This window comes from Acidobacteriota bacterium (assembly GCA_029861955.1).
Lineage (GTDB): Bacteria > Acidobacteriota > Polarisedimenticolia > Polarisedimenticolales > Polarisedimenticolaceae > JAOTYK01.
Map to the genome: position 1 here is coordinate 1 of JAOTYK010000017.1, position 90,655 is coordinate 90,655.

Genomic DNA, 90,655 nt, shown 5'->3' on the forward strand with positions numbered 1-90,655 from the left:
TCAACGCGTGCGCCGTCAAACGCCCATAACCGACCGCGGCGTGATAGTCGTCCATGTCGACCACGCCCAGTTTCTTGAGCGCCGCATCGAAATCGACGCCCTGCAGGAGCTTCTTCGGCGAGACCTTGTACTTCCGAAACTCCTTCTCCGTCAGTTCGCTGCCGAGTCGGATCGACTCCTCCCGCTCGTTGGCGTTGATCCAGGCACGAATCTTCGACCGGGCGCGGGAGGTCTTGGCCACCGAGAGCCAGTCCCGGTTCGGTTGCTTGTTGGGTTGGGTCAGGATCTCAACGATATCGCCGTTCTGCAGCTCGTACTTCAGCGGGACGATCCGACCGTTCACCTTGGCACCGACCGTCGTGTGACCGATCTCGGTGTGGATCGTGTAGGCGAAGTCGATGGGGGTGGCGCCCGCCGAAAACGATAGAACGTTGCCCCTGGGCGTGAATGTGTAGACCTCGTCGGCAAACAGATCGACCTTCATCAGATTGACGAAGTCACTGGGGTCGGTCATGTCCTTCTGCAAGTCCATGATCTGCCGTACCCAGGACATCTCGTCCGCGTCGTCGCCCCGCAACCCGCCTTCGTGCTCCTTGTACTGCCAGTGAGCCGCGATCCCTTCCTCGGCAACCTTGTGCATTTCGTGGGTCCGGATCTGCACCTCGAACGGATGCCCCTTCTCACTCATCACCGAGGTGTGAAGCGAACGATAGAGGTTGGGCTTCGGCATCGCGATGTAGTCCTTGATCCGACCGGGGACGGGGCGCCAGATGCTGTGGACGATGCCCATCGCGCCGTAACAGTCCTTCATGTGATCGGTGAGGATACGGAACGCCGTGTAGTCGTAGACCTCGTCCACGCTGATCCGCTGCGCACGCATCTTCTGGTGGATCGAGTAGATCGATTTCACCCGCCCTTTGATCTCGGCCTCGATGCCGGCGTCCTTGATGGCCCCTTCGAGACGGACACGGATCTCGTCGATGAACTTATCGGACACCTTGCGTCGCGATTGAAGTGCACGGGTCAGCTGGGCGAAGGCCTCCGCGTCCAGGTAGCGGAAGGCGAGGTCTTCGAGTTCGTGCTTGATACGACCGATGCCAAGGCGGTTGGCGAGCGGTGCGTAGATCTCTCGGGTCTCCAGGGCGATCCTCTGCTGCTTCTCCACCGAGAGAGCGTCGAGCGTTCGCATGTTGTGAAGACGATCCGCCAGCTTGACCAGGATCACGCGGATGTCGCCGACCATCGCGAGGATCATCTTGCGGATGTTCTCCGCCTGGGCCTCCTCCGGAGTCGCGAACTTCAGCTTGGAAATCTTGGTGACACCCTCGACGAGCTCCGCGACGTCGTCGCCGAAGTTCTCCTTGACGTGCTCGACGGTGGTCAGCGTGTCCTCGACGACATCGTGCAGGAGTCCGGCGACGATGCTGGCGGTGTCCAGACGCAACTCGGCGAGCAGGTAGGCGACCTCGAGGGGGTGGATCAGGTACGGCTCGCCGCTACGCCTCTTCTGATCGCGGTGCTCCCGCGCCGAGAAGATATAGGCCTTCTTCAGCAGCTCGACATCGGCGCCGGGGTTGTACTCCTCGACACGCTCGAGGATATCTTCGAAACGGCGAGTCATTGGGTCGTCTGCGTCCTCTTCTCCCGAGTAGGAGGAGTATACGACCTGTCGGGCGTCTGAGTGAGCCTACTGTGCGTCAGCCTGCCCGCTGGCGCCTCGCTGCCAGGCCTCGACCTTGGTGCGCCACAACATCAGGAACGGAGCCGCGACCCAGATCGACGAGTAGGTGCCCACCGCAACGCCGACGGTCAGGACGAACGCCAGCGGCCGTAGCCCCTCACCACCGTACAGATAGATCACGAGGACCGCGATCCAGGTCAGGCCCGAAGTAATGACGGTCCGCGCCAACGTTTGATTGATCGACTTATTCACCGTGGCCAGCGTGTCACCACGACGACTCTTCAGGTTCTCGCGAATCCGGTCGAAGACGACGACGGTGTCGTTGACCGAATAGCCCACAAGCGTCAGGAATGCGGCGACCACCGCCAGAGACAATTCCTGACCGAACAGCGAGAACAGACCCAGCGTGATGATCGTGTCGTGAGCCAGGGCGACGACGGCCGCAAGTCCCCACTGAAGCTGGAAGCGGATCCAGATGTAAAGCAGCATGCCGATCAGGGAACCGATGATGGCCAGACGGGCCTTGCTCATCAACTCCTTACCGACGGCCGGCCCCACGTACCCCTGCTTGCGAACCGCCAACGGACCGGTCGTCGTATTGGTTCGCAGGAAACCAAGTGCCTCGGGTGTCATGCCCGGGACCGTACTGAGGTCCTCGATCGAGTGGAAGATCGCGTTCTCTCTCTTCAGGGCGGAGATCCCTTCGGCCAGCGCTTCCGGGTCGCTGACTCCCGGGGCGTCCCGCAGAAGTCTGGCTGTCTGCGCCTGGGACATGAGGTTCAGGTCTGTGGCGCCGTCGTCGGACAGATTGAACAACTTCGCGCGGAGTTCATCACGGACCCGCGTCGCCAGCTGGCCGGGCTTCTCGCCGTCGACACCGGCCTGAACGCCAAGACGAATGAAGACCTCATTGTCCTTAACGTCACCAGAGGTCGTGACAATTGGGTTGTCGATCCCCATACCGGAAACCACGTCACGGATATCCTCGACCGCCACGCTCGACGCGAACCTCGTCTGCAACTCGGTACCGCCGCTGAACTCGATCCCCTTCTCAAGGCCCTTAACGGAGATGATGCCGATGGAGACCACGACGAGGATGGAGGACAGTCCGAGAAACAGATGCCGACGACCCATGAAGTCGAAGTTCGGATTCTTCAGCAGTTGAAACACGACTAGCTCCGACTCAGATACTTAGGGTGGCGTCACGTTTCTTGCGCGACAGGACAAGTTCGAATATTTGACGGGAAACGAAGATGGCGGTGAACATCGAGGACAACAGGCCGATAGTCAGTGTGACGGCGAAGCCCTTGACCGGTCCGGTTCCATACGTAAAGAGAAACAGGGCGGCGACCAGCGTCGTGACATTACAGTCCAGGATCGTGCTGAACGCCTTTCCGAACCCTTGCTCGACGGCGGCCCGGACCGTCTTGCCAATCCTCAATTCTTCACGGATCCGCTCGAAGATCAGAACGTTACTGTCGACCGCCATACCGATCGTCAGAATCAACCCGGCGATTCCAGGCAACGTCAACGTCGCCCGGGCGCCGTCAAACAGGAACGGTAATGCGCCGAGCGTGCCGAAGACCAACAACATGTTCAGCGCCAGGGCGACAACCGCGTTGACTCCCGAGAATCGGTAGTACAGCACCATGAAGATCATGATGCCGATGAATCCGGCGAGACCGGCGCGGATTCCGCGCTCGATCGAGTCCTTACCGAGAGAAGGCCCGACGGTGTTCGTTTCCAGGATCCGGATGCTCGTAGGGATTGCTCCGGAGTTCAGGTTCATCGCCAGCGCATCCGCCTCATCTAGAGTGAAACCTCCACGGATCACACCCTGGTCACGAATGACACCCTCGATCACCGGTACGGAGATGACCTCACGGTCCTCGCCGCTGACCAGCACGATAGCCATACGTCGCTTGAGGTATTCGGTCGTCGCCGCGTGAAAGCGACGTCCAGCCTCGTTGGTCAGGGTGAAGGCGACTTCAGGCTCTCCAAACTGCCCCGTGCTCCGGTAGGCCTGACGAAGGTCGCTGCCGACAACGGCAGACACCAACTTCAACGGCCACCAGGCTTGCGTCTCGGAAGCGGCGGAACCGGTGCCGATCGACTGTGGGTAGAGCTCGGTATCGTCCGGAAGCCCGCCAGGGAACATGGCGATGGTCGCTTCACGACTGAGTCCGGGTTGGAACGAAAAGTCGTCTCCGGGCGGATAACTGACTGCCTTCCACTCAAGGACTCGTTGGTTCTGCAATTTATCGATCACGCTGCCGGAGTCATCGAGGCCCGGCAGCTGCACCAGGATTCGATCCCCGTTCAGTCCCTGTTTCTGGACGGTTGGTTCCGCAACACCGATGGTATCGACCTTGGATCGAATGGTCTCCAGAGCGATATCCACAGCCTGAGTCTTGATGGCATTGGCGTACTCCAACGGCATCGTCAGGAGCCAGTCTCCGCCGCCCTTGGAGTCGACCGTCCAGTTTCCGACGATGTTCGAAAACACCTCGCGGACCTCGGCGGTCTTTCCGGAGTCGGTCCCCTTGACTTCGATCAGTCGATCCGAGTCCTTGACCACGACAATCGAATCGTAGGTCAGGCCGTCGTCCTTGAACTGCTGACCGAGAAAGCTCTGACGAAGCGTCGCCTCATAGTTGACGGCGGAGTCCGCCTCGACCTGCATGAGGATGTAGGCACCCCCCTTGAGGTCCAGCCCCAGGTTGATCTTCTCCTTCGGCGGGTAGGCGAAGAAGAACATCAGCGCCACGACGGCACCGATGAACAGGAACTTAATGAGTAGAGGATTCTTCGACATCGATCCGACCCCTCGTCGTTGCGGACTATTCCGGGCGTACCACGTCGGAGACGTGGCTACGCATGATCTCGATCTTGACCTGGTCCGCGATGCGAACCTGGACGTAGTTGTCGGCGAGACCCACGACCGTCCCTCGGATACCGCCGCTGGTGATGACCTGGTCCCCGTTCTTCAGACTACGAACCATCTCGGCATGTTCCTTCTGTTTCTTGCGGGTCGGTGCGATCAACAGAAAATAAAAAATGCCGAAGATGGCGACGAATGGCAGCAGGGACATGAGAAGGCTTCCCTTCTCTCCGTCGGGCGGCGGTGCCATCGCAAGAAGGCTCAAGGCAGACATGTCCAGAGACAATTTCCGACTCCCGGGGCCGTTGCGGCCGTTCAGAGGGCCCGAAGCGACCCCAAAGAACTGAGGATTCTGGACTACCGCCCGGAAACCGTCAAGGTTTGGGCCCGCGGCCCAGGGCCACCATCGCCATCAGCCGCCCGGTGGGTGCGCCATCCCGACGGTAGGAGTAGAACCGCCGGGCGTCGCAGATCGTGCAGTGGCGGGCCGTATCGATGGAGGACGGCTGGACACCGGCCGCCTGCAGGCGGGCCGAAAGGGCCCGTCTGAGATCGATCCTCACCCGGTCCCCGCTCGATGGCCGAGAGATCTCCGTTGCCGGAACCCGGCAGCTGAGGGTGATCGAGTCGAGCACCTCGGGACCGACCTCATAACAGCAGCCCCCTGCCGCAGGTCCCAGGGCGACTCTCAGGTCGGCCCGCAAGACGCCCGCAGCCTCGGCCCGGGTCAGCGCCCGATCGAGGATCCCGGCGGCGATACCCCGCCAGCCGGCGTGGATCGCCAGGGCCACCCGGGCGTCCCTATCGGCGATGAGGATCGGAACACAGTCCGCGGTCCGAATCGATGCGACGTGAGGGTCCCCGGCAAGGATCCGAATCCCGTCGGCGTCGACCGGCGCGGAGGTCAAAGACTCCGCGTCGACGATCGTCGATCCGTGGATCTGGCGGAGGGTCGGGAGCGGTCCCTCCAGGTCGGCGACCCGCTGCAAACCGGGGAGGTCGGTGTCGGCAGATCCCACACGCGTCGAGAACAGATGTTCGACACCGTCGATGGCAGCGAGCACGGGGCTCCGGAGCCACAGAAAGCCTCCCGCTTCGCGTTGCTGCCAGGTCGTCGTGTCCATCCCGACCATTATGACCAACGACGCCCTCAATCCGACACTTGACGGTGAAGCAGTGGGGCAGAATACTTCGTGACTCAACGGAGACGCGATGTCGGAGCAACGGCGGAAACAGATCGAGCAGGCCTGCGAGGCGCTCTCCGACGCAAGCCGTCGATTCGCCGAACTCGCGACGGACGACCTTCTGGCGTCGGTCCGGACCTGTCGGACCGCTCTCGACAGCGGTGGCAAGCTTGTGTTGTTCGGCAACGGCGGCAGCGCCAGCCAGGCGCAGCATCTGGCTGCTGAATTCGTCACCCGACTTCGACACGATCGCCCTGCCATGGCGGCGATGGCCCTCACCGCCGATGCCGCCGTGATGACGAGTATCGCCAATGACCTGGGTTACGAGCGGTTGTTCGCGCGGCAGATCGAGAGTGTGGGTCGCGCCGGGGACGTGGCGATCGCTTTCAGCACCAGCGGACACTCTCCCAACGTCCTGGCGGGTCTAGCGAAAGCTCGATCGCTCGGCATGGCCACGGTGTCGTTTCTCGGCGATCGCGGAGAGATGCCGGCCAAGGTCCTCGACCGATCGGATCACGCGATCTGCGTTCCCGCGACGGATAGCGCCACGATCCAGGAGCTCCACCTGCTGGCGGGGCATCTGCTATGTGAGCTACTCGAGCCGCAACGACCCTAGTGCCACATTACAGGCTGTCGATCAGACGTTGCATCTGCGCCACGTCCGGCGCTCCGCCGGCGTACTTGACGTAATTCTGCAGTGAGCTCTTCGCCCCCGGGCGATCCCCGCTGCCCAGCAGCGCCAGGCCAAGCTGCTTGTGCGCCGCCGCGTAGTCGCTCTTGATCTCTACGGCCCTTCGGAACGCAACCACGGCCTCCTGGACCTCTGCGGGGGTGCGATCGCGTTTGTTCATGATCAACGCGCCGATGTTGAAAAAGACCTGGTGGGCCTCGTCCGGAGCCAGCTCCGTCACCTTCTGATAGGCCGCCTCCGATTTTCCCAGTTCACCGGTTTCGGCGTAGAGGCCACCGAGCGCCGCCCACGCGTCCTTGTTGCTGGCGTCAATGACGACGATCCCCTCGTTCGCCTCGATCGCCTTGGCGGTGTCCCCGGCCTCTCCGGCGACGAAGGCGAGTTGCTGGAGGATCCGGATATCTTCCGGTGCGATCTCCCGGGCTTGTCGTAGAACCTCTTCGGCGTCGTCAATCCGCCCGCCACTCACGTAGGTTCCGTAGAGGATCATTCGCGATTCAACGCGCTCGGGTTCCAGTTCAATCGATTTCAGGATCGTGCTCTCGGCCGCTTCGAGATCCTCAGTTTGATAGAGGACTCGCGCGTAGGCATCGAGGCGTTCGACACTTTCCGGCTCTCTCTCGATCGCCTTTGCGAACAGAGGTAGCGAGCCCTCGAGGTCGCCGGCGCCCGCGACCTGCAACGCCTCCTGCCACGGATCACGCTGTGGCGCGACCTTCGCTGCGGCTTCACCGCCCGCTTCGGCAGACGCCTTCGCCTCTGCCTCGGCGTAGGCCGCGGCCCGCACCGTCTCCTCCGAGTCCATCTGGATATCGATACGAATCACGCCGAGAGGCCGGATCTGAAGCTCCGGAAGTTTCTGACCGAATGTAAGGGCCATCTCTTCGATACGACCCATGAGCACGCGCTGTGCATTTCGACTCTCGACACGAAGGTGGATCGGTGTCAGCCCCTCCGCCTTGATCTCCATGGTCCACGCATCGCCCTGCGGTGAGTAGAGCCCCGGGATGTAGAGTCGGCCCTTCTTGTTGGACTTACCGGAGTAGTCGGTGTTCCCGGTCTTCGAGCGAAGAACGACCTCGACACCGGGCAACGGGTTGCCGTCGGCATCGGTGATCTTGCCCTGCGCCTCGGAGACCGCTGTCTGCGCCAGCGCGGAACTCGCGGGCAGAAGCAACGTGACGCAGACCGTGACTAACAACAGCTTCTTCATCTGAAACACTCCCGGTACGAGGCAACCCTGCGAAGAACTCCATTATAGGATCGTAACCCGTACGCAGCAATCATTCAGGACGCTGCAGGGCGTTTGCTATACTCGAAAAGAATCGAGACTTCCGGAGGTTTTTGTGGAATCGCGTACTGTTGACGACTCGCGAGTGCAGATGACCGAAATCGTGCTCCCGGCGGATACCAACGACAAGGGTTCGGTCTTCGGCGGTCGAATCCTTGCGCTGATCGATAAGTGTGCCGGGATTGCCGCCATGCGTCATTCGAACTCGGTCTGTGTGACCGCGTCGGTCGATTCCGTCGCTTTCCTCAACCCGGTTCGTGTCGGCGATGTCGTCTCGCTGACCGGGATCCTGACGGCCGCGTTCTCCACGTCGATGGAGATCAAGGTCGAGGTCTGGTCGGAGAACCCCATCGCGCGGACCCGTCAATTGACCACGACCGCTTACGTGACCATGGTGGCGGTGGACGGCAACTTCAAGCCGCGGAGCTGCGCACCGCTGGAGGCTCGGAATGACGTCGAGCGCGACCGTGCCGCCAGGGCGAACGAACGTCGTCGTCAACGACTCGATAGCCGTATTCGCGCCTGATCCACGGCCGTAAAACGGCGGGGGTGCTTCAAGACCCTCCCTCGCCAGTTCTCGGACGCGTGATCGATCGCACACTGGGTCTGTCGCAGCACCGGTGCCGGGGCCGTCAACTCGAGAGACTCCGAATCATCCCGGCGACCCTCAAGCAGAAGAAGCGCCGAGGCGGCATCGAGTAGGTCGCGTCCCGACTCTCGTCGCCAGCCGTCGTCGGTCCGCCAGTAACCCTGGCCCCGATCCCACCAGGCCCGCTCCCTTCGCTCGCGGGTGGCCCGCAACAATCCCATCGAATCCACACCCAGGACACGCGTCCGAGAGCGCTGCCCTCCCAGTGCATCGCGAAGGGCGCCTGCAATCCGCTCTTCGTGATCGTCATCGCCGATCAGGTCGATGACGACGGCGCCGGCAAGATCACGTAGCCCGAGTTGGCGAGCGATCTCTTCCATCGCATCGATCTGAGCAGCCTGCAGGTCTCGTCCTGTCACCGAACCGCGATTCACGTCGACCGCTACCAGGGCTTCCGTCGGCTCGATCTCGAGGGAGAGGCCGTGCGCCGTGCCGACGGTCGATGCCAGCGCACGACGCACGACATCGGCAAATTCGTGGGTCACGAACTGCGGTACCGGATCGGCACGCAGTCGGATGTTGTCGCTCCTCGCCCCACCCCACCGCGTTGCAACGCCCTTGGCCTCTTGAACATCGGTGGGATCGTCGAAGACCATCGGCTCGTCGATCGCAAGGTCGCGGAGACAGCGTTCGACCTGAGACGGCGCGGAACGGACGAGCGGACCGCCGGGCATCCCCTTCCAATCCTCGAACAGGGCGTTCGCTTCCGCGCGCAACGCGCTCTCGTCGACTCCCTCCGCCGCCGTACGTGCCACCCAACCCCCGTCGCGCGAGGCGGCGATCGAATTCAGTATCGCCTGTAGCGGGTCTCGACTTGCGGCTCCCGCAATCCTCTTCGAGAGGGCGACGCCTTCACCATGAGGCAGGTAAACAAGATTCGGACCCACATGCCGGGGAGAGACCGTCACTCGGGGCAACTTCTTCCCCCGGGCGGCACGATCGATCTCGAAGATCGGGGCCCCCGAGCCGCCGGACCGTCGGTCCCACTGTCGCCGGGGAAGCAGAGCCTTCCCGACACCCAGATCGACGAGATGCGCGTCAAGTTCCGGTCGTTCTTCCAGTAGGTGCCCGCGGTGAACCGCTCCCACCTGTAGATCGTCTTGCCCACAAGAGAAGCCGATCTGGACGGCCCTACGGTTCTCGAAACGGACGGTCCAGAGTTGCCCGCCGATTCGGCTAGCGAGGACTTCGCGCACCGGTCGCTGCGGAGGCTGCGAGTAACGGGTCGAGGAGTCGTCCGTGCCAGTCCATCAGCAACCCCTCCCTCGTCAGCTCGACCCGGACGTCCTTGCCGAGCAGCTCGTTCAACACCTCTTCGGGGCGGACCGAGGCACCCTGCCGTCTTATCGCCAGAGTCATTCGGAGGGCGTTGCGCCGTGGCGCTTCGATCGAGAGCACCTCGCGTTTCAGGTCGAACGTCTGCTGCTTACCGTTCTTGCGCGTGCGCTCTACCAGGATCTCGGTCGCCTGGCGAAATCCATCGATCCGACCGGCCAGATCGACATCGTCCCCGGACTCGACCCGATAGCTCGCCGCCTCGATGGCTTCGCCGAGCGCCGGAGCCTTGCGATCGACCTCCTGCAACGCCTCGAACCTCACGCCTCTGGGAAGGGACGCGTTGATCGCCGTGAGCGATCGATCCGGGTGGAGTCTTGTGTAGCTCTCGAAATCCATGAACTCGCCGTCCGAACAGACACCGACCGCCAATGCCGGCGAGAAGCCGACCTTCGGCTTCGGATTAAAGCCATTGGAGTAGACCAACTCGAGACCCGCGCGACGCAACGCCCGCAGGAGTGTTCTTGTCAGGTCAAGATGACCGAGGAAGCGGAGTCTTCCCTGCTTGGTGAATCGCGCTCGGTATCGATAATGGGGTCGACTGTCGGCCTCTTCCAGCGCCGTCTCACCCTGCGGACCGTGGACCGGTAACTTCGGAGCCCGCGTCGCATCGATCGGCTCGCCCGGTCCCGGTGCCGCCGGCGTAGCGAGAAGCGGGAGATCCGATCGCAGCGGCCTGTCGGTGGTCTCGGAGACGACCCCCTTCACACAATCCCGAGCGAACGGCGCACATCCGTGACAGTCCTTCGGCCCGCAAACGGAGAGGGTCGCCGTCTCCATCGCGCGCTTCAACTCGATCGCCAGCCACTTCCGATTGATCCGTGAATGAACGACGTGCCACGGCAACGGGCGTGTCGGGTCGAGATCGTTGTACGCATAGCCGTACGGATCGACGCCGGTGGACTCGAAGGCGTCCATCCAGGCCTTTTGATTGAAATGCTCTTCCCAACCGTCGAATCGAGCGCCGCCGCGCCAGGCCGCCTCCAGCACCGGCCCCAACGCACGATCGCCCCGCGAGAAGACACCTTCAAGAAAGCTCGTCTCGCATTGATGATGCTTGAATCGCACCCCACGCTTGACCCGCGAGGTGATGCGTGCCTGTTTCATGTACAGGCTATCCAGACGGTCCATGCCAACCCACTGGAACGGCGTTTCGGCCTTGGGGATGAAGGACGACGCGGACATCGTCACAAGCGGGCCACGGGTCTTGCCGTGGATCTTCCGACCGATGGCGGCAATCTCGTGGGCCAGATCGACCATCCCGTCGACATCGGCGTCGGTCTCGGTGGGGAGTCCGATCATGAAGTACAGCTTGATGTGATCCCAGCCGGCCTCGAATGCCAATCGACAGGCGGTCAGGATCTGCGTCTCATCGAGGTTCTTGTTCACCACATCGCGCATCCGCTGCGTGCCGGCCTCCGGGGCGATGGTGAATCCGGACTTGCGAACACGGCGCACTTCGTGGGCCAGCTCCGGAGTGATCGTCGACGCGTGCATCGATGACAGAGAGATGGACACGCGCTCCGGCTCGAATCGGTCCATCAGGTCGAACATGACGGGATGAACCGCGCCGTACTCGCCGGTGTTCAACGAAGAAAGCGAGAATTCATCGTAACCGGTCGAGCGAACCGACCGAACCACCGTGTCGCGAACCTGATTCGGGTCGCGCTCGCGGGTGGGTCGATAGACGTAACCCGCCTGACAGAAACGACAGCCGACGGGACACCCACGCATGATCTCGACGGAGACTCGATCATGAACGATCTCGCCGTGGGGAACGATGATTCGATCGGGAAACGGAAAACGATCCAGATCATCGAGGATACGTCGCATGACCGGGAACGGAGCCTCGCCGCCATCCTGCGGAATCAGCAGCCCACTGGTCTCGTCCTTCTCGACGGGGTAGAGCGCGGGTGCATAGACACCCTCAATCTGCGCCGCTGCGCGGATTCGCTCGGCCCGGGTGGCACCGGCACGCTTCTGAGCGGCAAGCTGCTCGAGGAATTCCCCCAGCATCTCCTCGCCGTCACCGACGAAGACCAGGTCGACGAAGTCGGCCATCGGTTCGATGTTGAACACGACGGGGCCGCCGACGACAACGAGCGGGTCATCCTCTCCGCGGTCGGCCGAACGAAGTGGAATGCCGCCGAGATCGAGCATCTCCAACACGTTGGTCGAGGTCATCTCGTACTGCAGCGAAAACCCGACGACGTCGAACGCGCCGAGCGGGCGCGAAGTTTCGAGACTACACAGCCTAAGATCGTGAGCGCGAATCGCATCCGCCATGTCGGGCCACGGGCAGAACACCCGCTCGGCCACGGTGTCGGCGCGTTGGTTCAACAGCGAATAGAGAATGCGATAACCGAGGTGGGACATCCCGATCTCGTAGACGTCGGGGAAGCCGAGCGCGAAGCTGAGCGAGACGGAGGCGTCATCCTTGACGATCTCGTTCCACTCGCCGCCGATGTAACGCGTTGGCTTCTGCACCGTATGCAGAATCCCATCATAAGGCGTACTTCTGAAGCTCGAAGCCAACGTAGTCCCCCCGCGCGTGCAGAGGATACTAGCAAACGGGCCGATCAGTTAACGAAACGACGGGACCGGACGTTCACCACGAGCGCGATCCCCGAGAGCGCTGCGATCAGCGCCGACCCACCGTAGGAGACCAACGGCAGAGGAACGCCGATGGTCGGAAGCCGCCCCAGAACCATGCCGATGTTGATCACCATCTGCCCGGTGATCCACGCAACGACAAGGAGACAGACATAGGTCCCCAATCGATCCTGCGCCGACCGCGCCGCCAGGATGCAGCGGTAGAACAGGTAATAGAACAGACCCAGGACCGCGCTGGCGCCAACGAAACCCCACTCCTCGGCGAAGACCGACAGGACGAAGTCGGTGTGCTGCGCCGGCAGAAAGTTGAGCTGGCTTTGTGTTCCGTTAAAAGGTCCGCTGCCGACGATCTGGCCCGAACCGATGGCGATCTTCGATTGGCGAACCTGATAGCCGATGCGATGTGGATCTCTCTCGGCATCGAAGACCGTCAGGATCCGCTCCTTCTGGTACGGCCTCAACTGGGTCCACGCGATAGGTGTCATGAGCATGGCAACGATCGCGAGACCGAACATCACCCTCCAACGAATGCCGCCGATCAACAGACCGACCATCAGGATCGGGATGAACGTCAACGCGGTACCCATGTCCGGCTGCAATGAAATCAACCCGACCGGCGCACCGACGAGCAAGCCGATCTCCACCAACTGGCGCAGTCCCATGCCGCCACGCACGCGACGTGCGAGGTAGACCGCCAACACAAGACAGGTCGTCCATTTCGCGAGTTCCGAGGGCTGCAGACGCATGGGCCCGAAGTCGAGCCACGAGCGGTTGCCCCCGACCTCCCGACCGAAGAACAACACGGCCACCAGCAACGCGATGACCACGCCATGCATCGCCAACGCGACCTCCGCCCAGACCCGGTAGTCAACGAGGACGATCACCAGCGCGGCGATGAGCGCGACCATCAGCCAGAGGAGCTGCATCTTCCAGAGCCCCGACTGGCCACTCCCGAAGGTCGCCGACGCAATCGACAGCACCCCGACCGCGATCAGGGCCACGGTGGTTCCGATCAACGGGAGATCGAGACTAGCGAACGGTCGTTGCGGGTTCATGGACTGGACTCGGTGAGCGACCAACACCGGCGCGTGATGCCGGGTCGGGCCGTTCGGATGAAAAGAATATCTCGAGAACGCTTCGTGCGATGGGCGCCGCAATCGTGCCGCCGTGCCCCCCGTTCTCAACGACGATTGCAAACGCGATGCGTGGTTTGTCCGCCGGTGCGTACCCCACGAACCAGGCGTGATCTCTCTCGGCCTTGGGAAGCTTATCCGCATCGATCCCGGCCGAGTGTTTATAGACCTGGGCCGTACCGGTCTTGCCTGCGACCGTAAAGGTACCGTCGGTCGCCCTGGTAGCGGTGCCACGAGACACCGCGTCGGCGAGACCGGCGCGCAATAGCCGCAACGTTGTGGGACGGAGCCCGATCGGCTCGAGTTTCTGCGATCCGAGAACCAGCGTCGGGGTCGGCAACTTCCCGTTCGTCGCGACACCGCCGATCATGCGGGCCATCTGCATCGGAGTCACCGCCAGCAAACCCTGCCCGATCGAGACCGAGATCGTGTCGCCCGGATACCACTGCTCTCCGCGATGTTTTCGCTTCCACTCCGAATTGCCGAGAATGCCGGCCTCTTCACCGGACAGGCCCACTCCCGTCAGGCGGCCAAGCCCGAAACGATCGCCAAAATCGTGGATCTTCTCTATGCCCAGCTTTTGCCCGAGCTCGTAGAAGTAGACGTTGCACGACTCCGCCAGCGCCTTGCGGATATTGACCCAGCCATGCCCGCCACGCTTCCAGCAGAGTCGGCGTCGCTTGTAATACGTGGCGCTACCGTTGCAATAGACTCGATCGTCCTCGCCAATGATGCCTGTCTCGAGCCCTGCAGCCGCCATCACGACCTTGAACGTCGAGCCCGGCGCGTAGAAACTTGCGATGGACCGATCGTGGAGGGGGCGTCGCGGATCGGTCTGGAGCTTCTCCCAGCTGGCCCGATCGAATCCGTCCGCAAACCGATTGGGATCGAAGTGTGGCGTGGACGCGATGGCCAGGACCTCTCCGGTCCAGGGGTCCAGGAAGACACCGGCGCCGGTCTCCACGCCGAGGCCCTCGACCAGCGCGCGTTGGAGGTCGAGATCGATGGTCAACTGCATGCGGTTACCGTGACTGGCCTCCTGGCCGACACGGGTCTCGCCGACCTGACGCCCCACGGCGTTGACGGAGACGAGGTGCCAGCCGCGGTCACCGCGCAGGTCGTCGTCGAACGCTCGTTCGACGCCGGACTTACCGACGATGTCGCCACTCTTTAGCCGACCCTTGTCCGCCCTCAACTGGTTCTCGTTGACCTGACCCACGTAACCGATCGTATGCGCGATGATCGCCGCCTCCGGATAGAAACGTCTGGCGGTCTCGCGAATCTCGATGGCCGGAAAACGCTCGCGCCGGCTCTCGATCCATGCCAGCTGAAGCAGGCCGACATCCCGCCCGACGACCACCGGCTCGAAGTCCGGCTCACCGCGGAGGACATCCGCCAGATCCCGTGGGGACGCGGTCAGGATGGGTGCCAGATCGTCCAGCATTCGCGGAAGGTCGTCGACCTGCTCCTGGCGAACGAGGAGATCAAGCGATGGACGCGTGGCCGCGATGACCTGTCCGTCACGATCGTAGATCCAGCCGCGGGTCGGCTTGAGCGGGATCTTCCGCATCGTATTACCCTCGGCCAGACGCGCATACTCGACGCCTTTAACGCCCTGCAGGTACCAGAAGTTGAACAGGAAGGCGACGAGCACGAGGGCCAGGAGCACGTGGATCAGCAGAATCCGACGTTCGAGCCGCTGCCCGATCAGAAAGTCTTTCAGCTCCCAGCGTTCTCGATAGTCCACGTCGGTTATGGCCCCCACCCGCTTCGACGACGGCGTGTCCCTAGAAGATCGATCACGGCGAAGGAAATGACAACAACGACCGCGGTCAGGATCGTCCGCAGCGCCAGAATTCCCGGCTCAAAGCCACTATTCTCGACCTCGAGCATCTCCCGCAGCGGGTAATCGATGATGCCGTCGGCCAACGTGGTCAGCCCACCGGCAAGAAAACGTCCACCTATGCGATTGAGATCGAATCGCGATCCCACTCCACCCAGGATCCAGCCCAGCAGCGTGCGCTTGAATCCACCGATGCCGAAGGCATGCAGTTCGAACCAGGTGTCATGCAGGAGTCCGGTCACACAGCCGCCGATCGTGGCCTGCCGCTGGTTGGTACGAATTCCGAACCAGACGACGGGAACGACCATCAGATCGACGTAGCGTGGAAGGTCCGACCAGACACGCCCGATCACGGTGTGAAGGCCAAGCATGAAACCGACCACGATCAACCCACGAAGAAATTTCATGGCGCGACCTCGGCCAGCACTGCAGGTGACAGTTGCTCGCCCGCCATCGGATCCAGAAGGATCAACACCTCTTCTAGCTCACGATAATCGACGGCCGAGAGCAGTTGGATCCGCTGGAGGGCGTCGGGGTCGCGCTCGATTGACGTAATGACGCCGATGCTGAATCCTCGCGGAAAGATCCCGTCGTGACCGGAGGTCACCACGAGGTCACCGTGATTGACCTCCGCATAGCTCGGCACGTAGAGGAGGTCGAGGAAACGACCGTCATCGACGCCGACGACGATGCCGTGTGCTCGGACTCCCTGCACGACGGCACCGACACCACTGGAGGGATCGCTGAGCAGGCGCACCTTTGCAAATCGGCGCGACACGCTTTCAACACGTCCTACCGCACCCCCCCATGCGATGACGGCGGACTCCGAGTGGACCCCCTGCGCACTCCCCGCGTCGACGATCAGCATCCGCTCCCGGCTGGTATCGACAACTCGAACGACGCTGGCCGCGACCGAAGACGGAGCCAGTGCCTCGCGCATCGCAACCAGTTCCTTCAGTCTCCGGTTCTCGTCGCTCAGCTCACCGACGGCGCGTTGGTTATCGCGGAGGCTGCGCACCTGTCGCTCGAGCAGACGATTCTGCTCTCGAGCCCAGATCGTGCGCCACGCGCTATCCATCAGGCCATGAACGCCGCCACCCACCGCCCCGCCGAGCGCCATGACGGGAGACGTGACCAGCATGCCCCAGGACTCGAGGCGGGTGGCCCCCCGACGATCCTGGGCACTACCCGCCATCAGTAAAAGCTGCAAAAAGAGCAGAATTACGAGGATTGCTGCATTACCGCGGGTGGACTCGTTGCTGGCCATTCCGTTGTCCGGTGGGCCCGCTGACCCGGATGCCTGTCCTAATCCAGCGAGACCTTACGTAAGAGATTGAAGTCGCTCAGAACTCGACCGGTTCCCATGACGACCGACGTCAATGGATCGTCGGCGATCGATACGGGAAGCCCGGTCTCTTCGCGAAGTCGTTTGTCGAGGTTCTTGAGGAGTGCGCCCCCACCGGTAAGGACGATCCCACGATCGACGATGTCCGCGGACAACTCGGGCGGTGTCTGCTCGAGTGCGACACGGACCGCTTCGATGATCGTGGCAACGGGCTCGGCCAACGCCTCGCGAAGTTCTTCATCGGAGATCGTGATCGTCTTCGGTACACCTTCGACCAGGTCCCGTCCCTTGATCTCCATCGTCAGCTCTTCGTCGAGCGGAAAGGCCGAGCCGATCTCGATCTTGATCATCTCCGCCGTTCGCTCACCGATCAGGAGGTTGTATTTTCGTTTGACGTACTGAGTTACCGCGTCGTCGAGTTCGTTACCCGCAACACGAACGGAACGCGAGTAGACGATCCCGGACATGGAGATGACGGCGACGTCGGTCGTTCCGCCTCCGATATCCACGACCATGTTTCCCGTTGGCTCGGTGATGGGCAGGCCGGACCCGATCGCCGCCATCATGGCCTGCTCTACGAGATAGACCTCGGTGGCCTTGGCCTTCATCGCGGAGTCCCGTACGGCACGCTTCTCGACCTGGGTGATCTCGCTGGGTACGCCGATCACGATCCGTGGTCGAACGCCGATGGAGCGGTTGTGGGCCTTCTTGATGAAGTTATCGAGCATCTTCTCGGTGTGCTCGAAGTCTGCGATCACGCCGTCCTTCATCGGCCGGATGGCGACGATGTTCCCCGGGGTGCGCCCCAGCATGTCCTTCGCGTCGCGACCCACGGCCTCGACAGCACCGGTCTTCTGGTTGACCGCAACGATCGACGGCTCGCTAACCACAATCCCCCGCCCCTTGCAAAACACGAGCGAGTTGGCCGTGCCAAGGTCGATGGCGAGGTCATTGGAGAAGAGTGATAGCAGCGAACGGGGGGACCAACCCATCGGGGCCTCGTAACTCGTACCGGAGCTTCATCTAATAGGAAGAGGACGCAAGGGGGATCTTAATGACTGGGTCCGGCCAAGGCAACCACGGACATCGTGTTCGACTAGAAGAACTCGACGTAGGTGGACTTGATGAGCTCCGTCTCATTGCCTGCGGTGTCTTGTGCCACAAATCGGAGATCGTTGTTCCCCTCCTTGCGAAGCCGGATCACCGCATAGAACGTGCCGGAATGGTCGACATCGAGCTTCTCGTTATCGGCCCAGAGTGTCGCGCCGGGCTCCGTCCTGCCGTTCACGATGATCGTCGCTCCCACCTGGACAAAATCCGTGATCTCGAGGATCGGCGGCTCGGTATCGCTGGAATCGCGAATTTTCTCCGACGAGACCCGGAAGCGACGATGGGAGCTGTAGGGTCCCGTCACATCCTGACCCGAGATGGCTGCGACCCGCCAGAAGTAGACACCCTCGGGGATGGCCGTCAGAACCGCGCTGGTCCCCTCCCGTAGGGCGTTGTACTGGGGATTGGCGAATAGCGGCTTGTCGGCGATCTCGAGCCGGTAGCTTTTGGCACCGGGAACGGTCTCCCACGTCAGCGTCACCGTCTCCTGATCCGGATTCTCAAAGATGAAGACTCGCTGATCCCGCGGCGCACTGAGACGTACGACCGCCGGCAACATCTGCTTGCCCGTCAGGTTCTTTCCGTTCGAGCGGATCCGCTCGCCGGCGACAAGGCTCTCCCGACGGCCCTCCGTGCGAACCTCGAGTCGACCGTCGAACACCGAGAACGAAGCCTTCTTGGACTGGTCGTTGTAGGTGACGGAAAACTGCCCTTCGTCTTCGGTTCGTGCCGCGACCTGCTCGGTGGCGACCTCATGGTACGAACCGTCCACGTTGCGGTTCTGGGTCGAGGCCACCAATTCACCGCGATTCAATTTCTCACGGACGCGGCGAACCTTCGTCACCGGGTCCTCGAACAATTCACGAATCTCCATCAACGATCCCGACTGAATTGTCGTGACCGTCCCGTCGAAATAGAGCAACTGCGCCGAAGCGGACGACGCGGTCTTGATCTGATCCCCGATCTTCAGCTCCATCTTTGAGTCCGCGGTTTCCCAGGCGAATTCGCCGCTCCTCTTGACCCGAACGTCGCCTTCAAGCCGAAAGAAGTGAACCAGATGCGAGCCCGAGTCGGAGCCCTGGGCCAGGCGAAGAATCTTCAGTGAAAACTGCTCCGATTGCATCGCAGCGACGCGGGCATCTTCATAACTGAACGACCGGTACCGCTCTTCGGCCTCGCGAAGACTCACATTGGCGTTCTCGAGAAGCTCGTGACTCGGAGCGGCCTCGTCCGCCACGCGAGACGCCTCGGCCAGCTTCCGCTGCGCCGTGTCGATGGCGCCGCTGGCGGCTGCGCGAGGCTGGTAGATCTTGACGTAGTACCAACCGCCTCCGGCGGCCGCGACCAGCAGCACGACGCCGACCAGGACACCGGCCACGCTGCGATAGGTGATGTTGAACCAATCCAGTACGAGGGGGGATCTTCCACCGCGAGCCATGGTTGCCGGAAACCTCCTGAAAAGACGGGGTCATCGGTCGTGGCATCGAGTTGCCGCTCCCTGAGGCGTAGGATACCATGCGCCGTTCGATCCTACTCACGTTCTGGAGAAGCCTCATGCTTAACGTGATGCGCGACAACTTGCGGCATCTAAAGTTCGTCCTGTACGTCGTTGCCGCCGCGATGATTCTCAGTCTCGGCCTGTTTTTCGATATCAACCCCACGTCGTCGACACGCTGGGCCGCCAAGATCGACGGCAAGGAGATCTCGATTCAGGAGTACGAGCAAGCGGCTCGACGCATCGATCGTCGATTCGGCCAGATGTTCGGCGAGAACTACGATCAGTTCCGTGGCCAAATCCAGATCGGCACCCGGGCGGTGAACGAACTGGTCAATCGCGAGTTACTGATCGCCGATGCCGCTCGGTTGGGACTCGAGGTTTCGCCCCAGGAGTTGGCCGACGCGATTCGCAGCGAACCCAATCTTCAAGACGCCTCCGGCGTATTCGTCGGCCGCGAGGAATACGAGCGAAGGATCAATGGCCAGATTCCGGGCGGGACCACCAGCTTCGAGGCGTTGCTGGCCGAGGACATGCTGGTTGCCAAGTGGCTGGACGTCGTCTCTACCTCCATCGCCATCGATGAGATCGACATGGAGAACCTCCACCGTCGACGTACGGAAAAGACGAAGGTGAACTACGTCCTCGTCTCCAGCGACAATCTCGACGTCGACACCGACGTCAGCGATGAAGAGGCCCGTGCCTGGTATGACGCCCATCTGGACGACTACCAGCGCGACGAGTCTCGCCGCATCGAGTACGTCGTCGTCACCCGCGAGTCGATCCTGGATCAGGTCCAGATCAGCGAAGCGGATGCCCGCGCCAGCTACCAGGAGAATCTCGCGGAGTTCAGTCACCCGGACCGACGACGGGCCCGCCATATCCTCCTGCGTACCGCCGAATCCGAGAACGACGAAGACATCGCCCTCGTCGAACAGACCGCCAATGGGATCTTGCAGCAACTGCAGGACGGGGCCAATTTCGACGAGATGGCCCGGGCGACCTCTCAGGATCCGGTCAGCGCGGCACAGGGTGGCGACCTTGGCTTCTTCGGTCGCGGCGACATGGTCCCGGAATTCGACGAGGCAGCCTTCAACACGCCCGTCGGCCAGCTGTCTGAGGTCATTCAGACCCAGTTCGGATTCCACATCCTGGAAGTTTTGGAAGAACAAGCCGCCGGACCGACCCCGTTCGAGGAGGTCCGCGCCGCCATCGAACTCCGACTGCAGTCTTCCCGGGCGCAGGAGCTCGTCGCTCAGGAAGCCGAGCGAATCGCCTCAAACGCAAGGACCCTGGAGGAGTTGCGTGCGCTGGCAGAACGGGAATCGATCGACCTGGTCTCCCAGTTTATCGAGAAGAACACGCCCCTCAGTGGCATCGCCGGCGCGGCCGGATTCCGTGACAGCCTCTTCACCCTGGACGTCGGTAGCGTCAGTGCTCCCGCCGCGGTGGGCGACGGCATGGGTATCCTCGCCATCGTAGAGTCGATGCCCCCGCAGGTTGCACCCTTCGAGGAGAGTCGCGAGAAGGTCACGACGGACATCGTGACGTTGCGTTTCCGCGAGGCGGCGACGACGATCGCGCAGGGCGCGATGGATTCCGGCAAGTCGCTGGCCGACCTTGCCGATCAGATCTCCTCCGACGTCCGCGATTCCGGCGATCTTGCCCCGGGACAGCCGTTCCCCGACGCGCCCCTTCTGGCGGCCTCCGAGATCGAGTTCGTCCTCTTCGGAGACGCGATCTACATCGGAGATCGTGGCGTCTTCGAGACTCCGGGCGGCGCGGTGGCCTACGAGGTCACCGGCCGAGAACCGTGGGACGAGTTCGCCTTCGACGATGCGAAGATCTCACTGCAGGACGAGATTCGGTCGCAGCGCCAACAGGTAATCCAACAGACGATGCTGGATAGCCTGCGAGAGAGCAGCACGATCGAGTTGAACGAGGCCGAGATCAAGCGGCTGGACGGCTAGCCCGACTCAGTATTTTCCGGTCCACATACGGTCGAGCGCGTCCAACACATCCTGGACCTCGAAGGGTTTCGTCAGGAATCCCATTCCGTGCGCGGAGTAGTAACCAATGTTCTTCTCGCTCTGCATCATCCCGGACGTGAAGAGTGTCTTGTCTCCAAGCTCCTCGTCCATCTGTCGGATCTGCCGATGCAGCGTGACCCCGTTCATGTCCGGTAGGTTGAAGTCGACGATCGCCGCGTCGTAGATCGTGTCGTGGACAAGGTCCAGAGCTTCTTCGGCAATCGTCGCCGAGTCCACCTCGTAGCCCTGCCCCGTCAGCACGTCTCGCAACAACTCGATGATTGCCGCTTCGGCGTCCACGACGAGAATTCGCTTGGTCGACATCGGGTGCTCCTAGACCCGAACCGTCGGGTCATACAGACGCTTGTACTCTTCGTTGGCATAACGGTCGGTCATGCCCGCAATGTAGTCCGCAATCCTGATCGGCAAGAGATCGCTGCCATCGAGATTCTGGTACTCGGTCGGCATCAGCCGCGGATTGTCGCTGTAACGTTCGAAGAGCGCCCGCAGTAACCGCCGGGCCTTGTCCATCATCCGTTCGATTCGATAGTGACGGTAGAGATGCTCGTGGAGGTAGCCCTTCAACGCCTTGTTCTGCTCCGCCACGGACCGTGACATGCCGGCAAGAAGGTGCGGGTGCTTACGCACGTCGTCAACCGACTCGACACCTGCGGCCTCGATGCGACGGCCTGTCTCGGCGATCAGATCCGAGACCATCGTATCGATCATTCGGCGGAGGGCCTCCGAGCGACATCGTCTCTGGCTCGTACCGGGGAACCGGCTCCGAGCTTGCTCCCACGCGTCACCGAACAGTGGGACCGCCGACGCCAATCGCTCCACATCCAGGATGCCGGCGGCCAACCCGTCGTCGACGTCGTGATGGTTGTAGGCGGTCTCATCGACAAGATCGATAAGCTGCGCCTCCAGCGGCGGCTGACGTTCGGGATCGTACTCTGCGGCCTCGGGTTCCTTGAGAATATCGATAGCCCCGGAGTGTTTCGCGATCCCCTCCCGGACCTCCCAGGTCAGGTTGAGACCATCGAAACCGGGGTAGCGACGCTCCAGATTTTCGACGATGCGAAGCGTTTGCCGGTTGTGACTGAAGCCACCGACCTCTTCGAGCTTTCGATTGAGGACTTCTTCGCCGAGATGCCCGAAGGGTGTGTGACCAAGATCGTGACAGAGCGCCAACGACTCGATCAGATCCTCGTTGAGGCCCAACGCGCGACCGACGGTCCGGCCGATCTGGCTGACCTCGATGCTATGGGTCAGGCGCGTTCGAAAGTGGTCGCCTTCGTGATTGACGAACACCTGGGTCTTGTACTCGAGACGACGAAACGCGGCACAGTGGATGATGCGATCGCGATCGCGCTGGTAGGGGCTTCGGTACTGGTGCTCCGTCTCCGGGAAACGACGACCGCGAGTCGCCGAGCCCCGCTGTGCGTGGGGCGCCAACCCATGCGGATCGACGGATACTGTCGACAACCGAACCGCCCCCGTCAGACCGAGAAGCTGGAACCGCAACCGCAGGTACCGGTCGCGTCCGGGTTCTCGATCTTGAAGCCCGAACCCTGAAGTCCGTCGACGTAGTCAATCGTCACGGCTTCGAGGTACATCATCGACATCGCGTCGACGAAGACGTTGAGACCTCCGAACTTCAGAACCTGATCGTTTTCCTTCTGCGACTCTTCCCAGGTCAGACCGTACTGAAACCCGGAACACCCACCGCCCTGCACGGCAACGCGAAGTCCGTAACCATTCTTGTCTTCTGCGTCGAGCAAGGCCTTGACCTTCTCGACCGCACCGTCCGTCATCTGCAGCATGGGGTTTCGCCTCCCGGAAACGTCTATACGTAAAAGGTATGTCAGGGTCGTGGGGCTGTCAACGAAGGAGGACGTTTCGCGACTACTCCGCTTTCAGATTCAGAAATGTCGCCATGTCGCCCAGTAAACGGGCGAAGTGCTCTGGATTTGCCGGTGAAAGCGAGCATTCGTTGATGATCTTCACCTGGGTGCCGAGCCACTCGCGCCAACACGGAACACAGGTCTGTGCCAACACCTGTTCGCCCCGTTCTCCGGGCAGCGGGGCGTTTGGCATCCCCTCACCGGTCGAGCCACATCGACTACAAACGATCTCAGCCATCTTGTCTCCCATGCTCCTCTTAGCGGATCCTGTGTATTGTATGATGCCAGATGTCCAGGGCGTTCAAACGGGAATGACCAGATGAATATCACCAGAACCGAGGATCGAGGGATCGCGGTATTCGCCGTCGCCGAGAAGATCGAGATCGATCTCAACAACTGCGATGCGTTCAAGAATGCCTTTTCCGAGCAGATTGCCGAGAACGACAAGATCGCCGTGCTTGACGCGGCGAACATCCAGTTCTTCGATTCTGCCGGCATGGGCGCCCTGCTGGCGATCCACAAACAGTTCAAGGCCCGCGAGGGCACGCTCCATCTAGCCACGCTCTCGCGATCGGTGCAGGAGATCTTCGGGATGGTGGGGTTCGATGTTGTCTTTCCGGTTCATCCGGATGTCTCGGCGGCTGTCGAATCCGCGCTCGACTAGCCCCACCAGGAGCCCCCGTGTCAGAGCAAAAGAAGATCAAGGTCAAGGTCCCGGAGAGCGTTCTGCCGGGTGTCTATTCCAATCAGATGGTGGTCTCGCATACGCGCGAAGAGTTCGTGATGGACTTCGCCAACCTCTTCCCACCGGAAGGCGTGATCAACGCACGAGTCATCGTGAGTCCCGGGCATCTGAAACGACTGGTCCGTGCGCTCAGCGACAACCTGGCCCGTTATGAAGCCAAATTCGGGCCGGTCATCGAGGCCACGCCTCCCGACGATGTCAGCCTGAAGAACTAGCGCCTTAGTTCACCGACCACATGCGGGAGCACCGGTAGGATCAGCCGCTGCATTCCGAGGCGGACCGCGGCGGTGGAACCCGGCAGGCAGTAGATCGGTGTCCCGTGGGCGACGCCGGCCAGCGCGCGACTCAGCTGGGCTCGCGGGCCGATCTCTTCAAACGAGAGCATGCGGAAGAGTTCACCGAACCCCTCGAGGGTTCGATCGAGCATCTTCGCCACCGTATCGACGGTTTGATCCCGGGGAGAGATTCCGGTCCCGCCGGTGAGGACGATCGCCTCGACCCGGTCATCTTGAATGGCGTCCGCGACCCAGCCCCTGATCGCTTCCGGCTGGTCCGCAACGAGCCCCCTCCGGACCATGCGGTGTCCGGCCTCATCGGCGAGGTCGCGGATCAGGTCTCCGGATCGATCCTCGGCGACGGTACGGCTGTCGCTCACGGTCAGGATGGCGATCCCAAGACTCCCCCCCGGATCCGGCTCGCCGTGGGGCGTCTGCCCGGAGGCTGCCAACTACCGACTCTCGAGCCAACGGATCAAGGTCGGCACGGCCGCGCCGCTTCCACCGATTGCACGGTCCGGGGCCGATCGCTCGGCAAATGCCGGGCCGGCGATATCGATGTGGGCCCACGGCAGATCGCGTGGGACGAACTCTCGTAAGAACAGCGCCGCCGTGATCGCGCCACCCCAGCGCCCACCGACGTTGTTGAGGTCTGCCGGGCCATGCTGCAGGAGCTGGAGATAGTCGCGATAGAGGGGAAGCTGCCAGAGCTTCTCACCGGAAGCGTCTGCGGCTTCTAGAAGCTGCTCACGCAGATCGCCGTCATCGGTAAACAGACCGCTCGCATCCGGGCCCAACGCCACGACGACCGCACCCGTCAGGGTCGCGAGGTCGACCATCGCGTCGGGACGCAACGTCTTGGCGGCGTAGGCCAGGAGATCACAGAGAACCAGCCGCCCCTCGGCATCGGTATTGCCGACCTCGACGGTCTTGCCGAGATAGGTATCGAGGATATCTCCGGGCATGTACGCGTTGGAGCCGGTCAGATTCTCGACCAGCCCGACGAGGCCGTGGACCTCGTGCTTACATCCGATGGCCTTCAGGGCACCCATCGCCGCGATGACGGCGGCGGCCCCGCCCATGTCGGACTTCATCGTCGCCATGTATTCGGTCGGCTTGAGATTCAGCCCCCCGCTATCGAAGGTCACGCCCTTCCCCACCAGAACCAGCTTCTTGGCTCCCTGTGTCTTCTTCGCCGGGCGATAGGTCATGTGAACGACCCGTGGGGGCTCCTTCGCACCTCGGGTGACCTCCAGGAGGGCTTTCATGCCGAGTCGCTTCAATTCGGCGTGACCCAGAACCTTGCAACGCAGCCCCGACTCGCGGGATCGTTTCTGCGCGGCTCGGGCGAGGATCTGAGGCGTAAGACGCGACGGACCCTCGTTGACAAGATCCCTTGCAAGATCGACCGCGTCGTTGTGTGCACGGGATCGTCGAACGACCTCCGCGGAGGTCCGCCGTCCCTGGCAATAGATGTCGACGGAGGCGACACGGTTGGGTTTTCGATCGTCGTCGGTGAGATGACGGTCGAACTCATAGCCTCCTCGCCCGAGACCCTCCATCGCCGCGCGAAGGATCTCGCCGTCGTCGTCACCGTCCGGCAACGCCACCGCGATCGTCCCGGCTCGGAGACGCGCCGCCTCACGGATCGCCCGGGCCGCTCCGATCCGAACACTATCGGCCCAGGTGCGACGCCCTGCACCCAACCCGAGCATCAGGTAGCGACGGGCGGTCCGCCCTACGCCTACGTTCCAGGCCAATTGATCCCAGCGATCCGATCGGAACCGGCTCTTTCGTAGTGCGGCGGCCAACTCTCTAGAGACTCCCGCATCCTCGACACCGAAGGGCGATTTCTTCTTGGGACCTACGAAACAGACAAGAAGATCGTTGCCTGCCTTCGAGAATCCGGTTTTACGGAGTTGGATCTTCATCGCTTGGATGCCTCGGTGATCGGAAGGGTGGTGGATTGCGCTGGAATGGCGCCTACTCTATCGCGAAAACGACTCTGTGAGCAACGGCGTCAGTCGCCGGTGGAGGGCCTCTAGATCGCCGCCGTTGTCGATCCTCAGATCTGCCAGCGCGAACGTCGCGGTCAGTTGCTGTGCAGCGGGATCGTGGGTGTTCTCCTGGGCCTCTCGCGCCTCAAACGCTTCAAGCGTCTGCGAGTCTCCCGGACGGGCCCGTGCCATCGCGCGCCGGAAACGCAGCGCGATGGGGGCGTCGATGCCCAGGAGCACGAATCGGGGCTGCTGACGTAGAACCTCGACCTCGGCGGGGTTGCGGATCGAGTCGACCACGGCCTGGCCTCCCAGTCGAGGGAGGATGCGGCTCGCCAATACACCCGGCCCGCCCTGTCGACGCAGTTCGTTTCCGATCCGAATCAGATGCTCACGCTCGGGTGGATAGCCCTGGGCTGCCGCCTCTTCACGGATGATGTCGGACAGAGAGAAGACGGAAAAGCCGTGACCCTCGAAGAAGGACGCGACCTCGCCCTTGCCGGCGGCGTTGGGACCGGTGAGTCCAACGATACGATGGGTGGGTTGGATGACAGGGCCTCAGGGTGCTTCGGGGCCGGACTCGCCTTCGGAACCGGATTCGCCTTCGGGGCTCCCGGCCTCAGAGCCGCCGGCCTGGGAGCCGTCGCTGTTGTCCGCCGGTCGGGGACTGCCCCGCCGTGCTCCCGATCGATTCTTCCCGGGCAGGGCCTGAAAACCGACCGCGTCTTCTCGGCTCGTTTCCGAACCACGCTGCTTGCTTGCACCGATGGTCCGACGACTGTTGGCGCTCCCTCCGGCGCCGCCCCGGGGGTTCTGTGCCTGCTGGCGAAAACCACGGACGGCGTTATCGGTACGCTGCACCAGCGGACTCGCCACCGCATCGTCGGTGAGGGCGTCCCGGCTTCCGGCGGTGCTGGACGGCGTCGTCTCCGGAGTCGCGGCACCGATCGACGCCTGTGTCCGTTTTCGGGTCGCCCGAACCGTCGTGTCGACCGGGCCGTGCGGGGCCTCGCCCCTTCTACGTGGGGGCCGGGCGGTCGTGCTCGCACTGGCGTTGAGATTGACTCGCTTGCCGGCAACCTCGATCCGAAGGATCAACTCGTTTGGAAAGGCGATAAACCCGTCGCTGCCGAGATCGACGTGGACCATCTGGCCCTTGAGGACATGGTCACGGATGGGCATCGTCGTGCCGTTGGTGAAGTAGACGATCTGCTCGGCCAGGACCGGAGTCGCGCCGAGCAGAACGATCCCGCCCACCACGAACAGCAAAACTCGCCGCCACGGGACGTGACTCATCGGCCGCCTCAGGTAAAAAACCGTGTCCTCTTCTCTCCAGGGAAGTGTACAGTCAAGAGGATCCGGCGGCAATTGGACCCCAAATTTGCACCCCGGCTTGGCGGTTTGGCTCTGCGGAACCTACTATGAACCCCATGAGAATCACGCTCCGATCCGGTGCCCTCCTGATGGGACTCCTGCTGGTCACCTCCGTCGTCGCCCTCGCCGCCCCGGCCAACGTCCGCGACGAGCCGGCCAAGATCGACTTCAAGGTTCTTACCGGCACCGTTGACGCCGGCGGGCAGGCCACACTCCGGCTTCAACTCCGACCTGCCGAGGGCGTGAAGATCAATCGCTACCCGCAGATCAAGTTGTCCCTTCCGGGTCATGCCGGTCTCTACGATTCGACGAGCGCCACGCTGGGCAACCCGACGCCGCCACCGGCGGACCGCATGGACAGCAACTATTTCGACAAGATCGACGCGATCGAATTGGAAGTGCCCATCGCCGTCGACGCGCATTCGGGCCATCATCAGATCGAGGCGCAGTTGGTCTACTTCTACTGTGTCACGGATAGCGGCTACTGTGCGCCGGCGAGGATTCCGCTGTCGCTGTCTCTGGACGTGCGTTAGACCGGTCGGTCGCCCCGCTCCAGGAACGCTCGCATCCGAGCCAGGTCTCGCGGATCCATCTTCACGAACTCCACGGCAAACCCCGCCGTCGCGGCGTCCCCCGGGCGGTACGGGACCGCGCGGCGCAGATCACCCAGGCAATGGATCTCGCGGCTGTCACCCGGCAGCCGGAAGTGAAGTCGGATCGTCGTGCCGCCCTCGCCGACATCGACCCCGAAATCCGTCTTGAGGTAGGCACCGTAGGGCGAGAGATCCCTGGAGAACGCCTGTCCTCGCCGCCCATCGTGCTCGAACTGGAAACGAAGGTTGATCTGATGACGATTTTCGCGGCGACGGGGCATCCGTACGTAGCGGCAGATGGTGTCGAAGTACTCGCTCTGGACGATGGGCTTTCGCAGGACCACGTCGGCCCTGGCCTCTCTGGCCTGCTGCTCGCTGCCCTGGAAGGCCACCGCCACCAGGGGTATTCCCCGGGTCTGAGGATCGGTCTTCAGTTGCTGACAGAGATCGAGACAGCGTTGCGTGTCGTCGGCGTCCACATCCTCGATGATCAGGCCCGGACGGGCCTCACGGGCGACCTGCAGGCAATCGGCGTCCAGGTCGACCATCTGGAGACGAGCCTCGTCGAGGAACCCCGGGCGTAGAGACGGCGTGGAAGCCTGATTGGCCACGATCATCACTGTCGACTTGGGACGACCCCACATGCGTGCTCCGAGGCTGACGCCTCCCCCTGCTTGAACGTAGGTTCCGCCCCTCGCCCGGGCAACATCCGTATAATCCCGTCATCATGAATCGAACCCAGAAGATCCTCCTCATCTCGCTCGTGGTCGGCGTCGCGGGCATCGCCTTCCTGTTGCGGGAATTGCGGCAACCACCGCTGCTCCCCGCAGACGCGGACCACAGGTTGGACACCGGAGAGGCCTGCGTGTCCTGTCATGGCCCGACCGGGTCCGACCCCAGAGGCCCGAATCATCCCCTCGGCGAGGACTGCCTGCGTTGCCACGGGTTGTCGCCGTAACCGATCCAGACCAGCCACTCGGCGACGATCATCGCCGTCGCACCCCATAGCCGCTCGCCTGCCACGTCCAGGTACGGAACGCGATGGGTCTGGTCGCCGCGCTCGCGAAGGTCGATCTTGCGACCGTCGGGACGCGCCAACTCTCCCAGTGGGATCTCGAGGATCTGCGCCACCTCGTCGGGCGCCGCGACGAGGGTCGGTCGATGTTTCAGGTGTGCCAGCACGGGATGGATCGCATACCGACTGACCGGAACGTGCAGCGGCGTCAACGTGGCATCGACGCGAACCTCATCGACGGAAATGCCCACCTCCTCGTGGGCCTCCCGCCGCGCGGCCTCCGTGATCGACTCGTCGGCGTCCAGCTCCCCGCCGGGAAACGCCACCTGACCGGGATGATGACGAAGATGCGACGCACGCTTGGTCAGCAGCAGGTGGCTCCAACCGTCGATGGGAAACACCACCAACAGCGCGGCACCGGCGCGACAGTCTTCGGGGATGCGACCCGGCTCCCAGCCGCTTCTTGGCTCCGGCGCCATCAGGATCTGCGCGTCGGTGGCAGGCAACGGCCGTGTCTGTGCCTGTGCGAGTGCGGCGAGGTAGTCGTCGAATCGCACGTGGGTGCTTCCGGTTAGCGCGAGCTGATCACACGCATCGTCAGAGCCCAGTCCTCGTCGCCCTCGGACATGCGGAACTCCTCGACGGTGTGCTGAGAATCACTCTGCGCACGATGGACCGACTTTAGCCGAACCTTCTCGCCGGTCTCGCCATCGACCGTGTCGGCGAAGTAGGTGATCGTCTCCCCGTCGTCCTCGGAGGTTCCGTAGTAGGCGACGATCTGGGTGGACGTGTTGTCGAACCACAGCGAGACGTATTTGTTTGTCTCGTTGTCGTAGCCGTCGACGCTTCGACCGAGAAACGGGTAGCCCATGAACTCGCCCTTGAACAGGGACGTCAGGAAGCGTCCGTCGAGGGAGGCCTCGCTCTGCATGATGCCGCTGTTCTCGATCACCTGGCCGTCGGCCATGGTCATCTGCGCCTTGACCCGCCAGGTCCCCTCCCGGGCCATGATCTTCTCGTGAGCCGCGCTGGGCTGCCCCATCGTCTGGGCCCGTGACAGTTTGGGTTCTTCCGCGGGCTGTTCGGTTTCCTGCGCCATGAGCGGCAGGCAGGCCAGGAGAAGGGTCAGAAATAGCAGTAGCGGGTTCAGGTCTGGACGTTTCATCGGTGTGCTCCCCTCGGTGGATACGGGACGATATACCGGATTCCGGGGGCGGGCCACATTGCCGGGGGACGGTCGTATCTGCTATAAAACGGCGCACTTCTTTGGCGCCGACGTAGCTCAGCTGGTAGAGCAGCTGATTCGTAATCAGCAGGTCAGCGGTTCGACTCCGCTCGTCGGCTCCATGGTGGCAATGGGTTACGCGTGACGGCCCCTGGGTCGGCAGAGTCATGTAGGGCAGCCGTAAGGGACCGGTCGCGGCGGCGAGTCCATCCGCCGTCAAGCGATCGGCTCGTCATGCGACCGATGATCGGCGCACTCCCCCTGGATCTGCTCGCGAGGTCTAAACAGTCGCAAGAATTCCTGTTAAGCGGGTTCGTTTCGAGAGGAGGTTGAGGAGCCAACTTTCCGGGAGCGCCGCCTCCGCGAAGAAAACCTGTCGGAATCGTCCGCGCTTTTCCGTGGATGGGAGTGAAACCCCATCCCGCGCCTCCTCTGGGCGCGGTCAAGGAGGCACAGATGCGACGACGGCACACCGCGACGATCCTGTTCACCCTCTCATTGGTATGCCTGGCGACCGCCATGGCCGACTCCACGCGCCCGATCGAGATGGCACGGCGCGCTGGTTCCGCGTCGCGGCTCTTGCCCCCGCCGGCGAGTGCGGAAGACTTTGCCGGTGCCACGCCGGCGAAGGTCGACCTGGGTTCGGCGCTGTTCTTCGATAAGATCCTCAGCGGCAATCGAAACGTAGCGTGTGCGACGTGCCACCACCCGCTGTCCCACACGAGCGACGGTCTGTCGCTGCCGCTTGGTGTCGGCGGTCGTGGGCTGTCGGTCACGCGGGCGACCGGAGACCAGACCGACGGCGTTCTCGAACGGGTGCCGCGAAATTCACCGGCAATATTCAACCTTGGCGCCGTTGAATTCACGGTGATGTTCCACGACGGCCGGGTGCGGCAAGACACGGCGCAGCCCGGCGGCTTCCTCTCGCCGGCTGGCAGCGACCTACCCGACGGTCTCGACAACGCTCTCGCCGTGCAGGCGATGTTTCCCGTCACCAGCGCGACCGAGATGGCTGGCCGGCCGGAAGACAGCGACGTGGGCGGCGCGGCGGCAGCCGGCGTGCTGGCAGGTCCGGACGGCGTCTGGGAACTGCTCGCCCAACGATTGCGTGACACGCCCGAGTACGTCGCCATGTTCGAGGTGGCCTACGACGACATCGTCCAACCGGACGACATCACCTTCGTCCACGTCGCCAACGCGATTGCGGCGTTTGAGGCGACGCAGTGGCGGGCGGACAACAGTCCCTTCGATCGCTACCTGCGTGGTGAGCGACAGGCACTCAGCATCTCAGCACAGCGGGGAATGCGGTTGTTCTACGGCCGAGCAAAATGCGCGAGCTGCCATGCCGGCACCTTCCAGACCGATCAGGAGTTCCACGCGATCGCCATGCCGCAAATCGGACCGGGCAAAGGCGACGGCTTCGATGGTCACGAGGACTTCGGTCGTGAACGGGTGACCGGCGATCCGGCGGACCGCTACAAGTTCCGCACGCCGACGCTGCGCAATGTCGCGTTGACCGGACCCTTCGGCCACGCCGGTGCCTACGGCGACCTCGAGGCGGTCGTGCGGCACCATCTCGATCCGGAACAAGCACTCGAGGATTACGATCCGGCTCAGGCGCTGTTGCCCGCGCGCCCGGACCTGGACGCGCTCGACCTGGCAGTGCAGAGCGACCCTGCCCGGCGGGCCGCGATCGCCAGCGCCAACGAGTTGGATCCGGTCTTCCTCTCCGAGCGTGAGTTCCGCAGTCTGATCGATTTCCTTCATGCCTTGACCGATCCCGACAGCATCGACCTGCGAGACCAGGTCCCGCTACGAGTGCCCAGTGGAGACACGATCGCCGACTAACGACTCGGCGATGCCCGGTCTGTCGTACACTCGTCCGGAACCCCCGGTCCCGACGGTTAGCGATGGAAGAACGATCGCCGAAGATCACCCAGTTGTTGCGCGCCCACGAGCGCGGCGAGGAAGGTGCGCTTTCCGAGGCGATCGGATTGATCTACGGCGACCTCAAGCGTCTGGCCCATCGCCAGCTCCAGTCGAAACCGAGTCGAGAGCAGCTCGATACCACCGCACTGGTCCACGAGACCTACCTGAGACTTGCGGGTCACGAGGGCGCGTCGTGGCGGGACCGGCATCACTTCTTCGCCGCTTCGGCCACCGCGATGCGGCACCTGATCGTTGATCGCGTGCGCGAGCGGATGGCCGTCAAGCGCGGAGCCGGTCAGCGGCCCATCACGCTGGACGAAGAGCAGCCGACGCTGCTGCGTCAGTCTGAACTGGCGCTCGACGTCGACGCCGCTCTCGAGGGCCTGGGTCGCCTTGATCCACGGCTCGTTCAGGTGGTGGAATGTCGTTTCTACGCTGGCTTCTCGGCGGAGGAGACCGCATCGGTGATGGACGTGTCGTCGCGCACCGTCGAGCGCTACTGGCAACGTGCTCGAGCCTGGTTGCGGCGAGACCTGGACGCACTGCGAGCGGCGGACGACCGATGAGCAACGACCGACGCCGCCGGATAGACAGGACGTTCGCGTCGGCGCTCGAGGTCGATCCCGACGAGCGTGAGACATGGCTGCGCAAGCACTGCGCAGAAGATATGGAACTGCGCCGAGAGGTCGAGGCCATGCTCCGAGCCACGGAAGTCGAGGACGCGGAGCTCACGCCGGGTGCTCTGGCGGGCGGCCCGCTGTGGCAGACAATCTGGTCCGACGACGTCGCACCTTCGCTGCCGCCCCCCGAGCGTTTCGGCCGCTGGCGCATCGACCGCGAACTGGCTCGTGGCGGGATGGCGGTGGTCTACGTCGCGGAGCGAGACGATCCGACACTCGAGCAAACGGTGGCACTGAAGGTGCTCCATGGCGGCGGCGCGACGGATGAGGCCTTGTCGCGCTTCGAACAGGAGCGATCGATCCTGGCGACTCTCGATCACCCCAACATCGCCGGTCTGCTCGACGGCGGCGTTGCGGACGACGGCCGGCCGTACCTGGCGATGGAGTTGGTCCGCGGTCAGCCCATCGACGCATGGTGCGAGTCTAGGGGACTTGCCATCGACACGCGGTTACGGCTGGTGACTCAGGTCGGCGAGGCGCTGCGCTACGCACACACCAATCTGGTAGTTCACCGTGACGTGAAGCCATCGAACGTTTTGGTCGACGAACGCGGGACCGTAAAACTTCTCGACTTCGGCATCGCCAAACTGCTTGAGCGCGGCCGGTTCGCCTCCGAGGCGCCGCCGACGCGACGGACGATGCGCGTGATGACTCCGGAGTACGCCAGCCCGGAGCAGGTTCGCGGCGAGTCGATTACGACCGCTTCCGACGTTTATCAGCTCGGACTGCTGATGTACGAGCTACTCAGCGGTACTCGCGCCCAGACTCTCGACGATGTTTCGCCGTCGGCTATCGAACGGATTTGCTGCGAGGAAGATCCGCCACCGCCCAGCACCCGCGTGTCACGAGACTCGGTAGTTGCGCGAAGTCTCCGCGGAGACCTCGATGCGATCGTGATGAAGGCGCTGCGCAAGGATCCGAGCGATCGATATGTCTCCATGGATGCGTTCCTCGATGACATCGAGCGCTACCTGGCCGGTTTACCGATTCGTGCGCGGCGGCCGACGATCGGTTACCGCCTGGGCAAATTCGTACGGCGTCGGCGGGGTCTGATGGTCGGCGTTGCGGCGGTGATCGTCGCGCTTCTCGCCGGCCTGGTCGCTACAGGCTGGCAAGCCCGGGAGACGGCACGAGAGCGTGACGACGCGCGGGCGCAGATGCTGCGCGCGGAACAGACACACGACTTTCTGCTGAGTCTGTTCGAGGCGGCGGACCCGGATCGCACGCTGGGTGTGGAGGTGACCGCACGACAGATTCTTGAGCAGGGTGCCCGACGGATCGAAGACGAATTGATCGACCAACCGGACGCGCGTTCCGATCTGCAGAAGACGATCGGTGACGTCTACTTCAGTCTCGCTGCGTTCGACGAGGCGTACACGCACTACAGTCAGGCGTTCGCGGCCGTCGGCGAGGACGATCCGCGGGCGGCGACCCTCGCCAGCCGGGTCGCGATCGCGGCGACCGAACTCGGGCGTTTTGAGGAGGCAAGCGAGTTGCTGCGGCGCTCCCTACTGGCGCGGAGCCGACACTTCGGCAGCGAGAGTGCCGAGGTCGCGTCGGTGATAGTCAACCTGGGCAACTCGTTGCTCGAGCAACGTCGTTTCGAAGAGGCAGAGACTCAGTTTCGCGACGCCGAACGGATCTTCATCGAAACGCTCGGCCCGGACCACCCGGAGGTGCTGTTGGCCCGCCACAACCTGGGCCGAACGTTGTCGAAGCTGGATCGGCATCCGGAGGCCGAGGCCCTGTTCCGCAAAAACCGCGACGCTTACCTTCGTCTCGAAGAGCCGCACCCCGCGCAGGCGGCGATGAGCGCGCAGGAGATCGCCACTTCTTTACATCGGCAGGAACGGCTGGTAGACGCTGAGCCGTTTTACCGTGAAGCCCTCGAGACGCGGGTTCGGTTGTACGGCGACGACCATCCAGCGACGGCGGCGACATTGAACAACCTGGGCGTCTTGTTGCTCGACCTAGAGCGGTTCGATCAGGCGGACCCCGTCTTGCAGCGAGCCCTTGCCGCGCGACGGACGATGTTTGACGGGCCACACCCGTTGATCGCCGGGACCCTCGGACATCTCGCGCGGGTGCGCATGGAGCAAGGCGAGTGGTCTGCGGCGGAGGTTCTGCTGGCCGAGTCGGTCACGGTTTACGAGCGGACCGTCGGTTCCGAGCATTCACGGACCGTCAAGGCGCGGGAGCGTTTGTCAGCGGCCCGTCGGCTCCCTGCGGACGACTGACGTCCTCGTCCGACGGCCACCCGTACAGATCATTTCCCGCAGCGGAGCAGCGTCGTCGCAGCCCGGCGCATCCCACAAACCTCCCAGAGGCGCGTTTTAAAAGGCGAAAACCCACAACACCGGCTGATTCGTCAACAGCAGGTCAGCGGTTCGACTCCGCTCGTCGGCTCCAATCCTCTCACCGGGTAACCCTCTGCGACCGCGAGAGTTCGTCCGTCGTCACGCGCGAGTGCGACGCGAGAGCGTTCCCAAAACCCTACCACAGGATCTACCATCGGCTCGCGACGGGTGGTCGAGTAGTCCTCGAGTCTCCGACCTGAGTCCGGAGCGTTTCGCGGAGGAAACCGGAAGTCCGGTCCCGCATGGTCCGAGCCGGTCGCGGGCTTCACGCTACCCCTGCAGAGCGACCCTCCGCGAGCTCTCCCGATTCCTATCACACTCGCCCGGCAGCCTGACCCGCAGCGCTTCCGAAGATCGCCGTGCGTCCGCCGGTCGTCGCCGCCAGCTGAAAACCCCGGCCATACTGTCGATTCATACCGATGTCGGGTTATTCTACGGGCAGTTTGAGTCGGCTCGGGATGAGCGTGGTTGACATAGCACTTGTTACCAGACACGGTTTCCGAAAAAGGTGGATAGAACCTCTTAGCCGCGAATCCTGGGGCGGGAGTGGTTGCCCAGCATCGAAGCCTCCGAAAAAGAATCCTGGCATTGTCCGTGGGAGGCTAGACTAAGTCGTTGAGGCGTGGGAACCTAGCGCGGAGGTGGAAGCGTTTACTTTCGCTGGACCGGTACAGCGGCCACGAGGATCTGCCAGGGGTGGAGCACTGGTGCCATTCGCGGATCGTAGCGAGATCGGTGCTCGCTCGACAGTTGTCCGCGGTTGCGTGGACGCGGTAGAATTGCCCGGATTCGGGTTCGGCCGTGTATTTGGACGGCACGGGTCAGCACGGGATAGGAGCTTTCATCCACGTCTTGGCGAATCGCTCAAGTAGGCTTGGGTTTCACGTAAGCGCATGTTCATCAGACGCTGAACCTGCGAAGTACTCTGTGAGTTCGAAGAAGGGCTCTTGTTCTTCTTACCCACGGTTGCTGAGGACGAGCCAGCGATGGGGGCGCCGACCGCGTACGGCCTAGCGTCCCCCGAGATCGATGGTGCCTACTTGCGCAGCGAGAATTCGACGATCTTCACCGTCCCGTCGTCCAGCGTGACGTGGATCTGGTAGGTCGCCGGGGCGTCGTAGCCCTTGGTGGCCAGGTTGAATATGTAGTGCTGATCCACCGCGTCCCAGCGGAACACGTTGCCGTCGTCGCCAGAGTTGCCCGAGTCCTCGGTCATGTCGGTCTCATCGACGGTTCCGGTGTCCGTATCGAGCATTTTGTACACCGCGATCGAGGCCACTGCCCCGCTGACGGATGTGCCACCGCAATCCAGCGTGAACTTGATCGGGATCGTCCGTCCCTTATTGCTCTGCTTGATCGAGGCCTCCCCGTCGTCCCGGATCGGCGGCTTGAAGCCGCCCCAGCCGTAGAGCACCTGCACCGTGGAGCTGTCGGTGCCGGCGTTCCCATCGACGTCCGTCCCGGTGAAGGTCACCGTGGTCGTGTCCACGCCGAGTATCGGCGGGCAATCGTCGGTCATCGCCGGCGCCGGGTCGCAGGCATCGCTGACCGCCGCCGAAGCCAGCCAGTCGACCACGACCAGATCATCGGCGGGGCACTGACCCAGCCCTTCGGCCGAGACCTGCGTGCAGGCGACCTCCGACGCCGCCGGAGCCGTAACTTCTGGCGCCGTCGTGTCCTGTAGCGTGATAACTACGTCGTCGGTGGCGGTCCCACCGTTGCCGTCGTCGACCATCAGGGTGATCGTATGGCTGCCGCGGTCGAGATCGACGCTCGGGGTCACCCCGGGCGTCGTCGGACAGGTCGGACCTTCCCAACTGTAGGTGAGCGAGTCGTCGTCGGGATCGTACGAACTCGACCCGTCGAGTGTCACCGGAGACGTTCGGTCGGAGCCGCTGCAGGTGGCCCCCAGCGTCTGGTCTGGCCCCGCGTCGGCGACCGGTGGCTGGTTGCCCTCCCAGCCATTTGGCTCCGTCCAGGGGAGATGGTCGTAGAGGCCTCCGGGAGCCATATAGTATTCCCAACCAACCTCGAGGGCATCGTCACAACACCCGTTCCCGTCGATGTCGTGACAGCCTTCCCCGGGATCGTCGTGGTGCCCCCACCAGTTGCCACCCTCGGGGAAAGGCTTGTTGAAGGCGTTCCCGGAAGACCAGTAACTGCCTGCTCGTTTAAACGACGCGTCGCTCTCGATGTTGTTGTTGTAAATCAAGTTGTCGTGCGAACGATAGAGACTAATACTGTAGCTGAACCCGCTTGCCGTGTTGCGGGTGAACACGCCCCGGTACGAATACTGAAGGTTGAAGAAGTGAAAAGAGGGATACCATCCGTTGAACGTGTTACCGCTTACGGTCACATCCCATGAATTGAAGACGCTGACGGCCTCACGACGGACACGGATAGTGTTGTCGACAAGGGTGCTACGATCCGACCTAGAAAGAGCCACGCCGCGGTCGGAGTCAATGTCAAAGTTCTTGATTGTGCAGTCGTTGCAGGAGCGGGCAAGTATGGAATAACCTCCGGAATACGTCAGCCGATAGCCGTTGCCGTCGAGGGTCAAGCCGGGCATCTGGTAGACGTAGATGTAGTCCGAGATGTCCTGGGTCAGTGTGCAGGTTTTCGTCGCTTCGTCCCAAGTCCCGAACAGGTTGCATTCGTTTTGCCCTGATGTGATGTGGTACGTCCCCGGTGTGGTTCGAATCATTAACAAGCGGGGCTCCGCCAGATCCTGGGTAAGAACGTGGCTTCCGTTGGCATCGCTGATGAAGGTTTCTGCTTCGGGGCCATCGTCGCGCAGGTAGTAGGTCGTGTTCGGCGCTAGGCCGCTGATCGTCAACTCCGTGGAAGTCGCGCCCGAGGCAGCAGCGACGCTGACTATGATCATCTCGCCCATCGCGTGGAGGCGCACGTCCACCTCCTCGGTGCTGTCGAGAACGACGTCGAGGTAATCGCTGTTGGTGATCTCGAAGTGGAAACCTGTCCCGAAGACCTCGCCGGGTACCGGCGGAGGGTCTGCCTGTGCAAGTGCGATGCTGGGCAGGAACAGAACAACGGCCAGGGCAACTAGCAAACTGTGTAGCTTCTTCATCTCCCTACTCCCTTTCGCCAGGTTTGGTTGGGTGGGTTCAGACACTCCTTAACAGTTTCCCAGAGGGGAGCAGGCCGGTCTATGGAGCAGGAGACTCAATTGTCTAGGTCAGATAACCCAGAGCTAATGTACCCGTCCACCGAAACTGAACGGTCATGCGGACAGCGAATCCCTGTACCCGACCAGCGAAAGTGAACGGTCAGGAAGGCCATGAAAGCAGCGACGACTAGCCGCCATCGAGTCGCTCAATGTTGATGATGACGAGCGGAAGTCGAGTCGATTCCGCGATCCAGGGAACAAACGGCCACCGACAACGCCGCACCGCACAAACCACCCCCCACGTTTGCGAAGGAAATCACCTCGGGCGGGTACGCCTACGCCGCGCGCTTCAACTCAACGATTGGGAGATGTCTGCGACCGACCAGGTAGCTGACGTCGAGTTCCAGCCGGTCGCCGCGACGACCACGAACGGCTGCCTGCGGCCCGGCACAAGGCGAGCCTCGCGGCCAAGATCTCCGCGGCTCGAGCCGTGGTTTGCGCGAGGCCGGCCGACGGCCGAAGTAGATCTCATCAGGGGTTACGGAGTCGAGGGTGTCGCGAGGCCGGTGCCCGTTGTACCAGTCAACATACAGCGCCAGTTCCCGGCGCAGGGCGGTGCGCTGGTAGGGGACCAGCAAGCGTCTCGTCTACTCGGTCTTCAACGTCCGGATGAACCGCTCGACCACGGCGATGCTGCCGTACTTGCCGACGGCTCCGAAGCGTTGGCGGATGCATGTCGGGTTATTCTACGGGTAGTTTGAGTCGGTTCGGGATGAGCGTGGTTGACATAGCAATTGTTACCAGACACGGTTTCCGAAAAAAGGTGGATAGAACCTCTTGGCCGCGGTTGCGACTAGCGAAGGGGTCGCTTCAGCCCACCGTTGCTCGGAGAACCAGTCTTTGGGCCACTCATCTTCACGTCACGATTGCCACGCGATTTGAGCGTCGCCGATTCGGTAGTCGTCCCCAACTCGGCCACGGCCAACGCACCCGGGCTGGAGTTCTCGCCGATCCCCAGTTCGCTTGGTGGCGATTCTGTCGTCCACTGCCAGACTTCACCACCGATGTCGCGGTAGATCAGTAGACCGGTACCAGGACCGAAGTCGGCGACAAGCTCATCCTTCCCATCGGAGTCCATGTCGGCCGCGATGAGGGACTCGGGTATCTGGCCGCGGATCTTGCGCCACCTCGGCACGGCGATAGCTGTCTGAATCGCCTCGGGTTTCCTAGACACTTTCCAGCGTTACAACAATGCATTGGAGGTGTGATGAGCGGGCAGAGATAATCCGATGAGCTCAAGATCGAGCCACTGTCCGAACTGGAAATCGATACCAACGATAGTCCATCCTGGATGCGGCCAAAACTTGCCTGCTCCATTGGCTGAGGATTCGTAATCAGCAGGTCAGCGGTTCGACTCCGCTCGTCGGCTCCATGGTGGGTTACGCGGATGCCGCTTCGCGACGAAAGCTGTCGTGTGAGCCACGCGTGAAGTGCGGAATCTTCCCACGTAGCTCTGACCTGCAACGGCGCCCCCCAGATAAGGGGACGCCGTTCAACTGGTTCTCTATCCAATCAGCAGATGCAGTCGTTGCAGGTGTCACACATGCACGAACAAAACACGTTGTTGTAGCAATCCGTTTCGTCGTTGCCCTGTCGGACGCAGCGCTTTCTGTCCTTTTCACACTGCTTATCGCAACGCGGCCCCATGCTGTCTGAGTCAGACGTGCATTCGGTCTCTACCGATACATCGTCCATCGACAAAACCGGTGCATCCGCCGTCAACGCGGGCGCGGTTTCCAGCTCGAGATCACACGTCCCCAACGTCCCGTCGGAATCGGTGGCGCTCAGCTCGAAGATATCCAGCGGCACGCAATCCTTGGCATTACGGCAATCCGCAACACACTGGTTCGAGAACACCCTACCGTGCGCACATTCCACCGGCGCGTACACCTGCGGGCAGATGCAACGTCCCTTCGCTTCGACACTCGAGCCAATCATGAAGAGCGATGCAACCGCAAGAACCAACACGAGCGACAGTCCCAGCTTTCTTCGGGTCATGGTGTTCTCCCATCCAGAAAAAGATGACAAAGGTTCGCCAACCGACACACGATCATAACAAATGGGCCGAATTCGGCGTCCATACCTGCCCCCCCTCAGGGGCAGGTCGGGTCATCGAAGCAGCCGACCAGCATGTCGAAGTTCCTACCCAGACCGCAATCGCAGCCGGGGACGATGGCGTCGCAATCCGGAAAGATACCGCAGTTGTAGTGGTAACAGGAATCGATGTCCCAGAACCCGTCTGTTTCCTCACACAAGAGTTGCTCGGGCCAGCTGAGGCACGGGTTGGTGTTCGGGCGCAGATTTCCCGCGCCGTCGCGCCCGAGGGTGTATTCGTTGGTGTCGATGCTGCCGCTGATCAGATAGAAGACCACCTCGCCCGCGAGAGGGGTCATCGGTTCGTTGAGCGACGTGAGCGTCAAGCCGCAGTGGCGGATCGCCATTGGATTGGTCGTCTGCGTGTAGACTCCGGTGGCTTGCAACTCGTCGAAACCGCCGCGGTAGAGGTTCCACGCCTCGAACGATGTCGAGCTATCCCACTCGATCCATTCCTTATCGCTGAACAAGATGTGGATGACGCCGTCGGGGTCGTCGCAAACGTCGCCGATGCCGTCGAAATCGGAGTCCAGTTGATTCGGGTTAGGATCCGAAGGACAGTTGTCGCATACATCTCCGACACCGTCGGCGTCGACGTCTGCCTGCATCGGGTTGTACACGCCGGGGCAGTTGTCACAGAACCCGGCGTCCATGCTCAACTGGGGAACGAGCACCAGGTCCGGCGAGGTCGGGCTGTCGTTCCAGACCGCCACGGCCAGCACGTTCACGCCGTTGTTCAGGGAGGGAATGCCGAGCGACGAGATGTCCTGTAGTGGAGAGAAGTCCGGAGCGACGCCGTTACTGGACTCGTGTGAAGCGCTGAGGGTGTTCCACCCGGGCGGGCCGGGTGGCAACTCCGCGGACTGAAACACGCCGACGCCATTGATCCAGGCCGCATACCCGTCGTCGTAGTCGGCGCCCAATTTCAGGTTCGCCACCAGAGACACGTCGTTGATCGTGAACAGGCTTCTCGTATAAACGGAGTAGCTCCCGACCGGCACCACGGTGCCGATCAGGTTCTCCGCACCGCTGCCCGCCTCGTACCCGACGCCGTAGGTTCCGACTTGCCAACCCGAGTCGTCGAACGCCGGTGACGACCAGAACATCCCGACAACCGGATCCGCCGAGTTCGCCAGATAGGTCATCGGGGATCCCTGCCCGACCAGCACGGTTTGACCTGCTCCGGAGCAGTCTTCGATGCCGTCGCCATCGAGATCCGCAGCAGCCGGCCCGGGCAACGAAAACACGAATTGGGTGAGCAGAAAAACGCCGATGAGAGATCCGAAACGAGAAGTATGCCTGGTCATCAGAGAACCTCCTCCCTGACCGGTTAACCCCCACCTGGATTTTGGCGATACCCGGACCTTACGCCGGAATGGCGCCGTGGTCAATGACGGGTGAGAAAAGCCGGGCCCGCACCCAACGGCTCAAGGGCAATCCATTCCGGAAGCTGCAATCCCGCTGTCCCGTCCGGGTTGTTCGCCTGATCCGCCTCCCGAGTAGCTGCCGTGACCGGTGCTGGTGGCTTCACGCACGAGGTACCAATAGCCGGTCCCGGCGGTCGGGATGGTCGTCGATCACGCAACCAAGCGTGGCGTTGGCGTAATCCCCGGAGCCGCCGATGAGCGTCGCCAGGTCGCCGCGCACGACGTCATACCCGATCGTGTCGGCGCCGGAGCAAGCCCACTCAAGCTCGTCGCGCTTGACCGTGAGCTCGATGACGGCCGAGTCACCGCCGACGGTGAAAGCGATGTCGACGTCGTTTCGGAAGGCGGCGAAGTACTCGAAGCTGTCGCCTCCGATGAACTCGATCGAGAACTGGCTGCCGACGACATCGACGCCGAATTCGTACGGCGTGCCGATCGTCAGCGGCACACCCGGCGGCAGTGGCTGGAACGGCGGTGGGGTCACCGGGCCGTTGGGCAGGGTGATGCTGCCTGAAGACCCGGGGATGAAGGACAGGTCGAACACCGAATCGTCGACAGAGAGATCCTCGAGCAACGCATCGACGGCGCCCGGGCTGCAGCCGAGGGGCAGCTCCCAGGTCAGGGTTGGCGTCGGTGAGACGACGCAGCTCGCCGTCGGGAAGGTGATGTCTGCGTAACAGGCCGGCTGGTTCTGCATGTAGATCAACATCTTGGACATCGCGCCGCCGTTGAACTCGAACAGGTATCCACCCAGCGGGTAGTCGTTGCGCAGGTCGGTCAGCGAGGTGTAGCCCTCGAAGACGACGAACCAGAAATCCTCCGACGCGTCATAGACCAGTGGGAACGGGCTCCCGCCTCCGGGCGGCGTGACCGTCACGCTGGTGATGCCGGCATCCGCCGCCAGGCCGACCCCGAAGGCGAAGAACTGCCCACCGGGTATCTGTGTCGCGGTGGTGTCGATCTCGACCTCGAAGATATCCGCCTGGATGCTGCCGCAGGCCAGCACGGCCAAAAGTACGAGAAACCAGTCTTTCTTGATCCGTCGCATGCTCGCCTCCGTCTGTCTCGGGGTCCTGTACCCGGGCATGCGTCAAACGGGCGGGATTCGCGCAGCGAGGCGGTGAATGGCGCGGCGGCGCTCGGTTCAGACTTACGCGACTAGTTGAACGTGGCGCAAACGTCCTCTACCCGATCGACGTCATAGACCAGGATCAAGTTGACATCGTTGTCCGGCGCTCTGAATTTGAAGTTCCACTGGTGATCGATCGCTACGTGATCGCACACTCCGGCAGTCCCGCCGCCGGTGTTGGAGTCGATCCAGTACCGAAGCTCGTAATCCACGCCGAATTCCAGCACCGCACCGGCCCTCAGGGTGAAAGCGGGGTTCGTGGTGGCGGATACCGTGCCGTCTCCCGTGGCGAGTGTGACCACGTCAGCGGCTCGAATCAGCGCCCAATTGACCGGCTGGTCACCGTGGGGCACCTGAAAATCCGCACTCAGACTGACCCTCAGAGTGTAGGGCGACGTGTTGCCGATGACGTCGTCATCATCACAACCCGTGGACAAGAGAACAGCCGGCAGGAGCATCAAGAGCACCCAGGCGCGACTTCGAAGCAATGCATGGAATCGACTTGCTCTCGACATGATCCCTACTCCCCTTGCATCGACGATGCGAAACTCTCGGATTGAAGTACATGAATCTCCTGCGTGGGTCAAGTTCCGTGTCGTCGTCGTGTTCTCCATACGATCGAAGAGCCCCTTTCACCGTTCTCTTCTTGCGGACTGGCTGATCCGCTCAATCAGGCCCCCCACCGATCTGGACCACGCCCACACGCAAACCGCCGATCTGCTTTGGCGTCCCCGGGCTGATCTCGAAGGTAAACTCGGCCAGTGGCCCCTTCTCCGACCGGAACAGCACGGTGAGACCGGCGTCGTCCGCTCGAACGACCTGGTACACCGTGAGCGGTCCGAAGTGCTCTCCATACAGTCGGTGATACAGATCGAGGTGCTCCCCGTCTGACTTGCTCGCGCGGTAGGACTCGGCGAAATGGGCCGAGATAAACGCGGACATAGTCGCGTCGCTGTTGCTGTTGTAGACCTCGATGTACTTCGCGACCAGCGCGCCGACGGGTGAGTCGGGTAGCGCGACGAGTTCGCCGCCGCCCAGCGGAACGGCGATTGCAGCGCCGGGGTGTTGCGCCGAGGCGCCATCCGCTCCGATACGAACTTCGCCCTCCGTGCTCCTTCCCGAGACGATCGACTCGATCCACTTGCGATGGGTCGACACACGGGTGTAGCCCTCGCGCACGCCGTAGCGCCCCGGGCCCTTCCCGCGACCGTCGCTGAAGACACTGATACCGACGGTGTAGAGTGCGCCGTCGCGCATGACCAGCGCCGGCCCACCGCTGTCCCCCGGGCCGCTCACGCCCTCGAGATCCGTCGCGGCCTCGCCCTCGTCGAAGTTGAACAGGATCCAGTCGTCGTCGACCGATACGATCGTGTTCGTCGCGCCCCGCTTCTTGCCGTCCATCGCTTTGGGTCCGGTCAAGCCCGTGCCCGTATCGCCACGCCCGACGAAGGTGACCACCTGCCCCACCTCGTCGTCGTGCGGGTAAAGCTTGGCGGGCGTCACGCGTTGCACCGGTGACGCGAGTTTTAGCACCCCGACGTCGTGAGGTCCCATCTCTCGCCAGTTCGGGTGCACGAAGATCCGCGCCACCTCGTACTCGCGGCCATCGATCCTCACTCGCGGCGAACGTCTTGACACACCTCGCGCCACATGCCCAGCGGTCAGCACCCAGTCCGGTGCGATCAACACACCCGCGCCGTCGGGAAGTACGCTCACCGCGGCGGGAAACCTTTCGCCCAGTTCGACGTAGCGCGCATCGTCACGGTCGTGACGGATCACGATCGCGGCGGTGGGATGCGAAAGGAGCACGATGATGAGCGCTGCCAGGCCACGGAACATGATCGTGGAACGGGTGCTTCCGGTTTTTGTCATCGGGGTCTGCCTCCTCGCTGTGTCGTTGGATGAGATGAGTGCTCATAGCTAGAAGCGTACCAGTCGGTAGTTTAGTGGTTTCGACGGAAACGCGGCTGTGCGAAACGGAAGACATCTCTTCGCGACGCCTCGTTTGCGGTGGGCGTGCCCGTTTTGGGGTGACCTGGGCGCTCGCTTTCGCCTTCTAAGACTTTCGATCCTGCGACCGTGTCGGCGCGGACTCGATCCACAATTACAAACCGAACCACGAGACGGGAAGCAGATCGAGCCCCGCGAACCCTGATTCGTGCCGCTGTTGTCGATCCCGCACGTCTCGCCGCCCAAATATCGTGAAACGCGTCACTTCTCGTGTCTGAACAGGTGACACAACACGGAGGAACGATTGATGCGTCACGAAGAAAGTAAGCTTTTCCTGGTTCTTTTGGCTCTGATCGCGTTCTGCGGGGTCTCGAACTCGGGCAGCCTCGAGCCGCCCGGCCCACCGGCACCGACGATGAAGAACCTGAGCGACGTCGAGCCGAGGATCGCGATCCGCAACGACTACGACACGTTGACGCCGGTCGTGATCAGCTTTTCCGGATCTTACTACCTGGCCGAGGATATCTACGGATTCCACGGCGCTCACGGAATCGAGATCCAAGTGGACGACGTGACGCTCGACCTGAACGGCTTCTCGATCATCGGGAATATCGAGGTGGGTTCGCTCGATGGGATCAGCGCGGGCACGCTCAACAACATCACGGTGCGTAACGGTCGCGTGCGCCAGTTCCAACGTGGGGTAATGATCAACGCCGGCAATGGATCGATCGTCGAGAATGTTCAGGCCAGCCTGAACGGTCTGATAGGCGGTGGCGGGCAGGGTATCCAGATCAGCAATGGCGTGATTCGCAACTGTGCGGCGATCGGAAACGCCGGAACCGGTATCGTTGCTTACGGCGGTGTCATCGAGAACTCTGCCGCCGACGGAAACGGCGGCGATGGACTCGTGGTCGGCGACGGCGTCATCCGCGGTTCGGTCTCCGACAACAACGGCGGACACGGCATCTCGGGTTCGCTTGGGGCGCTGATCGTCAACAACGTCAGCTCCGGCAACACGGGTTCAGGGATTTCCAGCCACGGCGTCTCCTCGGTCATCGGCAACCTCACGACGGATAACACGGGTGCCGAGATCAGCGCCGCCGGTGCGTTGATCCTCAACAACAAGACCAACTGAGCGGAGTCGGCCATGGCTTGGAAACGAACAGCGGTCGCTCTTCTCTTTCTACTCGCGTCTTCCGGAGTTTTATTCGCGGAGAACATCGACCCGCTTAACAAGTACGCCTGGTCCGAGAACGCGGGCTGGATCAACGCCCAACCGACGGGACCCGGCGGGCCCGGGATGCAGGTCGATGAGTTCGAGCTGACGGGCTGGATGTGGGCCGAGAACTTCGGCTGGATCAGCCTCGATTGCAGCAATACCTCCAGTTGCGCGACGGTCGACTACGGTGTGAACAACTCGGGCGGTGTCCTCAGTGGGTACGCCTGGGCCGAAAACGCCGGCTGGGTGAGCTTTTCCTGCGCGAACACCGGATCCTGCGGGACGGCGAGCTATGGCGTGGTGATCGACAGCACGACGGGGTCGTTCAGCGGCCACGCGTGGGCCGAGAACTTCGGTTGGATCTCGTTCGAGTCGATGGGACCGAATCCTTTTCAATTGAAGGCGAACTGGACCTGTTCCGTTCCGGTCGGATCGCCCTCGGTAACGCTGGACAAGGCGGCGGGTGGGATGACCCAACTGGACTGGGCTCCGCTACCCGGCGCGACCGGATTTGATGTCACGCGAGGAGATCTCGGGCTGCTTCGCTCGAGCGGGGGCAACTACACCGGTTCGATCCTCGACTGCGTCGAGGACAACACGCCGGCCGTCAGCGCGCTTCACGGCGGCGATCCGGCGCCGGGCGAGGCGTTCTGGTTCCTCGTCCGTGCCGCGGATTGCGGCGGCGGGACCTACGACGGCGCGGGTCCGTCGCAGGCGGCACCGCGCGATGCCGGGATCGCGAACTCCGGGGCCGGGTGCCCCTAGGGTTCGGCGTTGCGCACGCCTCCGGGGTCGCGCATCGCGAATGCGGCGGGGGGAGAATCCTTCGCGGGTTTCGTTAGGGGCGCGCGATGCCTATCGATTCAGACCTTCAAGGCAAACAGCAGGTCCCGCTTAAGATCCGACAGATGTTCAATCCCCACCGACACCCGGATCAGCCCGGCACTTACCCCCAGCCGCTCCAGCTGTTCCGGATCCATGTCGGCGTGGGTCATCGACATCGGGTGTTCGACCAGGCTCTCGGTGCCACCCAACGAGACCGCCAGCCGGAAGACCTCGAAGCGATCGAGGACGGCAAACGCCGCCTCCTCGCCGCCATCCACCTCGAACGCCAGTAACGAACCCTGCCCGGTGCACTGTCGCTGGAACAACGTCTGCTGCGGGGACCCTTGCTCGAGCAGCGACGGATGGAGTACGCGGGTGACCCGCGGATGTTCGGCCAGCAGACGGGCCAACACCCCCGCGCTCTTGGCCTGCCGACGCATGCGTACCGAAACCGTTTCCAGGGAGCGCAGCAGCAGCCAGCCGTTGAATGGGGTGGTGATCGTGCCGAGAATCGTACGCAGATCGAGGATCGGTCGCATGAGCCGCTCGGGACCCGTGGCGACCCCCGCCACCAGATCGCTGTGCCCGCCCAGGAATTTCGTCGCCGAGTAGATCACGATGTCGGCGCCCAGGTCGGCCGGTCGCTGGAACACCGGCCCCAGCAGGGTGTTGTCGACGACCGTCACGACGTCGTTGTTCAGCTCCTTTGCCAAACCTGCGACGGCCGCGATGTCGCTGTGTTCCATGTTGGGGTTGGCGGGTGTCTCGAGGAACAGGACCCGCACCTTCTCGGGGCCGACCTCTTTCGCAACGTCTCGCATGGACTGCGCCACGCCGTCACCGGCCGGCACGAAGTGCACCGTGACGCCGAACGAACGGAGGACGTGTTCGAACAGATAGTGGGTCCCGCCATAGACCGGTGTCGTCGACAGCACGACATCGCCGGGCTTGACCAGGGCCAGCAGCGTCGTCGAGATCGCCGCCATACCGGTGGCGAACGTGGCGCCCATCTCGGTGCGGTCCCAGACCGCCATCCGTTCCTCGAAGATCTGCAGGTTGGGGTTGTTGAGACGGCTGTAGATCAGCCCTCGTTCCTCACCGGCGTCCGCTTCCCGCAGGCCGTAGGCCAGCTCGAAGAACCGCTTGCCCTCCGCGGCCGACGCAAACTGAAACGTCGAGGTCAGAAAAACCGGCGGCTTGACCGCCTGCTGGGAGAGTTCGGGGTCGTAGCCGTAGCCCAGGGCCAGGGTCTCCGGGTTGAACTCTCGATCGCCGTCGCTGTGAGTGCGTTTCATGAGGTCATTCTAGGTCTTGCGGTCGACGGTCTACTGACCCGGACGGTCGATTGTTGCCATGGTCGGTGGGTCGCCATCTGGATACGATGACTTAAAGGCCGAATCTGGAAACGTGTCTCCTACTCGAAGGGGGTGTCGCGATGAGAACCCGTTTGCTTCTGGGAAACGAGGCGGTGGCGCAGGCCGCGATGGACGCCGGTATCGGAGGCGTTTTTTCGTATCCCGGAACACCGTCCACCGAAGTCTTCGAATACATCGCGAACGAGCCGGGACGGAACGGGAAGGTCTCCGCGCTGTGGTCGGCCAACGAGAAGGCCGCCTACGAGGAGGCCCTCGGCATGTCCTACGCCGGTCGCCGCGCGCTAGTCTCGATGAAACACGTCGGACTGAACGTGGCCGCCGACCCGTTCGTCAATTCGGCGCTAACCGGTGTCAATGCGGGTCTCGTGCTGGTCGTCGCCGACGACCCCGGCATGCACTCGTCGCAGAACGAGCAGGACAGTCGTCACTATGGCGAGTTCGCCCAGATTCCGATCTTCGAGCCCTCGGATCAGCAGGAGGCCTACGAGCTGACCCATCGGGCGTTTACCTACTCGGAGGAGATCGGCCTGCCGGTCATGCTCCGTCTGGTCACACGGTTGGCCCACAGCCGCTCCAACGTCGCGTTCGAGCACGCCGACGAACACGACCACGCCGCGGCCCTGCGCCCGTTGCCCAACCCCAACGACTGGACCCTCGTGCCGGCGATCGCGCGGCGGAAGTTCGCCGGGCTGGTGGAAATACAGAAACGACTCCTCGACGACGCCGAGGGCTCGGCGACAAACCGGCTGACCCTGGGTGGGAAGCGCGGTGTGATCGCCGCCGGCCTGGCCCACAACTACGTGCTCGAGGCGCTGGGCGACGCCCGGGATCTCTCGATCCTCAAGATCGGCCACTATCCGTTGCCCGTCGCGCTGATCCGGCAGCTGGTCGACCATTGCGAGGAGATCCTGGTGGCCGAGGACGGCTATCCCTTCATCGAACGACGCCTGAACGGCGTTCTCGGCGTCCCCGGCAAGATCATCCGCGGCAGACTCACCGGGGACCTGCCGGCAAGTGGAGAGCTGGGGCCCGACACGTTGGCGGCATTGCTGGGCCAACCCCGCGAGGAAACCGTGGCACCGATTCAGGATCTCGTCGGCCGGCCGCCGCAGCTGTGCCGGGGCTGCCCCCACGCCGACAGCTTCAAGGCGATCGTCGAGGCCACTTCCGGTTACAAACATCCGATCCTGTTCAGTGACATCGGTTGCTACACGTTGGGTGTCGCCCCGCCCTATCGTGCCGTTCACGCGTGCGTGGACATGGGCGCATCCATCGCCATGGCCCACGGCGCGGCGCAGGCGGGTGTCCGTCCGGTGATCTGCACGATCGGCGATTCGACGTTTACCCACTCGGGCATGACTCCCCTGCTCGGTGCGATCCGCAGCGATGCGGACATGACCGTCTTCATCCTGGACAACAGCACCGTGGCGATGACCGGCACGCAACCATCGATGGCCTGTGGCGAGAGCCTGCTTCAGATCCTGAAGGGGCTGGGCGTGAATGAGGAGCACCTTCACGTCATCGAACCGTTATCCCGACGGCATCAAGAGAACGTCGACCTGATGAAAAAAGAAATCGAACACCCGGGCCTTAGCGTGATCATTCCTACCCGGGCCTGTATCCACCTACATCGCAAGATCAGCGAGGCCGCCGCGGAGGCGGTGCTCGTCTGAGGGGGACGCCATGTCCGTAGTCGAACAGAAGCCAACGACCGTCATGCAGAATGTCATCCTCGCCGGTGTCGGCGGCCAGGGAATCCTGACCATCGCCAGGGCGATCTCCGGTGGGGCCCTGCGGCGCGGGTTGCGGGTCAAGCAAGCCGAGGTGCATGGGATGGCCCAGCGTGGCGGCGGCGTGCAGTCGCACCTGCGCTACGGCGACGGCGAGATTCACAGCGACTTGATTCCGGTCGGCGAGGCCGACCTACTGATCGCCGTCGAGCCGCTGGAGTCGTTGCGTTACGTGCATTACCTCAAGCCGGGCGGGGTCCTGATCTCCAGCATCAACGCTTTCGTCAACATCGACAACTACCCACCGATCGAGTCGGTACTGGACCGAATCACCGCCCACCCGCGACACGTACTGATCGACTCGGAACGTATCGCCCGGGCCGCCGGCTCGGGGCGGGCGTCCAACACGGTCATCCTCGGTGCCGCCTCGCTGTTCGTCGACAGTGGAGAGGACTTGGAAGACGACGTCGTCGAGATGTTCGAGTCCAAGGGCGACAAGGTCGTTGCGGTCAACCGTCGTGCGTTCCGCTTCGGCAGGCACGCCGCCCAGGCCTACCTCGATGGGCTCGAACGGGGTGGGACATCGGTGGCGGTACGGCACTGGGTCGATTCGCTGGGCCCGGAGCATCTGGCCGAACCGGAGCGACCGGATGCCCCGGTTTTCGACGTGGTGACCGTCGAGGACGACCTCTCGGGTGCGGAGGCCCACGCGGTCGCCCAGACACTGCAGCGACTCGTCGACGAGGATCGCAAGCAGCTCTTCGAGCACGAGGTCTATTCGATCGTGCAGTTGGTCGGCGCGATCTCACCGCCTCGCCACGTGTTCCTGTCCACCGAGGAGATGATCTCGGAGCAGGAACTTGCGCGATTTCCCGGCGACCGGGTCGTCTTGAAGATCGTCTCTCCCGATATCGTCCACAAGACGGAGGCCGAGGGTATCGCCTTCATCCGTAAGGACTACGACACCGTCCGCGGAGAGATCGTCAGAATGATCGAACGCCACAGCAGGACCGCGGAGGTAAGTGGCATCCTGGTCGTCGAATGCGTTGAACGGAATCGACCCGGATTCGGGAACGAACTGTTCGTCGGAATCCGAGCGACCCGCGAGTTTGGACCCGTCATCGCCGCCGGACTGGGCGGCATCGACACCGAGTACCTGGCGGACAAGATGCGCCCCGGTCTGGCCGTCGCCAAGGCACCGGCGATGGATACGACGGCGCTGGAGTTCCTCGAACTGTTCCGTAGCACGGTGGCCTACGAGATCCTCGCCGGTCAGGCGCGGGGCCGGCAGCGGATCGTCTCCGACGGCGAGCTGTTGCGCTGCTTCCGAGCGTTCCTGTTTCTGGCCCAGCGTTTCTGCGTGGACCGCGGTGACGAGGGGCCGAGTCTCGGCGAACTCGAGGTCAACCCCTTCGCCTTCCAGCAGCAGCGACTGGTGCCTCTCGATGGGCGAGGCCGGTTGGCCCTCGCGACACGGGCCCTCCCGACCCGACCGCTGAACCGGATCGAGGCGTTGCTCGAGCCGAAGTCGATCGCCGTCCTCGGCGTCTCCGCCGGATCGGTCAACTTCGGTCGGATCATCTTGAGAAACGTCCTTTCGAGTGGTTTCCCTCGGAAGCAGATCTCCGTGATCAAGGAGCGGGAGACGAAGATCGACGGCGTGCCCTGCGTTGCGAGCATCGCCGACCTGCCGGACACCGTGGATCTGCTGGTGATCGCCGCGGCGGCGCGGGAATTACCGGCCATCATCGACGAGGTGGTGCGGAGTGAGAGAGTCCGCGCGGTGATCATGATCTCCGGCGGCGTCGGGGAGACCGAGGGCAGCGAGGAGATCGCCGTCGATGTACGCGCCGCGATCGCCCGCGGACGACAGCGACCCGACGGCGGTCCGGTCTTCCTCGGACCGAACAGCCTGGGGGCGGTCTCCCGTCCGGGTTTCTACGACACGATGTTTATTCCGGCCAACCGGTTGGACCCACGCCGGTCCGCGCCGGCAAGACGCGTGGCGTTGGTCTCCCAGAGCGGCGCCTTCATTGTCAGCCGCATGAGCAGTCTCGAGACACTCGATCCGGCATTTGCCATCTCGCTCGGTAACCAGATCGACCTGACGGCCGCGGACTTCGTCGCCGCGATCGGTAAGCGCGACGATGTCGACACGATCGGTGTCTACACCGAGGGCTTCAACGATCTCGACGGCCTCGCCTTGTTGCGGACGATCGCGACCGTCACGGAGACAGGCAAGCACGTTGTGCTGTACAAGGCCGGACGCACCGTAGCCGGTAGTGACGCCGCCGCGGGGCACACGGCCGCCGTCGCGGGCGACTACGACATCTGCCAGGCTGCGGCCTCCCAGGCGGGTGCCCTCGTCGCCGACACTTTGAAGGAATTCGAGCAGACCCTCGAGTTGTGCACCGCTCTCCACGCCAAGGATGTTCGTGGCATACGGATCGGGGCAGTGTCCAACGCGGGGTTCGAGATCGTGGCGATGGCAGATGCGATCCAGGGACAGCGCTACCGGGTGGAGATGGCGACGCTCTCGAAGCCGTCCACCGCGAAACTGCTCGACGTGTTGGAACGGAACGGACTCGATCGCCTGGTCAACGGGTGGAATCCCCTGGACATCACTCCGATGGCCAACGAAGACGTCTACGAGGGCGCGGCCCGCGTGTTGCTGGAGAGCGACGATGTCGACGCGCTGATCGTCGGTGTGATCCCGCTGACCGCGGCACTGAAGACCGGGGCTGACGAAATCGCCGATGTCGAATCCCTCGCCGTGCGCCTGCCGAGGATCTTCCGTGAGACCCGCAAGCCGCTGGTCGTGATCGTCGACTCGGGCCCGGCGTACCTCCCTCTGGTCCGCGCGCTTCGGGAGGCGGGCGTTCCCGTCTTCCCATCGGCGGACCAGGCGATCCGATCGTTGGGCCGCTACCTGTGCTATCGGTCGGCGACCGTGAAGGGCGCTCTGGGTCGAGGGCCGGAGCCAACGTAGCGACGAGACCTTCGAGAATCAGTATTTCGAAAGCAGGTAGTGCGCCACCGCCTGATTGATCGAGTGCACATCCAACTTGGCCAGAATGTGCTGAACATGATTGCGTACCGTCGCATGACTGATGAACAAACGCTCGGCAACGATGTGCAGATCTTCACCCTCGACGAGATGTTGTAGGATCTCACGCTCTCTTCCGGTCAGGTTCTTCGGCTTCGCATGCGCACCGGCTGCTGCGACTCTGGTCAGGTAGTCGTTAAAGCGATGCTCGCGGTTGGCCGAGAGGGCGCAATGCACGATCCAGGGGCCGCTGCCATCCGGAGCCCAGACCGGTATCGCCAGGAATCGAACCCACTGTGGTTTGTCGTCACCGCCCTGCACGAGCATTTCGATCGGCTCGATCTCCGCCTGGACCATCACGTCAGAGACCAGCAGACACTGTCGACGACAGAACGGCACGCCGACAACGCTCGAGCCACCCACAATCTGGTGACAGGGATTCCCGATGACATCGATTGCCGACCGACCCAGCAGTCTCTCGGCTCGCGAATTCAGAAAGCTGATCATCCCCGCGGGGTCGCGAATCCACACCGGTGTCCCGAGGAACTTGACCCATGAGGGCACGAAGGAGATCTGCTTTGCGTCGTCGACCATCGGACCACGCCCCGCCAACGCGATCACGCGTGCACGCTACCGATTCTAGACGACTCTGAGAAATGGAGGGCAACGCCAGGAGACCGCGTCTGTCGATTGGCCGTGCTTCCCCGGCACCCTCTGAGGAAGGCGAGACGGTGCGGTCAGAAATTAACCGAATGATCGAGGTCTGCCGCCAGCATGCGAGCCTTGGTGAGCGGAACAAACGGATCGTCACTCAGTTTTGTGACGTAGTTGATTTCTTTCCCGAGAATCTCGATGACCGGAGAGCGACCCTTGCGCAGCGCTTCTTCCGGCATACGCAGCAGGTGTCCGCTCCAGTTGCAGAGATAGGTCCCCGGGTCCGTCAGTTTGGCGAAGGGAATCTGTTCGCCGAGGGTGTCGGTTTCTCTCATTTTAGTGGTCATTGGTTACCCTCCTTTCATATTCTGGTAACACGGTGAGCCTGAGTCTCGCCTTCTTGTCAGTAGTGTAGTGCTGACTCGATTCGGCCGAAATGATGCAGTCGCATCATTTTCATGCCGGACCGATGGACGGCCCGCGGTGTCCTTCGACCGTTCGAATCGTGGTACGTTCTCCGGGATTGTCGGACCTGGGCTCCGGCATAAAACGAGGAAGAGGTCGTGGCAAGAGGTTTTCTGTATGCCGTGACCGTATTCCTCGGAGCCTTCTTGCTGCTTCAGGTGCAGCCGATGCTCGCTCGTCGAATCATCCCCTGGTACGGCGGGACGGCATCCGTGTGGGCCACATGCCTGTTGTTCTTTCAACTGCTGCTGGTCTTCGGTTATGCCTACGCCCACCTCAGTATCCGCTTCTTACGACCCACCTCCCAGGCGGTTCTTCATGCGCTGTTGTGTGGCGTTGCCCTGCTGGTACCGGCGATGCCGGGTGACGGGTGGAAGCCCTCGCCCGGGCAGTCCCCCTCCGCACACATCCTGACGACGCTGCTATTCACCGTGGGACCCCGATTCTTTGTGCTGGCTGCGACCGCGCCGCTCTTACAAGCCTGGTTTGCACGGCAGCTGCCGGGTCGCTCACCCTATCCACTGTATGCACTCTCGAATGCCGGATCGATGTTGGCCTTGCTCGCGTACCCCTTTTTCTTCGAGGCCCGCTTTACGTTGACGGAACAATCCGGCATCTGGTCAGCCGGTTTCGTGGGTCTCGTACTATTGGCGGTCGTCTTGGGTTGGCAGGCACGGTCGACCCGCGGAAAACGCCAGAAGTCTCCCGATGCCGACGGCCGTTCCATGCCGACACTCGGCACGTTCGGGTTGTGGGTCGCCTGGTCGGCAAGCGGTGTGATTCTGTTCATGGCAGTGACCAACGAGATGACCCTCAACATGGCCGCCACACCTGTCATCTGGGTGCTTCCGTTTGCGACCTACCTGCTGAGTTTCATCATTTCGTTTTCCGGGCCGCGGTTCTATCCACGACGGGTTCTGATCGGGCTGTTGCCGGTTGCGTTGGTTGCCGTCTACCTGATGATGCGAGGGGCGATCGCGACCGGCGCAGACACCCGATATGCCTTTGGCTGGGTCGAGCAGATCGTCGTTTACATCGTGGGGTTGTGGGTGCTGTGCCTCATCTGTCACGGCGAGTTGTTTCGGTTGCGTCCGCAGGCCGGCCGACTGACGGAATACTACCTATCGATCGCGGTCGGAGGGGCTGCCGGCGGGGCGGCGGTGGCTCTGGCCGCACCTCGCTGGCTACTCCTATCGCAGGAATTTCACGTCGGGATCATTCTTCTCGTGCTGCTCCTCTTGGTTACGTCCCATCGAGAATCGAAGCCGGCCGACAGTAGCCGTCGCCGACGAATACTGCGTTTCGCAATGTACGGTCTGGCGGTCTGCACGCTGATCCCACCCATCCAGCAGGCGCGGGAATTATTGCGAAGTTCGGTCATCGTCGAACGCAACTACTACGGATCCATTCGAGTCGTCCAGCTGGCTCCCGATGAAGTTAAGGACGAACATCGACGTCTCTATCACGGCAAGACACTCCACGGATCACAGTTTCTGGGTGAGGATCGTCGCCGACGGCCGACCGCCTACTACTCCGAGTTGGCCGCAGGCGGGGCGCTGATGCGATTGACCGCGGATAGGGCTTCTCGGAATGTCGGTGTCGTTGGGCTTGGGGTCGGAACCCTTGCGACCTACGGCCGTCCCGGAGACCGGTTCTCGTTTTATGAGATCGACCCGGCAATCGTGTCGATTGCTCAGAAGCAGTTCTCCTATCTGGAAGAGAGCGCTGCCGACCATGAAATCTTTGTGGGAGATGCTCGACTGACACTCGAGCGCCAGTCACCCAACCGGTTCGACGTGCTGATCCTCGATGCCTTCAGCGGTGATGCGATACCGATTCATCTGTTGACCCGGGAAGCGTTCGCGTTGTTCGACCGACACCTGGCTGCCGATGGCATCATTGCCGTCCACATTTCAAACCGCAGTGTCGATCTCACGCCGGTGCTCTACAACATCGCCGACAATCTCGATCTGAACGCCCTCAACATTCGGACCCTCTACGACGATCCAGAGCAGCTTATCTCGCAGTCGGACTGGATGGTCCTGTCGACCAATGTGGCTCGCCTCGATCAGTTGCTGGAGTATTTTAAACCCCATCACGAGGCTGGACGGGTGCGGCTGTTTCTTGGGGATCCCGAACGTTACCGCAAGATTCCGCTCTGGACCGATGACTACAGCAATATCTTCCGGGTCATGCGTTAACCCGACCGCTAGCCCTCGCTTCGCGGCAGGCGGGCAACCCGCTCTCGTGCGCAGAACGGCAAGGCCACAACGAGCTCGTCGTCGACATCCCGGCGCCAACCCATCACGGCGTCGCGAAGAATCTCGAGGTACGTCGTCAGCTGATCGTCGTCCAGCCCTGGCAAACTCTCGTGAAACAGCACGACCCGATGGCTGTCGATCCAGGACAGGTCGCGCAGGCACTCTTCGAGCGCATCCCAGTTGGCACCGAAGTAGTCGGGCAAGGCGAGTTGCCGGGCCAGGCAGCGAAACAACGCTTCGCGCCCGTCGATTCCCGACGGCACGACCGCAACGTGTGCGAGCCGGACTCCGACGCTTTCGACCTCGTCGGCGTAAACGAACGGATCGATCATGGCTCTTGAACTCCGAGCTCGATGAAGCTCGCATAGTGATCGGGCGTGTACCACCAGTCACCGTCGTCGCCGACGACCAGCCGCTGCGGTCCGGGGCCGTTCAGATCGTCGGTCGGGTGAACATACTCCCGATAATAGCCCCGCGGTTTTTGCGGCAGCAGCCGCTCTCGGTTGCCGAAGACCGAGCCGTCGTTCCGATGCGGGTGCTGGATGCCTGCGCGGATTCGCTCGATCGAGGCGGTCAGATCGACAGAACCGCGGTAGATCACCTCTCCGTAGTTCTTGATCGCGACGTTCTCGACGACCTGCCGGATCCCACCCGCCGACGCAGCCTCTCCTTGCGTCCGGGTGTCGGTTCCAAACTGGAGGTAGCCGAACGCCATCAGCGCCAACAGCACCGCCAACCCAAACAGCTTGATCTTCATGGATTCAGCTCCCCACGCACCATGCCGCGCGGATTGTTCGGGGGAATCTCTGTGCTGTCAAGCCGTGGCCCCCCGGTGGCCGCACTGGAGCAAACCGGTGTCGTACCCCGGGAGATAGGTCACGGAACCCAATATACGCATGTTCACGTATTGTCAGAGCGCGGCGCTGTGAGTAAAAAGTCCAGGAACCTTGGATCTTCTCGTTCGATCGCCGTTGGTCGTACCAGAGTTCTGAGGAGTATTCGAAAGGACTGCCGTGAACAAGTACCCATTTGCCTGTCTGGCGCTTTGTATCCTCCTGAGTCTCGTCCTGAGCGTGGACCGTATGGACGCGCATCCCCGCTACTACGACGAGAACGAGACGCCCGGTTCCAACTGTTCCCAGTGCCACAGCGCCTTCACCGACAATTTTTCACCGGGCGGAGCCATCATTCCCACCAGCAAGCACGAAATGCACCGGAATTCAGGCAACATGAACGCGACCTGCAACTTGTGTCACACGAACGGCGACGGTAGGAACCCTTTCATGGGTTCCTCGCAAGGCGCTTCGGGTATCGGGTATGGATGTAGCGGTTGCCACGGGCGGTTGGCGGATGTCGGAAACGCCGTCGCGGGATCGGCGGAACTCTCGGGTTCCGGGGCGGGCCTACGCCAGCATCACTTCAACGCGGGACAAACCTTATGCGAGACTTGTCACGCCGACGCAAACCCGGCCAACTACACACCCGTCGGCGAGGACGTGAACCCACCCTACTACGGTGTAACGGCGGATTCCGACGCCGCGGAACCCTGCAACCCGACCGCGACGGCGAACCTCAACGAAAACTGGTCGCTGATGGATTTCGAGGGTCTGGACAACGACGGCGATTCGGTCTACGACGCGCTCGATACGGACTGTATGCCAGTCACGGCGTCGCCCGGTGAGACCGCGGGCGATACGCTCCTGCAGGTCCTGGTCACGGCCAGCACCGCGACGACAATCTCCACAAGCTACGGACCGGCCTGCGGGGTAACGGGCAACACCATCGCGTTCGGCCCATTGAGCAACGTTTCGACTTACGGCTACAGCGGCGAGACGTGCGGGTTCGACAACAGCGGCTCGGTCACCTGGGACTACGCCGCAGCCGGCGCACCCACGTCGTTATTCTTCCTGATCGTGGGCAACGACGGTGCGCTCGAGGGATCCTACGGCACTGATAGCGACGGTACAGAGAGGCCGCGCCACACCACCAACGTGTCGTGCCTACTTCCGCAGAATCTCGCAGGCCGCTGCGACTGATTGGATGACGTCGATCCTCTGGGAGGCCGGGTGGCCCGCGCTCGCGGGTCATTGCGGCTTCGGCGTCTAGGCCGGTCGGATAAGGCAGGGGCACGAATCAGGGTTCGCGGCGGCCCCCGGAGGCGGCCTGGATCAACGGCGTCGCTCCGGACGACTCTCCCCTACAGGACATCTCGTCGCTCAGCGAACCGATGACCCGACCTGCCCCTGAGGGGGGGCAGGTAAGACATTTCAACATTCCGGAACGACGAGGGATCAAGGCAGGGCCGCTCCGCGCGCAGTCTGGTTTTGCCGGACCCCATTGAAGTATGCTCCCGGTAACGATGTCCCTGCGGCCGCGAGGCCGCGAAAGGTGAGGTGACGCGATGACCGGATCACGCGAATCCTCGGTCGACGGGCCGACACCTGCGCGGATCTTCGGGATTACGGTCGACCGGCTGACGGTCCGGCTGGCCGTCGGGATCACCCTGTTCGTCGTCGTCCCGCTCGCCGCGGGGCTCTACGTGCTGTCCCAGCGGCAATACGATCGTGGTATCGAGGCGCGGCGAAGTGCGGCGGAATCCGAGAACCGGATCCTCGAGGCGGCGTTGCGGCACCGGATGATGGAGCGCGACACCACGTTGCTGGAGACCATCCTGAGCGAGATCGCCGCGCACCCCGAGGTGCGGAGCATCATGATCGTCGATCATGACGGCGAGGTGCGAATCTCGAGCGAGTCCTCGAGGGTCGGGTCGCAACTGCCCAAGGAATCGCCGACGTGCCTGGTTTGCCACGAGAAGGACCCACTGAAACGGGATCGCTGGATCCTGCTGGACGAGGAGGAGGGTGGGATCCTTCGCGCGGTACAGCCGATCGAGAACCGGCCGGAGTGCCACACCTGTCACGAACCGGACGAGCAGTACAACGGAATGCTGCTGCTGGACATCTCGCTGGATCAGCTGGAGGCCCAGCTCAGTCGGGATCGTACCCGCATCGTCGTCGGCGCCGGCTTGCTTGCCCTGTTGCTGCTCGGCGGCGTGGGTCTTCTGGTCCGCTCGTTGATCCTCCAGCGACTGGCGCGCGTGGGCAGCGCGGCGCGTTCGATCGCCGCCGGCAACTTCTCCGAACGGGTGCCGACGGGCGGGAACGACGTGATCTCGATCCTGGCGAACGACTTCAACAACATGGCCGGCTCCGTCTCCGAGTTGATCGCCGAGGTACATCAGCAGGAAGCCCAGCTGTCGAGCGTGATGAACAGCCTGGATGACGGGCTGGTGGTGCTGGACCGGGAAGGACGGATCGTGGCCTGCAATCAGTCCTTCTCGCGGCGTGTCGGCAAGACGCCGGACGTGCTGCAAACCCAGCTCTGCCACGATGCCGTCGAGGGGGTGCTTCCGTGCTGCCAGGACGGGGACGAGTGCCCGGGGTCCCGCTGCCTGACGACCGGAGAGATGCAGCGAGCCACGTTCCGTACCTCGTCGGCGACCGACGAGACCGAGCGGGTGGAGGAGGTCTACTCGTCGCCCGTGCTCGACAGCCGGCGCGAGGTCGTGCAGGTGGTCGAGGTGTGGCGGGACATCACCGAACGCGTTAAAGAAGAAGAGCACCTCGCGGAGATCGAGCGGCTCGTTTCGCTGGGGACGCTCGCCTCGGGTTTCTCTCACGAGGTCAACACACCGCTGGCCTCGATCCTGATGTCGGCCGAATCCGTCATCGGCCGCATCGACGAGGCCGCCCCCGCCGGTTCTCCCGCCGACCTGCTGCCCTCGATCCGGGAGTCGGCGGAGATCGTTCGCAAGCAGGTACTGCGCTGCCGCAAGACGACGGAACAGTTCCTTCGTTTTTCACGGGGTGTTCCACCGTCGATCGACCCGATCGACCTGGGCAAACACGTGACCGAAACCGTCTCGCTCACCCGGCCGACCGCTCGCGAGAACAACGTCGATCTACGCTTCGAAGCGCCGGACGGGAACCCCAGCGTGCGCGCGAACGCCGAGCTCGTGCAGCACGTCGTGCTGAACCTGCTGATCAATGCGATCCAGTCGTGCGGTGAGGAAGGCGGAACGGTCGAGGTGAGCTTCGCGATGGACCGGAAGAAAACGTGCGTGCTTATCCGCGACACGGGCAGCGGCATCCGTTCCGAGGATTGCCGGCATCTGTTCGAGCCTTTCCGCAGCCGTAAGCCGCGGGGGACCGGCCTGGGTCTGTTTCTGTCCCGGACCTTGATGCGGCGCTTCGGCGGGGACATTCGCCTCGTGGAGACCGAGGTCGGCGTCGGATCCTGTTTCGAGATCGTCTTTCACTGTGTGACGGAGGCCCCGTGATGGCCGAACGTACGGAGTCGCGACGAATCCTGCTGGTGGACGACGACGAGACCTTCCGCCAGGTGCTCGGCTCGGAGCTGTCTCGCCTCGGACACGACGTGAGTGTCGCTCCGACGGGCGGCGATGGCGTGACCGTCGCCTGCCGGGACATCCCCGAGGTGATCCTGCTCGATATGCGGCTCCCCGACATGGACGGCCTGGAGGTGCTGGGGAAGATCCGCGAACGAAACCTACCGTCGGGTGTCATCGTGCTCACCGGGCACGGGACGATCGACACGGCGATCCAGGCGATCCGCCTCGGCGCCCACGATTACCTGGAGAAACCCTGCCAGGTGGCCCAAGTCGAGCTGGCGGTCCAGAAGACCCACGAACACCTGGCGCTGGTGCGGCGCCAGCGGGTTCTCCAGGACGGCTATTCGCCTCCCGACGCTGAGTCGCGGATGGTCGGGACAAGTCCCGCGTTCAACCGCTTGCGCAAGAGGATCTCGCGCATCGCCGTCGTGGACTCCACGACGATGATCCGTGGTGAGACCGGGGTCGGCAAGGAGCTGGTCGCCGCCCGCTTGCACGCCCAGAGTCCTCGCGCCGACGCGCCGTTCGTGGTGGTGGACTGCGCGGTGCTGGACGAGGACCTGCTTCGCAGCGAGCTGTTCGGTCACGAGCGCGGCTCCTTCACCGGCGCGACACGGGCGAAGCACGGTCTGTTCGAGGTCGCCCACGGCGGGACGCTGGTTCTCGACGAAGTCGGCGACACGCCCCCCACGATCCAAGCTAAGCTGCTGCGAGTCCTGGAGACGGGACGCTTCCGTCATCTCGGTGGGAACCGCGAGATCGCGGTCGATGTGCGCGTCGTGTCGGCCACCAACCGCGACCTCGAGGCGGCGATCTCGAAGCGACGTTTCCGCGAGGATCTCTACTTCAGGCTGGCGACGCTCTCGATCACTGTGCCGCCGCTGCGCGAGCGCACGGAAGATATCCCGGTGCTGGTGGAGCACTACACGGAACGCCTCAACCGCCGGTTGTCGCTGTCGGCGCGCTTCAGTGGCGCGGCCGTCGAACTGATGCAGCGTTACCCCTGGCCGGGGAACGTACGCGAGCTTATCCACGGAATGGAACAGGCGATGGTCCTGGCGGAGCGCGAGGAGATCGGCCCCGAGGGTCTTCCCGCGGTGATCCGGCGCGCCGCCGGAGCCTCCCTGGCAACGCCGGACGGGCCGGAACCCGTCGCTCTGCGCGAGGTCCAGCGCCGGCACATCCTCTCCGTGCTCGAAGCCTGTGACGGAAACCGCTCGCAGGCGGCCCAGCGGCTCGAGATCAGCGAGCGCAACCTCCGCCGGTTGCTCAAGAAGTACGAGGAGTCGCCACCGGACGACGCCTGATCGTACCGCGGACCGGCATCTAAAATGCGGCACCGGACAGGATGTCCACGCCGGCCGGACATTGCGTCCGCCCCCGGGGGGCCGCCGCTGTCGCAAGCCAACCAAACGGACCCTTTTTCAGTGGCATCCCTCTTGCAACCCCACGTCCGACATGAAGAACGTCGACCAGGAGGGGTGAGTCATGGAAGGTCTTTTGCTGTTCTTGTTCACGGGTGGGGTTTTCATCGGGATGTACCTGATCCTGGATATCGGGTATCGGAGCATCGAAGCCGAGAGAGCGACGTCGGAAACCACGCAGGCCGCGCGGCAGGTCCTGCAGCAGCCGCGCTTCTTCGCCAAGGCTGAAGAGACGGCTCCTGCCGAACAGGTGCCGCTGGTTCCGGCGCATCTCATCGCCCAACTGGAGCAGCGCCTGCGGCTCGAATACGCGGACGCCTCCCGGTTCGCGAGCCAGCCCTCCAAGGAAGGGATCTGCGACGGCTACGCCGCCTACGTGGACGCCATGGCCGGCGATCTCGGGCGTCATATTCAGCGCGAGAGCGCTGCGACGACGGCCTTCGTCGCGCGGCCATCCCTGGAGCGCCTGTTTTCGAACCCGAAAACCGAAACACCGCTCCAGTAGGCGAGTGATATCGTGAGGAGCGTACTGGGCGACTGCCAACTTTTCGAAAACCTCGACGAAAAACACCTGAGTCGGATCGAGCAACTCGCCGAGCGTCGAGAGCTGACGCCGGGCGAAAAACTGTTCGACCTCGGTGCGGAGGCGGATCACGTCTTCGTGGTCCTCGACGGGACCCTCGAGATCTGCGTCCCGCTGTCGATTCATGGAACGGTTCGCGAGGTCGCCATCGCTTCCGAGAACGCGGGCACGACACTCGGCTGGTCGGCCTTCGTCAAACCCTATCGTTTCCGCCTGTCCGCGCGTGCGGCAACCACCGCCAGCGTTGCTGCGTTCGAGCGCTCTGCGTTGCTCGGCCTCATCGAAGAGGATCCGAAGTTCGGCTGCGTCGTCCTGTGCAGGATCGCCGAGATTATCAGCGAGCGGCTTCTCACCGTGCAGGCCCTGTGGGCCCGGGAGTTACAGCGGACGATCACCGAAGGGGAGCAACTGCCGCCCCAGCATTAGCCGCGCCCAGTTGAGGAGGGGAGATCGGTGAAGACATCGTTACGCTTGACGATCGCGCTGATCGTGATCTTCGGGCTGGCGGTCGCGGGAGTTGCTGTCGCTCGTCTCGCCTGGCCCTCCGTCGAGCAGCCCATCGCCTTCAGCCACCGCCTGCACGTGACCGATCTGGGCAGCGCGTGCACGGACTGCCACCTCTATGCCGAGAGCGGCGTGCGCGCGACGATCCCGAACCTGGAGACCTGCGGCTTCTGCCACGAGGAGGCGCAGACCGAATCTCCAGACGAGGCCCGGCTCGTGGAGCACATCGAGGCCGGCGAGCCGATCCCCTGGCGCAAGGTCTACCGCGTGCCGGACCACGTCTACTTCTCGCACCGCCGGCACACCGCGATCGCGGGAATCGACTGCACCGAGTGCCACGGAGCGATGGAGGAGCAGGAAGAGCCCGTCAGCCGGCCCGCGGTTCGGATCACGATGAACGGTTGCATGGATTGTCACGACGAGAACGGAGTTTCGAATGACTGCCTGCTCTGCCACAAGTGAGCGCGCCAGGACGGACCGACGCGAGTTCCTGAAACTCCTCGGCATCGGCGCCGGTGCGGTCGGCCTGGCCGGCTGCGGTGAGTGGTCCGTCCCGGACCGACTGGTCGAGCTTGCCCTGAGAGGGCCCGGACTGGAGACCTTCCGTTCGAGCATCTGCGGTCTTTGCGAAGGCGCTTGCGGCCTGAGCGTCCGGCTCGTCGACGGCGTGCCCGTGGGTCTGAAGGGCAATCCCCGCCACCCGCTCAACCGCGGCGGTCTGTGCCCGGTCGGCCAGGCCGGCCTGCACGTGCTGTACGCACCGCACCGCCTGACGGCGCCGTTGCGACGTGGCGGCGGCGGGGGGTTCGAGGAAGCGTTGTGGGACGACGTGCTGGCGGAGATCGCCGACCGGCTTGGCGGAAGTTCCCGCGTCGCCATCCTGACCGGCGAACCGGGACGCCTGTTCGACGACCTCGCTTTTGGCTTCCTGCGCTCGCTCGGATCCGACCGCCTGGTTCGTCCTGGGGCCGCAGCATCGCTTCCCTACGCGCTGATGCAGGGACTTGGCGAGTCACCCGCGTTCGACTTGGGCGGTGCCGACATGGTCCTCTCCATCGGACTCGACCTCTACGAGGACGGGCCCGCGCCGCTACACGCCATCTCCGCGCTGATCGGCTCGCGGCCCGACGGCGAGCGCGCCGGGCTGATCCACGTCGGCACGCGCTTGTCGCCGAGCGCTTCGCGCGCCGACGAACGCGTGCTGGTGCGCCCCGGCACTCACGCCGCCCTGGCCCTCGGCCTGGCGCACGTCCTGGTGCGCGAGGGTCGCTACGACCGGCGTTTCGTCCGCGACCGTTGCTTCGGTTTCGAGGACTGGACGGACGACGACGGCCAAAGCCGCATCGGTTTCCGGCGGCTGTTGCTCGAACGCTACTACCCGGATCGCGCGGCGCAGCTGTGCGGCTGCGAACCTTCCCGTATCATCCACCTCGCACGGCGCTTCGCGGCGGCGTCCCGTCCCGTCGCCGTCTGGGGCGGCGAGGCGGCTTCCGGCCGCAACGCCACCTGGACCGGCATGGCGACGCACGCCCTCAACGCGCTGCTGGGCGCGATCGACCGGCCCGGGGGCGTGACGCTCTCGTCGACGATCCCGCTTCGGCCGCTGGTGTCGGAGGCGCCGTCCCCGGCGTTCGCCGCCGGTGCCGGCGGCGCGTTCGGCGACGACCCGATCGCGGAGATCGCCGACGGCGTGCTGGACGGATCGCGGCCGCTGGACGCGCTGTTCGTGATGAGTTGCGACCCGCTCCACGAGAGCCCGGCCGGCGAGCGGCTGCGCCAGGCCCTCGAACGCATCCCGCTCGTCGTGGCCGTCACCCCGTTCCGCGACGAGACGGCGGCGGCGGCGGAGATCGTCCTACCGGGTCCCGTCTTTCTCGAATCCTGGCAGGCCGTGACGACACCGGCCGGCGTCCCGTTCAGCGTGCTCGGCCTCGGCGCGCCGGTCGTCGAGCCGCCGCTGTTCGACACCCGTCACCCTGCAGACGTGTTGATCGAGCTGGCCCGGCGACTGGGCGGCAACGCCGCCGAGGCGCTTCCCTGGGACGGTTACGAGAGCTACCTGAAGCATCGCATCGAGGGGTTGGCCATCTCCGGCGAGGGCGCCGTGATCACCTCCGAGTTCGAGGATTCGTGGGTCCAGTACATGGAGAAGAGAGGCTGGCGTTTCCCCAAGCGCCGCGGTTCCGAAGGCGTCTGGGCCCAGCTCGCCGAACACGCGACGTGGTGGAATCCCGTGCGCGCGGAAGGCGACTGGGACCGCTTGCTGGCCACGCCGTCGGGGCGCTTCGAGTTCCACTCGCAGAACCTGGAGCGGCGCCTGCGCGAGCTCGGCGACGGCGACCTGGCCCGTGGTGTCGAACGGCTCGGCCTCGCCGCCGCCGATGACGAGGCCTGCCTGCCACACTTCGAACCGCCGCAACCCGTCGGAGAAGATGAACTCGTGCTCTCGCCGTTCCGGCCGATCACCGCCCGCGGCCGCCTGGGGATCGCCTCGCCGATGGTGCTCGAGATGTTCGGCTACCCGGTGTTCGAAGGCTGGCGCACGTGGGCCGAGCTGGCCCCCGAGACGGCCCATGACCAGAATCTCGAAGACGGCGACGAGGTCGAGGTCCGCTCCGAGCGCGCAGCGCTGGAGGCGGTGGTCAAGGTGCGGCCGGGAACCGCCCCCGGGGTCGTGCACGTGCCGGTCGGACTCGGTCACCGCGAGCCCGTCGGCGCCGCCGCCGGCATCGGCGGCAACCCGATGGAACTGGTCGGCGACGTCCGCGACCCGCTCTCCGGAAACCTCAGCCCCGGCGCGACCCGCGTGAGCCTACGACTCTTACGCCGCCGTCCGCACGGTGGGCCGCCGCCCGAAGGAGGTCACTGATGGCTCGCTGGGGCATGACGATCGACCTCGACCGTTGCACCGGGTGCGGCGGCTGCATGGCCGCTTGCCACACCGAAAACAACCTCGCCGCGGTCGGTGCGACGGAGACGTTCGAAGAAGACCGCGCGTTCCACTGGCTAAAGCTGCTGCCCGAGGTGTCGGGCGCCGGGGCAGAGGCGGAGGTTCGTTACATTCCGCACATGTGCGTGCAGTGCGACAACCCGCCGTGCGCGCTCGTTTGCCCCGTCCACGCCACGTACCTGAGCGAGGAGGGCATCGTCGCGCAGATCTACAGCCGCTGCATCGGCTGCCGTTACTGCATGGCGGCCTGCCCCTTCAACGCAAAGGTTTTCAACTGGTACGAGCCGGAACGCCCCGGCGAGATCGAGCAAGCGGTCAACCCCGACGTGTCGCTGCGGCCCAAGGGCGTGGTGGAGAAGTGCACCTTCTGCCACCACCGCATCGTCCGCGCGCGCGAGGACGCGGCGTCGGCGGGGCGCGCCCTGGCCGACGGCGACGTCACCACTGCCTGTGCCGAAAGCTGCCCGGCTAGGGCCATCACCTTCGGCGACCTGGACGACCCCGAGAGCAGGGTCCGCAGGCTGTCGCGCAGCCCCCGCGCGTTCCGCCAGCACGCCGACCTCGGCACGTCGCCCAAGGTCTTCTACCTCGGTGAGAAGGAGTGAGCCGATGAGCGCAGGTTACGACGACCAGGACCTGGAGCTTCTGCGCCCCATCGAAGAGGCCGGCTCCGGGTTCCGAGTCATGACGACGTTGATGCTCATGATCATCCTCGGCGGCTGGGTGATCTTCTCCCGCCAGATCCTGGAAGGCCTGGGAGTGACCGGTCTTAACCAGCCGGTCGGCTGGGGCTTCTACATCGTCAACTTCGTGTTCTTCATCGGCATCAGCCACGCGGGGACGCTGATCTCGGCGATCCTGCGGTTGTCCAAGGCCGAGTGGCGGCGTCCGATCACGCGCATGGCCGAGGTGATCACCGTGGTGGTGCTGGCGATCGGTGGCTTCCACCCGGTGCTCGACATGGGCCGCCCGGAGCGGATGCTCAACATCTTCACCGCCGGCCGGCTGCAGTCGCCACTGCTGTGGGACGTCAGCTCGATCAGCGCCTACTTCATGGCCTCGACGGTCTACCTCTACATCCCGATGATCCCCGATATCGCGTTGCTGCGCGACCGCGGGGTGCGGCCGCGCTGGCTCTACAACTTCCTATCCTGGGGCTGGCAGGGCACCCAGCGGCAGAAGGCGGTGCTCGACCGCGCGGTCGGCATCCTGATGATCCTGGTCATCCCGATTGCGGTGTCGGTCCACACCGTCATCTCCTACATCTTCGCGATGACGCTGCAGCCGAGCTGGCACTCGACGATCTTCGGCCCGTACTTCGTGGTCGGCGCGATCTTCTCCGGGATCGCGGCGTTGATGCTGGTGATGATCGCGCTGCGCAAGATCTTCCACCTCGAGCGTTACCTAAAGGAGATCCACTTCGCGCACCTGTCGAAGCTGCTGCTGGTGATGTCGCTGCTGTGGTTCTACTTCACGTTCTCCGAGTACCTGACCGCGTTCTTCGGCCACGAGCCGTCGGAGATGCGCGTGTTCCTGTACAAGTTCACGGGGCCCTACGCGCCGTTCTTCTGGGGCATGGTGGCGTGCAACTTCGTCATCCCGGTGATCTTCCTCAGCTTCCGCCGGTTGCGCACGATCCCCGGCATCGTCATCGCCTCGACCGCGATCGTCATCGGCATGTGGCTGGAGCGCCTAAACATCGTCGTTCCGTCGCTGGCCAACCCGCGGCTGCCGTTCCCGACCGGCTTCTACGTGCCCAGCCTGGTGGAGTGGGCGATGTTCGTCGGCGCGATGGCGACCTTCATCCTCGGCTTCGTGCTGTTCGCCCGTTTCTTCCCGCTGATCTCGGTGTGGGAGATTCGAGAGGGCCGGCACGAGGGCGTGTCCGAGACGGTGGAACGGCTCGAAAGCTACCTGCCGGATCCACCCGAGAACCTCGCCGTGCGCAGCGCCCACGGGGAAGGGGAAGCGACATGAACGCGACACCGACACCGACACCGCGCTGGATCTACGCGTTGCAGATCGCCTCGGTAGGGATGATCTGGGTCTTCGTGCTTTCCATCAGCGTCTGGATCCTCCACCTCCTGCGACTCTCCTACCGACTGAACGACGTGCCGTCGGCTTCGTTCGCCATCTCGATCGTGGCAATCCCCGTCTTCGTGACCGGGGCGAGCGTGCTGACCTACGTCTTCGTCGGCCTTCAGCGCGGGGCCAGCACCGAGGAGGAACCGTGATGGCGGCGACAATTCCGGTCCTGGCCCTGACGATCTTGGCGGCCGGCGCCTCCGTCGGTCCGGCGCTGCCCGACAACCCGCTCGACGGACGCTTCGTCTTCGAGAACAAGCACTGTCACGCCTGCCATGGCATCGCCGGCGGCGAGCACGCCATCGCCCCGCGGCTCGCGGACACGAGCTTCAACGGCAGCTTCCTCGACCTCGGCGCGGCGCTGTGGAACCACGTGCCGGGCATGAGCGTCAGCCTCGAGGCGGCCGAGCTGCCGTGGCCTGAGCTGTCGGAGAAGGAGACGGCGAGTCTCGTCGCGTTCCTCTACTTCATCGACTACCTCGGCCGTCCCGGCGACGCGGCGTCCGGCGAGAAGGTCTTCACCGCCCGCGGTTGCGCGGGCTGTCACAGCGTGGGCGGTGGCACCAGCGTCGGGCCCGACCTCGCCGACCTGACCCGCTTCCCCTCGCCGTTGTTCGTCGCCCGGGCGACCTGGAACCACGGCCCGGCGATGTTCGCGACGATGAGCCAGCGCGGGATATCCCCGGCGAGCTTCGAGGAGGGCGACCTCGCCGACCTGAGCGCGTTCATCCGGCAGAAGGCCCCTCCCGGCCCGAGGGAACGCGTGCTGCTGGCGCCGGGCAACCCCAACCGCGGCCAGGAGCTGTTCGCGGCCAAGGCGTGCGCGCTGTGCCACGGCAAGAACGCCCGCGGCGGGAACGAGGGCCCCGACCTGAGCGCGGTGGATCTGCACCGTTCCGCCGATGGCATCGCGGGGACGATGTGGAACCACGCCTTCGAGATGAACGCGACGATGCGCCAGCGCGGCATCGGCTGGCCGTCGTTCACGACTTCGGAGCTTGCCGACCTCGTGGCGTTCCTTTACTTCCTACCGTTCACCGATCCGGCCGGCGACGCCGGGCGCGGCGCGCAGGTCTACGTTGAACACGGCTGCGCCGGGTGTCACTCCGACACCGGCGCGGAGCACGCCGGCCCGGAACTCGCCGGCACCGGGGTGGTGGATTCTCCGGAGGCGCTGGTGGCAAAGATGTGGAACCACGCTTCCCTGATGAAGCGAGCGATTCTCGCCGAGGCCCGGCCGTGGCCGGAGCTGACCGGGGAGGAGCTACGGGATCTGTTTGCTTATCTGCGGCAGGCGGCGCCCGTGGAGCCGTAGCGCGCGCAGGCCTACTTGCTCGAAGCAGTCAACGTCAACGTCCCAAAGAAACTAGCCAGGAGGCGAACCCATGAATCGATCGGTCCTCAAGTCATCGTTGTTGCTGGTACCCGTGGGGTTGCTGATCTGCGTGCCCCTCCTCGCAGAGGAGCACGCCTACGTCGGAACAAAGAACTGCAGGAAATGCCACATGAAGGAGTGGAAGTCGTGGGCCGAGACCAAGATGGCCAAAACCTTCGAAACGCTGAAACCCGGTGTCTTGGCGGAGGCGAAGTCGGCGGCAGGGCTTGATCCCGACAAGGATTACACCACGGATCCCGAATGCCTACCTTGCCACACCACCGGCTACGGCGAAGAGGGCGGCTTCGTCGACGTCGAGTCCTCCCCCGAACTTCTCGGCGTGGGCTGCGAGATGTGCCACGGACCGGGAGGGACCTACACGAAGGAAGAGCACATGAGCCTGAAGAATAAGGAGTACAAGAAGGCCGACGTTGTGGCGGTCGGTATGGTCGACAAGATCACGGTAGAACAATGCCAGGGCTGTCACAATACAGACAGCCCCTTTGTCGGTGACGACTACGTCTTCGACTTTGACGCCAGGAAAGAGGAAGGGACACACGAGAAATTCCCGCTGAGATACCCACACTGAGTTGACGCTGCGACCGGCCGACTGACCGAGGGCGGGCCCGGCGCTCGAATTCAGTGTGTCCGGTTGGAGATTTCGCCTGGAATTGGGTCTTCGGAGTTCCGGCAGGGTGCGGATAGATTTTCCTGGCCGCTGATCCCTGGTTGCCTAAGTTTGCCCTTAGCATTATTAGGAGCCCGCGTTGAAACTGACAGGCATGCTGGCGATCATGTCGCTGCCGGATCTACTTCAGTGGATCATGTACGCCGAAAAGACGGGCTGCCTGCGGGTCGCTCGGAAAGGCGTGAGCCGTGACATCTACTGTCGCGAAGGGCGCATCATCGCCTGCACTTCCGATGACCCCGCGGTCTTCCTGGGTCAGTTCCTCATCTCTCGCGGACACATCACAGAAGAGACGCTGAGCGAGGGCCTGCGTCGCCAGGAGGTGTCAGGCAAGAGTCTCGGGCTCATCCTGATCGAGATGGGCGTGGCCACCGAAGGTCGCATGAAGGAAATCGTCGAGGAGAAGGCGATGGAGACGATCCACGGGCTCTTCGACTGGGAAGATGCTTCGTTCGAGTTCACGCCCGACGTCACCGCGCCAGAGGGCCGCATCGAGGTCGACCTCAATGTACAGGAGGTCCTGCTCGACGGCATGCGCCGGCTCGACGAGATGACGCGCATGCGCGCCGTCTTCACGTCGCCGGAGATCATTCTCGAACGCACCGAGCAGCTGCCGGAGTCGGACGAACTGGCAAAGCCGATGATGGACAAGCTGTACGACGCGATCGACGGCCGGCGAACTCTGGGCGAGATCGTGCTGCTGGCGCACACCTCGGAATATGCCGCCTACAAACTGCTACACGCTTTACATGAGAGCGACTGCGTGCGCATCGGCCACGGCAAGTCGGTGCCGCCGGTACTGATCGATCAGGAGCCGGCTCTTGCACGCGCCGGCGAGCTACTGGAACAGGGGAAAGCGCTTGAAGCTGTCGAGCTTCTGGGTCAGCTTGCCGAAGCCAACCCCAACGACGCCACGATCAAGCGCATCCTCGGCGACGCCGAGGCCCAGTTCGTTGTCCAGACCTACGAGGAAGGCTTGCAACCGGAAGACGTACCCCGGCTGCGTCGACCCCTGGAAGAGCTCGCAACGGAAGGCCTGAGCCATGCCGAATCTCACCTGCTGGAACGGATAGACGGAATCAAGAACATCAAGTCGATCATGTGGGTCGTCCCCTTGCGCCCCGTCGAGGTGTTGGCCGCATTCAAACAGTTGCTCGAGCGCCAGCTGATCGACCTAAACCCCGCACCGAGCATCGTCGAGACCGTCGCAGCCGACTCCTGAGTCCTTGGAAATCTAGCCAGTACACCCGATCACTCGTCATGGGGAGATGCCCTGGCTGCATTCTTCAACCTCTCACCAGTGAGAAGAGCTACCATCGGCAGCCATTGCGTGTCCGAATGCACCGGGATGCCGTACGAGCTGTCGAGATGACCACGGTACTGATCATGTTCGTCTGGGTGTTTGCCCGGACTCCCCTTCGACTCGGGTGGTGGTTCTCGTGGGGCCTCGCCTGGCTCTGGTGGACGGTCCTGCCCATCCGCAAGTCCGTCGCCATTTCCGGCTTCCGCCAGGTTTTTCCCGAGCTTCCCCCGGGGCCCAACCTGCGCCGGATGGCCGCCGAGCTGGTCATGGGATACCTCGAACTCTTTCGAGAGTCGCGAAAGCCGTGCGTTGACTTGACCCTCGAGAACTGCGAACCGATCCGGCGCCAGGTCGAGAGCGGCGCGGGCGCGATACTCATCGGAGGCCACTTCGGATCCTGGGACCTTCTGGGTCCGATGGTCTGCCGCCAGTTGTCGCTGCCCGCCACCGTGGTCGTCAAGACGCCGGGCGTGAAGGCCGCCGCGGATCTGGTCGAGCAGATTCGGCTGGCCTTCGGGATGGAACTGCTGCCGCCGAGAGGTTCCTTCGACGCGATCCTTGACGCCCTCGGCAACGGGCGCATCGTGACGTTCCTGCTGGATCAGCGTTACAAGCGTGGGATCCCCATCGAGTTCTTCGGCCGCCCGGCGTGGACGACCCCCGCGGTTGCAGTCGCCGTTGAGCGAAGCGGCGCACCGGTCTACGGCCTGTGCTACTGGCGTACAGGCATTGGGCGACACACCGCACGCTTTTCGGGACCGCTTCCGATGATCGGGGACATCGAGCGAGACACGAGGACGATCCAGGAATTCTACGAAACGAGCATCCGGGAGCGACCCCACAGCTGGCTGTGGCTCCACGATCGGTGGAAGAAACCCTAGGCCTGACCCCTCCTGAGAGTCTTGTCGGTCAGCAAAATCCAACTATAGAAAGCCAAATCCGTAAGGCAAGAAAAGACCCTATCCCAAATGCCCCTTCGCGGTAAAATCCCGACAGGCACGGGAGACAAAACAATGAAGCTTCACTCGACGCTATTCTGCGCGTTGGCGCTACTCATGGTCTCGACCGCACTCCACGCAGGCGGCGACATCGACGGCGACGGCATCCCCGACAGCGTCGACAACTGCCCGGTCACCGTGAACCCTCTCCAACTCGACACCGACGCCGACGGCATCGGCGACGTTTGCGACCCCTGCCCCGGTGATCCGACGAACAACTGCAACCCGTGCCCCGACGCGGACGCGGACGGAATCTGCGACGCGAACGATAACTGCCCGACCGTTTACAACCCGGACCAGATCGACACGGATGGCGACTTCCTCGGGGACATCTGCGACCCGTGTCCCGTCGATCCGCTCAACGACATCGACGCGGACGGTTGGTGCGCCGACGTCGACAACTGTCCGACCTTCTACAACCCGGCCCAGGTGGACCAGGACCTGGACGGGCTCGGTGACGCCTGCGATCCCTGCCCGATGGACCCGACCAACAATTGTGGTTGTCCGGATATTGACGCCGACGGAGTTTGCGACTGGGACGACAACTGTCCGACGATCCCGAACCCCGGGCAGGACGACTGCGACGGCGACGGGATGGGCGACGCTTGCGAGGTCTGTCCCTGCGACGCCGACGAAGACATCGATTCCGACCTCGTCTGTGGCGATGTCGACAACTGCCCGTTCGTGGCCAACACGGAACAGTTCGACGCGGATGGCGACGGGGTCGGGGACGCTTGCGACTGTGATCCTTTCGACGCGACGGCGGGGCCGCCTCCGGAGGCCGCGGGACTTCTTGCGGACACGATGGGAGGAGGCGCGACACGGTTCGTCTGGCCGGTCACGCCGTTCGCTGACCGCTACGACCTCCTGCGGGGCAGCGTCGTGAATCCCAACGGGGCCGTCTGCTGGACCCACCAAGATCCCGATCCGACGGACCTCGAATATGTCGAGTCGGTGGTTCCGCTGCCCGGTGAAAGCTGGTTCTACCTGCTTCGCGGGGTGGACGATGGTTGCGGCGGGCCCGGGCCGTGGAATGACGGGTCGATCAGCGTCGACTGTCCCTAGGAACCGAGACCCGAATCAGGTTCTTTTTGGAAGCACTCGATGCGGCAATGCGAGACCTGACCGCTCTACGTTACTACCTCCACACGGACAGACATTCGTGGCCTGGACCACACACGCCGAGTCGCTGGATCGATAGCGGAACGCCGTGCTGTCCGGTTGGAGATTTCGCCTCGAATTGGGTCTTCGGAGTTCCGGCGAAGTTTGGTTGGGTCACATAATCACTCCCGACTAAGGTGACCGCCGGCGTGCCCCTGTATCGAACAGACGCGACCACGGACCCCAGATGGCGAGCGTGATGCTCGGTCCCTGGAGATTGACGTACAGCGTGTCCGGGCTCGAACTCCAGGTTGCACCCGCAAACTCCGACACGGTCGTGCGCGCGAAGTCGACGATCGTGCCGTCCATCGTCAGGATGCGTAGCCAGTTCTCGCCGCCGCCGTCCTCGCAGAGCAGCACGTCGCCCCACGGCAGGACCAGCAGGTTGTCCGGCATGTCGAGGATGCCGGAGTTGCGACTCTCGTAGACGAGTGTTAGACGGTTGGCTGAAGGCTCGTAGCGCCAGACCTGCCCGCGATGGCCGCTCCCGCCTCCACCGGTCGCGTCGAAGTAGACCGCGTTCTCGACGTCGCTCCACCACGAGCCCTCGCCGCGGTAGAACACCGTCGGACGGACAACGGTGCCGTCGTTGTCGAGGTAGATCTGACGGCGCGTCGCGGTCGGCGATCCGTCGGGGTCGGGAACCGCGACCCACTCGGGTTGGAATACGTCGCCCTGCTGCGCCGCGTTGGCAAAGCGGAGCTCCGGCAGGTAGAGGGCCTCCAGTTGGCCCGCTGCGTTCGCATAGGCGCCGAAACCCCAGGGCCGGGTGTTTGGAGCGGGCACGAAACGATAGAACAACCCATCGACAAGATCCTCGGTCTGGTACACCGCCAGGCTGCCGGGATCGACCGTCGCGGCTTCCTTGTAGAACCGGCCGAGGGCGTCGAGACGAACCTGGCGTGGCGTACCGCCGTCCAGCGCGGCATACGGATCGACCTCGAAGGCCCATCCGTGACTGACACCGCCGATCGGCGACAGGCTTTCCTCGACCGTGATCCACGTGCCCCACGGCGTCACGCCGCCGGCGCAGTTCCGTGTGGTTCCGGAGCTGCTGACCCACGCCTGCAGGAGTTTGCGGTTCGGCCCGACCTGCATGATCGACGTTCCGCCGCTGGCGCCTGAATTGTAGTGCCCCGCGACCGGCGGGACGACCGGCGGCTCGCCGGGGCTCAACTCGTGGTTGACCACGAGAATCGTGGTGTTGTTCGGCCCGGGAAACGCACCCATGCCGTCGGCATCGCCGGGCCGCGGCGTCCCGTCGCTATAGACCGTGCTCTCATCGGCGACGACGCGATAGTGGAAGCCGGGCGGGAGGTCGATCAGCGGATCGTCCGCAACCACCACGACCGACGCCGCGAGGAGGCCGATGGCCAGAGCAGAGTTCCGGGCGTCCATGTGTCACCTCTCGTCGGATCAGTGTCGCTCTCTTACATACGCTTGTTTTGAGTACCGTGTCGGAGAATTCGTCGAGACCGGGGACTCTTGCCTGGCAACGAGACGGTAGCCCAGGCCGCCATCGACGCCGGGATCGGCCGGCTACTCCAGCTTCGCGAAAAACCCACCCGACGCGAACTGACCGTTGCGCACGCGGAACACGATTCGGTTCGCTCCCGGCTGTAGTTCGAGACCGACTTTCCTGCCCTCGTGCTCCGGGTTTTTCCAGAAGTCATGCCAGGCGTTCCAGTCGTTGTCGCCGGAGATATACCCGTCGCGGTAGACGAAACCCTGAAACCGGTCGTTCACGAATAACGCCAGCTCGTCGGTCGTGCTGATGTGGAGCACCGCGTCGCGTTGCGTCTCCGACTCGATCGTCGTTCGAAAGTAGGCCACCGACCGTCCGCCTTCGTACTCGGTCAAGCGGCCCGTGACCACCGCGCCGCGCGCGTCGGTCCGGAACGGCTTCCAGGGATGCCCTTCGTCGTTGGCGCGTTCGAACGCTTCGTCGGGACGGGCGAGCGGCCCGATCACCTGCCAGTCGGTCAACAGCGACGACGCCTCGTATTCGATGCCGGGGATCGCGGGCCCGGTGTAACTGAAGCCCGCGATCGAAGTCGCGGTCACGTTGTCGATCCAGACCGGGTAACCCACGATCCGCGGGCCGAACCCGGCGAGCCCGGACGCGTGCTCGTACAGGTCGAACGTGACCCGGGGAACGGACATGTCGCCGACATACAGGTGGATCTCGTTGCCGACGATCTCCGCCCTGAACGTCCGCCACTCGCCGATCCGAATCGCGTTGTCTCCTGTCAGCGGGGTGTTGTATTCCTCGTAGAGCAGTCGCGAGACGTTGCCGTCGCGCCATGGGTTGGCGCGGATGTAACTGCCGTTGCCCTTGATGTAGAGGCTGCCGAAGTCCGATCGCGAGTTGGACTCAGTGTAGTTGTAGACGAAGCCGAGGTAGTTGTCGGCGTCGTCCGGGAACAGCATCTCGCCCGCCAACGACAGCCCACCCCACTGGTCGGAGCCTTCGATCAGCGCCAGGACCTTGCCGTCTGGCTGAAGCTCGAGCACTCGACCGTGTACGGGGTCCCCTGAGTCCACGGTTCGAATCGCATGCTCGCCGAGAAGCCTCCATCCGACGAGGTCGCCCTCGAAGTCGTCGGTGAACCGCACCTGGGGAACCGCATCGGTAACCGCGCAGGAAAGAGCCGTCACCGTTAGCCAGGTGATCACCGCAAGCGTCGTCAACTTCATGCGCACGATCTCCAACAGGCCCTTCAACCCACGACCGAGGTTCTCGGTTGGCCAAAGAGTCGACCATTCCTGGAGCCAATCCGCGATGGAGCGAACGTTCATCCTGGTGTCACATTAGCAGCGTCTAAGTGAAATGTGAGACCCGACCGCTCCTACCAGAGGCCTTGCCCCCCCTGCAGGGGGCGTTGTAGCCGCTCGCCTGGCCGGAGATCGTGAGGCACTATCGATCGAAACGGCAAACGGCGGCACGCTCCCGAGCTCGGCGTTGAACGTGCTGTCCGGTTGGAGATTTCGCCTAGAATTGGGTCTTCGGAGTTCCGGCGGGATTTACCTTTTGCCGCAAATGAGGTGGCTTTGATCCAATTCGGGTGGGGCGTCGCCCGCAGAACCCGGTTTCGGTGTTTCGCGTACTGGTACGTTAGTTGCTCTCTGTCGGTACTTAGGCGAAGGAGGAGGATTCTTCATGGTGAAACCAGTTCTCGCAGCGGCCCTGCTGTTGCTTGCGACGATCCCTGTCGCGGCCGATACGATCGTCGTCGATTCCGTCGTTTCCGGCAGCCCCGCCCAGGCGGCCGGGCTGCAGGATGGCGACCACCTGATCGAACTCGACGACAAGACAATCGCGTCGCAGGATGATCTTCAGGAAGTCATTGCGGCGCACCAACCCGGAGACACCGTACCGCTGGCCGTCGAGCGCGAGGGTGAGAGGGTCGCTCTCTCGCTGACCTTTGGTGAGCGCCCGGACGGTGGCGTCTCGATCGGCGTCCGGCTGGCCATCATGAGAGGCGCGGGCAGCGCGGACGGCGAACCCACCGAAGCAACGGTCGAGTGCCTCGAGTGGATTGATACAACTTACCGGATCGAGGCGATGATCGAGGACCTGGGCCTCGATTTCGCAGACGATTACGCGTCGACGCTCGAATGCGTCCAGGGCGACACGCAGCGCATGGCCCCGGCCGATGCGGTCAAGTACTGCGACAACGTGTTCAAGGTCCACTGCTCGGCTCTCGACTTGCTCACCGAGATCGGTGAAGCCCAGGTCGAACGGTGCGAGGAACAGCTCGGCGCGTCACTGGGTTTGAAATTGGACCAGTACGACGGTTGGAAGAAGTGCGCAGAGCAATCCGTGTTCGACCGCTACTCGAAGAAAGGTGAAGCGAGTGACGAAGCGGCGTGCAGGGCCGCCCTGCTGAAAGAGTGCGGGACGAACGTCGATGCGGCCGAGCATCAGGCTTTCGTTGCGTGTTGCACGGCGGATACGCTCGACGGCGAATCCTGCCCGATGATCGATGACGGCTTTTCGCGAGGTCCGTGTCACGATCGTCCCGTCTGCGTCAATCGTCTCAACAGCGAATGGCTCGACTGTTCGGTGGTCGAGTGACCACGCGCGGAGCTTGCGGGCTCATCCTCGTATCGGTTCTTCTGGCGTTCGCACCGGTCGCGGCGCAGGCCGGCGAATGGCTCCAGTGGGGCGGTCCGAGTCAAGACTTCAGGGCCCCGGCCGGGAAGCTCGCGACAAGCTGGCCCGAGGACGGCCCCGAACAACTGTGGAGCCGCGATCTGGGTGAGGGCTACTCTGCGATTCTCGTCGAGAGCGGCCGTCTGTTTACGATGTATCGCGTGGGCGACAAGGAGGCTGTGGTCTGCCTCGACGCCAAGACCGGCGAGACGGTCTGGGAGCAGCGCTACGAGCACTCCCCCGCGCAGGATCACGTCTATGGATACGGCGCCGGTCCCCGCTCGACGCCATTGATCTCCGGCGGCATGCTGTTCACCATCGGCGTTGCGGGCCGGATGCACGCGCTGAACAAAATTGACGGCGAGGTCGTCTGGACCGCCGAGCTATGGGATGGCGACCTCGGGGGGAACGTCCGGGCCCACGGCTACTCGTCGAGCCCGGTGGCCTACAAAGACACGGTCATCGTGAGCGTCGGTGGCGAGAACGCCGGTCTGATTGCGTTCGATCGAAAAACCGGGACCGCGAAGTGGAAGGCTCTCAACTTCAAGAACAGCCATTCGTCACCGCGCATCGTGGAGATCGCCGGTGAGACTCAGCTCCTCGTCTTCATGGCCGAGGAGTTGATCGGGGTTAACCCCGAAACCGGAGCATTGCGCTGGCGCTACGCCCACGCCAACCAGTGGGGTCACAACATCAGCATGCCCATCGTCGTGGACGGGGATACGATCTTTCTCTCTTCCATTCAGGCAGGTGCCCGGGGAATACGCCTGGTTCGTCAGGGTGAAGCGATGGAAGTTCACGAGATTTGGTCCTCGCGAAGGATCCAGTTTTACCACGGCTCGGCGATCCGCGACGGTGACTGGGTCTACGGATCGACCGGGACCATGGGGCCGTCGTTCATGGCCGCGGTCAATCTGCGCAGCGGCGAGATCGGGTGGCGCGAACGAGGCTTTGGCCGCGCCAACTGCGTGGAGGCCGACGGGAAGCTGATCATCCTGGACGAGGACGGTGTGCTGTACCTCGCCCGCGCGACACCCGAAAAACTGGTCGTGCTCGGCAAGACCCAGTTATTGAAAAGAGTCGCGTGGACCGTACCGACGATCGTCGGCAAGACGATGTATGTGCGCGACAACGCACAGATTCTGGCGGTAAACCTGGGCTAGGGGTCTACTTGGCCCTGTTCAGCCAGGCGCGCTTCAGCCACGACTCTAACCCCGGGTACACGACACCGTGACGGAACGGATCGATGAGGCGCATGTAAACCGCCGTGATGCGCCCGACGGGCTTGACGTAGGTGGCCCAGAAGAAACGATGGCCAGAATTGGATCGTGCGATCGCGACGCTCAGGATGGCGTGAACGGTCGCGTTCAGGGCTTGATAAGCGGCCTCGTCGGGCAGAATATACAAGGTTTGAAACGGTCCCTGCGGCGTGCCGGGAGGCAGCAGCGACGCACCGGCCAACTCTGCCGGGACCCCTTCGATCAAGGTTCGCTCGAGCTCTTTGTCGGGCTTTGAATCGAGCCGGAAGATCCTACCGAGAAGGGATCGGAGAAAAAACAGGCCTCGAACCGGCAGAGGCAGGGAACGACGACCCTCCGCCGTCATGAGATTCCGCAGATCCTGCAACGTGCAACCGGAAGAGCCCTGCAGCTCGACGAGCCACACGTCGTGGAGGGGAAAACCCCGAACGAACGGGGCCACTTGCAAGGTCAACGACAGGTACTCGGCGGGATCGACTCGGGGCACGCACGCAGTATAGTCGACCACCTCACGCATTACGGGAGCAGATCGCGTACGTTGGGCGTATCGGAGCATGCTGCAGGCGCCGACCCGCTGGAGACTCAGGGCCGCGCCCAAAACGGCCCGTCACCTCAAGAGGCGGCGGGCCGAATCGGTTGTCAATTTCTCAGGTGCGTCAATTGTTCGGAAAACCAGGCCGTTGTCCGTGAGGTGTCAGCAGAAGCAGGATCGCCTCGTCCAGGCGGGCACTCAGGTTATCGACCTTGGTGTCGAGCGCCTCGAGCATCGCCGACGTCTCGCCCGCCTTAACCTGCAGGTCCGCCACCCCGGTGTCCACCCGCTGCACGCACAGGGCCTGAGCGACGTCCTGGACGCGTCCCGCGATCAGCGCAGCTACCTTGAGTAGCTGTTCATCGAACCCGATCGCCTGCTCGATGAGCTTCGAGATCCCGACCGGCACGGAGATCCCAGTCTCCGCCACCGACGCGTTCGCGCCCACGGCGTCTTGCTTGGTAGCGGGTCGCACCGATTCCTTCACCAGTTCCAGAGAGGCGGTCACGATGCCGACGGCGTTTTTCGCGAGGCCGACCACCGAGGCCAACTCGTCCAGGATCCTGGCCGCGTCGAAGGGTTCGCAGCTATCCTCGTCGCCGCTCGCTTTGCGGGAGGCAAACCTGGTGAGCTGGCGCTTTACCAAGGACATCCTCGCGACCCCGGTTTTCAGCTGCTCGTTCGCCCGGACCGCCGCGTCGATGTTGTCGTTCATTGCGAACACGGCCCGCTCTTTTCTCTCTTCTTTCCTCGGTCGAGGAGGTGCGGCGAATCCGGAAGCACTGCCGTTACCCATCCGGTCCTCGCAAACTCGCTCGCACATGTTCTCGGTTCGTTCGTTGACGCGGACCATCTCGTTGTCATCCGGCCCATTAGGGTCGTCGATCCGCGCCTTGAACACGTTGCACTTGCCGTCTCCGAACTTCATATCGAACGAGTTTCCCGAGAATGGCTTGAGCCCTGGTGGAAACTCTCCTTCTTCCAGGGATTCGAAGAAGACCCGGTCCGAGAACTTACAGTCCTTGCCCTTCTTCTGGTCCGCCATCTCGAACGCACCGTCATAATCCGCGTCCTCGACAGCAAGGTTGTCCTGCCGACCGCGATCGAGTTGGTCCCGCAGCATCTGGATGTCTTCCGTGTCGTTCCGCATGAGCCTGAGCTGGCCTGGGATCATGAGCTTCCCACGCACCAGTTGCGCGTGGATCGCCCGCATTTCAACTTCCATCGTTTCGAGCGCGTCGATCATGATCTCCTGCTCGTCGAGCAGCCCGCCCATGCATAACTGGATCGAAGTCTCCGTTTCACCTTGCGCGTTGACGGTCTCGCCGCATCCGCCCTGCGCCGGACCCTGAGCCACGCTTGTAGAGACCGTGACAACCAGTGCCATCGCGGAACAAGACGCCAAGAAACCGATTCTTCCCCACATAGCTTGTCCTCCGTTGTTCGGCGCGCGGCTTCCCCCCGTTGGGGGCAACGGACGCCGAGTGAGCCGTGCTTATGCGTCAATATACGCCGATCATCCCCACGGTAGGTCAGACGGATGCTGATTCTGGGGGTTCAAGAACCTGAGGAGACAGACTTTGAATTGGGTCTTCGGAGTTGACGAGTCGCTCGTTCTCGAAGACCACATCCGCCGGTAGGTTCGGATAGGCCTGCCGAACGGCACTCGCCGTCTGATTGGACGGGCTCCTTTGGGTCGCGGTCCGGACGACCCTTCATAGCAGACATCAGAACCCTACGGGCACTCCGGCGAGTACTGAAGGGTCGGATCGCCGACCGGTTTCATCCAGCCCGACTGGAACCAGGCCAGATCGACCGGCCCGACGGTCCCGTCGCAGTCGAAATCATGGGCCACGTCACCGGGTGGCACCGTCATCCCGAAGGAGACGTAGAACAGTGCGAGATCGCCGGGCCCGATCACTCCGTCGCCGTCGAGATCGTAGTCGACGGACGGCACGGACTGTCCCGCGGAGACGATCGTCGAGCCAAGCTGGACGTCGCTCCAGGGTACGAGGCCGCGCCCGAGTGCCGACAGCTGCGGTTCGAGACCGCTTGCCTGAACGCGGATCTCACAATTCAGCAGGCTCGCATCGGCCTGATGGCGGATCCAGCCGATTCGCACCCAGTCCGGTTCGATCCCGTCGTTGGACGGATCGCCGTCGGCGACGGCGGAACCGCCGAAGTCGTCGACGAGCCCGGCACCGATCGTCCCGCTGCTGAGTACATTGAAGACGGATCCATGACCCACGTCCATTGCGACCGGGTCTCCGCAGGAAACGACGTCCACGTAGACCGCGACCAGGCCGGTGTTGAGGACTCCGCTGTCCGTGGCCCAGACCTCGACCCAGAAGTCTTGTCCCGCCGGGACGAAGGCCTCCGATGGCGGGGCGCCGGCGATCGGAACGGTTGTCTCCGGAGTCGTCGCGGGATCGACCAGACTCACGATCGGCACGACCCGAGCGTCGGGCTCGCAGGCGGGGATCGGGTCGTTCAGACAGGCTCCGGTGGCTACCACGCAGCTGTCCGCGGTACACGGGTCGCCGTCGTCGCAATCGATCGGCGATCCGAGCTCGCAACCGTTCATCGCGTCGCAGGTTTCCAGACCGTTGCAGTCGTTTCCGTCGTCGCAGACCAGGAGCGTACCGGGCTGGCAGCCGTCGATCGGATCGCAGGTCTCCAGACCGTTGCACACGTTCGCGTCGGTGCAGACCAGCGGAACACCGCTCTGGCAGCCGTCGATCGGATCGCAACTCTCCAGGCCGTTGCAGACGGTTCCGTCATCGCAGATCGGTGCGACACCGTCCTGGCAGACCGCGAAGTCGTCACAGGTCTCGTCTCCGTTGCAGGCGTTTCCGTCGCCACACGGACTCCCCGCGGCGAGCGGGTCGTTGATACATCCCCCGGCCGGGTTACAACTGTCGGTGGTGCAGGGATTGCCGTCATCACAGTCGAGGGCCATGCCGCCCTGGCAACCGCTGGCCGGGTCGCAGGTCTCGACACCGTTACACGGGTCGCCGTCGTCGCAGATCGGCGGCGTCCCGTTTGCACAGAACCCGGCCTGGCAGGTTTCCAGGCCGTTGCAGGCGTCGCCGTCGTCGCAAGAGCTACCGGCGCCGGTGTTGCTCACGACCTGCACGTCGTCCCAGTAGTGGCCACCGGAACTCATGCTCCAGAGGCCCACCGTGCCGCGGGTCCTACGGGTTGACGGATCGCTGTCGATGCACTCCGTCTGCCAGTTCGCCGGCTCGGCCGTGCCGTCGTCCGGCCAGGCCTTCGCCCTGATGAACGTGTTCGCGCCGTCGTCTTCGACCTGAACCTTGACCCGGAACCACTCACCGACGACGGGCTCGAACCCGGTGTCGCCGACATCGTTGCCGCCGCAGTCGGGGAACGTCCCATGGGGACTCAGGTGAAGCGTTCGTCGGAACGAACCCATCCTCAGCCGGTAGTAGGTGTCGCTATTCGGAAAGTCGGAGAGCACCGTCACGCCCCAGCCGGCGTTGGAACTGGTCACCAGGCCCCGAGTCGAGAGCGTGTAGTCGGCCCAGTTCGCGCTTTCGGCGGTGATGTAGTGCGAGTGGATGTTGACCAGAGCAGAGGTCGTGCCCAGCGCCAGTTCGCCGCCGACGTTCTGCACGTCGAAGTTGTCGTCGAGCGTCAGCACGTTTCCCGCGCCCGAATCGAACCAGTCGGCCGGCTCGTCGCCCGGCACCGTGTTGAAGTCCTGGAGCGGCAGAAAGTCTCCACCACACGCGACGCAATCGGGAACCGGAGTATGGACGCACTGCGAGCCGCCGACGTCGCACGCATCGTCGGTACACGGATCGCCGTCGTCGCACAAGAGGTCATCGGGAGTCTGAACGCATCCCAGCGTCGCATCGCAGCCGTCAACGGTGCAGAGGACACCGTCATCGCAATCCGGTGGGTCGCCGGCAAAGCAAGCCCCCGCACCGTCGCACTGCTCGTCACCGTTACACAGATCGCCGTCGGCGCAAGCGGCGCCCATCGGCTCGAACAGAGTCAGGCAGCGGTTCGTGGCGAGGTCGCAACTGTTCAGGGTGCAGGGATTGCTATCCGTGCACTCCGGATCGGAGCTACAGGGAATACAGCCGGGCACCGCTGTGATGCTGCACTGGCCCAGCGGGGCCAGCCCGCCGGCAATCCAGGTCGCTCCGTTGAGCGTCCCGTCGTTCATGCCGACGGAGTCGGCCGTCGTCGAACTCGGGGAACCTTCGTTGAGACCCCAACGGGCGATAAGGCCCGGGGCCGACGTGACCTCGAGATTCATGTCGTCCTGAATCTCCTGCTGAGTACGTGCCACACCCCACAATCTGATCTCGTCCAGCGCGCCGGTGTAGAACGTATCCAGCACACCGGTGGTCCCGTTTCTAAGGGCGCCGATAGCGACGTTGTCCGTTCCACCCTCGATGCCCGCGAATCCCGCCGGCAGTGCGCTGCTGGCCGCCAGGGCGCCGTTCAGGTACAGCCGCAGTTCATCCAGGTTGCGATCGAGGACGGCGGCGAAGTGATTCCACTGGCCCGCGTTGACCGCGATCGCCGAGGTGATGTCCAGCGCATTCGCCGTCGTGTCCTCGACACCGAACGCCAGCGGTCCGTTGAAGTAGAACACCGCCACCTGTGAATTGGCACCACGTCTTCCGATGTGGAAGATGCCCGGGAAGCCACTACTGTTGTCGCCGGGATCGAACCAGCCCTCCACCGTCAGACTACCGGTGCCGAAGCTGGTGATCGAGGCGTCGTTGCCGAACTCAACGGTGTCGTTCGTACCGTCGAACGACAGGGCCGCAGTGTCGAGACTGGAACAGGTCTCGTCGGTACAGGGATCGCCGTCGTCACACTCGCCGTCGGATGCACAGACGCCGCAACCCGGCTGGGTGTCCGGCAGGTAGCCACACGTACCGGTCCCGGGGTCGCAGCTGTCGATCGTACACAGATCCGAATCGGCACAGTCGTTGTCGGTCGTACAACCGAGACAGTCCGGTATCGGCGTATTCACACAGGCACCCGAGAGATCGACCAGTCCACTTGCGATCCAGGCCGCTCCGTTGAGCGTCCCGTCGTTCATGCCGACGGAGTCGGCCGTCGTCGTACTCGGGGAGCCTTCGTTGAGACCCCAACGGGCGATCAGGCCCGGAGCCGACGTGACCTCGAGATGCATGTCGTCTTGAATCTCCTGCTGACTGCGCGCCACACCCCACAATCTGATCTCGTCCAGCGCGCCGGTGTAGAACGTATCCAGCACACCTGCCCCCGATCTCAGGGCGCCGATGGCGACGTTCTCCGTCCCGCCCTCGATGCCCGCGAACCCCGCCGGCAACGGGCCGCTGGCCGCCAGGGCGCCGTTCAGGTACAGCCGCAGTTGGTCCAGGTTGCGATCGACGACGGCGGCGAAGTGATTCCACTGGCCCGCGTTGACCGCAATCGACGACATGATGTCCAGCGTCTTTGCCGTGGTGTCCTCGACACCGAACGCCAGCGGACCATCGAAGTAGAACACCGCCACCTGTGAATTGGCACCGCGTTTTCCGATGTGGAAGATGCCGGGGAAGCCGCTGCTGTTGTCGCCGGGATCGAACCAGCCCTCCACCGTCAGACTGCCGGTGCCGAAGCTGGTGATCGAGGCGTCGCTGCCGAACTCGACGGTGTCGTCCGTACCGTCGAATGACAGGGCTGCCGCATTGACCGGCAGGCAGGCATCGTCGGTGCAGGGATCGCCGTCGTCGCACTCGGGATCCAGCGTGCAACCACCGCAGCCCGGGATGGGATCGAACGCGCAGCCACCCAGCAACGGGCCCGGCAACCCCGACGTGATCCACGTCGCGCCGTTGAGAGTCCCGTCGTTGCCGTCCACCGAGTCGGCGGTCGTCGTGCTAGGTGGCCCCTCGTTCAGCCCCCAGCGGGCGATCAGGCCGGGAGCCGTGCTGATCTGCAGGTCCATTCCGTCCTGGATCTCCTGCAAGCTTCGTACGACACCCCACAGCCGGATCTCGTCCAGCGCGCCGGTGTAGAACGAATCCAGCACGCCGCCGCTCGAGCGCAGGCTGCCGATCGCGACGTTTTCCGTTCCACCCTCGATGTTGTCGAAGCCTGCCGGTAACGCGGCGCTGCCCGCCAGGGTGCCGTTCAAATACAGCCGCAATTCGCCCAGACTGCGGTCGACAACGGCGGCGAAGTGATTCCACTGGCCTGCATTGAACGCGATCGCCGATGGGACATCCAGCGCACGGGCGGAAGTATCCTCGACACCGACCGCCAGCGGACCGCTGAGGAAGAACACCGCCAGTTGTGAATTGGCGCCCTTGCGTCCGATGTGAAAGATGCCCGGGAAGCCGCTGCTGTTGTCGCCCGGATTGAACCAGCCCTCGACGGTCAGGTTGCCGGCGCCGAAACTGACGATTGAAGCATCGTTGCCGAACTCGACGGAGTCGTCGACGCCGTCGAAAGACAGTGCGGCGAAATTGTCCGCGCAGCTATCGCTGGTGCATGGATCGCCGTCGTCGCAGGCGACGTCGGCTTCACAGCAGTCCGGGAGCGGCGCATTGCTACACGTATTCGACACACAGCTGTCGATCGTGCACACCGAGCTGTCATCGCAATCTGCATCCAGCACGCAGCAATCGGGTATCGGTGGCCCCGAGCAGACTCCCGCGCTACAAGTATCAGTCTGTGTGCAGACGTTTCCGTCGTCGCACGCGGCGGTGTTGTCGGTGAACTCACAGAGTTCGGTCGTGAGATTGCAGACGTCATCGGTGCAGTCGTTCAGGTCCTCGCAGTCCGTGTCCGATAGGCAGTCGAGCGTACACGCCGGGATGGGCACGAAACTGCATTCGGATGCACCGAGCGGAGCCAGATCGGCGCCGATCCAGGCCGGACCATCGAGTGTTCCGACGTTGCCTCCCACGGAGTCGGCGATCGTCGGGCTGGGGGCACCTTCGTTCATCCCCCAACGTCCGATCAACCCGGCGGCCGAGAAGAGCTGCAGGTTCAGGTTGTCCTGGATATTCTGCTGGGTGCGCACGCTGTTCCAGAGTCGGATCTCGTCGAGGGATCCATCGTAGAATGTTCCCAGTGCGCCGGTACTCCCTCTCAGTGCGCCGAAGACCGTGCTGTCGGTGCCGGCGTCTATCGCACCGAAACCGCCCGGCAGGTTCGCGCTCCCCACGAGGTTCCCGTTCAGGTACAGGCGTATCTGGCCTGTGCCGCGATCCAGAACCGCGGCGAAGTGGTTCCACTGCCCCATCGTGAATGCCGCAGGCGCCGTGTCCACGGGGTTCCCGAGGGTGTCTTCTACGCCGAGCGCGATCAGATTCCCCACCATCAGGTAGACCGCGAACTGCGCGTTGGGTCCCCGACGACCGATGTGGAACAGCCCCTTGAAGTTCTCGGTCACCATGTCGCCGTTGAACCAACCCTCCACGGTCAGGCTCGTGAAACCGAACGCGGTGATCGAGAGGTCGTTGCCGAGGTCGACCGAGTCGTCGAGTCCGTCGAATGAGAGGGCGGCGTCATTCCCGTCACAGGTGTCCGTGGTGCATGGATTAGCGTCGTCGCAGTCCACATCGAGTTCGCAGCAATCTGGGAGCGCCATATTGCTGCAAGTATTCGACGCACAACTATCGGTCGTGCAAGCGGAGCTGTCGTCACAGTCCGCGTCCAGCACGCAGCACTCGAGCACCGGCGCCCCGGAGCAGACTCCCGCGCCGCAGCTGTCGTCCTGGGTGCAGATATCCCCGTCGTCGCACGGGATCGATAGGTCACTACTCTCGCACGCTCCCGTCGTCAGATTACAGGCGTTGGATGTGCAGGCGTTGCCGTCGTCGCAATCCACGTTCGCCGCACAGGCGGTGGTGAACGTAGAAAGCGGACCCGTAGTGGCCGTGACCCCGTCGAAGGCCTCGGCGAACCACTCGTAGTCCGCGGCAGACGCGAGTGCCGGCCAGACCAGATTCGCGTTTCCGCCGTTGGGGATCCCACTCACCGATCCGATCAACTCGAGTCCGTTCATCTCGTACGGCAGCGTGAACTCGTTTTCCGCAACGGCCCGCCAGGCTTCGGCGCCGTTGACGGTCCACAACTGGTCGAGGGTCGGCGAGTAGCTGCTGACGCGAATCTCGTCCGCGGACGGGACGAACTCGAAGATCCTGAGCCAACCGTTTCCACCGTTGGGTTCGAGCTGGTAGTTCTGAAGTACGGAGTGGACGACGTTGCCGCCAAACGTATCGACCCGGCGACCGACACCGGACACGTGGCCGGAGAGCATGAGGAACAAATTGGGGTTGCCCTTCAATGCGTCGTAGATCGCCTGTCCCTGCGGGCCGAAGCTCTGCAGATCGGGATTGGGCGCGATGTAGCCCGGATGGATCCCGGTGATGTAGTGGCTAACCACGATGGCGCGCTTGTCGCTGTGAGTCTGAAGGAGACTGTCCGCCCAGGCCAGAGCCGCCGCGCGGGTGGCGCCGTCTTCCAGGTCGTACTCGAGATGGATGACGATGAAGTCCATCCCGCCTGCACTGAAGATCTGATAGTGGTTGTCGTTGTTGTTGGAATAGAGCGCGGGGTTGCCGAAATCGAAGTGGCCGCCGTAGTAGCCGCGGCCGAGGAAGCGGCTCACCCCGAAGGTTGAGTTGTACTGGGTGGTCGTGGCGCCCTCGTCCATGCCGACACGCGCACCGCCGATAGGGCTCTGGTCGTGGTTGCCCACGGCGACACCATACGGGATCCCTTCCGGTAGCATCGTCGTAACGGGATCCTCGAGCAGGCTGAACGCCGCGTCCGCCGTCACCCATTCGCTGGGGAAGTCGCTGCCGAACTGGACGCAATCGCCTACCTGGGTGACGAAGACGATGTTCATCGCATCCTTGTTGTCCACGATCCACTGTGTCTGGGCACTGAAGATCGCCTGATTGGTCTGGTTGTGATCGGCGTAGTTCTGGGTGTCCGGCAGTACGACGATCGTGAAGTTCTCTCCGATGCCGGCGCCGCGGCCGTAGAACGAAACATCCATCGAGTCGCCGTCGGGATCGGTCACATCGACCGAGAGCGTGGGTGAGGTCGAGACGCCGGACGCCCCGTCCGCCGGCATGACGACGGTCGGCGTGTCGGGTTGTGCCGCGGCCAGGGGGCTCGCCAGCCACAACAACAGGACTGCGAGCAACACGGGGCGAGACCGAACGATCGATGTGCGGATATTCTGTGCCATGGCATCAGCCCCCCAGTAGAGTGGCCGCGCCAGCACCGCGACGCGGCAGGCTCGTAATCTGTCGATGGAGTCAGTGCTCTTCTAGTACTCTGAGAACGTCTCGGGCACAAGACGGGTAAGACGACGATAGGGGTCCCTTGAAGCGGAAATCCTTGCGTATTTCATCATTTGCGAGCAGACCACCGACATCGTTGGTTCGCGAGATTCACTGTTCGCACAACGGAACGCCGGTGCTCGAAACGGCCTTCCGCCTCCGCTTCTGAAAGAGCAGGTTCCCTGAAATAACAAGCCCGCCCCGGTTCGATGCATTAGCGATACACCTGAGTATTTCCAGATGTTTGAAGAGAATCGGTGTCCGGACCCGTCGAGGCGGCAGCTGTTGATGGTCTTCGACTCGGCTACGATCAGCGGATTGTCAGCAACCCTCGTCGGTGGTGCCATCGCAGTTATTGTCGATACCGTCACACACTTCCGTTTCTCCGGGGTTCGCCTCTGGCTCGTCGTCGTCGCAGTCATTGCCGGCTGTGACGCCGTCAGGGGGATTCTCGTCGCCATACTCGTCGTCGTCGTCGTCCTTCATACACGCGCTTGCATTGTCGTCCGGTGCGGCGCCGACAAAGGTGGTCGCGGACGAATCGTCACAGTCGGTGTTGTCGTCGGCTTCGCCTGAGGTGTTGTTGCAGTTGAGATCGTCACCGGTTATCACCGTGCTGCTGCCGTAGGTATCGGTATCGGTGTCCTGATAGCAATCGTCAAATGTGTCGCAGTCCTGATCGATACCGTCGGCCACGGTCTCGGTGTTGCCGGGGTACTTACCCGCGTTCTCGTCGTCGCAATCGGTACCGGCCGTGTGGGACCAGCCACCGTCGGGAGCCTGGCTGTCGCTGCACGGTGTCAGCCCATTCGCTGCAGCCAGATCGCAGGCCGCCACGGATGTCGAACGGTGCGACCCGTCGTTGTCGCAATCGGCGTACCAGACCTGGCCGGGGAATTCGGCACTGTCGCCGTCGTCGCAATCGGTACTGTCGTCGGCTTCGCCTGAGGTGTTGTTGCAGTTGAGATCGTCACCGGTGATCACCGTCGTGCTGCCGTAGGTATCGGTATCGGTGTCCTGATAGCAATCGTCAAATGTGTCGCAGTCCTGATCGATACTGTCGGCCACGGTCTCGGTGTTGCCTGGGTATTTACCCGCGTTCTCGTCGTCGCAATCGGTACCGGCCGTGTGGGACCAGCCACCGTCGGGCGCCTGGCTGTCGCTGCACGGTGTC

At 63.3% G+C, this 90,655-nt stretch carries 75 protein-coding genes, 1 tRNA gene and 2 pseudogenes; 34 read left to right on the forward strand and 44 right to left on the reverse strand.

Annotation, left to right across the window (positions count from 1 at the left end; translation table 11 throughout):
• The 5 genes from OES25_10010 to OES25_10030 all read right to left on the reverse strand — a co-directional run.
• Positions 1-1,621 (reverse strand): bifunctional (p)ppGpp synthetase/guanosine-3',5'-bis(diphosphate) 3'-pyrophosphohydrolase (locus tag OES25_10010; protein ID MDH3627977.1); only part of this gene is annotated, 1,621 nt, incomplete at its 3' end.
• Positions 1,622-1,687: 66 nt separating this feature from the next.
• Positions 1,688-2,851, reverse strand: a complete 1,164-nt coding sequence (gene secF, locus OES25_10015; protein MDH3627978.1) for a protein translocase subunit SecF — start codon at positions 2,849-2,851, stop codon at positions 1,688-1,690.
• A gap of 13 nt (positions 2,852-2,864) precedes the next feature.
• A complete protein-coding gene (gene secD / locus OES25_10020; GenBank protein ID MDH3627979.1) occupies positions 2,865-4,496 on the reverse strand; it encodes a protein translocase subunit SecD in 1,632 nt (543 codons plus the stop codon).
• Between the two features lie 25 nt (positions 4,497-4,521).
• The gene (gene yajC, locus OES25_10025; GenBank protein ID MDH3627980.1) at positions 4,522-4,836 is read right to left on the reverse strand and encodes a preprotein translocase subunit YajC; all 315 of its coding nucleotides are present in this window, start codon (positions 4,834-4,836) and stop codon (positions 4,522-4,524) included.
• A gap of 100 nt (positions 4,837-4,936) precedes the next feature.
• Positions 4,937-5,686: a polyphenol oxidase family protein gene (locus OES25_10030; protein MDH3627981.1), complete on the reverse strand. Its 750-nt coding sequence runs from the start codon at positions 5,684-5,686 to the stop codon at positions 4,937-4,939.
• A gap of 88 nt (positions 5,687-5,774) precedes the next feature.
• Between OES25_10030 and OES25_10035 the strand changes: the two genes are divergently transcribed.
• On the forward strand, positions 5,775-6,362 hold the full coding sequence (locus tag OES25_10035) for an SIS domain-containing protein (GenBank protein MDH3627982.1): 588 nt from the start codon (positions 5,775-5,777) through the stop codon (positions 6,360-6,362).
• Between the two features lie 7 nt (positions 6,363-6,369).
• Here the strand turns inward: OES25_10035 and OES25_10040 are convergent, their stop codons facing one another.
• Positions 6,370-7,650 (reverse strand): hypothetical protein, encoded by a 1,281-nt coding sequence (locus OES25_10040; protein ID MDH3627983.1) that lies wholly within the window; start codon positions 7,648-7,650, stop codon positions 6,370-6,372.
• Between the two features lie 133 nt (positions 7,651-7,783).
• Between OES25_10040 and OES25_10045 the strand changes: the two genes are divergently transcribed.
• Positions 7,784-8,254 carry an acyl-CoA thioesterase gene (locus OES25_10045; GenBank protein MDH3627984.1) on the forward strand — a complete coding sequence of 157 codons (471 nt, stop codon included), beginning with the start codon at positions 7,784-7,786 and terminating at the stop codon, positions 8,252-8,254.
• Here OES25_10045 and OES25_10050 read toward each other — a convergent pair.
• The 8 genes from OES25_10050 to OES25_10085 form a co-directional block, all read right to left on the reverse strand.
• The gene (locus OES25_10050) at positions 8,224-9,573 is read right to left on the reverse strand and encodes a ribonuclease E/G (protein ID MDH3627985.1); all 1,350 of its coding nucleotides are present in this window, start codon (positions 9,571-9,573) and stop codon (positions 8,224-8,226) included. The two genes, OES25_10045 and OES25_10050, sit on opposite strands and share 31 nt — an antisense overlap.
• A complete protein-coding gene (locus OES25_10055; protein ID MDH3627986.1) occupies positions 9,554-12,247 on the reverse strand; it encodes a TIGR03960 family B12-binding radical SAM protein in 2,694 nt (897 codons plus the stop codon). Before OES25_10055 ends, OES25_10050 begins: the two co-directional genes overlap by 20 nt.
• A 44-nt stretch (positions 12,248-12,291) precedes the next feature.
• Positions 12,292-13,380 carry a rod shape-determining protein RodA gene (gene rodA, locus OES25_10060; GenBank protein ID MDH3627987.1) on the reverse strand — a complete coding sequence of 363 codons (1,089 nt, stop codon included), beginning with the start codon at positions 13,378-13,380 and terminating at the stop codon, positions 12,292-12,294.
• Complete coding sequence (gene mrdA, locus OES25_10065) at positions 13,355-15,205, reverse strand: penicillin-binding protein 2 (protein MDH3627988.1); 1,851 nt, start codon at positions 15,203-15,205, stop codon at positions 13,355-13,357. The genes rodA and mrdA overlap by 26 nt, the downstream gene beginning before the upstream one ends.
• 5 nt (positions 15,206-15,210) lie before the next feature.
• Positions 15,211-15,708: a hypothetical protein gene (locus OES25_10070; protein MDH3627989.1), complete on the reverse strand. Its 498-nt coding sequence runs from the start codon at positions 15,706-15,708 to the stop codon at positions 15,211-15,213.
• A complete protein-coding gene (mreC, locus tag OES25_10075) occupies positions 15,705-16,496 on the reverse strand; it encodes a rod shape-determining protein MreC (protein ID MDH3627990.1) in 792 nt (263 codons plus the stop codon). Before mreC ends, OES25_10070 begins: the two co-directional genes overlap by 4 nt.
• Positions 16,497-16,606: 110 nt before the next feature.
• Positions 16,607-17,638: a rod shape-determining protein gene (locus OES25_10080; protein MDH3627991.1), complete on the reverse strand. Its 1,032-nt coding sequence runs from the start codon at positions 17,636-17,638 to the stop codon at positions 16,607-16,609.
• Between the two features lie 104 nt (positions 17,639-17,742).
• The gene (locus tag OES25_10085; GenBank protein ID MDH3627992.1) at positions 17,743-19,194 is read right to left on the reverse strand and encodes a FecR domain-containing protein; all 1,452 of its coding nucleotides are present in this window, start codon (positions 19,192-19,194) and stop codon (positions 17,743-17,745) included.
• 77 nt (positions 19,195-19,271) lie between these two features.
• On the opposite strand from OES25_10085, the gene OES25_10090 reads away from it, so the two are divergent.
• Positions 19,272-21,221 (forward strand): peptidylprolyl isomerase, encoded by a 1,950-nt coding sequence (locus OES25_10090; GenBank protein MDH3627993.1) that lies wholly within the window; start codon positions 19,272-19,274, stop codon positions 21,219-21,221.
• Positions 21,222-21,227: 6 nt separating this feature from the next.
• Here the strand turns inward: OES25_10090 and OES25_10095 are convergent, their stop codons facing one another.
• The 4 genes from OES25_10095 to OES25_10110 all read right to left on the reverse strand — a co-directional run bounded on the left by OES25_10095 (position 21,228) and on the right by OES25_10110 (position 23,423).
• Complete coding sequence (locus OES25_10095; GenBank protein MDH3627994.1) at positions 21,228-21,605, reverse strand: response regulator; 378 nt, start codon at positions 21,603-21,605, stop codon at positions 21,228-21,230.
• Positions 21,606-21,614: 9 nt separating this feature from the next.
• A complete protein-coding gene (locus OES25_10100) occupies positions 21,615-22,766 on the reverse strand; it encodes a deoxyguanosinetriphosphate triphosphohydrolase (protein ID MDH3627995.1) in 1,152 nt (383 codons plus the stop codon).
• 14 nt (positions 22,767-22,780) lie between these two features.
• Complete coding sequence (erpA, locus tag OES25_10105) at positions 22,781-23,104, reverse strand: iron-sulfur cluster insertion protein ErpA (GenBank protein MDH3627996.1); 324 nt, start codon at positions 23,102-23,104, stop codon at positions 22,781-22,783.
• 82 nt (positions 23,105-23,186) lie between these two features.
• The gene (locus OES25_10110) at positions 23,187-23,423 is read right to left on the reverse strand and encodes a Fe(2+)-trafficking protein (GenBank protein ID MDH3627997.1); all 237 of its coding nucleotides are present in this window, start codon (positions 23,421-23,423) and stop codon (positions 23,187-23,189) included.
• Positions 23,424-23,504: 81 nt separating this feature from the next.
• Between OES25_10110 and OES25_10115 the strand changes: the two genes are divergently transcribed.
• Positions 23,505-23,849, forward strand: coding sequence for an STAS domain-containing protein (locus OES25_10115; GenBank protein ID MDH3627998.1), 345 nt, complete (start codon positions 23,505-23,507; stop codon positions 23,847-23,849).
• Positions 23,850-23,866: 17 nt separating this feature from the next.
• On the forward strand, positions 23,867-24,145 hold the full coding sequence (locus OES25_10120; GenBank protein ID MDH3627999.1) for a DUF3467 domain-containing protein: 279 nt from the start codon (positions 23,867-23,869) through the stop codon (positions 24,143-24,145).
• Here the strand turns inward: OES25_10120 and OES25_10125 are convergent.
• From OES25_10125 to OES25_10140, 4 genes are read right to left on the reverse strand one after another with little or no spacing between them, the layout of a single operon-like run.
• Positions 24,142-24,657, reverse strand: coding sequence for a MogA/MoaB family molybdenum cofactor biosynthesis protein (locus tag OES25_10125; GenBank protein ID MDH3628000.1), 516 nt, complete (start codon positions 24,655-24,657; stop codon positions 24,142-24,144). The genes OES25_10120 and OES25_10125 overlap by 4 nt on opposite strands.
• Positions 24,658-26,136, reverse strand: a complete 1,479-nt coding sequence (locus OES25_10130) for a leucyl aminopeptidase (protein MDH3628001.1) — start codon at positions 26,134-26,136, stop codon at positions 24,658-24,660. It lies immediately after the preceding gene.
• Positions 26,137-26,193: 57 nt separating this feature from the next.
• Positions 26,194-26,733, reverse strand: a complete 540-nt coding sequence (locus OES25_10135; protein ID MDH3628002.1) for an AAA family ATPase — start codon at positions 26,731-26,733, stop codon at positions 26,194-26,196.
• 27 nt (positions 26,734-26,760) lie between these two features.
• Complete coding sequence (locus OES25_10140; protein MDH3628003.1) at positions 26,761-27,498, reverse strand: hypothetical protein; 738 nt, start codon at positions 27,496-27,498, stop codon at positions 26,761-26,763.
• 134 nt (positions 27,499-27,632) lie between these two features.
• On the opposite strand from OES25_10140, the gene OES25_10145 reads away from it, so the two are divergent.
• Positions 27,633-28,109, forward strand: coding sequence for a hypothetical protein (locus OES25_10145; protein MDH3628004.1), 477 nt, complete (start codon positions 27,633-27,635; stop codon positions 28,107-28,109).
• Here OES25_10145 and OES25_10150 read toward each other — a convergent pair.
• Positions 28,106-28,813: a PilZ domain-containing protein gene (locus OES25_10150; protein ID MDH3628005.1), complete on the reverse strand. Its 708-nt coding sequence runs from the start codon at positions 28,811-28,813 to the stop codon at positions 28,106-28,108. The two genes, OES25_10145 and OES25_10150, sit on opposite strands and share 4 nt — an antisense overlap.
• Before the next feature lie 83 nt (positions 28,814-28,896).
• Between OES25_10150 and OES25_10155 the strand changes: the two genes are divergently transcribed.
• Positions 28,897-29,127 carry a hypothetical protein gene (locus OES25_10155; protein ID MDH3628006.1) on the forward strand — a complete coding sequence of 77 codons (231 nt, stop codon included), beginning with the start codon at positions 28,897-28,899 and terminating at the stop codon, positions 29,125-29,127.
• On the opposite strand, the gene OES25_10160 is transcribed toward OES25_10155, so the two are convergent.
• Both OES25_10160 and OES25_10165 read right to left on the reverse strand, forming a co-directional pair.
• On the reverse strand, positions 29,079-29,741 hold the full coding sequence (locus OES25_10160; protein ID MDH3628007.1) for a CoA pyrophosphatase: 663 nt from the start codon (positions 29,739-29,741) through the stop codon (positions 29,079-29,081). The genes OES25_10155 and OES25_10160 overlap by 49 nt on opposite strands.
• A 14-nt stretch (positions 29,742-29,755) precedes the next feature.
• The gene (locus OES25_10165) at positions 29,756-30,349 is read right to left on the reverse strand and encodes a DUF1579 domain-containing protein (GenBank protein ID MDH3628008.1); all 594 of its coding nucleotides are present in this window, start codon (positions 30,347-30,349) and stop codon (positions 29,756-29,758) included.
• A 106-nt stretch (positions 30,350-30,455) separates the two neighbouring features.
• Between OES25_10165 and OES25_10170 the strand changes: the two genes are divergently transcribed.
• The 4 genes from OES25_10170 (at position 30,456) to OES25_10185 (ending at position 35,255) form a co-directional block, all read left to right on the forward strand.
• Positions 30,456-30,531 (forward strand) — tRNA-Thr (locus OES25_10170).
• A 334-nt stretch (positions 30,532-30,865) separates the two neighbouring features.
• Positions 30,866-32,257 carry a cytochrome-c peroxidase gene (locus tag OES25_10175; GenBank protein MDH3628009.1) on the forward strand — a complete coding sequence of 464 codons (1,392 nt, stop codon included), beginning with the start codon at positions 30,866-30,868 and terminating at the stop codon, positions 32,255-32,257.
• Positions 32,258-32,319: 62 nt separating this feature from the next.
• Positions 32,320-32,904: an ECF-type sigma factor gene (locus OES25_10180; GenBank protein MDH3628010.1), complete on the forward strand. Its 585-nt coding sequence runs from the start codon at positions 32,320-32,322 to the stop codon at positions 32,902-32,904.
• Entirely contained in the window at positions 32,901-35,255 is a 2,355-nt protein-coding gene (locus OES25_10185) for a serine/threonine-protein kinase (protein ID MDH3628011.1), read from the forward strand. Before OES25_10180 ends, OES25_10185 begins: the two co-directional genes overlap by 4 nt.
• Positions 35,256-36,411: 1,156 nt before the next feature.
• Here the strand turns inward: OES25_10185 and OES25_10190 are convergent.
• From OES25_10190 to OES25_10225, 8 genes are all read right to left on the reverse strand, one after another.
• Positions 36,412-38,463 (reverse strand): PxKF domain-containing protein, encoded by a 2,052-nt coding sequence (locus OES25_10190; protein MDH3628012.1) that lies wholly within the window; start codon positions 38,461-38,463, stop codon positions 36,412-36,414.
• A gap of 388 nt (positions 38,464-38,851) precedes the next feature.
• Positions 38,852-39,034 carry a hypothetical protein gene (locus tag OES25_10195; protein MDH3628013.1) on the reverse strand — a complete coding sequence of 61 codons (183 nt, stop codon included), beginning with the start codon at positions 39,032-39,034 and terminating at the stop codon, positions 38,852-38,854.
• A 321-nt stretch (positions 39,035-39,355) separates the two neighbouring features.
• Positions 39,356-39,736: a hypothetical protein gene (locus OES25_10200; protein MDH3628014.1), complete on the reverse strand. Its 381-nt coding sequence runs from the start codon at positions 39,734-39,736 to the stop codon at positions 39,356-39,358.
• A gap of 338 nt (positions 39,737-40,074) precedes the next feature.
• Positions 40,075-40,560, reverse strand: coding sequence for a hypothetical protein (locus OES25_10205; protein ID MDH3628015.1), 486 nt, complete (start codon positions 40,558-40,560; stop codon positions 40,075-40,077).
• A 95-nt stretch (positions 40,561-40,655) separates the two neighbouring features.
• The gene (locus OES25_10210) at positions 40,656-41,963 is read right to left on the reverse strand and encodes a thrombospondin type 3 repeat-containing protein (GenBank protein ID MDH3628016.1); all 1,308 of its coding nucleotides are present in this window, start codon (positions 41,961-41,963) and stop codon (positions 40,656-40,658) included.
• A 220-nt stretch (positions 41,964-42,183) separates the two neighbouring features.
• Positions 42,184-43,131, reverse strand: a complete 948-nt coding sequence (locus tag OES25_10215; protein ID MDH3628017.1) for a hypothetical protein — start codon at positions 43,129-43,131, stop codon at positions 42,184-42,186.
• Positions 43,132-43,241: 110 nt separating this feature from the next.
• On the reverse strand, positions 43,242-43,727 hold the full coding sequence (locus tag OES25_10220; GenBank protein ID MDH3628018.1) for a hypothetical protein: 486 nt from the start codon (positions 43,725-43,727) through the stop codon (positions 43,242-43,244).
• 151 nt (positions 43,728-43,878) lie between these two features.
• Entirely contained in the window at positions 43,879-45,084 is a 1,206-nt protein-coding gene (locus OES25_10225; protein ID MDH3628019.1) for a trypsin-like serine protease, read from the reverse strand.
• A gap of 385 nt (positions 45,085-45,469) precedes the next feature.
• On the opposite strand from OES25_10225, the gene OES25_10230 reads away from it, so the two are divergent.
• Together OES25_10230 and OES25_10235 are read left to right on the forward strand one after the other, a co-directional pair.
• Positions 45,470-46,297 carry a hypothetical protein gene (locus OES25_10230; protein MDH3628020.1) on the forward strand — a complete coding sequence of 276 codons (828 nt, stop codon included), beginning with the start codon at positions 45,470-45,472 and terminating at the stop codon, positions 46,295-46,297.
• 12 nt (positions 46,298-46,309) lie between these two features.
• Positions 46,310-47,146 carry a hypothetical protein gene (locus tag OES25_10235; protein ID MDH3628021.1) on the forward strand — a complete coding sequence of 279 codons (837 nt, stop codon included), beginning with the start codon at positions 46,310-46,312 and terminating at the stop codon, positions 47,144-47,146.
• A 98-nt stretch (positions 47,147-47,244) separates the two neighbouring features.
• Here the strand turns inward: OES25_10235 and OES25_10240 are convergent, their stop codons facing one another.
• Complete coding sequence (locus OES25_10240) at positions 47,245-48,501, reverse strand: PLP-dependent transferase (GenBank protein MDH3628022.1); 1,257 nt, start codon at positions 48,499-48,501, stop codon at positions 47,245-47,247.
• 140 nt (positions 48,502-48,641) lie between these two features.
• On the opposite strand from OES25_10240, the gene OES25_10245 reads away from it, so the two are divergent.
• From OES25_10245 to OES25_10255, 3 genes and pseudogenes are all read left to right on the forward strand, one after another.
• The gene (locus OES25_10245; protein MDH3628023.1) at positions 48,642-50,255 is read left to right on the forward strand and encodes a thiamine pyrophosphate-dependent enzyme; all 1,614 of its coding nucleotides are present in this window, start codon (positions 48,642-48,644) and stop codon (positions 50,253-50,255) included.
• A gap of 10 nt (positions 50,256-50,265) precedes the next feature.
• Positions 50,266-50,859: pseudogene (locus OES25_10250) on the forward strand (indolepyruvate oxidoreductase subunit beta).
• Positions 50,860-50,982: 123 nt separating this feature from the next.
• Positions 50,983-53,301 (forward strand): acetate--CoA ligase family protein, encoded by a 2,319-nt coding sequence (locus OES25_10255; GenBank protein ID MDH3628024.1) that lies wholly within the window; start codon positions 50,983-50,985, stop codon positions 53,299-53,301.
• Between the two features lie 18 nt (positions 53,302-53,319).
• Here OES25_10255 and OES25_10260 read toward each other — a convergent pair whose 3' ends face one another.
• Both OES25_10260 and OES25_10265 read right to left on the reverse strand, forming a co-directional pair.
• On the reverse strand, positions 53,320-53,979 hold the full coding sequence (locus tag OES25_10260) for a PAS and helix-turn-helix domain-containing protein (protein MDH3628025.1): 660 nt from the start codon (positions 53,977-53,979) through the stop codon (positions 53,320-53,322).
• Between the two features lie 116 nt (positions 53,980-54,095).
• Positions 54,096-54,359, reverse strand: a complete 264-nt coding sequence (locus OES25_10265; GenBank protein ID MDH3628026.1) for a hypothetical protein — start codon at positions 54,357-54,359, stop codon at positions 54,096-54,098.
• Between the two features lie 216 nt (positions 54,360-54,575).
• Here OES25_10265 and OES25_10270 point away from each other — a divergent pair, with 216 nt between their 5' ends.
• Positions 54,576-56,678 (forward strand): fused MFS/spermidine synthase, encoded by a 2,103-nt coding sequence (locus OES25_10270; protein ID MDH3628027.1) that lies wholly within the window; start codon positions 54,576-54,578, stop codon positions 56,676-56,678.
• Between the two features lie 8 nt (positions 56,679-56,686).
• Here the strand turns inward: OES25_10270 and OES25_10275 are convergent, their stop codons facing one another.
• Both OES25_10275 and OES25_10280 read right to left on the reverse strand, forming a co-directional pair.
• Positions 56,687-57,070, reverse strand: coding sequence for a barstar family protein (locus OES25_10275; GenBank protein ID MDH3628028.1), 384 nt, complete (start codon positions 57,068-57,070; stop codon positions 56,687-56,689).
• Positions 57,067-57,495 (reverse strand): ribonuclease, encoded by a 429-nt coding sequence (locus tag OES25_10280; GenBank protein MDH3628029.1) that lies wholly within the window; start codon positions 57,493-57,495, stop codon positions 57,067-57,069. The genes OES25_10275 and OES25_10280 overlap by 4 nt, the downstream gene beginning before the upstream one ends.
• A 256-nt stretch (positions 57,496-57,751) precedes the next feature.
• Here OES25_10280 and OES25_10285 point away from each other — a divergent pair, with 256 nt between their 5' ends.
• From OES25_10285 to OES25_10355, 15 genes and pseudogenes are all read left to right on the forward strand, one after another.
• A complete protein-coding gene (locus OES25_10285; GenBank protein MDH3628030.1) occupies positions 57,752-58,774 on the forward strand; it encodes a hypothetical protein in 1,023 nt (340 codons plus the stop codon).
• A 365-nt stretch (positions 58,775-59,139) separates the two neighbouring features.
• Positions 59,140-61,077: an ATP-binding protein gene (locus OES25_10290; GenBank protein MDH3628031.1), complete on the forward strand. Its 1,938-nt coding sequence runs from the start codon at positions 59,140-59,142 to the stop codon at positions 61,075-61,077.
• Complete coding sequence (locus OES25_10295; protein ID MDH3628032.1) at positions 61,077-62,456, forward strand: sigma-54 dependent transcriptional regulator; 1,380 nt, start codon at positions 61,077-61,079, stop codon at positions 62,454-62,456. The genes OES25_10290 and OES25_10295 overlap by 1 nt, the downstream gene beginning before the upstream one ends.
• 181 nt (positions 62,457-62,637) lie before the next feature.
• Entirely contained in the window at positions 62,638-63,078 is a 441-nt protein-coding gene (locus OES25_10300; GenBank protein MDH3628033.1) for a hypothetical protein, read from the forward strand.
• Positions 63,079-63,090: 12 nt separating this feature from the next.
• Positions 63,091-63,582, forward strand: coding sequence for a cyclic nucleotide-binding domain-containing protein (locus OES25_10305; GenBank protein MDH3628034.1), 492 nt, complete (start codon positions 63,091-63,093; stop codon positions 63,580-63,582).
• A gap of 27 nt (positions 63,583-63,609) precedes the next feature.
• Positions 63,610-64,122 (forward strand): cytochrome c family protein, encoded by a 513-nt coding sequence (locus tag OES25_10310; GenBank protein ID MDH3628035.1) that lies wholly within the window; start codon positions 63,610-63,612, stop codon positions 64,120-64,122.
• Positions 64,097-66,529, forward strand: coding sequence for a molybdopterin-dependent oxidoreductase (locus tag OES25_10315; protein MDH3628036.1), 2,433 nt, complete (start codon positions 64,097-64,099; stop codon positions 66,527-66,529). The genes OES25_10310 and OES25_10315 overlap by 26 nt, the downstream gene beginning before the upstream one ends.
• On the forward strand, positions 66,529-67,215 hold the full coding sequence (locus tag OES25_10320; GenBank protein MDH3628037.1) for a 4Fe-4S dicluster domain-containing protein: 687 nt from the start codon (positions 66,529-66,531) through the stop codon (positions 67,213-67,215). The genes OES25_10315 and OES25_10320 overlap by 1 nt, the downstream gene beginning before the upstream one ends.
• 4 nt (positions 67,216-67,219) lie before the next feature.
• Entirely contained in the window at positions 67,220-68,587 is a 1,368-nt protein-coding gene (gene nrfD, locus OES25_10325; GenBank protein MDH3628038.1) for a polysulfide reductase NrfD, read from the forward strand.
• Complete coding sequence (locus OES25_10330; GenBank protein MDH3628039.1) at positions 68,584-68,844, forward strand: hypothetical protein; 261 nt, start codon at positions 68,584-68,586, stop codon at positions 68,842-68,844. The genes nrfD and OES25_10330 overlap by 4 nt, the downstream gene beginning before the upstream one ends.
• A complete protein-coding gene (locus tag OES25_10335) occupies positions 68,844-70,010 on the forward strand; it encodes a c-type cytochrome (protein ID MDH3628040.1) in 1,167 nt (388 codons plus the stop codon). The genes OES25_10330 and OES25_10335 overlap by 1 nt, the downstream gene beginning before the upstream one ends.
• A gap of 70 nt (positions 70,011-70,080) precedes the next feature.
• A complete protein-coding gene (locus tag OES25_10340) occupies positions 70,081-70,659 on the forward strand; it encodes a cytochrome c family protein (protein MDH3628041.1) in 579 nt (192 codons plus the stop codon).
• Positions 70,660-70,837: 178 nt separating this feature from the next.
• Complete coding sequence (locus tag OES25_10345) at positions 70,838-71,980, forward strand: DUF4388 domain-containing protein (protein MDH3628042.1); 1,143 nt, start codon at positions 70,838-70,840, stop codon at positions 71,978-71,980.
• Between the two features lie 146 nt (positions 71,981-72,126).
• Complete coding sequence (locus OES25_10350) at positions 72,127-72,942, forward strand: lysophospholipid acyltransferase family protein (GenBank protein MDH3628043.1); 816 nt, start codon at positions 72,127-72,129, stop codon at positions 72,940-72,942.
• 204 nt (positions 72,943-73,146) lie between these two features.
• Positions 73,147-74,124 (forward strand): annotated as a pseudogene (locus tag OES25_10355) (thrombospondin type 3 repeat-containing protein).
• Between the two features lie 228 nt (positions 74,125-74,352).
• Here OES25_10355 and OES25_10360 read toward each other — a convergent pair.
• Both OES25_10360 and OES25_10365 read right to left on the reverse strand, forming a co-directional pair.
• Entirely contained in the window at positions 74,353-75,618 is a 1,266-nt protein-coding gene (locus OES25_10360) for a PhoX family protein (protein MDH3628044.1), read from the reverse strand.
• A 141-nt stretch (positions 75,619-75,759) separates the two neighbouring features.
• The gene (locus tag OES25_10365; GenBank protein ID MDH3628045.1) at positions 75,760-77,019 is read right to left on the reverse strand and encodes a hypothetical protein; all 1,260 of its coding nucleotides are present in this window, start codon (positions 77,017-77,019) and stop codon (positions 75,760-75,762) included.
• A gap of 361 nt (positions 77,020-77,380) precedes the next feature.
• Here OES25_10365 and OES25_10370 point away from each other — a divergent pair, with 361 nt between their 5' ends.
• Positions 77,381-78,298: a PDZ domain-containing protein gene (locus tag OES25_10370; protein MDH3628046.1), complete on the forward strand. Its 918-nt coding sequence runs from the start codon at positions 77,381-77,383 to the stop codon at positions 78,296-78,298.
• Complete coding sequence (locus tag OES25_10375; GenBank protein MDH3628047.1) at positions 78,271-79,539, forward strand: PQQ-like beta-propeller repeat protein; 1,269 nt, start codon at positions 78,271-78,273, stop codon at positions 79,537-79,539. Before OES25_10370 ends, OES25_10375 begins: the two co-directional genes overlap by 28 nt.
• A gap of 4 nt (positions 79,540-79,543) precedes the next feature.
• Here OES25_10375 and OES25_10380 read toward each other — a convergent pair whose 3' ends face one another.
• From OES25_10380 to OES25_10395, 4 genes are all read right to left on the reverse strand, one after another.
• Complete coding sequence (locus OES25_10380) at positions 79,544-80,122, reverse strand: DUF2867 domain-containing protein (GenBank protein ID MDH3628048.1); 579 nt, start codon at positions 80,120-80,122, stop codon at positions 79,544-79,546.
• Positions 80,123-80,291: 169 nt separating this feature from the next.
• Complete coding sequence (locus OES25_10385; GenBank protein ID MDH3628049.1) at positions 80,292-81,554, reverse strand: hypothetical protein; 1,263 nt, start codon at positions 81,552-81,554, stop codon at positions 80,292-80,294.
• A 348-nt stretch (positions 81,555-81,902) separates the two neighbouring features.
• Positions 81,903-89,387 (reverse strand): hypothetical protein, encoded by a 7,485-nt coding sequence (locus tag OES25_10390; GenBank protein MDH3628050.1) that lies wholly within the window; start codon positions 89,385-89,387, stop codon positions 81,903-81,905.
• Between the two features lie 415 nt (positions 89,388-89,802).
• Positions 89,803-90,655, reverse strand: an 853-nt coding sequence (locus OES25_10395; protein MDH3628051.1) for a putative metal-binding motif-containing protein, incomplete at its 5' end; no start/stop codon positions are given.

Bases quoted from the DNA above. Each gene is read 5' to 3' on its own strand.
- OES25_10165 (MDH3628008.1), bottom strand. From the start codon at position 30,349: ATGAAACGTCCAGACCTGAACCCGCTACTGCTATTTCTGACCCTTCTC.
- OES25_10180 (MDH3628010.1), top strand. From the start codon at position 32,320: ATGGAAGAACGATCGCCGAAGATCACCCAGTTGTTGCGCGCCCACGAG.
- OES25_10280 (MDH3628029.1), bottom strand. From the start codon at position 57,495: ATGAAGATCAAGCTGTTTGGGTTGGCGGTGCTGTTGGCGCTGATGGCG.
- OES25_10205 (MDH3628015.1), bottom strand. From the start codon at position 40,560: ATGACCCGAAGAAAGCTGGGACTGTCGCTCGTGTTGGTTCTTGCGGTT.
- OES25_10335 (MDH3628040.1), top strand. From the start codon at position 68,844: ATGGCGGCGACAATTCCGGTCCTGGCCCTGACGATCTTGGCGGCCGGC.
- yajC (MDH3627980.1), bottom strand. From the start codon at position 4,836: ATGTCTGCCTTGAGCCTTCTTGCGATGGCACCGCCGCCCGACGGAGAG.
- OES25_10070 (MDH3627989.1), bottom strand. From the start codon at position 15,708: ATGAAATTTCTTCGTGGGTTGATCGTGGTCGGTTTCATGCTTGGCCTT.
- OES25_10340 (MDH3628041.1), top strand. From the start codon at position 70,081: ATGAATCGATCGGTCCTCAAGTCATCGTTGTTGCTGGTACCCGTGGGG.
- OES25_10370 (MDH3628046.1), top strand. From the start codon at position 77,381: ATGGTGAAACCAGTTCTCGCAGCGGCCCTGCTGTTGCTTGCGACGATC.
- OES25_10350 (MDH3628043.1), top strand. From the start codon at position 72,127: ATGACCACGGTACTGATCATGTTCGTCTGGGTGTTTGCCCGGACTCCC.
- OES25_10155 (MDH3628006.1), top strand. From the start codon at position 28,897: ATGAATCGAACCCAGAAGATCCTCCTCATCTCGCTCGTGGTCGGCGTC.
- OES25_10145 (MDH3628004.1), top strand. From the start codon at position 27,633: ATGAGAATCACGCTCCGATCCGGTGCCCTCCTGATGGGACTCCTGCTG.
- OES25_10195 (MDH3628013.1), bottom strand. From the start codon at position 39,034: ATGAGATCTACTTCGGCCGTCGGCCGGCCTCGCGCAAACCACGGCTCG.
- OES25_10140 (MDH3628003.1), bottom strand. From the start codon at position 27,498: ATGAGTCACGTCCCGTGGCGGCGAGTTTTGCTGTTCGTGGTGGGCGGG.
- OES25_10385 (MDH3628049.1), bottom strand. From the start codon at position 81,554: ATGGCACTGGTTGTCACGGTCTCTACAAGCGTGGCTCAGGGTCCGGCG.
- OES25_10030 (MDH3627981.1), bottom strand. From the start codon at position 5,686: ATGGACACGACGACCTGGCAGCAACGCGAAGCGGGAGGCTTTCTGTGG.
- OES25_10375 (MDH3628047.1), top strand. From the start codon at position 78,271: ATGGCTCGACTGTTCGGTGGTCGAGTGACCACGCGCGGAGCTTGCGGG.
- OES25_10300 (MDH3628033.1), top strand. From the start codon at position 62,638: ATGGAAGGTCTTTTGCTGTTCTTGTTCACGGGTGGGGTTTTCATCGGG.
- OES25_10290 (MDH3628031.1), top strand. From the start codon at position 59,140: ATGACCGGATCACGCGAATCCTCGGTCGACGGGCCGACACCTGCGCGG.
- OES25_10175 (MDH3628009.1), top strand. From the start codon at position 30,866: ATGCGACGACGGCACACCGCGACGATCCTGTTCACCCTCTCATTGGTA.
- OES25_10225 (MDH3628019.1), bottom strand. From the start codon at position 45,084: ATGACAAAAACCGGAAGCACCCGTTCCACGATCATGTTCCGTGGCCTG.
- OES25_10235 (MDH3628021.1), top strand. From the start codon at position 46,310: ATGGCTTGGAAACGAACAGCGGTCGCTCTTCTCTTTCTACTCGCGTCT.
- OES25_10040 (MDH3627983.1), bottom strand. From the start codon at position 7,650: ATGAAGAAGCTGTTGTTAGTCACGGTCTGCGTCACGTTGCTTCTGCCC.
- secD (MDH3627979.1), bottom strand. From the start codon at position 4,496: ATGTCGAAGAATCCTCTACTCATTAAGTTCCTGTTCATCGGTGCCGTC.
- nrfD (MDH3628038.1), top strand. From the start codon at position 67,220: ATGAGCGCAGGTTACGACGACCAGGACCTGGAGCTTCTGCGCCCCATC.
- OES25_10110 (MDH3627997.1), bottom strand. From the start codon at position 23,423: ATGGCTGAGATCGTTTGTAGTCGATGTGGCTCGACCGGTGAGGGGATG.
- OES25_10320 (MDH3628037.1), top strand. From the start codon at position 66,529: ATGGCTCGCTGGGGCATGACGATCGACCTCGACCGTTGCACCGGGTGC.
- erpA (MDH3627996.1), bottom strand. From the start codon at position 23,104: ATGCTGCAGATGACGGACGGTGCGGTCGAGAAGGTCAAGGCCTTGCTC.
- OES25_10150 (MDH3628005.1), bottom strand. From the start codon at position 28,813: ATGTGGGGTCGTCCCAAGTCGACAGTGATGATCGTGGCCAATCAGGCT.
- OES25_10035 (MDH3627982.1), top strand. From the start codon at position 5,775: ATGTCGGAGCAACGGCGGAAACAGATCGAGCAGGCCTGCGAGGCGCTC.
- OES25_10390 (MDH3628050.1), bottom strand. From the start codon at position 89,387: ATGGCACAGAATATCCGCACATCGATCGTTCGGTCTCGCCCCGTGTTG.
- OES25_10190 (MDH3628012.1), bottom strand. From the start codon at position 38,463: ATGAAGAAGCTACACAGTTTGCTAGTTGCCCTGGCCGTTGTTCTGTTC.
- OES25_10220 (MDH3628018.1), bottom strand. From the start codon at position 43,727: ATGTCGAGAGCAAGTCGATTCCATGCATTGCTTCGAAGTCGCGCCTGG.
- OES25_10275 (MDH3628028.1), bottom strand. From the start codon at position 57,070: ATGATCGATCCGTTCGTTTACGCCGACGAGGTCGAAAGCGTCGGAGTC.
- OES25_10230 (MDH3628020.1), top strand. From the start codon at position 45,470: ATGCGTCACGAAGAAAGTAAGCTTTTCCTGGTTCTTTTGGCTCTGATC.
- OES25_10360 (MDH3628044.1), bottom strand. From the start codon at position 75,618: ATGGACGCCCGGAACTCTGCTCTGGCCATCGGCCTCCTCGCGGCGTCG.
- OES25_10130 (MDH3628001.1), bottom strand. From the start codon at position 26,136: ATGAAGATCCAACTCCGTAAAACCGGATTCTCGAAGGCAGGCAACGAT.
- OES25_10315 (MDH3628036.1), top strand. From the start codon at position 64,097: ATGACTGCCTGCTCTGCCACAAGTGAGCGCGCCAGGACGGACCGACGC.
- OES25_10085 (MDH3627992.1), bottom strand. From the start codon at position 19,194: ATGGCTCGCGGTGGAAGATCCCCCCTCGTACTGGATTGGTTCAACATC.
- OES25_10240 (MDH3628022.1), bottom strand. From the start codon at position 48,501: ATGAAACGCACTCACAGCGACGGCGATCGAGAGTTCAACCCGGAGACC.
- OES25_10090 (MDH3627993.1), top strand. From the start codon at position 19,272: ATGCGCCGTTCGATCCTACTCACGTTCTGGAGAAGCCTCATGCTTAAC.
- OES25_10265 (MDH3628026.1), bottom strand. From the start codon at position 54,359: ATGACCACTAAAATGAGAGAAACCGACACCCTCGGCGAACAGATTCCC.
- OES25_10185 (MDH3628011.1), top strand. From the start codon at position 32,901: ATGAGCAACGACCGACGCCGCCGGATAGACAGGACGTTCGCGTCGGCG.
- OES25_10080 (MDH3627991.1), bottom strand. From the start codon at position 17,638: ATGGGTTGGTCCCCCCGTTCGCTGCTATCACTCTTCTCCAATGACCTC.
- mreC (MDH3627990.1), bottom strand. From the start codon at position 16,496: ATGGCGGGTAGTGCCCAGGATCGTCGGGGGGCCACCCGCCTCGAGTCC.
- OES25_10245 (MDH3628023.1), top strand. From the start codon at position 48,642: ATGAGAACCCGTTTGCTTCTGGGAAACGAGGCGGTGGCGCAGGCCGCG.
- OES25_10115 (MDH3627998.1), top strand. From the start codon at position 23,505: ATGAATATCACCAGAACCGAGGATCGAGGGATCGCGGTATTCGCCGTC.
- OES25_10295 (MDH3628032.1), top strand. From the start codon at position 61,077: ATGGCCGAACGTACGGAGTCGCGACGAATCCTGCTGGTGGACGACGAC.
- OES25_10210 (MDH3628016.1), bottom strand. From the start codon at position 41,963: ATGACCAGGCATACTTCTCGTTTCGGATCTCTCATCGGCGTTTTTCTG.
- OES25_10095 (MDH3627994.1), bottom strand. From the start codon at position 21,605: ATGTCGACCAAGCGAATTCTCGTCGTGGACGCCGAAGCGGCAATCATC.
- OES25_10330 (MDH3628039.1), top strand. From the start codon at position 68,584: ATGAACGCGACACCGACACCGACACCGCGCTGGATCTACGCGTTGCAG.
- rodA (MDH3627987.1), bottom strand. From the start codon at position 13,380: ATGAACCCGCAACGACCGTTCGCTAGTCTCGATCTCCCGTTGATCGGA.
- OES25_10365 (MDH3628045.1), bottom strand. From the start codon at position 77,019: ATGAACGTTCGCTCCATCGCGGATTGGCTCCAGGAATGGTCGACTCTT.
- OES25_10215 (MDH3628017.1), bottom strand. From the start codon at position 43,131: ATGCGACGGATCAAGAAAGACTGGTTTCTCGTACTTTTGGCCGTGCTG.